The 85,906-nt window shown below is 70.4% G+C and carries 77 protein-coding genes and 2 pseudogenes; 27 read left to right on the top strand and 52 right to left on the bottom strand.

Translation table 11 applies throughout. The features are described from left to right. Positions 1-78: 78 nt before the first annotated feature. A complete protein-coding gene (locus AB0D27_RS21550; RefSeq protein ID WP_362511010.1) occupies positions 79-2,559 on the bottom strand; it encodes an alpha-L-arabinofuranosidase C-terminal domain-containing protein in 2,481 nt (826 codons plus the stop codon). Positions 2,560-2,695: 136 nt separating this feature from the next. Between AB0D27_RS21550 and AB0D27_RS21545 the strand changes: the two genes are divergently transcribed. Further along, positions 2,696-3,178 (top strand): DUF6314 family protein, encoded by a 483-nt coding sequence (locus AB0D27_RS21545; RefSeq protein ID WP_362511007.1) that lies wholly within the window; start codon positions 2,696-2,698, stop codon positions 3,176-3,178. Between the two features lie 10 nt (positions 3,179-3,188). Here AB0D27_RS21545 and AB0D27_RS21540 read toward each other — a convergent pair whose 3' ends face one another. Both AB0D27_RS21540 and AB0D27_RS21535 read right to left on the bottom strand, forming a co-directional pair. Then, positions 3,189-3,773 carry a histidine phosphatase family protein gene (locus AB0D27_RS21540; RefSeq protein WP_362511004.1) on the bottom strand — a complete coding sequence of 195 codons (585 nt, stop codon included), beginning with the start codon at positions 3,771-3,773 and terminating at the stop codon, positions 3,189-3,191. Positions 3,774-3,897: 124 nt separating this feature from the next. Next, entirely contained in the window at positions 3,898-5,334 is a 1,437-nt protein-coding gene (locus AB0D27_RS21535) for a PLP-dependent aminotransferase family protein (RefSeq protein ID WP_362511001.1), read from the bottom strand. Between AB0D27_RS21535 and AB0D27_RS21530 the strand changes: the two genes are divergently transcribed. Next, on the top strand, positions 5,333-6,259 hold the full coding sequence (locus tag AB0D27_RS21530; protein ID WP_362510998.1) for a DMT family transporter: 927 nt from the start codon (positions 5,333-5,335) through the stop codon (positions 6,257-6,259). The two genes, AB0D27_RS21535 and AB0D27_RS21530, sit on opposite strands and share 2 nt — an antisense overlap. A 92-nt stretch (positions 6,260-6,351) precedes the next feature. Beyond that, on the top strand, positions 6,352-6,546 hold the full coding sequence (locus AB0D27_RS21525) for a DUF1918 domain-containing protein (RefSeq protein WP_362510996.1): 195 nt from the start codon (positions 6,352-6,354) through the stop codon (positions 6,544-6,546). 4 nt (positions 6,547-6,550) lie between these two features. On the opposite strand, the gene AB0D27_RS21520 is transcribed toward AB0D27_RS21525, so the two are convergent. Continuing rightward, positions 6,551-7,783 carry a family 10 glycosylhydrolase gene (locus AB0D27_RS21520; RefSeq protein WP_362510993.1) on the bottom strand — a complete coding sequence of 411 codons (1,233 nt, stop codon included), beginning with the start codon at positions 7,781-7,783 and terminating at the stop codon, positions 6,551-6,553. A 168-nt stretch (positions 7,784-7,951) separates the two neighbouring features. On the opposite strand from AB0D27_RS21520, the gene AB0D27_RS21515 reads away from it, so the two are divergent. Both AB0D27_RS21515 and AB0D27_RS21510 read left to right on the top strand, forming a co-directional pair. Next, positions 7,952-8,812, top strand: coding sequence for a 3-hydroxybutyryl-CoA dehydrogenase (locus tag AB0D27_RS21515; protein ID WP_362510990.1), 861 nt, complete (start codon positions 7,952-7,954; stop codon positions 8,810-8,812). A gap of 205 nt (positions 8,813-9,017) precedes the next feature. Then, complete coding sequence (locus AB0D27_RS21510) at positions 9,018-9,275, top strand: hypothetical protein (RefSeq protein WP_362510988.1); 258 nt, start codon at positions 9,018-9,020, stop codon at positions 9,273-9,275. A 27-nt stretch (positions 9,276-9,302) separates the two neighbouring features. Here AB0D27_RS21510 and AB0D27_RS21505 read toward each other — a convergent pair whose 3' ends face one another. The 10 genes from AB0D27_RS21505 to infC all read right to left on the bottom strand — a co-directional run bounded on the left by AB0D27_RS21505 (position 9,303) and on the right by infC (position 20,938). After that, entirely contained in the window at positions 9,303-9,848 is a 546-nt protein-coding gene (locus tag AB0D27_RS21505; protein ID WP_362510985.1) for an NUDIX hydrolase, read from the bottom strand. A 142-nt stretch (positions 9,849-9,990) separates the two neighbouring features. After that, positions 9,991-11,331, bottom strand: a complete 1,341-nt coding sequence (locus AB0D27_RS21500) for a transcriptional regulator (RefSeq protein ID WP_362510983.1) — start codon at positions 11,329-11,331, stop codon at positions 9,991-9,993. 289 nt (positions 11,332-11,620) lie between these two features. Beyond that, complete coding sequence (locus tag AB0D27_RS21495; RefSeq protein ID WP_362511024.1) at positions 11,621-12,670, bottom strand: PP2C family protein-serine/threonine phosphatase; 1,050 nt, start codon at positions 12,668-12,670, stop codon at positions 11,621-11,623. 545 nt (positions 12,671-13,215) lie between these two features. Beyond that, a complete protein-coding gene (gene pheT, locus AB0D27_RS21490; protein ID WP_362510980.1) occupies positions 13,216-15,720 on the bottom strand; it encodes a phenylalanine--tRNA ligase subunit beta in 2,505 nt (834 codons plus the stop codon). Further along, a complete protein-coding gene (gene pheS / locus AB0D27_RS21485; protein ID WP_362510977.1) occupies positions 15,720-16,844 on the bottom strand; it encodes a phenylalanine--tRNA ligase subunit alpha in 1,125 nt (374 codons plus the stop codon). Before pheS ends, pheT begins: the two co-directional genes overlap by 1 nt. 179 nt (positions 16,845-17,023) lie before the next feature. Beyond that, the gene (locus tag AB0D27_RS21480) at positions 17,024-18,226 is read right to left on the bottom strand and encodes an ATP-binding protein (RefSeq protein ID WP_362510974.1); all 1,203 of its coding nucleotides are present in this window, start codon (positions 18,224-18,226) and stop codon (positions 17,024-17,026) included. A gap of 51 nt (positions 18,227-18,277) precedes the next feature. Next, complete coding sequence (locus AB0D27_RS21475) at positions 18,278-19,135, bottom strand: RNA methyltransferase (protein WP_362510971.1); 858 nt, start codon at positions 19,133-19,135, stop codon at positions 18,278-18,280. 276 nt (positions 19,136-19,411) lie between these two features. Continuing rightward, on the bottom strand, positions 19,412-19,795 hold the full coding sequence (rplT, locus tag AB0D27_RS21470) for a 50S ribosomal protein L20 (protein ID WP_020938960.1): 384 nt from the start codon (positions 19,793-19,795) through the stop codon (positions 19,412-19,414). Between the two features lie 95 nt (positions 19,796-19,890). Continuing rightward, positions 19,891-20,085: a 50S ribosomal protein L35 gene (gene rpmI / locus AB0D27_RS21465; RefSeq protein WP_003947156.1), complete on the bottom strand. Its 195-nt coding sequence runs from the start codon at positions 20,083-20,085 to the stop codon at positions 19,891-19,893. 106 nt (positions 20,086-20,191) lie between these two features. Continuing rightward, on the bottom strand, positions 20,192-20,938 hold the full coding sequence (gene infC / locus AB0D27_RS21460) for a translation initiation factor IF-3 (protein WP_362511021.1): 747 nt from the start codon (positions 20,936-20,938) through the stop codon (positions 20,192-20,194). 370 nt (positions 20,939-21,308) lie between these two features. On the opposite strand from infC, the gene AB0D27_RS21455 reads away from it, so the two are divergent. After that, entirely contained in the window at positions 21,309-21,674 is a 366-nt protein-coding gene (locus tag AB0D27_RS21455) for a DUF1844 domain-containing protein (protein ID WP_362510968.1), read from the top strand. A 19-nt stretch (positions 21,675-21,693) separates the two neighbouring features. On the opposite strand, the gene AB0D27_RS21450 is transcribed toward AB0D27_RS21455, so the two are convergent. After that, on the bottom strand, positions 21,694-22,425 hold the full coding sequence (locus tag AB0D27_RS21450) for an SseB family protein (protein ID WP_362510966.1): 732 nt from the start codon (positions 22,423-22,425) through the stop codon (positions 21,694-21,696). 149 nt (positions 22,426-22,574) lie between these two features. Between AB0D27_RS21450 and AB0D27_RS21445 the strand changes: the two genes are divergently transcribed. Then, complete coding sequence (locus AB0D27_RS21445) at positions 22,575-23,540, top strand: serine hydrolase (protein ID WP_362510964.1); 966 nt, start codon at positions 22,575-22,577, stop codon at positions 23,538-23,540. Here AB0D27_RS21445 and mycP read toward each other — a convergent pair. Together mycP and AB0D27_RS21435 are read right to left on the bottom strand one after the other, a co-directional pair. Beyond that, positions 23,537-24,817: a type VII secretion-associated serine protease mycosin gene (gene mycP / locus AB0D27_RS21440; RefSeq protein ID WP_362510962.1), complete on the bottom strand. Its 1,281-nt coding sequence runs from the start codon at positions 24,815-24,817 to the stop codon at positions 23,537-23,539. The genes AB0D27_RS21445 and mycP overlap by 4 nt on opposite strands. Further along, on the bottom strand, positions 24,814-26,208 hold the full coding sequence (locus AB0D27_RS21435; RefSeq protein WP_362510959.1) for a hypothetical protein: 1,395 nt from the start codon (positions 26,206-26,208) through the stop codon (positions 24,814-24,816). Before AB0D27_RS21435 ends, mycP begins: the two co-directional genes overlap by 4 nt. A gap of 933 nt (positions 26,209-27,141) precedes the next feature. On the opposite strand from AB0D27_RS21435, the gene AB0D27_RS21430 reads away from it, so the two are divergent. After that, complete coding sequence (locus AB0D27_RS21430) at positions 27,142-28,344, top strand: amino acid deaminase/aldolase (RefSeq protein WP_362510956.1); 1,203 nt, start codon at positions 27,142-27,144, stop codon at positions 28,342-28,344. A gap of 12 nt (positions 28,345-28,356) precedes the next feature. Here the strand turns inward: AB0D27_RS21430 and AB0D27_RS21425 are convergent, their stop codons facing one another. The 5 genes from AB0D27_RS21425 to AB0D27_RS21405 are packed head-to-tail and all read right to left on the bottom strand — an operon-like array spanning position 28,357 to position 34,121. Beyond that, the gene (locus AB0D27_RS21425; RefSeq protein WP_362511018.1) at positions 28,357-29,265 is read right to left on the bottom strand and encodes a DUF2510 domain-containing protein; all 909 of its coding nucleotides are present in this window, start codon (positions 29,263-29,265) and stop codon (positions 28,357-28,359) included. Positions 29,266-29,300: 35 nt separating this feature from the next. Further along, positions 29,301-30,557, bottom strand: coding sequence for a haloacid dehalogenase-like hydrolase (locus AB0D27_RS21420; RefSeq protein WP_362510953.1), 1,257 nt, complete (start codon positions 30,555-30,557; stop codon positions 29,301-29,303). Positions 30,558-30,583: 26 nt separating this feature from the next. Continuing rightward, a complete protein-coding gene (locus AB0D27_RS21415; protein ID WP_362510950.1) occupies positions 30,584-31,366 on the bottom strand; it encodes a 3-oxoacyl-ACP reductase in 783 nt (260 codons plus the stop codon). Further along, complete coding sequence (locus AB0D27_RS21410) at positions 31,363-32,754, bottom strand: aldehyde dehydrogenase family protein (protein ID WP_362510947.1); 1,392 nt, start codon at positions 32,752-32,754, stop codon at positions 31,363-31,365. Before AB0D27_RS21410 ends, AB0D27_RS21415 begins: the two co-directional genes overlap by 4 nt. 8 nt (positions 32,755-32,762) lie before the next feature. Beyond that, positions 32,763-34,121 (bottom strand): glutamine synthetase family protein, encoded by a 1,359-nt coding sequence (locus AB0D27_RS21405; RefSeq protein ID WP_362510944.1) that lies wholly within the window; start codon positions 34,119-34,121, stop codon positions 32,763-32,765. A 77-nt stretch (positions 34,122-34,198) separates the two neighbouring features. On the opposite strand from AB0D27_RS21405, the gene AB0D27_RS21400 reads away from it, so the two are divergent. Then, positions 34,199-34,936, top strand: a complete 738-nt coding sequence (locus AB0D27_RS21400) for an FCD domain-containing protein (protein ID WP_362510941.1) — start codon at positions 34,199-34,201, stop codon at positions 34,934-34,936. A 43-nt stretch (positions 34,937-34,979) separates the two neighbouring features. Next, on the top strand, positions 34,980-35,690 hold the full coding sequence (locus tag AB0D27_RS21395; protein WP_362510938.1) for a gamma-glutamyl-gamma-aminobutyrate hydrolase family protein: 711 nt from the start codon (positions 34,980-34,982) through the stop codon (positions 35,688-35,690). Between the two features lie 111 nt (positions 35,691-35,801). On the opposite strand, the gene AB0D27_RS21390 is transcribed toward AB0D27_RS21395, so the two are convergent. After that, positions 35,802-36,716 carry a LysR family transcriptional regulator gene (locus AB0D27_RS21390; protein ID WP_362510935.1) on the bottom strand — a complete coding sequence of 305 codons (915 nt, stop codon included), beginning with the start codon at positions 36,714-36,716 and terminating at the stop codon, positions 35,802-35,804. A 70-nt stretch (positions 36,717-36,786) separates the two neighbouring features. On the opposite strand from AB0D27_RS21390, the gene AB0D27_RS21385 reads away from it, so the two are divergent. The 4 genes from AB0D27_RS21385 (at position 36,787) to AB0D27_RS21370 (ending at position 39,603) form a co-directional block, all read left to right on the top strand. Continuing rightward, a complete protein-coding gene (locus AB0D27_RS21385; protein ID WP_362510932.1) occupies positions 36,787-37,932 on the top strand; it encodes a TDT family transporter in 1,146 nt (381 codons plus the stop codon). A 12-nt stretch (positions 37,933-37,944) separates the two neighbouring features. Beyond that, positions 37,945-38,607, top strand: a complete 663-nt coding sequence (locus tag AB0D27_RS21380; protein WP_362510929.1) for a DUF6461 domain-containing protein — start codon at positions 37,945-37,947, stop codon at positions 38,605-38,607. Beyond that, entirely contained in the window at positions 38,607-39,050 is a 444-nt protein-coding gene (locus tag AB0D27_RS21375) for a hypothetical protein (RefSeq protein WP_362510926.1), read from the top strand. The genes AB0D27_RS21380 and AB0D27_RS21375 overlap by 1 nt, the downstream gene beginning before the upstream one ends. A 268-nt stretch (positions 39,051-39,318) precedes the next feature. Then, positions 39,319-39,603, top strand: a complete 285-nt coding sequence (locus tag AB0D27_RS21370) for a hypothetical protein (protein WP_362510923.1) — start codon at positions 39,319-39,321, stop codon at positions 39,601-39,603. Positions 39,604-39,807: 204 nt separating this feature from the next. On the opposite strand, the gene AB0D27_RS21365 is transcribed toward AB0D27_RS21370, so the two are convergent. Beyond that, complete coding sequence (locus AB0D27_RS21365) at positions 39,808-40,569, bottom strand: hypothetical protein (protein ID WP_362510920.1); 762 nt, start codon at positions 40,567-40,569, stop codon at positions 39,808-39,810. Positions 40,570-40,801: 232 nt separating this feature from the next. Here AB0D27_RS21365 and AB0D27_RS21360 point away from each other — a divergent pair, with 232 nt between their 5' ends. From AB0D27_RS21360 to AB0D27_RS21340, 5 genes and pseudogenes are all read left to right on the top strand, one after another. Further along, the gene (locus tag AB0D27_RS21360) at positions 40,802-41,476 is read left to right on the top strand and encodes a hypothetical protein (RefSeq protein ID WP_362511015.1); all 675 of its coding nucleotides are present in this window, start codon (positions 40,802-40,804) and stop codon (positions 41,474-41,476) included. 534 nt (positions 41,477-42,010) lie between these two features. Next, positions 42,011-42,586 (top strand): hypothetical protein, encoded by a 576-nt coding sequence (locus AB0D27_RS21355; RefSeq protein ID WP_362510917.1) that lies wholly within the window; start codon positions 42,011-42,013, stop codon positions 42,584-42,586. A 257-nt stretch (positions 42,587-42,843) separates the two neighbouring features. Continuing rightward, positions 42,844-44,454 (top strand): M48 family metallopeptidase, encoded by a 1,611-nt coding sequence (locus AB0D27_RS21350; RefSeq protein WP_362510916.1) that lies wholly within the window; start codon positions 42,844-42,846, stop codon positions 44,452-44,454. A 253-nt stretch (positions 44,455-44,707) separates the two neighbouring features. Continuing rightward, positions 44,708-45,057 (top strand): annotated as a pseudogene (locus AB0D27_RS21345) (hypothetical protein); the annotation flags it as partial. Positions 45,058-45,139: 82 nt separating this feature from the next. Beyond that, positions 45,140-45,559, top strand: coding sequence for a hypothetical protein (locus AB0D27_RS21340; RefSeq protein WP_362510913.1), 420 nt, complete (start codon positions 45,140-45,142; stop codon positions 45,557-45,559). Positions 45,560-45,810: 251 nt separating this feature from the next. Here AB0D27_RS21340 and AB0D27_RS21335 read toward each other — a convergent pair whose 3' ends face one another. The 7 genes and pseudogenes from AB0D27_RS21335 to AB0D27_RS21305 all read right to left on the bottom strand — a co-directional run bounded on the left by AB0D27_RS21335 (position 45,811) and on the right by AB0D27_RS21305 (position 54,344). Beyond that, a complete protein-coding gene (locus AB0D27_RS21335; protein WP_362510910.1) occupies positions 45,811-46,710 on the bottom strand; it encodes a hypothetical protein in 900 nt (299 codons plus the stop codon). A gap of 322 nt (positions 46,711-47,032) precedes the next feature. Then, entirely contained in the window at positions 47,033-48,220 is a 1,188-nt protein-coding gene (locus AB0D27_RS21330; protein WP_362510907.1) for a hypothetical protein, read from the bottom strand. Positions 48,221-48,405: 185 nt separating this feature from the next. After that, positions 48,406-48,583: pseudogene (locus AB0D27_RS21325) on the bottom strand (IS5/IS1182 family transposase); the annotation flags it as partial. Continuing rightward, the gene (locus AB0D27_RS21320) at positions 48,564-49,295 is read right to left on the bottom strand and encodes a helical backbone metal receptor (RefSeq protein ID WP_362510904.1); all 732 of its coding nucleotides are present in this window, start codon (positions 49,293-49,295) and stop codon (positions 48,564-48,566) included. The gene AB0D27_RS21320 and the pseudogene AB0D27_RS21325, both read right to left, overlap by 20 nt. Before the next feature lies 1 nt (position 49,296). Beyond that, a complete protein-coding gene (locus tag AB0D27_RS21315) occupies positions 49,297-49,878 on the bottom strand; it encodes an XRE family transcriptional regulator (protein ID WP_362510901.1) in 582 nt (193 codons plus the stop codon). Positions 49,879-50,665: 787 nt separating this feature from the next. Then, a complete protein-coding gene (locus AB0D27_RS21310; protein WP_362510898.1) occupies positions 50,666-53,275 on the bottom strand; it encodes an ABC transporter permease/substrate binding protein in 2,610 nt (869 codons plus the stop codon). Beyond that, positions 53,268-54,344 (bottom strand): glycine betaine/L-proline ABC transporter ATP-binding protein, encoded by a 1,077-nt coding sequence (locus AB0D27_RS21305; RefSeq protein WP_362510895.1) that lies wholly within the window; start codon positions 54,342-54,344, stop codon positions 53,268-53,270. Before AB0D27_RS21305 ends, AB0D27_RS21310 begins: the two co-directional genes overlap by 8 nt. 157 nt (positions 54,345-54,501) lie before the next feature. Here AB0D27_RS21305 and AB0D27_RS21300 point away from each other — a divergent pair, with 157 nt between their 5' ends. Both AB0D27_RS21300 and AB0D27_RS21295 read left to right on the top strand, forming a co-directional pair. Next, positions 54,502-55,440, top strand: coding sequence for a 5'-3' exonuclease (locus AB0D27_RS21300; protein ID WP_362511012.1), 939 nt, complete (start codon positions 54,502-54,504; stop codon positions 55,438-55,440). Between the two features lie 82 nt (positions 55,441-55,522). Beyond that, a complete protein-coding gene (locus AB0D27_RS21295; RefSeq protein WP_362510892.1) occupies positions 55,523-56,359 on the top strand; it encodes a siderophore-interacting protein in 837 nt (278 codons plus the stop codon). A 72-nt stretch (positions 56,360-56,431) separates the two neighbouring features. Here the strand turns inward: AB0D27_RS21295 and AB0D27_RS21290 are convergent, their stop codons facing one another. From AB0D27_RS21290 to AB0D27_RS21280, 3 genes are all read right to left on the bottom strand, one after another. Beyond that, on the bottom strand, positions 56,432-57,208 hold the full coding sequence (locus tag AB0D27_RS21290; protein ID WP_362510890.1) for an ABC transporter permease: 777 nt from the start codon (positions 57,206-57,208) through the stop codon (positions 56,432-56,434). Further along, positions 57,208-58,221 carry an ATP-binding cassette domain-containing protein gene (locus tag AB0D27_RS21285; RefSeq protein WP_362510888.1) on the bottom strand — a complete coding sequence of 338 codons (1,014 nt, stop codon included), beginning with the start codon at positions 58,219-58,221 and terminating at the stop codon, positions 57,208-57,210. The genes AB0D27_RS21290 and AB0D27_RS21285 overlap by 1 nt, the downstream gene beginning before the upstream one ends. 187 nt (positions 58,222-58,408) lie before the next feature. Further along, complete coding sequence (locus AB0D27_RS21280; protein WP_362510886.1) at positions 58,409-59,059, bottom strand: PadR family transcriptional regulator; 651 nt, start codon at positions 59,057-59,059, stop codon at positions 58,409-58,411. Between the two features lie 240 nt (positions 59,060-59,299). Here AB0D27_RS21280 and AB0D27_RS21275 point away from each other — a divergent pair, with 240 nt between their 5' ends. Both AB0D27_RS21275 and AB0D27_RS21270 read left to right on the top strand, forming a co-directional pair. Continuing rightward, positions 59,300-60,850 (top strand): amino acid permease, encoded by a 1,551-nt coding sequence (locus tag AB0D27_RS21275; RefSeq protein ID WP_362510884.1) that lies wholly within the window; start codon positions 59,300-59,302, stop codon positions 60,848-60,850. A gap of 4 nt (positions 60,851-60,854) precedes the next feature. After that, entirely contained in the window at positions 60,855-61,796 is a 942-nt protein-coding gene (locus AB0D27_RS21270; RefSeq protein ID WP_362510881.1) for an RluA family pseudouridine synthase, read from the top strand. 27 nt (positions 61,797-61,823) lie between these two features. On the opposite strand, the gene AB0D27_RS21265 is transcribed toward AB0D27_RS21270, so the two are convergent. The 6 genes from AB0D27_RS21265 to AB0D27_RS21240 all read right to left on the bottom strand — a co-directional run bounded on the left by AB0D27_RS21265 (position 61,824) and on the right by AB0D27_RS21240 (position 67,301). Further along, complete coding sequence (locus AB0D27_RS21265) at positions 61,824-63,287, bottom strand: cytochrome P450 (RefSeq protein WP_362510879.1); 1,464 nt, start codon at positions 63,285-63,287, stop codon at positions 61,824-61,826. Between the two features lie 73 nt (positions 63,288-63,360). Then, on the bottom strand, positions 63,361-63,981 hold the full coding sequence (locus AB0D27_RS21260; RefSeq protein ID WP_362510876.1) for an ATP/GTP-binding protein: 621 nt from the start codon (positions 63,979-63,981) through the stop codon (positions 63,361-63,363). After that, positions 63,962-64,387 (bottom strand): DUF742 domain-containing protein, encoded by a 426-nt coding sequence (locus AB0D27_RS21255; RefSeq protein WP_362510873.1) that lies wholly within the window; start codon positions 64,385-64,387, stop codon positions 63,962-63,964. Before AB0D27_RS21255 ends, AB0D27_RS21260 begins: the two co-directional genes overlap by 20 nt. After that, complete coding sequence (locus tag AB0D27_RS21250) at positions 64,384-64,791, bottom strand: roadblock/LC7 domain-containing protein (RefSeq protein ID WP_358817141.1); 408 nt, start codon at positions 64,789-64,791, stop codon at positions 64,384-64,386. The genes AB0D27_RS21255 and AB0D27_RS21250 overlap by 4 nt, the downstream gene beginning before the upstream one ends. Next, positions 64,788-66,377, bottom strand: coding sequence for an ATP-binding protein (locus tag AB0D27_RS21245; protein ID WP_362510870.1), 1,590 nt, complete (start codon positions 66,375-66,377; stop codon positions 64,788-64,790). The genes AB0D27_RS21250 and AB0D27_RS21245 overlap by 4 nt, the downstream gene beginning before the upstream one ends. A 297-nt stretch (positions 66,378-66,674) precedes the next feature. Beyond that, positions 66,675-67,301, bottom strand: a complete 627-nt coding sequence (locus tag AB0D27_RS21240) for a TetR/AcrR family transcriptional regulator (protein ID WP_362510867.1) — start codon at positions 67,299-67,301, stop codon at positions 66,675-66,677. 174 nt (positions 67,302-67,475) lie between these two features. Between AB0D27_RS21240 and AB0D27_RS21235 the strand changes: the two genes are divergently transcribed. From AB0D27_RS21235 to atzF, 4 genes are all read left to right on the top strand, one after another. Beyond that, positions 67,476-68,300: an urea amidolyase associated protein UAAP1 gene (locus tag AB0D27_RS21235; RefSeq protein ID WP_362510864.1), complete on the top strand. Its 825-nt coding sequence runs from the start codon at positions 67,476-67,478 to the stop codon at positions 68,298-68,300. Further along, positions 68,297-68,896: an urea amidolyase associated protein UAAP2 gene (locus AB0D27_RS21230; protein WP_362510861.1), complete on the top strand. Its 600-nt coding sequence runs from the start codon at positions 68,297-68,299 to the stop codon at positions 68,894-68,896. Before AB0D27_RS21235 ends, AB0D27_RS21230 begins: the two co-directional genes overlap by 4 nt. Next, positions 68,893-72,405 (top strand): 5-oxoprolinase/urea amidolyase family protein, encoded by a 3,513-nt coding sequence (locus tag AB0D27_RS21225; RefSeq protein WP_362510858.1) that lies wholly within the window; start codon positions 68,893-68,895, stop codon positions 72,403-72,405. The genes AB0D27_RS21230 and AB0D27_RS21225 overlap by 4 nt, the downstream gene beginning before the upstream one ends. A gap of 154 nt (positions 72,406-72,559) precedes the next feature. Further along, positions 72,560-74,218, top strand: coding sequence for an allophanate hydrolase (gene atzF / locus AB0D27_RS21220; RefSeq protein WP_362510855.1), 1,659 nt, complete (start codon positions 72,560-72,562; stop codon positions 74,216-74,218). Positions 74,219-74,445: 227 nt separating this feature from the next. Here the strand turns inward: atzF and AB0D27_RS21215 are convergent, their stop codons facing one another. The 12 genes from AB0D27_RS21215 to AB0D27_RS21160 all read right to left on the bottom strand — a co-directional run bounded on the left by AB0D27_RS21215 (position 74,446) and on the right by AB0D27_RS21160 (position 85,391). Then, a complete protein-coding gene (locus AB0D27_RS21215; RefSeq protein ID WP_362510852.1) occupies positions 74,446-77,307 on the bottom strand; it encodes a DEAD/DEAH box helicase in 2,862 nt (953 codons plus the stop codon). A gap of 40 nt (positions 77,308-77,347) precedes the next feature. Continuing rightward, positions 77,348-78,238 carry a diacylglycerol kinase gene (locus AB0D27_RS21210; protein ID WP_362510849.1) on the bottom strand — a complete coding sequence of 297 codons (891 nt, stop codon included), beginning with the start codon at positions 78,236-78,238 and terminating at the stop codon, positions 77,348-77,350. A gap of 31 nt (positions 78,239-78,269) precedes the next feature. Then, positions 78,270-79,217, bottom strand: coding sequence for a twin-arginine translocase subunit TatC (tatC, locus tag AB0D27_RS21205; protein WP_362510846.1), 948 nt, complete (start codon positions 79,215-79,217; stop codon positions 78,270-78,272). Positions 79,218-79,264: 47 nt separating this feature from the next. After that, positions 79,265-79,549, bottom strand: a complete 285-nt coding sequence (tatA, locus tag AB0D27_RS21200; protein ID WP_362510843.1) for a Sec-independent protein translocase subunit TatA — start codon at positions 79,547-79,549, stop codon at positions 79,265-79,267. A 239-nt stretch (positions 79,550-79,788) separates the two neighbouring features. Continuing rightward, the gene (locus AB0D27_RS21195; protein WP_362510840.1) at positions 79,789-79,983 is read right to left on the bottom strand and encodes a hypothetical protein; all 195 of its coding nucleotides are present in this window, start codon (positions 79,981-79,983) and stop codon (positions 79,789-79,791) included. A gap of 10 nt (positions 79,984-79,993) precedes the next feature. Further along, entirely contained in the window at positions 79,994-80,389 is a 396-nt protein-coding gene (locus AB0D27_RS21190) for a hypothetical protein (RefSeq protein ID WP_362510838.1), read from the bottom strand. Continuing rightward, positions 80,386-81,429: a WYL domain-containing protein gene (locus AB0D27_RS21185; RefSeq protein WP_362510836.1), complete on the bottom strand. Its 1,044-nt coding sequence runs from the start codon at positions 81,427-81,429 to the stop codon at positions 80,386-80,388. Before AB0D27_RS21185 ends, AB0D27_RS21190 begins: the two co-directional genes overlap by 4 nt. A gap of 16 nt (positions 81,430-81,445) precedes the next feature. Then, a complete protein-coding gene (locus tag AB0D27_RS21180) occupies positions 81,446-82,399 on the bottom strand; it encodes a WYL domain-containing protein (RefSeq protein WP_362510833.1) in 954 nt (317 codons plus the stop codon). A 177-nt stretch (positions 82,400-82,576) separates the two neighbouring features. Continuing rightward, the gene (locus AB0D27_RS21175; RefSeq protein WP_362510830.1) at positions 82,577-82,948 is read right to left on the bottom strand and encodes an FKBP-type peptidyl-prolyl cis-trans isomerase; all 372 of its coding nucleotides are present in this window, start codon (positions 82,946-82,948) and stop codon (positions 82,577-82,579) included. 55 nt (positions 82,949-83,003) lie between these two features. Then, complete coding sequence (locus AB0D27_RS21170) at positions 83,004-83,984, bottom strand: FKBP-type peptidyl-prolyl cis-trans isomerase (protein ID WP_362510827.1); 981 nt, start codon at positions 83,982-83,984, stop codon at positions 83,004-83,006. A 148-nt stretch (positions 83,985-84,132) separates the two neighbouring features. Then, on the bottom strand, positions 84,133-84,801 hold the full coding sequence (locus AB0D27_RS21165) for a hypothetical protein (RefSeq protein ID WP_362510824.1): 669 nt from the start codon (positions 84,799-84,801) through the stop codon (positions 84,133-84,135). 14 nt (positions 84,802-84,815) lie between these two features. Then, positions 84,816-85,391, bottom strand: a complete 576-nt coding sequence (locus AB0D27_RS21160; RefSeq protein ID WP_362510821.1) for a matrixin family metalloprotease — start codon at positions 85,389-85,391, stop codon at positions 84,816-84,818. Positions 85,392-85,906 lie beyond the last annotated feature (515 nt).

Below are 85,906 nucleotides of genomic sequence, written 5' to 3'. Positions count from 1 at the left end.
CCGCCGCCCCCCCCCCCGGGGTGCTCGGGGGGGGGGGGGGGGGGGGCCCCCCCCCCCCCCCCCCCCCACGGCCGAGAGTTACCTCCGCTTGATTCTGAGGAAGGTCACCGAGTTCGCAGGGAAGGTGTACGTGAACGTGTCCGCGACCCCCGCGAAGGTGGACTTCACCGGGGCGACCGCCGTGGCCGTCTCGCTGTTCACCGCGTCCGGCGCGGCTTCCAGAGTGGTCACGCGAGCGGTTGAGGCGACCTTCGCCCCGCCCAGGTCGATCGCCGTACGGGCGTCCGCCGACTGGGCGTTGACGACCTTGACGATCAGGTCACCGGTCTTCGCGTCCCGCGTGACGACCTGACGGAACGGCTCGGCGGGCTTGTCGTCGGTGAAGCTCCCCCACTCCTGGCCGTCCAGGTAGAGAGTCACCTGGCGGCCCCGCACCTTGATGTCGATGTCGTAGGCCTTGCCCGTCTCGATCGTGCCGGCCTTGGAGATCAGCGTCGACTTTCCGCCGTCCACGGCCTGTTCTACGGCGGAGGTGGTGTTGTTCCAGCCGCCCAGGTTCCACCAGTAGTAGTTGCCGGTGTCCTTGACGCCGAAGGCGACGAGAAAGCCCTCCTTGCCGGACTTCTTGGTGGCCTTCACGTGCAGGTCGTAGTCGTGCCAGGCCGGGTCGCCCGCCTGGACCATGGTGTTGGTCGCGGCTTCGTCGCTCTGCACGTACTGCCCGTCCTGGACGCTCCAGCTCCCGCTGCCCGTGTGGGTCCACCGCGAGGCGTCACCGCTGAAGTCGTCGCTGAGCAGCGTGGTCCCGTCAGCGCCGGTGACCTTGACATCGTCGTACGCCGCCGTGGTCGCCCAGGTCGACAGGCCGACGGCACCCGCGATGGGCGCGCTCAGTGAAGGTGTGCCGGTGGCGGTCGACGGCACGACACGGTCGCCGACGTTGCTCATGAAGAGCTTCTGCACCTCGTAGTCGGCCGAGCCCCATGAGGCGTGGTTGTTGAACCAGATCATGTCGGGGCGCCACTGCACGGAGTCCTCGTTGGCGAGCAGCGGGGCGTACGAGGCGAGCTTCACGACGTCCGCGTTGCGCTCCAGGCCGGTCATGTACGCGGCTTCGGAGAGGGCGTTCTTGAAGGTGTTGCCGCCGGAGGCGTACTCGCCGAGGAAGACCTTGGGGCCGTTCCTGTCGTAGGAGTCGTAGCGGTCGTTGTTCTGCAGGAACCACTGCGGGCTGTTGTAGTAGTGCTCGTCGACCATGTCGACGTTCGCGTCCTTGTTGAGCTTCCAGGCGGTGTCGAAGGTGGTACCCGAGTCGTCGGGACCCGCGTTCGAAATCACCTTGATGCCGGGGTACTTGGCCGCGATGGCGGCGCAGAACTGCTGGAAGCGGGCGAAGAACGCGTCGGGGAGGTTTTCCTCGTTGCCGACTTCGAGATGCGTGAGGTGGAAGGGCTTGGGGTGGCCCATCCGGGCGCGCTTCTTGCCCCATTCGCTCGTCACCGGGCCGTTGGCGAACTCGATGAGGTCCAGGGTGTCCTGGATGTGCCGCTTGAGCAGCGCGTCATCGTCGGTGGCCTTGTTCTGACCGCAGCCGGTGACGAGGGCGGGCACGACGGGCAGCGGCATCGCGCCGATGTCCTCGGCGAACTGGAAGTACTCGTAGTAACCGAGCCCGTAACTCTGGTTGTAGCCCCAGAAGTTCGAGTTGGTGGCGCGCTGCTCGACCGGACCTATGGTGTCCTTCCACTGATACGAGCGCTTGCGCTGATAACCCGACGCCTCGTCATATCCCTGCATGCTGCCGGTATTGACCAGGCAGCCGCCCGGGAAGCGCACGAACCCGGGATGAAGGGCGGCGATCTTCTCGGCGAGGTCCTTGCGCAGGCCGTGGCCCTTGTACGTGTCCCGGGGCAGCAGCGAGATCATGTCGAGCGCGACGGGGGCGCCGGCGGCGACCGTGAGGCGGCCGGTGGTGCTGGTGCGGGTCGCGGTGAACTTCGCCCGGTACTTGGCCCAGCCGCCGCGCGCCGTGACCTGGCGGCCCTCGGCGAGCGTGCCCGCGGAGTCCCGCAGCGTCACGGTCAGGGGTGCGGCCGCGTCGGCGCGGGCCCAGACCGAGAAGTCGTACACCTTGCCGCTCTCGACCGAAATACCGGTGTTGTAGCCGGAGTTGGTGACCGACGAGTCGGCGCCCAGGGAGAGATAGGTGCGATTGCGGGCGTTGAGGCGCCCGTCGTCGCTCGCGGCCTGCGCGGTGCCGGAGACGGTCCAGGAGGTCAGCGGCGTATAGGAGGTGTTGTCGGCGGTGCTGTACTCGAACGACCGGTTCTGTACGAGCTCGGCATACAGGCCGCCGTCCGCGGCGCGGTTGATGTCCTCGAAGAAGACGCCGTACATGGTGTCGTCGATCTTCGCGCCGGAACCCTTGGGGCCGACGCTGATCGCGTAGTCGGTGACGTCGTCCGCGACGGCGTTCGCCGATCCCGGTACGACGGTGGAGGCCACCAGAAGGGCGGTGGCCGTGAGTCCGAGTCTCCAGCGGGTGCGGGTGGGTGACATGGATACTCCGCGGCTCTGTAGTGGAATCGTTCGAAATATCGGACGTCGATCAGTACTTCGAACGGCAAGATAGGGAGGGGGCCAGAGCGCGTCAATGGGTCGCGCAGCATCGGATGGGAACGGAGAGCGGGACAGGATGGGCGAGTTCTGGCCAGTGGCAGACCTGCTGACGTACCTGGCAGGGAGCTGGCGGGTGGAGCGCGCGGTGCGGGATCTCGCGAACGGGGCGGAGGGGCGCTTCACGGGTACGACGGTTTTCGGACCGCTCGAGGGCGCGGGGCTGCTGCACCAGGAGTCCGGCACGTTCGTGTGGCAGGGCGTCGCACGGCCCGCCGAGCGGACGCTGCGGTTCCTGCCGGGGCCGAACCCCGGGAGCGTCCTCGTCCGGTTCTCCGACGGCCGGCCCTTCCACGACCTGGACCTGACCACCGGCCGCCATGTGGCCGACCATCCCTGCTCGGCGGACCTCTACCGAGGCGAGTTCACCGTGTACGGGGAGGACCGCTGGCGCACCGTGTGGCGGGTGGGCGGGCCCACCAAGGACCTCACACTGACGACCGACTACACGCGCGTTGCGCCAGGCCAGCCACCGATCAGCCGACTGTCACCAAAGTCATGACCGAGTACACCTAGGCGCGCTGCATCGTGGCTTCGAGGCGTAGGTTCCAGCGGCCGTTGGTGCCGGTGAGGGTGACCGTCGACAAGGGGCGTACGTCGATGTTCCAGTACGCCGATGGCTGGGCCTTGAGGGCGTAGACGAGCGCGGCCCGCACCACCGAGGGTTCGGCCACGGCGACGATGCGGCTGCCGTCGTCGGCGGGGCGGGTGTCGAGCCAGTTGCCGACACGGGAGATGAAGGACATCAACGACTCACCACCGTGCGGGGCGGAGCGCGGATCGGCGAGCCAGGCGTCGACGGCATCGGGTTCACGGGCCATCGCCTCGCCCAGCGTGAAGCCACGCCAGCGGCCCATGTCGCAGTCGCGCAGCGCGAGCTGGACGAGCGGCCCGTAGCCGAGGGCGTCGCCGGTGGCCCGGCTGCGGGGCGTGGGCGAGCAGTAGCGCAGCTCGGCCGCCGCCAGGGGTACCAGATCGGGGGCGGTGCGCTGCACTTCGTCCCAGCCGGCCTGGTCGAGTGGCCGGTCGTCCTCGAAGCGTTCCGCCAGCAGCGCGGAGCTGCGGGCGGCGGCGACGAATGTGACCCGAAGATGCATGCGGAGATCGTGGAGTGCGGGACTCCGCAGGTCAAGGGGGGTGACGCAGGGTACTCGGGGGCTCACCCGTCCGTACCTGCGGGCTCCGCCCTCAGCCCGCCGTCATCGCGCTTCGCGCTCGTCCTCAAACTCCCCCGCTGAGGAACGCCTCCCGCAGTCTCCGTACCCCCTCCGTGATCTCCTCCGTTCCGGCGACCGCCGCGAAGCTCAGGCGGAGGTGGGCCGCGGGAGGTTCGGCGCTGAAGTAGGGGCGGCCGGGGGTGACGGCCACGCCGGTGCGGAGGGCGGCGGAGACGAGGGGGGACTCGTCGGTGCCGTCGGGGAGGCGGAGCCAGAGGTGGTAGCCGCCGAACGGGATGTGGGGCAGGGCGAGTTCGGGGAGCCGCGAGCGCAGGGCGGTGGTCATCGTGTCGCGCCGAGTCTTCAACTCGGCGGACACAGCCCGGAGATGGCGTGGCCAGGCGGGCGAGCCGACCAGTTCGAGCGCCGCCTCCTGGAGCGGGCGCGGCACGAAGAAGGTGTCGACGACCTGGATGGCGCGCAGTCGCCCAAGTACCGGTCCGCGCGCGGCCAGTGCGCTCACCCGGAAGCTCGGTGAGGTGGCCTTGGTGAGGGAGCCGACGTGCACGACGACCCCGTCGGGATCCTCGGCGGCCAGCGGACGCGGCAGCGGGCCCGCGTCCTCGTGCACGAGACGGCGTACGAAATCGTCCTCGACCACGAACGCGCCGGCGTCGCGGGCGATGCGCAGCACTTCGCCCCGCCGTTCGGGGGCGAGGACGGCACCGGTCGGGTTCTGGAACAGCGGCTGGCAGACGAAGACGCGGGCGCCGGTCGCCTTGAAGGCGTCGCCGAGGAGGTCGGGCTTCACACCGTCGGCATCCACCGGGACGGGAACGGGACGCAGGCCGGCCGCGCGGGCGATCGCCAGCATGCCCGGGTAGGTCGGGGATTCGACGAGGACCGGCGCACCGGGCGGCGCGAGCGCGCGCAGGGCGGTCGTCAGCGCGGACTGGCCGCCCGCCGTGACGAGCACCTCGGCGGCGGTGATCGCGCCGCCGATCCCGCGCGCGAACCACTCGCGCAGTTCGGCGAGCCCCTCCATGGGCGGCCGGGACCAGGCTCCGGGGCGGCGCCCGGCCCGGGACAGGGCCGCGCCCAGCGCCCGCTCCGGCTGGAGCGAGGGGTGCAGATAGCCGCCGTTGAACTCGATGACACCCGGCGGCGGGGCGGCCAGCGAGGCGAGGACGCCGGACACGTCCACCGTGCGCGGGATGAGTTCGGCCGCGGCGTCCGCGCTCAGTGTGAGCTCTTGCCAGGAGGTGTCCCCGGCGGGCGCGGTGGGCGTACGCGGCTGAGCGCGGAACGCCCCGGCGCCGGGCCGGGTGACCACCAGTCCCTCGGCGGCCAGCTGCGCCAGCGCCCGCGACACGGTCACCGGACTCACCCGGAACCGCTCGACGAGCGCCCGGCTCGACGGCAGCTTTCCACCTGGCGAGTAGCGGTTCAGCTCCCCCCGCAGCTGTTTCGCCAGGTCTCCCACACTGCTACGCTCTTGCATGAGAACAGAGAGTAGCGCTATCGCCCCGAGCCGGATAGCGGTCAGCACCCCCGAAGTCGACGCCGCGACGGACCGCCGCTCCGGCACCCTTCAGGCCGCCCTCGGCGTCACCGCCTTCTCCCTCACCTTCCCCGCCACCGCGTGGGGCTTGGAGGGCTTCGGCCCGTGGTCCCTGGTGGCCGTCCGCAGCGTTCTGGCGGCGGTCATCGCCGGCGGCTGTCTGGGGATCCTGCGTGTTCCGCTGCCCCGGGGACATGTGGCGGGCCTCGCCGTCGTCGCCGCCGGTGTCGTCCTCGGCTTCCCGCTGCTGACGACGCTCGCGCTTCAGACGTCGACCACCGCTCACGCGGCCGTGGTGGTCGGGCTGCTGCCGCTGACGACCGCGCTGTTCTCGGCGCTGCGCACCGGGGCGCGGCCCTCGCGGATGTTCTGGGTGGCGGCCCTCGCCGGCGCCGCGGCGGTGATCGCGTTCACGGTGCAGCAGAGCGGTGGCGCCCTGACCGGCGCGGACGCGTATCTCTTCGGCGCGCTGCTGATCTGCGCGGCGGGCTATACCGAGGGTGGCCGGCTCGCCCGCGTCATGCCGGGGTGGCAGGTCATCGGCTGGGCGCTGGTCCTGTGCCTGCCGCTCGCCCTGCCCGGCGCGCTGCTCGCGTTGTCGTACGAGCCCGTGCGGCTGACCGCGCACAGTGTGACGGGACTGCTCTGGGTGGCCGCCGGTTCGCAGTTCCTCGGCCTGGTCGTCTGGTACCGGGGCATGGCGTCGATCGGGATTCCCAAGGCCAGCCAGTTGCAGCTGGCGCAGCCGCTGCTCACACTGGTGTGGTCGGTACTGCTCCTGGGCGAGCAGCTCACACCGGCCGCACCCCTGACGGCCGCCGCTGTTCTGGTCTGCATCGCGCTCACCCAACGAGCGCGCGGCTGACCGGCACGCACGAGCCGGGCCAACCGGCACAATCAGCCGTAGACTTGCGGCCACGAACCGTTACTCCTGTACACGACGAGGAGACCGTTCAGATGCGTGCATCCGAGGGCGACCAGATTGTGCAGCACGGCAGGGTTGTCGGCCTGCACGACAAGGTCGGGAAAATCACCGAGGTCCTGGGAGCGGAAGGCGCTCCCCCGTACCGCGTGAAGTTCGAGGACGGGCACGAGGGAGTGTGTTCACCGGGCCCGGACACCGAGATCCGGCACAAGGAAAACATGCGGTAGGAGCTCAGCGGGGAGGTTGCGCCGGCTGCCCGTAGTGGTCGGCGACGACCCGTGCCATCGCGCCGACGCGGTCGACGCCGACCTCCTTGGCCGAGAAGAAGGCGTGCCCGCGCACCTGTGCGTAGTCCCGGGCGAGGGTGAGGTGCCGGGAGAGCTCGGCGGGGTCCTGCCAGGCCGCGGACTGCGCCGGGTCACCGGCCTTGTACAGCCCCTCCCCGACGTACAGCTGCACGCCCGTGCCCTGGGCGACCTTCGCCCACCAGGGCAGCAGCCGCGCGTAGTCGGCGGCGGCGAACCCGATGTTCCAGTACAACTGCGGGCAGATGTAGTCGATCCAGTGCTCCCGGACCCACTTCCGGGTGTCGGCGTGCAGATCGTCGTACGTCTGCGCGCCCGCCCGGGTCGCCGAGCCGAGCGGGTCGGTCGCGGCGTTGCGCCACACCCCGAAGGGGCTGATTCCGAAGCGCGCCGCGGGCCGGACCTTCTTGACGGCTGCCGCCATCTCCAGCACCAGGCGGTCGATGTTGTGGCGCCGCCAGGCGGCCCGGTTCGAGAAGCCCGAGCCGTGTGCGGCGTACGCCGCGTCGTCGTCGAAGGACTGGCCTGCGACGGGGTACGGGTAGAAGAAGTCGTCCCAGTGCACGGCGTCGATCTTGTATCTGCGCACGGCGTCGAGCATCGCGGTCTGGACGAACGCGCGGACCTGCGGCAGCCCGGGGTTGTAGTAGAGCTTCCCGCCGTACGGGACCACCCAGTCGGGGTGCCTGCGGGCCGGGTGGGACGCCACCAGCTTCGCGGGATCGGCGTGGTCGGCGATCCGGTACGGGTTGAACCAGGCGTGCAGTTCAAGGCCGCGCGCGTGGGCCTCCTTCACCGCCGTGCCCAGCGGGTCCCAGCCGGGGTCCTTGCCCTGGACGCCGGTCAGGTACTGGGACCACGGCTCGTACGGCGAGGGCCACAGCGCGTCGGCGGAGGGGCGCACCTGGAAGATCACGGTGTTGAGGCGGAGGCGTACGGCCGTGTCGAGGTGGGCGAGCAGCTCGGCGCGCTGCCGGGCGGCGGTCAGGCCCATGCGCGAAGGCCAGTCGCGGTGGGAGACGGTCGCCAGCCACATCCCCCGCATCTCGCGCGCCGCACGCGGCCGGTCCGGCACGGCCCCCGCGTCCCCCGCCGTCGCGAATCCCGACAGCGTCGCCACCGCGGCCACCGCGAACGCCCGACGTGAAAGTCGCCCCATCTCCGCACCCCTTACGCAGTGGATCCGCCTCGTCACAGAACGTTTCCTCGCCCAGCATGCCTCGACCCCGGCGATCGATCATCGATACTTGGGAGTAACGTGCACGTTCGGAGCAGGCACCGAACAACGGAGGACCTGCCGGCCGTGTGGATCAGCGAAGGGGACGATGTGACCGACATCGAACGCGTCGGAGTGGTGGGCTGCGGCCAGATGGGAGCGGGCATTGCCGAGGTGTGCGCCCGCGCCGGTCTGGACGTCCGTGTCGCCGAGACCACCGGCGAGGCCCTGGAGATCGGCCGTACCCGGCTCTTCAACTCCCTCTCCAAGGCGGCCGAGCGCGGGAAGATCTCCGAGGAGGAGCTCAAGGCCACCCAGGACCGGCTCAGCTTCACCACGGACCTCGGCGAGTTCGCCGACCGCGACCTGGTGATCGAGGCCGTCGTCGAGAACGAGCAGGTCAAAACGGAGATCTTCCAGGTGCTCGACCAGGTGGTGACCCGGCCGGACGCGATCCTCGCCTCCAACACCTCCTCGATCCCGCTGGTGAAGCTCGCCGTCGCCACCTCGCGTCCCGACCAGGTCATCGGCGTCCACTTCTTCAACCCGGCCCCGGTGCAAAAGCTCGTCGAGCTGATCCCGGCGCTGACCACCTCCGAGGGCACCCTCGGCCGCGCCCAGCTCTTCGCCGAGAAGGTCCTCGGCAAGCACGCGATCCGCGCCCAGGACCGCTCCGGCTTCGTGGTGAACGCGCTGCTGATCCCGTATCTCCTCTCCGCGATCCGGATGTTCGAGTCAGGTATTGCCAGCCGCGAGGACATCGACAACGGCATGGAGTTGGGCTGCGCCCATCCGATGGGCCCGCTCAAGCTGTCCGACCTGATCGGCCTCGACACGGTGGCCTCGGTCGCGTCGAGCATGTACGAGGAGTACAAGGAGCCGCTGTACGCCGCTCCCCCGCTGCTCCAGCGCATGGTGGACGCGGGGCGGCTCGGCCGTAAGTCCGGCTCGGGCTTCTACACGTACGCCTGATGTCGGCCGCCTCTGGCTACGGGGCGTAAGCATCGGATCCACGCGGGCCCGGCACTCTTTTCGGTGCCGGGCCCGCGCCATTCACACACCGTGTGCGCGCCGGGCCCGCATATGCCCCTCGCACACGCTCCCCACGTTTCCACCAGGCGAGTTGACTTTCCGTGCACATGTAAGGGATGTGACGACTACGGAAAGGAGCGGACTCGTGACCGCCGACCCGGAGCATCCCGTGGTCCATGGAGAACTCGCAGAGTTACGCCGCCGCCTCGATGTGGCACAGGCCCGCGTCGAGGGAGGACTGACTCTGCTCAGTCACCGCGCCGAACACACCGCCAAGGAGCTGGACGACCTGAGCGCTCGGGTCGTCGCGATGGAACACACCCGCTGGCCACTGCCCGCCGTCGCGGCGATCACGGCCGTGGGCGCACTCGCCGTGGCGGTCTGGCAGGCTCTGGGCCACTAGGCCATGGGACGCCGTGGGGGGGATGGATCAGGGCAACGCGTCCTGCCCGAGCCTGAGATGGTGCAGAAGGAGCAGTGCGGCAGCCATGTTGGCGGCCGGGACCTCGCCGCGGGCGACCATGTCGGGGACGACTTTTAAGGGGACCCATTCCCGACGGTCCGATTCGAAGTCGTCCACGGGGTGTCCGATGTACGCGCCCTCGTCGGCCCAGAAAATGTGGTGCCGGGCGTCGGTGAGCCCGTTGGAGGGCTCGACGGTCATCAGATGCCGCAGGGGCCCCGGCCGCCAGCCGGTCTCCTCCTCCAGTTCGCGGGCCGCCGCGACGGCGATGTCCTCGCCGTCCTCGACGACGCCTGCCGCGAGTTCCCACCCCCAGCTGTCGGTGATGAAGCGGTGCCGCCACAGGAGCAGCACCTCATTGGCCTCGTTCACCACAGTGGCCACGGCCACCGGCCGCAGCCGTATCAAAAAGTGATCGAGGTGCCGACCGTCCGGCAGCTCCACATCTGCGAGATTGACGCTGAACCAGCGGTTTGCGTACACAGTTTGTTCGTTCTGTTTCGTCCACTGCACTGTTCTGCCACCTTCCGCCGAGTAGATGGCAATATCGCAGCAGGAGCGTCCTGACAGCAGGCTCACAGCCGTCGGGACACAGCGCAGCGGCAGCGGCAGGCACAGTGATCTGGAGCGGTACGCGCTGTTCCGAAGCGGGTTTCTAGAGCGGTACGCGCAGTGCGCCGTCGATGAGTTCAGCGGCCTCCGACGTGCCCGCGCAGCCGCTGCGCACCAGGTGTTCGCGTACCGCGCGCAGTCTGTCGCGCAGTCGCTGGGACTCCATCCCCCGCGCCTGTTCTGCCATTTGGACGGCGGTCGCCACCGCCTTGTCGGCGTTGCCCTGGCGCAGCTCGATCTGGCTGAGCATGGCTAGCCGGTGCACCCGTCCGCGGTCGTGCGCCGGGTTGTCGACGGCGGCCATGGCGTGCTCCCCCGCCGCCACCAGATCGCCGAGGCTGAGCAGCGCCTCCGCCACCTGTACGTTGACCAGGCCCGGCTGGACATAGCCGGTCTCATCGGGCTCGTAACCGCGCCGGATGCGGTCGGCGGCCTGCTCGGCACGCCGTATGCAGGACAGCGCGCTGCTGCCGTCGCCGAGGTGCGCGTACGCCTTGGCCTGCATCGCGTAGAGGTCGGAGGCGAGCGCCGGCGTGATGTGCCGCCCCGCGGCGCGCAGCGCGGCCTCCGCGAAGGCGACGGCCTGCCGGTACTCGCGCATGAACAGCGACTGGTTGACCAGCAGCGCTATCACATAGGCCCCAAGTCCCCTGTCCCCACTGGCCTTCGCCAGGCGCAGCGCCTGATGGAAGTAGCGCTGTGCGAGTCCGTGCGCGTCGGAGTCGTAGGCGCAGATGCCCGCGATCGCGACCAACCCGCCCGTGGCCCGGTGCAGTTGGCGGCCGGTGGCGTCGGTGTAGCTGCCGCGCAGCAGGGGCGCCGTCTCGGAGTTGAGGAAGCCGACGATCCTCGTGCGGGTCGCGATACCGCCCGCCTTGCGGTACATCTGCTCGTAGTGGGCGCGGGCCGCGCGCAGCATCTCGATGTCGGACATCTTCACGTGGTGGCGTCCGCCGCGCGAGACGTCCACGTCCTCGGGGGGGTTCTCCCACTCCCACACCGGCATCACCGCGGGCGTGCCGGTGACGGCCGGTGCGCCGAGGATGTGCGGGCGCTGCTGTTCGTCGGAGCGCCACAGGGCGGTGGCGCGCTCGACGAAGCCGGAGAGCGACGTGCCGTGCGGGGCGGACGGCTCACCGGGCACGCCGAGCCCGATGTCGTCGAGCGTGACGGGCCGGTGGAGCCGGCCGGCGAGTACCTCGCAGATCAGGTCGGGCACCTGGCCGCGCGGGCGCTGCCCCTTCAACCACCGTGCCACGGCGGTGTGTTCGTAGCGGAGCGCGAGGCCGCGCGCCCTCCCTGCCTGGTTGACGTGGGCGGCGAGTCCCGCGTGCGAGATGCCCGCCTCGTCGAGGATCGCGTCGAGCAGAGTGTTGGGCTGCATGAGGGCCCCCGGGTGGCTCGGTGCCGACGGTGCCGATCGTGCCCGTCAGACTAGTGCGTCCCCTTTCACACGGGGTGTGAAAGGAATGCCCGTATCCGGGCAGTACGCGCGCTGTCGCAGAGCGTTTAGGGCCGGTTGACTGAAATGCCTCGCAAGAGGCCGGCCGGGCCGCCGGCTCCCCCTCGTACAGTGCGGCGGCCCGTTCCCGCGCCGTCCGCCCAGCTGCCTGCCCGACACTCCGTGGCGGGGCGGACGGCGCGTCCGCGCCGCGCTGGTAAACGCCGGGGATTCAACGGTGGTTCGTCGGCTGCGGGCTTGTCGTGGTCTGTCGCACAGTTCCTCGCGCCCCTGTCGGGGCACACCTGGGGAGGCGGTCATGGCGCAGCAACAGCAAGGCGATGTCGTCCGTGGGCGCGCCTTTGATGTGGCGCACCAATCCGGTGAAGACGGACCGCAGCACTGTCTGGGGTACAAGTGGGCTCTCCCGTGCGGCTTCGGCCAGCGCGTCCCGCAGGGAGAAGAACCGCCCGCGGCCGTCCCGCGCGTCCTCGGCCCCGTCGGTGTACAGCACCAGCACCTGCCCGGGCAGCAGTTGGCCGCAGTGCACGGGCAGCTCGCTCGGGAGCGGGAACGGCCCCAGCGGCGGCAGCGGTTCACCGGCCGCCAGCGGTTCGACATGGCCGCGTACGTCCGCCGGTTCGGCGGGGCCGCGCAGCAGATACGGCCAGGGGTGACCGCAGTTGAGGGCGTACACCTCGCCGTCGCGGCGGATCTCCAGCAGCACTACGGTGACGAACTCCTCGGCCACCGGGCTCTGCGGATCGAGCCCGGCCGAGGGATGCTCGGCCCGGGCCCGCTCGCGCAGATGCCGGGCCAGCGCGCGTTCAAGTCGCCGCAGGACAGAGCCGAGTTCGGGCTCGTCGTGCACGGCTTCGCGGAAGCTGCCGAGGACGGCGGCGACGGTGCCGATGGCGCCGAGCCCGTGCCCCCGGACGTCACCCATGACGACCCGTACGCCGTACTCGGTGGCGATGACCTCGTACAGGTCACCGCCGACGTTCGCGCCCCGGTCGGCGGAGAGCTGCGCCGCGGCGATGTTCAGCCCGTCGATGCGCGGCGGCAGCGGACGCAGCAGCACGCTCTGGGCGGCGCCGGCGACCTTGCGGATCTGCCGCAGCTCCCGCAGCAGCGCCCCTCTGACGTGGAGTATCAGGCCGGTACCGACCGCGAAGAAGACGGCGCTGGTGACGATCCGGGCGCCGAGCCCGTTCTGCTGCGCGAGCGGACAGGCCATCTTGTACGTGATCGCCATCGCGCCCCAGACCGTGGGCAGCCCCATGCTCAGCGCCCGGCGCAGCGGCCGACGCTCGGCCCGGCGAACGGTCCGGTCGAGGCCGCCGCGGGGGGCATGCCTGGAGACCAAACGGGGTCTTCTGCCGCGCACCGCCCGGGTGAGCCCGGCGCGCAGGCGGTCGCCCCGGCCACATGGCCCGAGGCCCGGCCGGGCCAGCACCCGTGAATGCGTCCGGGGCGTTGCCCTGCGGGGAGCCCCAGCCTTGATACGGATCATGCCGATTGGCCCCCCAATAGGCCCTGACAGCGCACACGGCCTCAGTGAGGCCGGTCCGATTCTGTCGACCGCATGGACCGTTCGGGCCAGTTCGCCCTGACTTGTCACCCGAACGAGTGAGGTGCTTCGAGGATGTGCATTTATGCAGGTAGGCGGACGTGAAGGGCCCCATAAGGGGCGCGTGGATGCCCCGTAAGGGGCGCGGGGATGCAGGGGCGCGGGGGGATGCCCCGTAAAGGGCGCGGGGAACTGCGCGACCAGCCACGGACGGCCCGCAGCCGACGGACGACTCGCAGTTCCCCGGCTCAGCGGAGCTAACTCCGCAGAACGGCCCCCGTGAGCTCGGCGGCCAGCGAAACGGCCGCGTCGCGGGCCGCGGAGGCCTCGTCGACGGTCAGGGTGCGGTCGGCGGCACGGAACCGCAGCGCGTACGCGAGGGACTTCTTGCCCTCGCCGAGCTGCTCGCTGTTCTCGTAGACGTCGAACAGCCGGATGGACTCCAGGAGTTGACCCGCGCCCTCGCGCAGCGCGGCCTCGACGTCCACGTGCGGGACGAACTTGTCGACTACCAGCGCGACGTCCTGCGTGGCGACCGGGAAGGTCGAGACCTTCGGGCCCTTGGGAAGGCCCGCGCTCGCCTGCTCCAGCGCGTCCAGGTCCAGCTCCATCGCGCAGGTGCGCGCGGGCAGACCCAGGGTCTTCAGGACGCCGGGGTGCAGCTCACCGGCGTACCCGATGACCTTCTCCGTACCGTCGACGACGACGGCGAGCTCGGCGCAGCGGCCCGGGTGCCACGGCCCGTACTGGCCGGCGCGGACGAGGAGTTCGGTCCCCGCCTCATGGGCCACGGTGCGCGCGGCCTCGATCGCGTCGGCCCAGTCGGCCGGGCGGCCCTTGCCCCACCAGCCGGCCTGCTCGCGGGCGCCCGCGAGGACGACGGCGGCGTGCCGGGGCTGGACGGGGAGCGCGGCGGTGAGCGACGCGATCTCCTCGTCGGTGGGACGGCGGTCGACGGGCAGCCGCCCGGCGACGCGCAGTTCCGCCTGCGGGTGGAAGACGAGGCCCGTCTCGAAGAGCGCCAGGTCGTGGCTGCCGCGCCCGTCGTTGCGGCGCAGGGCGTGCAGCAGGCCCGGCAGCAGCGTCGTACGGAGCGCGGGCTCCTCGTCGGAGAGCGGGTTGACCAGCTTGACGACCTTGCGCTTCGGGTCGTCGGCGGCCAGGCCGAACTGGTCGAAGACGTGCTCGCCGAGGAACGGGTAGTTCAGCGCCTCGACGTAACCGGCACCGGCCAGCGCGCGGCCGATCCGGCGGTGCAGCCGCTGCCGGTCGGTCAGGCCCAGGCCCGCGGGGGGCTTGGGCAGGGTGGAGGGCAGATTCTCGTAGCCCTCGAGCCGGATGACCTCTTCGGCCAGGTCGTTCGGGTCCGTCAGGTCGGGCCGCCAGGACGGCACGGTGACGATCAGCTCGTCCTGCCCGTACACGTCGCAGCCGACCTGCTGCAGACGGCGTACGACGGTCTCGCGGCCGTAGTCGACACCGGCCACCTTGTCCGGGTGGTTCGCCGGGATGGTGATGGTGTGCGGCGCGGACGGCGCGATGACCTCGGTGACCCCGGCGTCGGCGGTGCCGCCCGCGAGCAGCACGAGGAGGTCGACGGTCCGCTGGGCCGCGGCGGACGCGGCCTGCGGGTCGACACCGCGCTCGAAGCGCTTGGACGCTTCGGAAGCCAGCTTGTGGCGGCGGGCGGTACGCGCGATGGAGATCGCGTCGAAGTGCGCGGCCTCGATGACGACCTCGGTGGTGGTGCCCTCGGTGTCGTCGATCTCGGTGTTGGCGCCGCCCATGACACCCGCGAGGCCGATGGGGCCGCGGTCGTCGGTGATCACCAGGTCCTCGGCGTCCAGCGTGCGCTTGACGCCGTCGAGGGTGGTGAGCTTCTCGCCCGGCTCGGCCCGGCGCACGCCGATCGCGCCCTGGACGCGGGAGCGGTCGTACGCGTGCAGGGGCTGGCCCAGCTCCAGCATCACGTAGTTCGTGATGTCGACGGCGAGCGAGATCGGACGCATGCCCGCCTTCTGGAGGCGGCGGCGCAGCCAGATCGGGGAGCGTGCCTCGGGGTCGAGACCGGTCACCGTGCGCGCGGTGAAGCGGTCGCAGCCGAGCGGCTCGGAGATCTGCACCGGGTAGCCGAACGCGTTCGGTGCCGGTACGTCGAGCAGCGCCGGGTCACGCAGCGGCAGACCGTAGGCGATGGCGGCCTCGCGGGCGATACCGCGCAACGAGAGGCAGTAGCCGCGGTCGGGCGTGACGGCGATGTCGAGGACCTCGTCGACGAGCTGGAGCAGCTCGATGGCGTCGGCGGCGACCTCGACCTCCGGCGGCAGCACGATGATGCCGCCGCTGCCGTCGTCGCCCATGCCCAGCTCGTCGCCGGAGCAGATCATGCCGTGCGAGGTCTTGCCATACGTCTCGCGCGCCGCGATCGCGAAGTTGCCGGGCAGCACGGCGCCGGGCAACACCACGACGACCTTGTCGCCGACGGAGAAGTTGCGGGCGCCGCAGACGATCTCCTGGAGCTCACCGGTGCCGTTGGCGGTGCCGACGTCGACCAGACAGAAGCGGATGGGCTTCTTGAAGCCCTCCAGTTCCTCGATGGACTGCACCTGGCCGACGACCAGGGGGCCCTTGAGGTCGGCGCCGAGCTGCTCGACCCTCTCGACCTCGAGGCCCGCGGAAACGAGCTTGGCCTGCACATCGCGGCCGGTCTCGGTGGCCGGCAGGTCGACGTACTCCCGCAGCCAAGAAAGCGGGACCCGCATCAGATCTCCATCCCGAACGGCCGGGTGAACCGGACGTCACCCTCGACCATGTCTCGCATGTCTTCGACGTTGTGGCGGAACATCAGCATCCGCTCGATGCCGAACCCGAAGGCGAATCCGCTGTACTTCTCCGGGTCCACGCCGCAGGCGACGAGGACGCGCGGGTTGACCATGCCGCAGCCGCCCAGCTCGATCCAGCCCTCGGACGAGCAGGTCCGGCAGGGGCGGTCGGGGTTGCCGATGGATTCGCCCTTGCAGACGTAGCAGAGCATGTCCATCTCGGCGGACGGCTCGGTGAAGGGGAAGTAGTTCGGGCGCAGCCGGGTCTTCATGTCCGAACCGAAGAGCGACTTGACCATGTGGTCGAGGGTGCCCTTGAGGTCGGCCATGGTCAGGCCCTCGTCGATGGCGAGGAGCTCGATCTGGTGGAAGACCGGGGTGTGCGTGGCGTCCAGCTCGTCCGTGCGGTACACGCGGCCGGGGCACACGATGTAGACGGGCGGCTCACGGTCGAGCATGGCGCGGGCCTGCACCGGAGAGGTGTGGGTGCGCAGCACGACACCGGACTCGCCGTGGTCCCCCGTGGGGCCCTCGACGAAGAAGGTGTCCTGCATCTGCCGGGCCGGGTGGTCCGGGCCGAAGTTCAGGGCGTCGAAGTTGAACCACTCCGCCTCGACCTCGGGACCCTCGGCGATCTCGTATCCCATGGACACGAAGACGTCGGCGACCCGCTCCATCATGGTGGTCAGCGGGTGGCGGGCGCCGGGAGGTACGCGGTCGTACGGCAGCGTGACGTCCACTGCCTCCTCGACCAGCACCCGGGCGTCACGCTCGGCCTCCAGCTCGGCCTGGCGGGCGGCGAGGGCCTTGTTCACCGCGCCGCGGGCCTGGCCGACCAGCTTGCCGGCGGCTGCCTTGGCGTGCGGGGGCAGGGCGCCGATCTCGCGGTTGGCGAGGGCCAGCGGCGAGGTGCCGCCGGTGTGGGCGACCTTGGCCTCCTGGAGCGCGTCGAGGTCACCGGCGGCCGCGAAGGCGGCGAGCGCCTCGTCCCGCATGCGCTCGATCTCTTCCGGTTTCAAGGCCTCGACCTCTACAGGGTCGTACGACTTATTCGGTGCCGACATCTCTTCCCGTGCTTCCGGTTGGCTGGCTGAGGGTCCCCGTCCCGACTCGGGGGACGCGTCGTCCCTGAACGGGGACGCAAAGGTGCCAAAGGCCGAGTCTAACGGGGTGGGAGCATGCCCTGGACGCGCAGTCCGAGGGGTGGCTCCGGTACACGTGCGCCCGTGGGGCCGCTTCGGCGTCAGAGCAGATACGCCGGGGTGCCCACGGGCAACGTAAATCGGAACTCGGCGCCGCCACCGGGGGCGCGGCCGACCGTGATGGTGCCGCCGTGGGCCTCGACGATGCCCTTGACGATGTAGAGCCCGAGGCCGGTGCCGCCGCGCTTGCTGCCCCGCCAGAAGCGGGTGAAGACGCGGTTCATGGACTCCTCCGGGATGCCGGTGCCCTCGTCGCTCACCGTGACCGACGTGGCAGCGTTCACTGCGCCATCCCGGTCCTCCCGCTCGCGCGGGGACACCGAGGGCGCTACGTCGATGGTGACGGATCCCTCGCCGTGGCGCACCGCGTTTTCGAGCAGGTTGCTCAGCACCTGGTCGATCTTGTCGGGGTCGGCCCACAGGGCGGGCAGGGGATGTTCGATGCGGAGCAGGAAACGGTCGGCCGACTGGCCCGCGGCGACGTACGCCTGGATGTGGCGGCCGACGGCGGCGCCGATGTCCACGGGCTGGCGGCGCACTTCGAGGCGCCCGGAGTCGATGCGGGAGATGTCGAGCAGCTCGGCGATGAGCCGGGTGACCCGGTTGGCGTCGGCGTCGACGGTCTCCAGCATGAGTTTCTTCTGGTCGTCGGTGAAGCGCTCCCACTTGGCCAGCAGGGTGGCCGTGAAGCCCTTGACGGAGGTGAGCGGCGAGCGCAGTTCGTGGGCGACCGTGGCGATCAGCTCGGCGTGGCTGCGCTCGGTGCGGCGGCGGGCCTCGGTGTCACGCAGGCAGACCACGACGCGGCGGACGGGCCCCATGGGCTTCGTGCGCACATAGCGCGCCGAGACGAGGACCTCACGGCCGCCGGGAAGCAGCAGATTGCGCTCGGGCTGACCGTTGCGGATCGCGAGACCGCCGTACGGATCGGTCAGCTGCCACCACCTGCGGCCCTCCAGGTCCTCCAACGGGAGAGCCGATTCGAGCAGGCTGCCGAGGGCCTCGTCGGCGGGGGTGGCGGTGATGCGGGCGGCGGCGGCGTTGAAACAGATCACCCGGCCGTGCTCGTCGGCGACGACGAGTCCGTCCGGAAGGTCGTCGGGGTCGATGGCCGGCTCGGCTCCGGGTTCCGCCACGGCATCGGCTCCACGGTCGGCGGCGAGATCACCGCGCCGGGACGCGGGTGTGCCGCGCGCGTCCCGTGCTCGCGGCGCCTTCTGCGCACCGCTCGTGCCGACACTCATCCCCGTACCCCACCTCTCGTCTGGCAGTGGGCCCCCGAGCCCGTCACCCTACTAGCTGTCGGTGACGGAACGGCACCCTCCGGAGGCGCGCTGTGCACGGGCGGACGCGTAGAGACATACGGCGGCGGCGGTGGCGAGGTTCAGACTCTCGGCCTTTCCGTGGATCGGAACGCGCACGACGGCATCAGCCAGCGCACGGGTCTCCTCCGGGAGCCCCCAGGCCTCGTTGCCGAACACCCAGGCGGTGGGCCCGCCCATGGTCCCCTGGTCCAGTTCGTCGTCCAGGTCGTCGTCCCCGGCACCGTCGGCGGCGAGGATCCGTACGCCGACGCCCCTGAGGCCTGCCACGGCGTCCTCCACCGGCACGCCGACGGCGACGGGCAGATGGAACAGGGACCCGACCGAGGCCCGTACGGACTTGGGGTTGTACAGGTCGACGGACGCGTCAGTGAGGACGACGGCCTCGGCGCCGGCGGCATCCGCGCAGCGCAGCACGGTCCCGGCGTTGCCGGGGTCCCGCACGTGCGCGAGTACGGCGACGAGCCTGGGCTCGGCCTTGAGGATCTCCTCGAACGGGGTGTCGAGGAAGCGGCAGATCCCGACGAGTCCCTGCGGGGTCACGGTGGTCGAGATGTCGGCGATCACGGTCTCGTCCGCGAGGTGCACGCGAGCCCCGGCGTCCCGGGCCTCCCCGATGATGTCGGCGTACCGCTCCGCCGCCTCCACCGTCGCGAACAGCTCGACGAGGGTGGCGCCACCGTCGCCCCGGTGCGCGGCCGCCTCCCGCACGGCCTGCGGGCCCTCGGCCAGGAACAGCCGCTCCTTGCCCCGGAAGTTCCGCTTGGCGAGCCGCCGAGCGGCGGAAACACGCGGCGAGCGCGGGGAGATCAGCTCGGTGGCGGCAGCCATGGGTTCCTTCGGTGGTTACGGAGGGTTCTTCGATACAGCCGGGCGGCGGGAGGGTTCGTGCCGCATCGCGGGGTGGGCCCACAGGGGTTTTCGCCCCCGCCGCCCCTACCCTTCCCGTCCTTGGGTGCTGGCTGATTTTTCAGCCCGTCCGGCGTTTGAGGACGAGCGCGAAGCGCGATACGCGCCCAGCCGCCGCGCGGGGGCAAACGCACATGGACCCGCAAGCCGTAAGGCAAGCGGGTCCACAGCTACGTCCGGCTCAAGCCAGCGCCAGCGTCACGCGGCCTTCGGCGCGTTGACGTCCGACGGCAGCGCCTTCTGCGCGACCTCGACGAGCGCGGCGAACGCGTTGGCGTCGTTGACGGCCAGCTCCGCGAGGATCTTGCGGTCGACCTCGACGTTCGCCGCCTTCAGACCCTGGATGAAGCGGTTGTAGGTGATGCCGTTGGCGCGGGCAGCGGCGTTGATGCGCTGGATCCACAGCTGACGGAAGTCGCCCTTGCGCTTCTTGCGGTCGTTGTAGTTGTAGACCAGCGAGTGGGTGACCTGCTCCTTGGCCTTGCGGTACAGGCGCGAACGCTGACCGCGGTAGCCGGAGGCGGCCTCGAGGATCGCCCGGCGCTTCTTGTGGGCGTTGACTGCCCGCTTGACGCGTGCCACTTGTTAACTCCTTGTAGCGGGGCCGTGGTGGGACTCACACGGCCCGAAATCGATTGGGTCCCGGTCCAGACGTGCGGCGCCGAGGCGCCGGTACGTCACTTGCCGAGAAGCTTCTTGATCTTCTTGGCGTCGCCCGGGGCCATCTCGGCGTTGCCGGTGAGGCGACGCGTCAGGCGCGACGACTTGTGCTCGAGCAGGTGGCGCTTGCCGGCGCGCTCGCGGAGCACCTTGCCGGAGCCGGTGATCTTGAAGCGCTTGCTGGCACCGCTGTGCGACTTGTTCTTCGGCATAGCGCCGTTCTCTCCTCGTCAGTGGCGTTCCGGTGCCCGGTCGTGAAACCGGGCACGGTGGAACGTCATATGTATCGATTGACATCCCGGGGCGCGAGCCCTGGGATCATGCCTCGGCGGAAGCCTCGGCCTGGGCCTCGGCGGTCTCGGCGTCGACGGTCTCCGCGTCGGTGGTCTCACCCTCGGGGAGGTCCCCCTCGGGCAGCTCCCCCTCGGGGATGTCACCGTCGGCGGCGTTCTGCGAGCGGCCGGGGTTGGCCTTCGCTTCAGCCTTGCGGGCCGCCTGGGCCTCACGGGCCTCGGCCATCGCCTCGGTCTTCTTCTTGTGCGGACCGAGAACCATGATCATGTTCCGGCCGTCCTGCTTCGGGTTCGACTCGACGAAACCGAGGTCCTCGACGTCCGACGCGAGACGCTGCAGCAGTCGGTAGCCGAGTTCCGGCCGGGACTGCTCGCGACCACGGAACATGATCGTGATCTTGACCTTGTCGCCCTGCTTGAGGAACCGGACGACGTGACCCTTTTTGGTGTCATAGTCGTGCGGGTCGATCTTCGGCCGGAGCTTCATTTCCTTGATGACCGTGTGCGCCTGGTTCTTGCGCGCCTCACGGGCCTTCATGGCCGACTCGTACTTGAACTTCCCGTAGTCCATGAGCTTGCAGACCGGCGGACGCGCACTCGCGGCCACCTCGACCAGGTCGAGGTCGTACTCCTGCGCAAGCTCCAGCGCCTTGGCAAGCGGAACAATCCCGACCTGCTCGCCGCTGGGACCGACAAGTCGCACTTCGGGAACGCGAATCCGGTCGTTGATGCGGGGCTCGGTGCTGATGGATCCTCCTCGGTAGCACCACACGGCGGTCTGGCGGACAGCCGCGTATGTCTCTGATGACAATGGGACCAACCACCGCGGGGCATGAAAAATGCCCCGGACGGGACACAGGCGGGGCTCCAAGGACTACCGGAGCACCGCCGCGGTCAACCGCGGGGCGCACTTTCGGGCGACTCCATCGTCCGTACGGAACGATGGTGGCCGCCTGACCGGGTGACCCGCCGTCCCTGGGGATGGTCGGGTGGGAGATCGGAGCCTCCACTTGTGGGCCGGGCCCGCCACATGTTTCTTGGCGCGTCCAGCCGGTCGTGACACAAGGTTAGCAGCTCGGGCCGGGAAGGGCTAACCGAGGCCGACGGGGGCCGGGTCCGATCCGGGACCTATCGTAGGGGGCATGAGTGACACCCCTCCCCAGACGCCCGACTACGACACCATGACCCGCGACATCGCCGAGGTCCCCGCGGTCGAGGTGATCGTGACGGTCGCCGTCAACCTGATGAGTGCCGCCGCGGTGAAGCTCGGTCTGGCCCCACAAGAAGGGGTGGGCGACGAGCACAAGGACCTGGACGAGGCGCGCAAGCTGGTGACCGCGCTGGCCGGGCTGCTCGACGCGAGCGCGACCGAGATCAGCTCCTTCCACGCGGCGCCGCTGCGCGATGGTCTGAAGTCGCTGCAGCTGGCGTTCCGCGAGGCGTCGATCGTCCCGGACGAGCCGGGCCAGGGCCCGGGCGAGAAGTACACGGGCCCCGTCTACGGCTAGAGCCGAAGAGACGGACTCGTCAGGAGCGTACGTACAGGGGCTCGCCCGGCGGCGTCGCCTCGGCCGGCAGCAGTGCCAGGTCGAGGCCGCGCACCAGGCGGGCCCTCAGCGTTTCGTCCGCCGCGAGCCGTGCGGCGAGCGCGCGAGCGACTTCGGCCGGTGCGGCGGACGGGTCCAGTACGACGGCGAGGGTGCCGTCGGCCTGGCCGGGGCCGAGGTGGGCGCGGAGCACCCGGGGCTCAGTAGCGACCGCGGCCCGCACCGCGTCGACCACGGCCGGGTCGGACAGCGGATCGGCGGACGTACGTCCCTCGGCGAGCGCCAGCAGGGCCGGGCCCGTCAGCTCGTAGGGCACGGGTCCCGCCATGTCCAGCACGATCGTGTCGGCCTTCTCGTGCGCCGCCGCCTGCAGGGCCTGGTGCAGGGGTACGGCGACGGGGCGGGCCTCGGGATCCCAGCGGGCCAGCGACTCGGTGGACGTGAAGGCGGGCAGGGCCGTGCGGCTGCCGGCCTTCAGGGTGGGTACCGCCATGTCGCTGGTCTTCTCGTGGCGCAGCCCTTTCTCGTCCACCTCGACCTCGCCGAGGAGGGCCACGACGGGCACGAGCAGCCGGGCACCCTTGAGCGCCTCCAGGACCGGCCCCACGGCGGTGCGGTCCTCGGCCCACGCCGCGAGCGCCGCGCTCAGCCGGGGATCGGCGGAGCCGTCGTCGTCGGGGAAGCCGGAGTCGGGAATGTTCTTGTTCGCCACGATCCCCGACCCTATCGGTGGGATGCTGCTGCGCTTGTGCGGCCCCGGAAACCCGGCGTTGACGGGACTCATGGGTTTCTCAGCCTTCCCTGACACACATCTAACATTCGTCTAACCGCGGGCACAGCCCGGGCCCCGAGCATCGCGGGATGGACCGTCACAGAGCCCGCGGGCGCCGCGCCCGTCCCTCCCGACGCAAGCCGCTCCTCTATACCCTGGTGGCCTCCGCCGTCCTGGTGGGCGGTACGGCCGCCGGCACCGTGTATGTGAAGGCGCAGGCGCACGACGGCCCGGGCCTCGTATCGTCGTCCCCGGCCTCGGCGGCGCCCTCGCCCTCGCCGAGCGTCGACGAGGAGGCATCGGTGGAACCTGTGGCGGAGCCCTCGGTGGACCGGGACGCGCTGCTCACCAAGGCGATGAAGTCGGTGGCCGTGGCGGACGGCGCGGACGTGTCGGTCGCCGTTTTCGACCTCGACTCCGCCGAGAGCGCCACGTACGGCGACGGCACCTTCGACACCGCGAGCATCGTCAAGGTCGACATCCTGGCGACGCTGCTGCTCCAGGCACAGGACGCGGACCGGCATCTCACCGCACAGGAGAAGACGTACGCCACCGCGATGATCGAGAACAGCGACAACGCGTCGGCGTCCGCGCTGTGGGCCGCGATCGGGCAGGCGGACGGTCTCGACTCCGCGAACAAGCGCTTCGGGCTGTCCGACACCACGGGTGGCGACGGCGCGTTGTGGGGGCTGACCCAGACCACGGCGGCCGATCAACTAGCCTTGCTGCGGCAGGTGTTCGGGGACGACTCGGAACTCAGCGAGAGCTCGCAGACGTATCTTCAGGGGCTCATGGGTGAGATCGCCACCGACCAGCACTGGGGGGTGTCGGCTGCGGCCGACGGCTCCAAGTGGGCCCTGAAGAACGGGTGGTTGGCGCGCAGCACGACGGGGCTGTGGGACATCAACAGCATCGGGCGGGTCACCGTCGACGGTCACGGCTATCTGGTGGCGACGCTGTCCGACGGCAACTCGACGAAGACGAAGGGGATTTCGCTGGTCGAGGCGGCGGCCCAGGCGGCGGTGTCGGCCTTCCAGGACGCGGCCGCCGACTAGATCACGGGCCTTCTGTTGTGCTGGCTGTGCCTTGAGGCCCGGCTGAAGCGGTTCGGGGTCCTGCGGCCGCGCCACAGCACCACCGACGCCGCCAGCAGCACTCCGCCGAGGCCGCCCGCGAGGGGGCCCGCCCAGCTGGAGGCGTTGGCGTCGTCCTCGGGGGTGGCCGGGCCCGTGCCGAAGTACTTCTGGCCGTACGAGGCCGCGACGAGCCCTTCCGGCTTGAGCCGGCCGCCCGCCTTGATGGCGGCGGCGGGGTCGATGAAACCGAAGCCGCGGGAGTCGTCACGGCCGCCGGTGGGTGCCTCGCGGGCCGTGTCCTCGAGGAGTTGCTTGATCTGGGCCGGGGACAGGCCCGGGTCGGCCGCCTTGATGAGGGCGACCGCGCCGGACACGAACGCGGATGCCGCGCTGGTGCCCCAGCCCTCGTAGTAGCGGTCGTCCGGGTCGGCGATCACGACGTCGACGCCGGGGGCGCTGACCGTGGCGTACCACCGGCGGGTGGAGAACGAGGCGCGGGTGCCGTACCTGTCGACGGCGGTCGCCGCGATCACGCCCGGATAGGCGGCCGGGTACGAGACGTGGTCGCCCTTCTCGCCGCCGTTGCCGGCCGAGGCGACGACGACCACACCCTTCTTCAGGGCGTACTGGACGGCCTCGTCCTCGGCAGGCTCGGGGTGGGCGGACTTGGAGTCGTCGCCGAGGGAGAGGTTGATGACGTCGGCGCCGTGGTCGGTGGCCCAGCGGATGCCCTCGGCGAGGGCGTTGCCGCGGGTGCTGCGGGCCTTGGTGCGGGCCGAGTCGCCGTCTTCGAGGATGACGCGGACGGGGAGGATCTTCGCCTGGGGGGCGATGCCCATGACGCCGTCGGTGTCGACCGAGCCGTGGCCGTGCCCGGCGATGATGCCCGCCATGGCGGTGCCGTGCCGGGCCCACGCCCGGTCACCCCGGGAGGCCCCGAAGCCGACCATGTCCTTGCCGGTGAGCACGTTGCCCGCGAGGTCCGGGTGCTGGGCGTCGACGCCGGTGTCGAGGACGGCGACCGTGATGCCCTTGCCCTTCGTCGTGCGCCAGGCCTCCTGGGTGTGCATCGCGTCGAGGGCCCACTGCTGGGCGCGTATGCCGTCGGCGTGGGCGGCGGTGGGGGGCACCAGGGTGACGGAGGCGGCCAGCAGGACGCTGAGGAGCCCGGCTCGGCGGGGCAGTCGGGGGCTGCGGGTCGCTCCGGCCCTGTCAGTGACTCCCGCGCTGCGGGGCAGTTTGGCCTTGCGGGTCATGACGGCTTCTCCGTGGCCGAGGTGACGGTCTTGCGGAGGGCTCGCTCGACGCGGTCGGCGAGGCCCTGTGCCTCGTGGCCGAGGCCCGCCTGGGCCGGGGCCGTGGTGGCGCCCGCCTTCATGGCGTCGGCGGCGGGCTGGGGGGCGCTGACGGCGCGGGCGTCGGCGAAGCCGGAGACGGCGTAGACGACGACGGGGGCGTCCGTGAGGACCGACACCGTCCAGGACGCGCGCTGGGCGTTGCCGAAGCCCTCGGCTACGGTGCCCTCGGCGGCGTACGGACGGGGCATCAGATCGGTGCGCCGGTCCAGGCCCTCCTTCTGGAAGCGGGTCTTCAGGGAGGTCATGGCGGTCGCGTCCGCCTTGGTGAACAGCAGGCCGACGGTGGTGACATGACTGCGGGTCGCGTCCGTATAGGTGGCGCGCAGCAGCCGCAGGCAGCCGACTGGGGCGAGGGCCTTGCGCAGGAGAGGGTCGAAGGCGTCCTTGCATCCGGTGTCGGGGGCGACGGCGACACGGGTCCACGTGCGGTCGGCGCCGCCGGGGCCCGCGCCGTCGCCCCGCACGGTGGGCGGGAAGAGCTGGTCCACGGGGACGCTGTGCCAGAGCTCCCCGGCCGCCGCGAACGCGCCGCGCGAGCCGGGTCCGTCCGCGTCGTCCCCGGTCAGCCAACTGCCTGTCACCGCGCCGCCGATGAGCCCGAGTCCGAGTACGACACACGCCGCGGCGGCGGCCGTACGGGGCCGCATGCGACGCCCGCCGAACACTCGCCGACGCTCGCAGCCGTCGTCGTACCTCTCCGGCTCCGCGAACGACACGAAGGGACGCTCCACGCTCGGGGTTGCTGACGGGGTGACCGGGACCGGTGCGGGCTTCTCGGCCGGGATGGGCCGCAGCCGCCTGGTCGTCTCCGCGGCCCGCGCCTCGGACCGGGTGCCGGCCGGGGACGGCGCGGGCTCCTCCGCCGGGACGGGCTGCAGCCGCCTGGTCGTCTCCGCGGGCCGCTCCTCGGGCACGGTGCCTCGGCGGGGCTCGGCCGGCGGTGCGTCGGGGAACCGGGCGGAGGCCGCCGGCGGGGGCGGCGTCACGGAGCCGGACCGCGGCTCCGGCCGCAGCTCGGGAAAGCGCCGGGACTCCCGCGCCGTCGCCGCGGCCGAACCACCCGACTCCCGCTCACGGCCCGAGGCCGCACCGGACGACTGCACATCGGCACCCGCCGACCGCCGGATGTCCTGCGCCGAGGGCGCGGGCAGACCACGGAACTCCCGCTCGCGGGGCGAGCCCACCCCGGACGACTGAGGGTCGGCCCCCGGCGACCGCCGGGTATCCTCGGCCGTCGCCGTGTCGGCGGAAGTGTCGAAGAAGTCGAAGGACTTCGGGGGCGACGGCACACGCGGCCCCTGCCCCGCGGGCGGCGCCGCGCCGGGGCCGGACGGCAGACCGTCACCCAGAAGAGGCCGGTCGCCTCGCCGGGGCGCGGGCGAGTCGGGGCCCTGCCGAGGGGAAGGCGGCTCCGCCGGGCGCGGCGGCGGCGAGGCGGAGACGCCCACCGACGCACCCTTCCCCGCTGTCGGAGGCCGCTGCGGGCGCGGTGGTGCCGCGGGGCGGGGAGGCGTCGACAAGCCGTGCGGAGTCGCCGGGGGCGCCGCGGTCCACGGATCACGGGAAGGTGCCGGAATCGACGTGCCCGGCGCAGCCGAGGGCCCCGCGGGACGCTCTGGGCCCCACGAGCCCGGCGCAGTCGACGGACCACCGGAACGCGCCGGAAGAGGCGAGCCCGCCGCGGCCGAGGGACCAGCGGGGGCTTCCGGAGCCCCCGAGCCCGCGCCAGCCGAGGGGTCCTCGGAAGACGCCGCCGAGACCGACGGACCGGGCGACATCGACGTAACCGTTCCCGTGCCCGGCTGGGTAGACGTGCCCGGTGCGGTAGAGGCCCCGGACGGAGCCGCCCCATCAGGCGCACTGGACGTGTCGGCAGAAGCGGACCCACCCGCCGGCATGGAAGGCCGCGGTGGCGCTGACGGGCGTGGAGGGATGGCGGCGCGGCGCGCTTCCGTGCTCATGCTCCCCCCGTTTCCTCGTACCCGGGCCATCGGACCGCCGCGGAGCTCGGCGGGGCCGGGTGGGACTCCGCCACGGGCACGCATACCCGCGCCGGTGGACCGTCACCCCGGGCAGGGCCCGCCGGGGCAAGGTCGTTCCTCCCTGCGTGCGCGTCACTCTACGGGTTGACGCGCGCCCGGAGGGAACCAGTCCGCGGCCCCGGGGCATCTGCCCGGAACGTCCCCCTACCCTGCGGTAATCGAGTCTGGCAGGCTTCGGTCATGACTGCCCGCGCCGCAGACCGGGCCCGCTACGACCGGGCCACCGCTCACCTCGACGCCCCTGTCGCGATCGTGGACCTGGAGGCCTTCGACGCGAACGCGGACGATCTCGTCCGCCGGGCCGGCGGCAAGCCGATCCGGGTCGCCAGCAAGTCCCTCCGCTGCCGCGCCCTCCTCGAACGCGTCCTGGGCCGGGACGGCTTCGCGGGGATCATGTCCTTCACCCTCGCCGAGTCCCTGTGGCTGGCCAGGTCCGGGTTCGACGACGTGCTGCTCGCCTACCCGTCGGCGGACCGCAAGGGCTACGCCGAGCTGACCGGCGACCCCAAGCTCGCCGCCGCCGTGACCGTCATGGTCGACGACCCGGCCCAGCTCCGCCTCATCGACGAGGCGCGGCAGGGCGGCACCGAAGTGGTGCGTGTCTGCCTGGAGTTGGACACCTCCCTCAAGCTGCTCGGCGGCCGGGTCCGCGTCGGAGCCCTGCGCTCGCCGCTGCACTCCCCCGCCCAGGTCGCCGAGATGGCCCGCGCCGTCACCCGCAAGCCCGGGTTCAAGCTGGTGGGGATCATGGCGTACGAGGGTCATATCGCGGGTGTCGGCGACGCGATCGCGGGGCGCCCGCTGCGCTCGCGTGCCGTGCGGCTGATGCAGGCCACCGCCCGCAAGGAGCTCGCCCAGCGGCGCGCCGATGTCGTCCGGGCCGTACGGGCGGTGCAGCCGGACCTCGAATTCGTCAACGGCGGCGGCACCGGCAGCGTCCAGCACACGGCCGCCGAGGACGCGGTCACCGAGATCGCGGCAGGGTCGGGGCTCTACGTGCCGAGGCTCTTCGACAACTACACGTCCTTCAGCGGGCGTCCGGCCGCGCTGTTCGCCCAGCCAGTGGTCCGCAGGCCGGGAGTGGGCGTCGTCACGGTGCTCGGCGGCGGATACCCGGCGTCCGGGGCGCCGGGCCCCGACCGGCTGCCCGTGCCCTACCTGCCCGAGGGACTGAGGTACGACCCCCAGGAGGGCCCCGGCGAGGTGCAGACCCCGTTGCTCGGCTCCCCCGCGGACGATCTGCTCATCGGCGACAGGGTGTGGTTCCGGCACGCCAAGGCGGGCGAGCTGTGCGAGCGGTTCGACACGCTGCACCTCGTGGCGGGTGACACAGTGACGGCCGCCGTCCCGACGTATCGCGGTGAAGGGCACACGTTTCTCTGAGCGCGCGGGTCCTCACTTCGACGGGCCGATGCTGCTGCCCACGCCCCCGCCCGTGTCCGTGTCGCCCATCGGCCGTATCCCCTCGGTGATCTTGTCCATGTCGGTCAGCGGGGGCCCGTCGGGGCCCGCGTCGAAGGCGAAGCGGACGATGACGAGCGACTCCGAGCCGACGCTGGAGGGAAAGGCCAGCGACTCGACGTAACCCCCGGGCCCCACCCCGGTCCTGACCTTCCAGCGCACGAAGTACCCGGCTCGGCCGGCGACGGCGGCCGAGCCCGCCTTCAGCTGCTGGTGGGACTTGATGCCCCGGTAGGGCCGGCTGTTGACGAGGTCGCGGTCGTACGCGCTGTTCGCCGCGTCCTCGATGTCCTGCTCGGCCAGGGCCTTCGGGGACTTCTCGTCGTTCGCCGTGACCGTGCGCGATATGACCCGGCCGTGGCGGCACAGACCCGGGTCGCCCGGGCAGTCGTACGTGCCCGGAGTCGTCATCACGACATCGTCCTCGGCGACGTACTTGGGCCTGACCCAGCCGTCGAGCAGCGGCAGGGTGATGCCGTTGAGCTGGTCCACGACCAGGGACGGGTCGTCGGCCGACGGCTGGGAGGTGGACGCCGAGGGCGCGGGGGTGTCGGTCCTCGACGGAGTGGTCGGTGGGGTCTGCGCCACCGCGTTCCCGCTGTCGTCGTCCCTGCGCAGGAGCACGGCGCCCGTGACGATCGAGGCGACGAGGACGGCTCCGGCCACCGTGAGCGCGACGGCCTTGGCGCGGCCGGAGCCGCCGCCACCGGGGGACTCCGGTTGCGGCGAAGGCTGTTGGGGAACCTCGATCTGGCGCCGGTGGTCGGTCCACACGGTCCCGTCCCACCAGCGCTCGACGAGTGGGTACGACGGGTCGCGGTACCAGCCGGGCGGAGGCGTCATGCTCATCCCGGCACTCTAGGACGTGCCGGTGGTGATCAGTACACGGTGTCCTGACGGTCGGGCACCACCGAGCCGTCGTCCCTGAGGACCGGCCCCTTTGCGCCGTCCGGTTCGTTGAACGCGCCAGTCGAGCACGGGTAGGGATCCGGCCTGCGCGGGAGCGGTTCGATGAACATCGGGTTGATCACCCAGCGGCCGTCGGCGTCGTCGTACGCCCGGCACATGAGTTCGCTCTTGTCGCGGTTGAGGACGAGGTGCGCCCCGGTGGCGTCACCGACGAAGGTGACGTCGGTGTCGGCGTCACCGGCCGCGATCGCGGGGCGATGGCGGCGGTCCTGCCGTTGCCAGGCCGCGGTGCCCTGGACGCCGTAGATCTCCTGGTTGATCCAGCAGCGCTTGCCGTCGATGTACGGGATGGCCTCGCCCCGGCTCGCGGGCACGTCGCCGCAGCCCTGGTTCCGTGTGGTGAGCCGGCCGTGCCGGTCGAGGACGGAGCGGATCGCGAGGGTGTGCCGGGCGTCGACGCCGACACCGCGCGACCAGATCTCGGTGACGGGTTCGGAGCCCGCCGAGACGATGTAGACGTCGAATCCGGCTCGTTGGAGCGTATGGATCAGCTCGCGCTGCTCGTCGTAGTAGCGGACGTACGCCGGGATCGTGTGGGTGCCGAGGGTCTGCGTGGAGCCGATGGGCGCCGCGAGCGCTCCCGTCCGTGCGGTGCGGGCATACGAGGAGAGCTCGGCGACCGTGTGTCCGGCGAACAGCTGGGGCACCCAGGCGTACTGCGGGACGGTGCGCCGGTGGTTCCAGGAACCGGCGAAGGCGGCGGCGCCGCTCATGGTCCGGCCGTCCTCGCGGATCTCGAAGATCTCGTCCGTGCAACGGGGGTTCGTGGCGGTCGGCAGGGGTGCGCCGACGGGGACGCCGGTGCCGCAGGCGGCGGTCAGGGCGGTGTCCGCCGCGTCCGTGAGCCACTTGCTGGTGGTCCCCCAGCTCGCCGGGCGCAGGATCTTGTCGTGCTTCAGGGCCCAGGCGAGGGTGGCGTCGGTGACGTCGTTCTTGGTGACCGTGTTGTCCCAGTCGAAGGCGGCGACCGGGCGGCTCCGGCGGCCGTGCCCGGCGCAGCTGCCCCGCTCGTCGATGACCTGCTGGAGGTGGGCGCGGTTGTCGCCGTACCAACGTCCCGACAGCTGCGGACAGTTGGCGTGACCGGCTGCCGAAGCCGGCGGTGCGGCCGCCGCCAGGGTGGCGGCCGCGACCAGGGTCCACGCGAAAACGTGTCGGTATCGCATGAAATGTGGACCGTACACCGGGCGGTCTACAGAGGCGTGACGTACGCGCCCGAGATACCGCCGTCCACCAGGAAGTCGGTGGCGTTCACGAAGGAGGAGTCGTCGCTGGCGAGGAAGGCGACCGCCGCGGCGATCTCGTCCGCCTCGGCGAACCGGCCGACCGGGATGTGCACGAGCCGCCGCGCGGCCCGCTCGGGGTCCTTGGCGAACAGCTCCTGCAGCAGCGGGGTGTTGACAGGGCCGGGGCACAGGGCATTGACCCGGATGCCCTCCCTCGCGAACTGCACGCCCAGCTCGCGGGACATGGCCAGCACACCGCCCTTGGAGGCCGTGTACGAGATCTGCGAGGTCGCCGCGCCCATCCGGGCCACGAACGACGCCGTGTTGATGATGGAGCCCTTGCCCTGGCGCCGCATGTAGGGGATCGCGGCCTTGCAGCACAGGTAGACGGAGGTGAGGTTGACCTCCTGGACGCGCTTCCAGGCCTCCAGGCCGGTGTCCAGGATGGAGTCGTCGTCGGGCGGCGAGATGCCCGCGTTGTTGAAGGCGATATCGACGGAGCCGTAGGTGTCGTACGCCGTCTTGAAAAGCGCCTCGACCTGCTCGGGGTCGGTGACGTCGACCTTCACGAAGGTGCCGCCGATCTCCTCGGCGGCGGCCTTGCCGCGCTGCTCGTCCACGTCGCCGCAGACGACGTGGGCACCCTCGGAGGCGAGCCGGCGCGCGGTGGCGAGGCCGATGCCGCTGCCGGCGCCGGTGATGACGGCGGTGCGGCCGACCAGGCGGCGGCAGATGGTTTCGTCGGTCACTGTGCGGGGCCCTCCGTGCTGATGAAGACGTTCTTGGTTTCGGTGAAGGCGGTCAGGGCGTCCGGGCCGAGCTCGCGCCCGATGCCGGACTGCTTGAAGCCGCCGAAGGGGGTCCAGTAGCGGACGCTGGAGTGGGAGTTGACCGACAGGTTCCCGGCGCGGACGGCCCCCGAGACGCGCAGCGCCCGGCCGACGTCACGGGTCCAGATGGAGCCGGAGAGCCCGTACGACGTGTCGTTGGCGAGGCGGATGGCGTCCGCCTCGTCCTCGAAGGGCAGGACGACCGCGACGGGGCCGAAGACCTCCTCGACGGCCACGCGCGCGTGGGGCTCGATGCCGGTGAGGACGGTGGGCGGGAACCAGAAGCCGGGGCCCTCGGGGGCCTTGCCGCGGATGCCGGGCGCGTCGACGTCGACGTAGGACCGTACGCGCTCCAGTTGTGCCCGGGAGATCAGCGGGCCCATCTGGGTCTGTTCGTCGGACGGGTCGCCGACGACGACGGACTCGATCGCCGGGGCGAGGAGTTCGAGGAAGCGGTCGTACGCGGAGCGCTGGACGAGGACACGGGTGCGGGCGCAGCAGTCCTGGCCGGAGTTGTCGAGGAAGGCCATGGGGGCGGCGGCCGCGGCGGCCTCGATGTCGGCGTCGGCGAAGACGATGTTGGGGCTCTTGCCGCCGAGTTCGAGGGTGACGCGCTTGAGGAGGGCCGAGCCCTTCGCCAACACCTGTTTGCCAACGGCCGTTGATCCGGTGAAGACGATTTTGGCCACGCCCGGGTGCTCGACGAGGGCGTTGCCCGCGACGGGTCCCGCGCCCGGCAGCACCTGGAACAGGTGCTCGGGAAGGCCCGCCTCCAGGGCGAGTTCGGCCAGACGCAGAGCCGTGAGGGGTGTGGTCTCGGCGGGCTTGAGGACGACCGCGTTGCCCGCCGCGAGCGCCGGGGCCGCACCCCATGCCGCGATCGGCATCGGGAAGTTCCAGGGCGCGATGATCCCCACCACGCCGAGCGGTTCGAGGATCGTGATGTCGAGGCCGCCCGGCACCGGGATCTGGCGGCCGGTCAGCCGCTCCACACCGCCGGCCGCGTAGTCGAGCAGGTCCCGGACGTTGCCCGCTTCCCAGCGGGCGTTGCCGAGGGTGTGGCCGGCCTCGCGGACCTCGAGCCGAGCCAGTTCTTCGAGGTGTTCGTCGACGACGACGGCGAAGCGGCGCAGCAGCCGGGCGCGCTCGCCCGGCGCGAGGGCTGCCCACCCGGCCTGCGCCTTCGCCGCTCGCACGACGGCGGTGTCGACGTCCTGCGGGGTGGCGCCCGGGACGGTGGCGATGACCTCCTCGGTCGCGGGATTGAGTACCTGGAGCGCGTACGGTGCGGCGGACTGCTCGGACAAGGAGGGCCTCACATGCGTTCGAAGGAGCGGCGCAGCTCCCAGTCGGTCACCGCGGCGTCGAAGGCGGCCAGCTCGACGCGCGCCATGTTGCGGTAGTGCGCGACCACCTCGTCCCCGAAGGCGGCCTTGGCGATGGGGCTGTTCTCCCAGAGCTCGGCGGCCTCGCGCAGGGTGGTGGGGACGTGGGCGTAGTCGGCGGTGTACGCGTTCCCCGCGCACGCCTCGGGAAGCTCCAGCTTCTGCTCGATGCCGTACAGGCCGGCCGCGACGAGTCCGGCGACGGCGAGGTGCGGATTGACGTCACCGCCGGGCAGCCGGTTCTCGAAGCGCATGGAGCGGCCGTGGCCGACGACGCGGAGGGAGCAGGTGCGGTTGTCGTATCCCCAGGCCACGGCGGTCGGCGCGAAGGAGCCGGGCTGGAAGCGCTTGTAGGAGTTGATGTTGGGCGCGTACAGGAGCGAGAAGTCACGGAGCGCGGCGAGCTGCCCGGCGAGGAAGTGGCGCATGACCGGGGACATGTCGTGACCGTCGGCCATGACGTTGTCGCCGTCCGCGTCCGCGAGCGAGAGGTGGATGTGACAGGAGTTGCCCTCGCGCTCGTTGTACTTCGCCATGAAGGTGAGCGAGACGCCTTCCTGGGAGGCGATCTCCTTGGCGCCCGTCTTGTAGATGGCGTGCTGGTCGCAGGTGACGAGGGCCTCGTCGTACTTGAAGGCGATCTCGTGCTGGCCGGGGTTGCACTCACCCTTGGCGGACTCGACGGTGAGGCCGGCGGCCTGCATCTCGTTGCGGATGCGGCGCAGCAGCGGCTCGATTCGCCCGGTCCCCAGCACCGAGTAGTCGATGTTGTACTGGTTGGCCGGGGTGAGCCCCTTGTAGCCGGCGTCCCAGGCCTGCTCGTAGGTGTCCTTGAAGACGATGAACTCGAGCTCGGTGCCGACCTGGGCGGTGTAGCCGAGTTCGGCGAGGCGGTCGAGCTGGCGGCGCAGGATCTGCCGGGGTGCCGCCACCACCGGGGAGCCGTCGTTCCAGGCGAGGTCGGCGATGAGCAGGGCGGTGCCCTCGTTCCAGGGGACGCGCCGTAGGGTGCTGAGATCCGGGTGCATGGCGAAGTCGCCGTAGCCCCGGTCCCAGGAGGACATGTCGTACCCGTCGACCGTGTTCATCTCGGTGTCGACGGCGAGGAGGTAGTTGCAGCCCTCCGTGCCGTGCTCCAGGACCTCATCGAGGAAGAAGCGCGCGGCGAACCGCTTGCCCTGGAGTCGCCCCTGCATATCGGGGAAGGCCAGGACGACCGTGTCGATCTCGCCGCCCGCGACGAGGGCATGGAGCTCCTCGACGGCGAGCGGGGGTGTGCGGTCTGCCACCGGAAAAGCCTCCTTGGGTCAGCCGAGAGCCATAAGGTATTGCCGAGAACCATTGCTTGGGAAGGGGGCACGACCGGATGGCACAGGCGGAACCCGAGGGCGGGGTGGACGACCGGCTGACGCCGGTGCTGCGGCCGGTGCGGGCGGGCAACGGTTTCGAGGAGGCGCTGGAGCAGATCCTCCAGGTCGTCCGGCTCGGCCTGGTGCCGGGCGGCGAACGGCTGCCCGCCGAGCGGGAGCTGGCGGAGCGGCTGGGGATCAGCCGGGTGACGCTGCGCGAGGTGCTGAAGGTGCTCCAGGACCAGGGCCTGGTCGAGTCGCGGCGCGGCCGGTACGGCGGCACATTCGTGGTGCCGAGGACCGACGCGCCCGGCGAGCAGGAGCTGCGGCGCCGGGTCGCCGAGGTCGACATCGAGGACGTACTGCGCTTCCGGGAGGTTCTGGAAGTGGGGGCGGCCGGGCTGTGCGCCGCCCACGGACTCGACGACGGCCAGGCCGGCCGGCTGCGCGAGGCGCTCGCCCGTACGCACGACGCACCGCTGGCCGACTACCGGCGCCTGGACACGATGCTCCACCTCACCCTCGCGGAACTGTGCGGCTCCCCCTCGCTCGCCGCCCAGTACGCGGCCGTCCGCGCCTCCGTCAACGATCTCCTCGACTGCATCCCCCTGCTGGTAAGGAACCTGGAGCATTCCCAGCGCCAGCACACCGCCCTCGTCGAGGCGGTGCTCGACGGGGACGCGGACGGGGCGCGGGAAATGATGCGGGAGCACTGCGCGGGCACGGCGGCGCTGCTGCGGGGGTTCCTGACGTGATGCCTGACGAGAGGTGGATTCTCAGCTCCGCAAAGGTATACGTATGTTCCATTGGAGGAGCGAGGGAGGCAGCGTGAGCCGGCCGCTGATCGGTGTGAGTACGTATCTGGAGTCCGGGGCGCGCTGGGGCGTGTGGGAGCTGGAGGCGGCGCTGTTGCCGGCCGGTTATCCGCGACTCGTGCAGCGGGCGGGCGGGCTCGCGGCGATGCTGCCGCCGGACGATCCGGCGCGGGCCGCCGAGACCGTCGCCCGCCTCGACGGGGTGGTCGTCGCGGGCGGGCCCGACGTCGACCCCGCCCGCTACGACGCCGAGCGCTCGCCTCGTACGGGGCCGCCCGCACCCGAGCGGGATGCCTGGGAACTCGCCCTGATCCAGGCCGCATTGGACTCACGGACCCCGCTCCTCGGCATCTGCCGGGGCATGCAGCTCCTGAACGTCGCCCTCGGCGGCACGCTCGTCCAGCACCTCGACGGGCATGTGAAGGATGTCGGGGTCTTCGGACGGCACGAGGTGACACCCGTGCCGGGCAGTCTGTACGCCGATGTCGTACCGGAGTCGTCCGCCGTGCCCACGTACCACCACCAGGCGGTGGACCGTCTCGGCGAGGGGCTGCTCGCCTCGGCCCACGCGGCGGACGGCACCGTGGAGGCGATCGAACTCCCCCGCCCCTCCTGGGCGTTGGGCGTCCAGTGGCACCCGGAGATGGGCGAGGACGTACGGGTCATGCACGCCCTGGTCCGAGCCGCTTCCTGAGCGGTGGAGGGGCTGATTTCAGCCCCGCCGGCGTTTGAGGAGCCGGGGTTGGGACCGAGCCCCCAAGGACGGGAAGGGCAGGGGCGGCGGGGGCGAGAAACCCTCCTGCGGCTACACCCCCCGCGTCAGCGACAGCAGCTCCCGGGCCGGCCCAGTAGGGCGGTGGCCCGTGGGCCAGACGGCCCGGAGCGCGCGGTCGAGTTGGACGCCGGCCAGGGGGATGGGGACGAGGCGCCGGGCGGAGAGTTCCTCGCCGAGGGCGAGTTCGCTGAGGACGGCGGGCCCGGCGCCACTGACCGCGGAAGCCTTGACCGCCGTCGTGGAGGAGAGCTCGATGAGCGGGCGGGCGAGCCCGCCGAGTGCCGTCTCGAGGACCTGACGGGTGCCGGAGCCCTCCTCGCGGAGGATCAGCGGAGTGGACGCCAGCTCCGCGGCGCCGAGAGGCGAACGACGCCGCGCCCAGGGGTGCCCGGGCGCGGTCACCACGATCAGCCGGTCCCGGGCGATGACCGCCGAGTCCAGACCCGCCGGGACGGACAGCCCCTCCACGAAGCCGAGATCCGCCTCGCCGGCGAGGAGACGCTCGGCGACGGCCGCCGAGTTCCCGGCGAGCAGCGACACCGCCGTGTCGGGCCGTTGCGCGCGCAGCGCGATCAGCCAGCCCGGCAGCAAATACTCCGCGATCGTCATGCTCGCGGCCACCCGCAACCGCGAGTCACGCCGGTCCCGCAACGCCTGCGCCCCCGCGTCGAACGCCTCGGCCGCCTCCACCACCCGCCGGGCCCAGTCCGTGACGAGCGCCCCTTCGTCGGTGAGCCGGGACCCGGTCGGCGACCGGTCGACGAGCGCCACCCCCAGCTGTCGTTCCATGGAGCGGATACGGCTGCTGGCCGCGGGCTGGGTGATCCCCAGTCCGCGCGCGGCCCGTCCCAGGCTGCCGAGCCGCGCCACGGCCAGCAACAGTTCCAGCGCCCCCAGGTCCGGCACCCGGTGCGCGATCCCGGCCGACCCTTCCCTTTCACTCATAAATCCAGCTTATGCCCTCATAGAACCATGCTCCCTGGTGGGCAGCGCGGGCCGGCGAGACCGTGGAGACATGGTCACTGCAGCCCAGTCCCCCACACTCCCCGGGACACTCCCCGAGGCAGGAAGCTCCCGCACGAGGCAGACCCCGCGCGCCACCGCCGTCCGGCACCTCGGTCCGAACTGGTACGCCTCGGTGATGGGTACCGCGATCGTGGCCACGGCGGGCGCCGGACTCCCCGGGCGCCTCCCGGGCCTGCGGACCGCCTGCACCGCCGTATGGGCCCTCTCGCTGGCGATGCTCGTGGCCCTGCTCGCCGCCCGCGCCCTGCACTGGACGTACCACCGCGACCAGGCCCGCGCCCACCTCCTCGACCCGGGCATGGCGCCCTTCTACGGCGCCCTCGCCATGGCCCTGCTGGCCGTCGGCGGCAGCACCCTGGTCGTGGGGCAAGACTGGATCGGGACGGGAGCGGCGGTCGCCGTCGACGCCGTGCTGTTCACCGTCGGTACGGTCATCGGGCTCGTCGCCGCCGTGGGCGTGCCGTACCTCATGGTCGCCCGTCAGCGGATCGAACCCGGCCAGGCGACCCCCGTATGGATCCTCCCCCTCGTCGCGCCCATGGTCTCCGCCGCCCTCGGCCCCCTGCTCGTCCCCCATCTGCCTCCCGGTCAGCCCCGGGAGACGCTCCTGCTCGCCTGTGTCGCGATGTTCGGGCTGAGCCTGCTGGCCACCTTCCTGATGCTGCCGATGGTCTTCGCCCGGCTCATCACCACCGGCCCGCTGCCGCTCGCGCTCACCCCCACCCTGTTCCTGGTGCTCGGACCGCTGGGCCAGTCGACCACCGCCGTCGGCAAGTTCGCGGACTTCGCGCCGGGCGTGCTGCCCGCCCCGTACCAGCAGGGCTTCGGGATGTTCGCCGTTCTCTACGGCGTCCCCGTGATGGGCTTCGCGCTGCTGTGGCTGGCGCTGGCCACCGCGATGGTGCTGCGGGCCCGCCGCCAGGGCATGGGCTTCACCATGACCTGGTGGGCGTTCACCTTCCCGGTGGGGACCTGCGTGACCGGCGCCGAGGCGCTGGCCCGGCACACCGGTGTCGTCGCCTACGACTGGCTGGCGATCGCCCTGTACGTGCTGCTGGTGGCCGCGTGGTCGGTGGCCGCCGTCCGCACGGCCCGCGGTCTGCTCAGCGGCGAGCTGCTCGCAGCGCCTCGCTGAAAGTAACCTCTTGTGTCGCGCCTCCAGCCCTCACCGCGTTGGTCATGCAGGTGCCCGGTCCGCTGCCAGCGACGACCGCGCCGCTCCGCCGACGGCTTCAGCGGCTTGACTCCGGCTGACTCCGGCCGATGTCAGAGGCGTGAGCGAGGATCTTGGTCATGGCTGCGACTGCGGCCGACTACGTGCGGCTCGCAGAGCGCTTCGGCGGCGATAGTGGACGCGGCCTTCGATCTCCTCGGCCGTTCGGACCCTGCTCGGCAGTTCATGGCCATGACCACCGTCGGCGACTGGACCCTGCTGATCGAGCCCAACGGCTGTCTCTGCGTCACCGAAGACAAGGCTCTGCCGGCATCCGCTGGAACACGCTGGGTCTCGCACTTCGTCAACATCAACGGACTCGGTTCCTTCCTCTGGGCCGAGGACACAGCGAAGCGCCTGATGTTCGAGCCCGGGCTCCCCGACCGCCGATGCGGAACAACCCCTGACGAACTCCTGGACGCCATGCACCACAGCGGCTTCCAGTTCGGGGACGAGACCTCCGACACCGCAGAACCCTGGCCATGGAAGCAGCATTCGCCCTCGCCGGCAGCACCTGACGGGCGTGCGCATCACGCCGGAACTCCAACAGGACACCACCTTCGTCTGCGGAAGCACGGAGATCAGGTGAGCGCGTGATGAGCTCCCGCATCGACGACGTCCACACGAGCGCCCAGTGGATCGCCCGCGCCCTCAACAGCTCCGGCTACAAAGCCGACTTCACCCCCGGAAGCCTCCCAGATGTCGAGCGGTTCATGGACGAGCACAGCGACCACGGGGTTGCGGTGGCCGGCGGACTCCTCGCCACAGGTCTGGGGCCAAGACTGTTCGCCCTGGGCACCTACGTCGGCGAGACCGTCCGGCAAGCCCTCGGCGGTGCATGGGCCGCGGACGGCGACGGCCCGACTGCCGAGATGAACATCGCCCTCCGCCTGCCGGACGGTTCGATCATCTGGCCCGTCCAGCGCGTGACCAAACGGTTCCGCAATGGTCCCGAGGACAGCATCGCGTTCTACGGCGCTGCGCTCGGGCTGACGGACGCATCGACTCACCTCCGTCGCTGGTTCCGCCGCCGGGGGTGACGCCTATGCCAGGAAGCGGGACCGCATGACGTGAGTCGTCATGCCGCGTTCACAGCCTCTTCTGTGCTGCGGCAGCCACCGGCCGAGGCTGCTCTACTCCATGTCGATGCCCTCTCGTGGCAGACGTGCGCAGAGCCTGCGGCCGCCGTTCGGATCCCCCAAGGCAGCCCTTCAGGTGATTGCCGTACGCCTCATGAGCCAGGCAGCCGTCGCAGGGGTACGACGTCTCAGCAGAGGACGAACCCAGAACGCCGTGAGGAGCTTGACGATGTACGCAGCAGTCCGGCGGTACGAAGGGGTGGCCGATTCGGCTGAGGCGGCACGTCTCGTGAACGAGGGGTTCGTGCCGCTCATGCGCCAGGTCTCCGGCTTCGTGGCCTACTACTGGATCGATACCGGGGACGGAGTGATGGTCTCGACCAGCGTCTTCCAGGACCAGGCCGGTGCCGAGGAATCGATCTCGAGGGCTGCGGACTTCGTGCGGGACAACCTTGCGTCACTGCTCCCCAACCCTCCCCAGGTCATGTCCGGCGAGGTGGTGGCTTCCGCATGACAGCGTTCGGACCAGCCACATGAGATGGCCTCCAACGCTGTACCGGCCTGCAGTGCCCACATGGTCGCCCTTCACCGCGTTGATCCCGCGAGGTGCGTCGGCCGCAAAGAGGACTGTGAACACGCCTTGACATGGATCGTCAAGCCGCGTTCGCAGACCCCATCCACGTTGCCGGCGTGGTTGGGGAGAGCCGCCGGGTGCGGTTCAGCTCGTGAGCGGGACTACCGGCGTCCCCGCGCTGTAAGAGTCATGCTCCGCGACGTCAGTCGAATGCCACGACCAGGCGAACGCCTTCATCCCGAAGCGGCCCGCCAGAGCCCTCATCACGGCGAAGACATGGGGCCAGTGCGTATCAGGACCCAGGACAGCGCCAACGGTCAACGGTTCGTACGTGCAGACCATCTCTCCGGTGGTCCATTCCACGCGTTCTGTCGCGCTCCGCACGCCCGCGGGTGGCACGCCCACCGCGGACAGAACTTCCGCCGGCCACGGATCGTCCACGAACTGTCGATGCCGCACCGATGGCAGCGGTTTCGTGTGCCAGGTCAGCCGGCCGGTGCGGAGATCGGGAACGGTCGCGTGATCGATCGATGCAAGCTCCGCCCAGCTGACCCAGCTCGCGCCGTCCAGATCGCCCGTTGCGACGAGGGGACCCAACTGCGAGCGCATCCCGCTCGACAGGTCGTCCGGAAGCCCACGGCCCGCGGCGAGGGGCTGAAAGCCCGCGTAGTTGCGCACTCCGAAGAGACAAGCGAAGGCCGCGTAGTCGGTCTCGTCGTACAGCGGCCAAAGATCCATGGCGGTCACCCACGGCTCGCCGTCGTAGTAGTCGGTGTCGACGCCGGGATGACGAAACTCGATGCCGCCGTGAATGTCCGTACCCACAATGGCGGACCATGACAACGTCAGGTTGAACAGACACGCGATTATCGATCGGTCAACAACGGACTCGGGCCGTGTCGCCACAGACGTTCCGGGTGCACTCCCTGAAGTAGCTCTGAGTTGCGCCGCCTGCTTGCGTGCCCAGATCAGTACCAGAGGACCGAGCTCTCGGTGGAACGGAGGTGGAGAAAGGACTGTGAACGCGGCTTGACGTGGATCATCAAGCAGCGTTCACAGACCGCATCCACCCGTGCCTGCGCGGTGGACCCAGGTTGCCTTCGGGGCGGCTTGTCGAGGCGAGGATCATGGTCCCGTGATGAAGTGGACTAAGGAGACGCCCCCGGTCGGACAGTCCGAGCACGAGCCGGAACTCTCGGCCTACCAGCGGGCGATGCGCAACCGGCTTCTCGCGGCCCCTGTGGTACCCGCGCCCGAACCCTGGCGGCCCGTCTTCGAGTACGAGTACGGCGTCCCTGTCGGCGGACTGCTCGGCGTCGGCTTCGCGACGGACCCCGATAGCGGCCACGATCTGGTGATGGTCGTCTCGCACGACGGGCACGGTCTCTTCGACGCCGTCACCGGAGAGAAGATCGCAAGGGAACGCGACCCCGCTCCTGAGGACAGCACCCCCGACGCAGTCGCCGACCTGTGCTGCCCCGGGCTGGGGCCGATCGCCGGAAGCCGCGTACGCATCGCCGGGCTGTTCGGCGGCGGGCTGCACACCACCACCGAAGACGGGTGGACCCTGGAAGTCGTCACCCCGGCCTGGCCGAACGAGCGAGTCCTGCTGTCCTGCGACGGCGGTATCCCGCATTCGGGCCCGCACGGAGAGGAGTGGTGGCACATCTTCCACTCCGACTACTCCACATTCCGCGCAGCCGGCTTCTCGCCCTCCGGCCGAACGATCGCCGTAGCGACGAGCAGCGACCTCACCCTGTGGACCCGTGGAGCGAACACCAGCACCAGCCAAATCTGCAGTGCCGAGACCTGACCGCAAGGACGGCAGTGGGGCCACGCCATCTCAGCCGTCGAACCGAATCCAGTCCACCGCCGCATCGGCCAACCTCGCACCGGCGAGTAACCGGCGTCGATGCAAAGGTCTGTGAACGCGGCTTGACATGGGTCATCAAGCCTCGTTGACAGACCATTTGTCCGACGCCGACGCCGACGCCGACGCCGACGCCGACGAAGGCCGAGGACGGGTGGGCGCGCGAGGTCCGCCTCGGGGCGGGGACGCGTCGGCTCGCCAAAGGTCCCCGCTCTCATGCTGTTCGCCGGCCTGCTCGGTGGGTGTCCACGACCGTGCGCTAGCCTCTCGAACTGTGTCCGACCTGCCCGATCTTCCTGGTGCGACTATTGACGCGATAGTTGGTCACGCCGGCCGCTCGACGCTTCCTTCCAGCGAGCCCATCGGGAGGAACAACACGCGACAGCCTTCTGGTTCAACGAACTCGCGGAGACGACTGCCGAAGGCGAGGTCATCCGGCAGTACCTCGCGACCGCCAGCGAGCCGGCGAGAGTCAAGATGGCCGAGTTCACCCTGCGCCCGGACTTGTGCACACCTGTGATGAGCGCAGAGAAGCTGATGATGATCGACTTCGCGGAGGGGTGGATCCATCTCGGCGATCTGGGGGTGGCGGTCATGCCCACCACCGGACTGCACGCACACGGCGCTCGCAAGGGGTGGCGCTGGACGACCGACGAGATTACCGACGGCATCGCGGCCACCGAACAGGACATTGTCGGCCTGCGTGAGTACCCGGTCGCGGCCTATCTGCTGGGCCACCTCGCCGCCGGGGACGGTGCCCGGGAGCAGGCTGTCGTGGTCGGCCAGGTCAGTCGTACCAGCAACGGCAGCATCCGTTGGATCGGAGACCTGCCACAAGGGTGCGTGGGTGCTCCGGTGTTCATCGGCGCTCCCCTCACCGGGAACAGTTTCAAACTCGTCTGCGTCGGGGTGATGCTGCCCGCCGACGATCACCACACGATTGCCCCCGCCCTGGGCGCCTTCTCCCCGAACACCACGTCAGCCTTTGACGGGGCCGGAGCCAATCCTCGGGCGGCTGAAACGAAGCGGCGCTGGTGGCAGCGACGCGGCTGATGCTGCCCACAGCACCATCAGGCGCACGACCACGGGTGGCCAGCCTGAACATCTCTGAAAGGAAAGGGCTGTGAACACGGCTTGACGTGGGCCACCATGCCGCGTTCACAGACCGCATCACCGGTGCTGGAGTCGTCCGAGCCCAAGCGCTGAGGTTCGGGTTCGCTTCCACACCGTAGGTGATCTGCGGGGGTACTATCCGCGAGCGCCTTTGGCCCATTCGGGCTGGTTGAACCGTGTGGCTGGGGGATTTTTCGATGTCGTTTCGGCTGCGCGCAGCCCGTGCGTTCACGCTGTTGGTCGGCTTCCATCTGCTGGGAGTCGTTCTGTTGTCGGCCCTCGCGGTGCTCGACTGGCTACTGATGACACGGCTGTTCACCGCGCGGGCGGCCTGGTTCGAAGGCATGGTTCTGACCGTCACCGTCCTGTTGGCGGCGGCGATTCTGCGGGGTCTCTTCGCCTTTCTACGGGCCGGGCGTCTGGGCCCGGTGCCACACGGGGTGGCGGTCACGCCACAGGAACAGCCCGAACTGTGGGGACAGATACAAGCCGCCGCCGAAGTAACGGGGCAACGGCCGCCACATGAGGTTTATCTGGTCGCCGAGGTCAACGCGGGGGTCGCCGAACAAAGCCGCCTGCTGGGCCTGCTGTCCGGACGACGCCGCATGCTGCTGGGCCTGCCGCTGCTCGGCGGGCTGACCGTCCCGCAGCTGCGCGCCGTCCTCGCCCACGAGTTCGGGCACTACGGCAACCTCGATACCCGGCTCGGCGCTGTCACGATGCGCGGCCGGGAAGCGCTACTGCACACGGTGGAGGTCTTCCAGGAGGGCAGCACTCAGTTCCATCACGCGATTGGTGCCCTGTACGTCGGCTACGCCCGGATGTTCCTGCGGACCTCGCAGTCCGTGGCTCGCCACCAGGAGCTTGCCGCGGACCGGACGGCCGCCCGGCACGCGGGCCGTGACGCGACGGCCGCTGCACTGCGCGTCCTTCCCGTGCTCGCCGCCGCATACGCCCACTACCTGGAGACGTACGCCGCGATGGGTAGATCGCTGGGAGCGCTACCGCCTGAGGGCGAGGTGCACGGCGGATTCCGTCGACTGCTCGCCGCCCGAACCGGGGAGCGGCTCGCTTTGCTCTCCTCCGGGCAGCGTGCGCCGCGGCCGCACCAGTACGACTCACACCCGCCGATAGCCGAACGGATCGCCCTGATCGAGAAGCTGCCCACCGATGGCCAGCCCGATAAGGCGACCGACGAGCCGGCCGCGCTGACTCTGCTGCACGACCTGGACCGGGTGTTCGTCGCCTTGGAGGCGCGCACGCTGTCGCAGGAGGCGGCGCGGCTACGGCGCATGAGTTGGGACGACCTCGTCATGGCCCGCGCGGTCGCCGATGCCGAGGACTGGTCCCGGCCGCTGCGCGTCGCCGTGGCCAGGGCGCTTCGCTCATCGGCGCAAGGCGCAGGCAAGACGGCGACCGTACACCGAACTGCCACGACCGAAGCAGTGGCCGACAACGAGTTGCCCGCCTTGGAAGAGATACTCGACGCGTTCGACCGCGGCCTGCTGTGGATGGCGGTCGCCGACCGCATGCCCAAGCCGCATCAGGCGGCGCGACTGTCCGGGCCGTCAGCCCGCAACTTCATTCGGCCCAAGGTCTTCGACGGGCTCGCGGGCATGGTCCACCTGCGCCTCGCCGAGTCCGGATACGCGAAACCGGACATCGCCTGGTCGGGGCAGCCTGGACTCATTCTGCCCGAGTCGTGGGAGAAGGGCATGGACGACGCCATCGACGCCGCCGTCGCCGACACGCCCAACACCGCCCCGCTGCGCGCCCTGCTCGCCAGCCCCCACTGCGTTTCCGCATAGTCGCCGTTCGGCCGGGCGGCCGGTCACGATCGCTGGTCGACGGAACGATCCAAGTCCGCTTCAGCTCGACGAATGGTTTGTGAACGCGCCTTGACATGAGTCGTCAAGTCGCGTTCACAGACCATTGCTCGTCGCCGACGACGAAGGCCGAGGACCGGTGAACGCACGGATGGGGCCTGCCGTCATCGTGACAGGCGGATATCGCGCAGGGTTCGCGGATCCTCCCAGGAGCTGGGACCGCTCCAAGGGCGATGTTGCCGACCTGTCCTGCCCCGGACTGGGGCCGATCACCGGAAGCCGCGTACACATCGCAGGGCTTTTCGGTGGAGGGCTTCACACCGCCACCGCAGACGGTTGGACTCTGGACCCGCCGTCACCCCAGCCTGGCGGAATGATCGTGTCCTGCTGTCTCGCGACGGTGGGCTGCCCCATGCCGGTCCACACGGAGAGCGGTGGTGGCACATCTTCCACTCCTGCTACTCCGAACTCCGCGCGGTCGGTTTCTCGCCCTCCAGGCAGACTATCGCCGTAGCGACGAGCAGCGACATTTCACTGTGGACACGCAGGACGGACCACAGCCACGCCGACAGCGCCGAAGCCTGACCGAACCAGACTGCGGGTCGCATACGACGAAGATCGGCTGGCGTGATCCAGAACGACCTGTGTCCGCTCCCACTGAGAGAGCATGGCGATGGACGAAGAAGAGAGCCTGCACCGCTACGGCCTGCTCCCCGCCGGGGCGAACCTCGACGAAGTACGAGCTCTGCTCACCGCACAAACCCGGCTGGAGAAGCGTGCGCAGGGAGACGGTGACACGGAGCTGATGAAGTTGTGCTGCGTACAGCTGTTCAACGCCGGGGTTCTCGAAGACGTGCCACTCATCTGGCAGGCCAAGTCCGCCAGCATGGACGCAGACTGCTCGATCGACATTCAGTTGCTGTGCGGAAGCGGACTGGCCAGGACCAAGGCGTACCTGGCGAGCCAGCACCTACCCGAAGCCGAAGCGGCGCTGCAACGACTGCTCCGCTGTGAAGCGGCCGGCGACTTCGAAGACTTCTCTGCCGCAAGGTACTCGGCCTGGTACGCCGCCTACTACACACCGTGATGCCTGACGTCGGTCTCCAACAATTGCAAGCTGACCAGGGGCCTCGGGCGAAACCAAGTCAGAAGGTCCTCGAAAGGTCTGTGAGCACGCCTTGACATGGGTCATCAACCTGCTTTCACAACCACTTCGCAACTGGGACTGCGGAGGTGAAGCGAGTCGATTCCCCGGAGCCCTGCTGTGTGCCCAGCCCCGCCGGGATCCGCTCGCGAAGAGTGCCTACTGGCCGTGGGTCTCGGATCCCTTGAGGTAGGTCAGCCGCGCTCAGTCGTCAAGTCGAGCGCGGTCACGGGGTGGCGGGTCCACACAGGTGAGCCGTCGATCCACGGCACGAGCACGGTGACGGGACGGAGCAGGCCGTGGACGTCCGCGAGGCCCGCCGACGGGAGGCGTCGTGCCTGCCGCTTCTTGGCGAGCTGCAGAAGCATCGGCGGAGCCTCGTCCGGGTCGCCTTCGGCACTGTACAGCACCAAGTAGGCCTCGCCCGCGACCGGTTCGCACAGCAGTAGCCAGCGCATCACGCGTGCATGCTCACTGACGGCCACGCGGGCGAGACCGCGGGCGAGCCGCGCTTCGAACACGAGGGCCACCAGGCCGCAGGCCGAGCCTACGAGGAAGAACCACCCGCGGCCGACCGCGCCGAAGATGTGCAGCACACCGCCGAACCCGACAAGCGCCGTGACGCCGATCGAAACAGCTATGCCGGGAAGGCCGAAAGCAGTGAGCAGGTCACGGTTACGCCACCAGACCAACCGCCCCCGGCTGTCGGTCACGGGTGTGGGTGGATGCGGCCGTACGGCCTCGGTCATGGAGCGCACAGCTGCTTCGAGGAGGGCCTCATGGGTGAGCTCCGCGGCAGCCAGGGGCGCCTGCCGGGAACGTCGGACGGCGGTCCTGCGGCGACGCTCCCTCCTCCACTCGGGATCCAGCCTGCGCAGCAGGCCGACCCATGCCGTGACGCCCATCAACAGGCCGCCGAAGAAGATCATGACCCAGGCGAAGTCACCGGCCTCCGTGCCGTCCTGAAACCCCTCGAAGTAACCCACCGCCGCGCCCGGGGATGCAATGAGGAGGCCCACGACACCGACGCGCAGCAACCACTTCTCGGGCGCGGTGCCCGGGCCCACGGGCGGAACGTCCCAGCGATCGGCCATGCCTCTCCTGATCTCATGCGGTGTACAACAGACACATGAGTGAGCCGGACGGTTGCGCGTCCTCTCGTGCGTTCTTCGCCTGGGTCGGCGCGTGATGACATCCGTGGATGCCGGAGGATCGCAAAGGTCTGTGAGCGCGGCTTGACGTGGATCAGCAAGCCGCGCTGACAGACTCCAGGCCGTCGCCGGCAACGGGAGTCGTGCGCGCCTTTCAACAAGTCGCTCGGAACCGGGAACCGCCTGAGGCGCCACCGATCAAGGCAGCGCGGAGGTCCCGGACCAGCTGCTCGGGGCGGGTACCACCGGTCGCGTCGGACGGTCGTCAGCTCAGGCTCCGGGCCCGGCGGCGGCGCACGATGACGAGCATGCCCGCACCCGTGACCACGGCCGCGGCAGCCACGCCCGTGATCGGCAGCGCCGAGGACCCGGTCTCTGCCAGGTTGCCGCCACTCGCCGTCGTCCCGTCGTCGCCGGTCGACGACGACCCGCCGGCCGATCCGCCCGAGCCACTGGTAGGGCTGCCCGTCGAGCCGGTCGGCCCCCCACCCGTGACGTCCAGCGTGATGTCGGCCTTGTCGTTGGCCTTGTCGGGGTCGAACGGCCGCGCCTCGGTGCTCAGCGCCACCGAGCCCGTGGCGTGCGCCACCCGCTTGTCGATCTTCAGCTCGAAGGTGTAGGTCAGTCGGCCGCCCTCGTAGAGAGCGCGCTCACTCGTGCCGCAGTCGTACGCCTCGCCCTTGGCCTTGCAGTACCCGGGGGTCTTGACGGCCGACGTTCCGGCAGGCGGCGTTATCATGACCCTGACGGACGGCTCCCCCACCTTGGTCATGACCCAGGCGGGCCCGGCGTTGGTGAACTCCACCTTCATCGGCGCCGTTTCACCGACGCTCCCCTTCAACACGGCACCCGTCACCTGGTAGTCGGCCGTGTTGACGGAGGTGACGGGCACATCGACGACTTGCGCGGACCCCTCGCCCCCAGCCTGTCTTTCGACCAGTTTCACCGCCGGTGCGGTTCCCACCACCGGCGCAGTGCCGTTGTCGTCCACCCCCGGATCGTCTTCCCCGACACGCAGGCGCAGCTCGTCGTTGAGTGCGCGGTCCAGTGCCTGGACACGGAGGGGCCTGTCGGGCGTGTAGACGACGCCCGGCTCCACCGCCTGGTCGAACGCGCACACCGCGGTCCACCTCTCGGGCATCTCGTCGTAGGGCCGGACGTGCTGTGTTCGGCAGTTGGAAGGAACCTCCGCGAAGTCGAGTCCCCGAGTGACGGAGTAGGTGACCCACACCTTCTCGGCGGCTCCGGTGCCCTTGTTCGCCACGGTGACCGGCAGATCGAAGGTGCTCCCCGGTTTCACCCCGCCGATCGGCTCGATGCCTCCAATGACCAATTCGGGTGCGGTTTCATCGGCGAAGGCGGCGGGAGCCGCGGCCAGCGCGATCAGGCCGGCAGCGCCGAGGGCGGCAACAGCGGCACGGGAGGCGCGACGGTTGTGCGGGGGCATCGGCATGGAGACAACCTCTGTTGGAACGCGGGCAAACGGACGGTGTTTTCCAGGAGAACAGCCCTTCGATCGCTAGACTCCTGCCGATCCCGAACAGTTGCACGTCCGGTGCCTCCTCCGCCTTGCGTTCGCCTTCGGGCTGGGACCACCGAGGCCGGAATGAGGATCTTGGTGGCTGCCGCGGGATGACATCAGCCAGAGGTGGCGAGGTGGACGGCGAGCACGGCCTTCACCATGTCGGTGATGCGGGGTGGGCTGCAGCGGAGTTCCCGCGATTGGCGCCACCGTTCAGCGTGGTCATGGCCTGCTCGCCAAGAGTGCGTGTATCCGCGTATGGGAGAAGTTGACGTCACGCTGCCCGGCAGGCAGCTTGCCGCAGCGCCTCGCTGAGCCGGCCGGGAGCCTCGGCCAACGAGGGTCCGTACCAGGTGAGTTGACGGCCGTCGACGAGCGCGCAGGGCACGTTCTCGAAGGCGTCGGGGCCGTCGGCGGCGGTGAAGCGGTAGGGCTCGTCGGGCAGGACCACGAGATCCGGGGCCGCCGCTCTGAGCTCAGCCGGCGGGATGCGGGGATAACGCTCGTCGTGGCCCGCGTACACGTTGTCCACGCCCAGTCGTGCCAGTACGTCCCCGGCGAAGGTGTCCCGGCCGAGGACCATCCAGGGCCGCCGCCAGATCGGCACGATCGCGCGCGTACGGCGGTCGGGAGCGGGCAGCTCCGCCCACGCCGCCTCCGCCTCGTCGAGCCAGCGCGGACGGGTGTCCGCGCCGCACGCGCCCAGCATCCGCTCCAGCTCGCGGAAGGCCCCGGGCACGTCCCGCACCTCGGTGACCAGCACCTCGATGCCCGCCTCCCGCAGCGCGGCCAGGTCGAGCTCGCGGTTCTCCTCCTCGTTGGCGACGACCAGGTCGGGGGCGAGCCGGACGATCCGGTCGACCTTGGGGTTCTTGGTGCCCCCGATCCGTACGACGTCCAGATCCGCCGGATGGCTGCACCAGTCGGTCGCGCCGACGAGGGCGCCGGGCAGCGAGACGGCCACGGCCTCCGTCAGCGACGGCACGAGCGAGACGACACGCGTCACGTCAGCGCCGCCCGACGCCGTGCCGGTCCTCCACCGCGTCGATGTGGTCGGCGACCTCGACGACGATCACTCGGGTGTCCGGCACGGTCGCCCGCCACCGGTGGCGCACCCCGCCCGTCAGATACAGGGTGTCTCCGCGCCCCAGGCGGTGGGCGCGGCCCTCCGCCTCGACCTCGACGGCGCCGTCGGCGACGTACATCAACTTGTCGTTGCGGTGCTGGAGTTCGCGCCCCTCGTCGTGGTCGCCGACGAACTCGGTGGCGTGCATCTGGTGGTGACCGCGCACCAGGGGGCGCACATGGGCTTCGGGAGTGAACTCGGCGCCCGCCTCGGCGCGCACGACATCGACGCTGCACGCCGGGTCGGCCGCGGCGAGCAGCTCGACGGCGGTGGTGCCGAGGGCGTCGGCGACTCTCTCCAGGGAACTCTTGCTGGGCCGGGCCCGCTCGTTCTCGACCTGGCTGAGAAAGGGGACCGACAGGCCGCTGCGCTGGGCCACGACGGCGAGGGTGAGCTCCAGTGCCCGGCGCCGCCGCCGGACGGCGGCGCCCACCCGAAGGGGCTGTTCTTTGTGGTCGCCCATCGCTCCGGCTCCCTCCTTCGCGTCGTCGGTACCCGGATGGTTGGGTTCTTCGGCCCACTACTTCTGATGAGTTGTTTGCACCCTACGCATGTTCGGCAAACCGTTTCATGCACCCGTCACATCGCTGTCACATCGAAGGTGTGCCAGGGTTACAGTTCGCGCCACTGGACGAGCCGCCCCGACTCCCCCGGCGCCCGCCCCTCCCGCGGGAGGAAATGGCTGACCAAGGGGGCCGGATGTCCGTCCGGGCCGGTGAGCAGGGTGGCCGAGGGGTCGGCGCAGGACCGGCTGGCGCCGTGGGTGCGCGAGGCCGGCCGGTCGGCCCGCCCGGGCCCGGGATCGCAGGCGGACGACCGCCGACTCCCGATGTCCTTGCGCCACCGCCGCCCCTCTGTCAACACCAGTTCGCCGCCGCCGAGTTCGAGGAGCGAGCGGTCGCCTGTTTGGCCACGGTCCCCAGGCCTGAAGGCTGCTGTCGAGGCGCCAGTCGGGTTCGGTGTGCCAGGTCGTGAAGTCGGTGGGAATGGCGCGCAGTTGGCGATCCGTGGGGCACCGCGCGGTAAATGGCCGGTGATCGCGTGGTCGGCCTCCCCGGCCGGCAGGGCGTCGAGATCGGCATATCCGCGTACGGCGATGTGGTTGTCCGGATCCTTCTTGTACGCCAGAACGCAGCCACCGGCGGTGCGGCCCTCTCACTTGTAGCCAGAACGCAGCCACCGGTGGTGCGGCCCTCTCACGCGTGCGTGGGCGGTCGGTTTCGAGACGGACCGCCCACGCGCGCGTGGACCTACTGCGGAGTCATCCGCTCCACCATGTCCGGGTGCTCATTCAGCCACGCGGCGACCGCGTCCTCCTCGTGGCCTTGGCCGCGCCGCTTGATCTCGCTCTCCAGGCTGCCGAGTTCGGCCTCGCTCATCCGGAAGTTCTTGATCCACTTGGTGAGCTGCGGATACTGAGCCGGGAACTTCGCGCGGGAGATGGTCCGGATGGTGTTGCCCTCGCCGAACAGCTTCTTGTCGTCGGCGAGCTTGGTGAGCTTGTACGCGTTGTAGGCCCAGTGCGGCGACCAGAGCACGACGGCGATCGGCTGCTTCTTGGCGTACGCGCGCTTCAGCTCGGCCAGCATCGCGGGCGTCGAGCCGTCCACGACCGTGTACTCCTTGTCGAGGCCGTAACCGGGAAGCACCTTCTTCTTGAGGAGGTTCATCTCACCGGTGCCCGGCTCGATGCCGATGATCTTCCCACCGAAGGTGCCGCCCTTGCCCTTGAGGTCCGCGAGGGACTTGACGTCCTTCACGTAGGAGGGCACGGCGATCTCCAGAGAGGTCGGTTGGTACCAGGTGCCGAGGTCTCTCAGGTCGTTCTTGTGCTGGTCCCAGTAATTGGACTGGGCGTACGGCAGCCAGGCGTCGAAGTTGAGGTCGAGGTCGCCGGTGGCGAGGCCCGTGTAGACGGGCCCGACGTCCATTTGCTTGAGGTTCAGCGTGTAGCCGCGCCGGGCCAGCACGTTCTTCCACAGGTAGGTGACGGCGACGTCCTCGTCCCACGGGAACCAGGCCACGTCCAGCGGCCGCTTGGCCTCCGCACTGGCCGTGGAGCTCTTGACCGGGGCCACCTTGTCGACGACGCCGGGGTTCTTCTTCAGCCAGGCGCGTACGGCGTCCTGCTGCTTGCCCTTGCCCGCCTTGTTGATCTCCGCCTCGAGGCCGGTGAGCTGCTGCTCGGTCATCTTGAAGTTCTTCAGCCACTGGCCGACGACCGGGTTGTCCTGGGCGAAGCCCTTGCGAGAGAGCGTGTGCACCCCGTCGCCCTTGCCCCAGGCGCCCTTGGGGTCCTGGAGCTTCTTCAACTTGTAGTCGCTGTACGCCCAGTGCGGCGACCAGAGCGTGACGACGATCGGCTCCTGCTTGGCATACGCGCGCTTCAGCTCGGCCAGCATCGCGGGCGTCGAGCTGTCGACGACCTTGTACTCCTTGTCGAGCCCGTACTCCTTGAGGACCTTGCTCTTGAGCAGGCCCATCATCCCGGCGCTGGACTCGATGCCGGTGATCTTCCCGCCGAAGGTGCCCGACTTGCCCTTGAGGTCCTCCAGGGAGTCGACGCCCTTCATGTACGCGGGCACGCTCAGTTCCAGCGAGGTCGGGCCGTACCAGGAGCCCAGGTCGTCGAGCCGGCTGCCGTACTTCTTCCAGTACTGCTCGTGCGTGGTGGGCAGCCAGGAGTCCGTCTCGAAGTCGATGTCGCCCTGCGCGAGCGAGGTGTACAGCGGACCCGCGTCGAACTGCCTGGTGTCGACCTGGAAACCGCGCTGCTCCAGGATCTCCTTCCACAGGAAGGTGGAGGCGACGCCCTCGTCCCAGGGGATGTAGCCGATGGTGACCTTCTTGCCCTGGCCGACGTTCTCGCCGTCCGACGCGGTGGCCTGGGGTGTGTTTCCGCCGAAGACGCCCATGCCGCCCGCGACCAGCGCGAGGACGACGACGCCCACCATGGCCACAGCGGGGCGGGGGCGGTACGACCAGATCCTCAGGCCCTGCGCGGCGCGCAGCTTGGCGGCGGCGCGGCGGCCGAGCGGGGAGACCTGGGTGCCCAGGGCACTGGTCATGCGGTCCAGGTAGATGGCCAGGATGACGATGGCGACACCGGCTTCGGAGCCGAGGCCGACGTTCAGCTGGCCGATGGCCTCGTTGACGTCGCCGCCTAGGCCGCCGGTTCCGACCATGCCCGCGATGGCGGCCATGGACAGGCCCAGCATGATGACCTGGTTGACGCCCGCCATGACCGTGGGCAGCGCGAGCGGAAGCTGGATCCGCAGCAGGGTGTCGCGCGGGGTGGTGCCGAACGCGTCGGCGGCCTCGACCAGTTCCTTGTCGACCTGGCGGATGCCCAGCTCGGTCATGCGGACACCGGGCGCGAGCGCAAAGATCAGGGTGGCGACGATGCCGGCGGGGGCGCCGGTGCCGAAGAACAGGATCGCTGGGATGAGATAGATCATCGCGGGCAGTGTCTGCATGAAGTCGAGCACCGGCCGGACGATCCCGCTGACCCGGTCGGAGCGCGCCGCCCAGATGCCCACGGGTACCGAGACGACGAGCGCGATGAGCGTCGCCACGAGGACGAGCGACAGGGTCACCATCGCGTCCTCCCACAGTTCGAGGGAGTCGATGAACGCGAATCCCACGAAGGTGAGGAGACCGGCGGAGGTCCCGCGCAGCCAGAACGCGATCACCGCGAAGATGCCGGCGAGGAGGAGCGGTTCGGGGGCCTGGAGGACGGCGTCGATACCGTCGTAGGCGCCCTGGAAGACGGTCTTGAAGAAGTCGAAGAGCCACGCCATGTGGTGCAGCAGCCAGTCGACCGCGTCGTTGACCCAGCCGCCGAAGGGGATCCTAGGCACCGGCCTGCACCGCCTCGTCGCGCGGTGTGGCACACCCGACCGGTTCGCCCTGCTGGTCGCCGAGGAACCCGACCAGCCGCTGCCGCGGTACGACCCCGACGAGCTTCTTCTTGTCGAGCACCGCGACCGCGTGCGTCAGGCGGGCGCTGATCGCGCACAGTTCCACGAAGGACGTGTCGGGCGTGGCGGTCTCGCAGGCACAGTCCGCCTCGTCGCCGTGTACGTCCGTGTCCATGACGGCACCCGCGGTCAGGACGCGGGAGCGGTCGACGTCCTGGGTGAAGGAGGCGACGTAGTCGTCGGCCGGGCGGACCAGGATGTCCTCGGCGGTGCCGGTCTGGACGATACGGCCGTCGCGCATGACGGCGATCCGGTCGCCCAGGCGCATCGCCTCGTTGAGGTCGTGCGTGATGAAGACGATGGTCTTCTTGAGCTTGCGCTGGAGTTCCATGAGCTGGTCCTGCATGTCCCGGCGGATCAGCGGGTCGAGGGCGCTGAACGACTCGTCCATCAGCAGCAGGTCGGCGTCCGTGGCCAGGGCGCGGGCAAGACCCACGCGCTGCTGCATACCGCCGGACAGTTCGTCGGGCCAGGACTTCTCCCAGCCCGCCAGCCCGGCCAGTTCGAGGGCCTTGGTGGCTCGCTCCTTGCGTTCGGCGCTCGGCACGCCCTGGACCTCCAGGCCGTACGCGGCGTTCTCCAGGACGCTGCGGTGCGGGAAGAGCGCGAAGTGCTGGAAGACCATGCTGATCTTCCTGGAGCGCACCTCGCGCAGTTCACGGGCGCTGAGCGCGGTGAGGTCCTGGCCGTCGAAGCGCACATGGCCCGCGGTGGGCTCCAGCAGTCCGTTGAGCATGCGCAGCAGCGTGGACTTGCCGGATCCGGACAGGCCCATGACGACGAAGATCTGGCCCGGCTCCACCGCGAAGGACGCGTCGATCACGGCGGCGGTGGTGCCGTCGGCGCGCAGTTCCTCGCGGTCGACTCCCTGGCGGAGCCGCTCCACCGCTTCTTCGGGTCGTCTGCCGAACACCTTGTACAAATGCTCGGCCGCAAGCCTGGATGACACGTGTGCCTCTCGTTCGAACGGTTGGTGAACCGGTTGAGGAAACCGGCTGAGGGACGGTTGAAAACGCAACCGGCTTGGCTCAGAGGCGGCGCCTGCCCCCGCTTACGCGGAGCAAACACAGGAGTGGTCCAGGTCACTGTCAGTGGCGTACGGCATGATGCGAAACGTGACGCAGCAAACTCGACGACTCATGCTTCTCGACACCGCCTCGCTGTACTTCCGCGCCTATTTCGGCGTGCCGGAATCCGTGAAGGCCCCGGACGGCACACCCGTGAACGCCGTGCGCGGGCTGCTGGAATTCATCGACCGCCTGGTCAGGGACCACCGCCCGGACGACCTGGTGGCCTGCATGGACGCGGACTGGCGCCCGCAGTGGCGGGTCGACCTGATCCCGTCCTACAAGGCGCACCGCGTCGCCGTGGAGACCGAGGTCGGCCCCGACGAGGAGGAGGTGCCGGACACCCTCTCACCGCAGGTGCCCGTCATCGAGGACGTCCTGGACGCGCTGGGCATCGCCCGCGTGGGCGTCGAGGCGTACGAGGCGGACGACGTGATCGGCACGTTCACCGGGCGCGCCACCGGTCCGGTCGACATCGTCACCGGCGACCGCGACCTCTACCAACTGGTCGACGACAAGCGGGAGATCCGCGTCCTCTACCCCCTCAAGGGCGTCGGCACGCTCCAGCTCACCGACGAGTCGTGGCTGCGCGAGAAGTACGGCGTCGACGGCCCGGGGTACGCGGATCTGGCGCTGCTGCGCGGCGACCCGAGCGACGGACTGCCCGGCGTGCCCGGCATCGGCGAGAAGACGGCCGCGAAGCTGCTCGCCGAGTTCGGCGACCTGGCCGGGATCATGGCGGCGGTCGACGACCCGAAGTCCAGGCTGACTCCCTCGCAGCGGGCGCGCCTTGACGAGTCGCGACCGTATGTCGCCGTGGCGCCGCGGGTCGTCAAGGTCGCCGGCGACGTGCCCCTGCCGGACGTGGACACCGCCCTGCCCCGCGAACCGCGCGACCGGGCCGCGCTGGACGCGCTCGCCGCCCGCTGGGGCCTGGGAGGTTCATTGCAGAGATTGCTTGGAACTCTGCAGGTATAGCGGGTACCCCTTCCCGCATAGGTGACTGAGAGGATGGAGTGCTAACTTAGGTAAGCCTAAGCATGTGAACTAGGAGGCCGTCATGGCAGAACGCCCGGCACGCAAGCCCCGGAAGCCCCACTCCGCGCAGGTGGTGCGCACCGAGCGGCTGACTCCGCACATGCAGCGGGTCGTGCTGGGCGGCGAGGGCCTGGCCGAATTCACCGCGGGCGGCAGCACCGACCACTATGTGAAGCTGCTGTTCGGGCCCGCGGGCGTCACCTACCCCGAGCCCTTCGACCTGCAGCGCATTCGCGAGGAGTTCCCGCGCGAGCAGTGGCCCGTGACGCGGACGTACACCGTGCGCGCCTGGGACCCCGAGGTGTGCGAGCTGACGCTCGACTTCGTCGTGCACGGCGACGAGGGTCTCGCGGGGCCGTGGTCCGTGAAGGTGCGGCCGGGCGAGATCGTACGGTTCATGGGCCCCGGCGGCGCGTACGCGCCCGACGCGAGCGCCGACTGGCATCTGCTGGCCGGTGACGAGAGCGCGCTGCCCGCGATCGCGGCCGCCGTGGAGGCGCTGCCCGAGGGCGCCGTCGCGCATGCCTTCGTCGAGGTCTCCGGTCCCGAGGAGGAGCAGAAGATCGACTCCGATGTGGAGGTCGTCTGGCTGCACCGCGGGGACCGGCCCATCGGCGAGGCCCTGGTGGAGGCCGTACGTGCCCTGGAGTTCCCGGAGGGCCGGGTGCACGCCTTCGTACACGGCGAGGCGGGTTTCGTGAAGGAGCTGCGCCGGCTGCTGCGGGTCGAGCGCGAGATCGCGCGCGATGATCTGTCGATCTCCGGGTACTGGCGTCTTGGGCACAACGAGGACGGCTGGCAGGCGTCCAAGCGGGAGTGGAACGCGCAGGTGGAGGCGGAGCAGGAGGAGGCGGCCTGAACGCCCCGGCTGGAGGAGTGAGCGACGGAAGGCGGCCACCTGCCCGGTGGCCGCCTTCGTGTGCAACTGGCCTCACACGGACCGCTGGTACGACCTGAACGTGCGGATCGACAGCCACACCGCCGCCACCGCGAGCGCGAGGAGCGCCCCGGACCTGCTGAGGACGTCACCCCAGTCGGGGTTCTCGGACATCGCCGAACGGCCCGCGACCATCGCCCAGTTGAGGGGGTTGAAGTCGGCGATGTGCCGCATCCACCCCGGCATCCGGGCCGGGGCCATGAAGGCGCTCGAGAGGAACGTCAGCGGCAGCAGCAGGAAGGTGTTGATGCCGATGATCGATTCCCGCTCCCGGACCAGCATGCCCAGCGCGTTGGACAGCGCCCCGAAGATCGTGCCGAGCAGCACGGAGGCGATGATCAGGATCGCGACACCGCCGATGCCGCCCGGGTAGTCGGCGCCGCCCAGCAGTCCGAGCAGCACGATGATCACCGACTGCAACGCGGTGACCAGGCCATTGTTGACGACATTCCCGTTCATCAGGGCCGCACGGCTGACGGGCGTGGTCAGGAACCGGTTGAGCGTGCCGCGCTGGATCTCGTCGAGCGTGGTCATGCCCGCCCACATGTTGGAGCTGAGCGCGCTCATCACCACGACGCCCGGCACCAGGTAGTCGAGGTACGAGGTGGTGCCGAAGCCGCCGAGTTCGACCACCTTCTTGAAGAGGTTGCCGAACAGGAAGAGCCAGACCACCGGCTGAATCAGCGTGATCAACAGATACGCCGGCTGCCGTGCGAACACCATGAGTTGACGCTGCGTCATGTACCAGGTCTGGGAGACGGCGGTACTCATCACACACCTCCGGCGAGGGCGAGGCTGTCGGCGGACTCGGCCTCCGCCTCGGAGTAACGGCGGCCCGCGTAGCGGAGATAGACGTCGTCGAGCGAGGGGCGGGCCACCGTCGCGGCGGCGACACCGACCCCGGCGCGCTCGAGTGCCCCGAGCAGGGCGGGCATCGCGGCGGCCCCGTCATCGGCGCGGACGCTGATACGGCGGCCCTCGAACAGTGCCTCGTGCACGCCGGGCAGCCCCGTGAGGGCGCCGCCGAGCACCGTACGTCCGGCTTCGCCGACCGCCTCCCGCAGTTCCACGTGGACGGCGTCGCCCCGGAGTTCGCCCTTCAGGGCATCGGGGGTGCCCTCCACCACGACCCGGCCGCGGTCGACGATCGCGATGCGCTCGGCGAGGCGGTCGGCCTCTTCGAGGTAGTGCGTGGTGAGCAGGATGGTCAGGCCCTCGTCGCCGGCGAGCCGGGCGATCTCGTCCCACATCGCGGTGCGCGCCTCGGGGTCGAGACCGGTGGTGGGCTCGTCGAGGAAGAGCACCTCGGGGCGGTGGACCAGGCCGAGCGCCACGTCCAGGCGCCGCCGCATGCCGCCCGAGTAGCCCTTGACCTGGCGCTTCGCTGCGTCGGCGAGCTTGAAGCGATCGAGCAGCTCGTCCACGCGGCGGTTCAGACCGGCGCCCCTCACGCCGTAGAGCCTGCCCTGGAGTTGGAGGTTCTCCCGGCCTGTGGCCACCGGGTCGGCGCCCGAGCTCTGGGCGACGACGCCGATCGCGCGGCGCACCCGGTCCGGGTGGCGCAGCACGTCGTGGCCCGCGACGGTGGCGGTGCCGGAGTCGGGGCGGGCCAGGGTGGTGAGGATCTTGACGGTGGTGGACTTGCCGGCGCCGTTCGGACCGAGCAGTCCGAAGACGGTGCCCGCCTCTACGGTGACGTCCATGCCGTTGAGCGCGGTGACGTCACGGGGATAGGTCTTGATCAGCTGACGCGCCGCTACCGCGGGCGCACGGGTACTGCTCATGTCGACTGCTCTCCTGAGTGAGCGGTGATCTCGGGCAAGGCCGAACTGATCCGCGTGAAGAGCGCCGGGCTATCCTGGGTGTGCCGCACCTCGATCGCCTGGAGCTGCCTCAGGGTGGATTCAGTTCGGGGTTCGAGACCCTGGCGGGGCTGCTGCAACAGTTCCGCCGGGGTCCTTTTCTTCTTGGCTACGGTCTCTCGACGTCGCCGCTTTCGAGCTTCAGGTACTCCTCGGGGACCTCCCCCGTCTCGCTGAACGTCCGCCACTCCTTGACGCCGGGAAACGTTCCCGCCGCGACCTCTGCCAGGAAGCTCCGGACCCAGGCGGCCTCCGCCTCGATCATGTGCGCCTTGTACTCCGCCTCGATCAGGAAGAGTCTGGGCAGCGTCTCGGAGAGCTTGGCCAGCACGCCGCGCAGGCTCGCGGCCCGCACCTCCAGACCGCCGAGCCGCTCCCCCAGCAGACGCACCACCTCGTCGGGGTGGAGCACGCCCATCAGTGAGAGCGCGGACTCGAAGATCGGATACTCCTGCGCCGGGACGGCAAGCAGGTCCGACAGCCACTCCGTGGCCTCGTCACGCCCGGCGTCCGTGATGCCGTAGAGGGTGCGCTCGGGGCGGTTGCCCTGCCGCTGGACCTCGCTGACCTCGACGAAGCCGTGCTTCTCCAGGTTCTGCACGACGGTGTAGAGCGAGCCGTAGTTGATCTTCAGGCTGGTGTCCTTGCCCCGTCGGCGCAGGGTCTGGGCGATCTCGTACGGATGCATCGACCGCTCGGTGAGCAGCACCATGACCGCGAGCGCCAGCGGATTGCTCAGCTTCCGGCGTTTCGTCGCCACAGTGCATCACCACCTCGTCTCCGAATATCCGTAGCCGAACATATCGCGTATCTCAAGGATGCCTCAATACACACGATGTATCGCATTGGGGCAGAGGCGGCAAGGGCGTGAGGACTTAGGCCCGCCGCCGACACGGCCGCGTCACGCGAGTGAAACAGGGTCTCCCTAATTTCTGTCACCCGACAGGAATCCAGCTCGCTCTCCTCTGCCCACCCTTCCGCGCCGAAGGCAGGTGCCGCCGTGACCACCACCGCCCCCTCCGACGTACGCCCCGATCCTCCGGAGTCCTCCGGCGACCGCTCGCTGGCCGAGTTCGGCTACCGCCAGGAGCTGCACCGCAGCCTCGGCCGGTATGCCTCGTTCGCCGCCGGGTTCTCCTTCATCTCCGTCCTCACAACGGTTTTCCAGTTCTTCGCCTTCGGGTACGCGTTCGGCGGCCCGGTCTTCTTCTGGACCTGGCCGGCCGTGCTGGCGGGCCAGTTGGCGGTCGCCGCGTGCTTCGCGGAGCTGGCCGCGCGTTATCCGATCTCGGGCGCGATCTACCAGTGGTCCACGCGCCTGTCGAACCTCTCCTTCGGCTGGTTCGCCGGCTGGATCATGGTGATCGGGCAGATCGTGGTGGTCGCGGCGGCGGCGCTCGCGCTGCAGATGGTGCTGCCCGCCATCTGGTCCGGGTTCCAGCTGGTCGGCAGCGACCCGGCACCCACCAGCGCCGACGGCGCCGCCAACGCCGCCGTACTCGGCGTGATCCTGCTCGTCCTGACCACGCTGGTGAACCTCGTCGACAACCGTGTGATGTCCGCGATCAACCGGGTCGGCGTGACCGCCGAGATCATCGGCGCGGTCCTGATCATCGTGCTTCTGCTCACCCACTCCGAGCGCTCCCCGGGCATCACCTTCCACAGTGGCGAGGGCACCACCGGCCTCTTCGGGGCGCTGATGGTGGGGTCGTTCATGGCCGCGTACGTGATGATCGGCTTCGACAGCGCGGGCGAGATGAGCGAGGAGACCCACAACCCCCGGCGCACGGCGCCCCGTACGATCCTCACCGCGCTCGGCGCGGCGGGCCTGCTCGGCGGCCTGATCGTTCTCGGCGGGCTGCTGGCCGCGCCGAGTCTCACGGACGGACACCTGGGTGTCGACGGCCTGAGCTACGTCCTGACCAGCAGCCTCGGTGACGGGGTCGGCCGGGCGCTGCTCGCCGACGTGGTGGTGGCCATCGCGGTGGCCACGCTGGCGATCCAGACGGCTGCCTGCCGCATGCTCTTCTCGATGGCCCGCGACAACCAGCTCCCCTTCTCCCGCCGCCTCGCCAAGGTCAACCCGCGCACCGGCATGCCGAGCGCGCCCGCCCTGGTCGTCGGCGTCCTGGCCGCCGCGCTGCTCCTGCTCAACTTCGCCTCTCCGGACGCCTTTCTGGCCATCGGCACCACCTGCATCGTGATGCTGTACCTGGCGTACGCGATGGTGACCGGACCGCTGCTGGTGCGCCGCCTGCGTGGCGAGTTCACCGCCGACGGCACCGACGAGACGGGCGCCCCGCTCTTCTCCCTGGGCCGCTGGGGCGCCCCCGTCAACGCGCTCGCCCTCCTCTACGGCCTCATCATGACCGTCAACCTCGCCTGGCCCCGCGCCGCGGTGTACGACCCGGCGGGCGGGCATTGGTACTTCCAGTGGTTCACGGTGTTGTTCCTGGGCGTGACCGTGGTCGCGGGTGCCGCGTACCGGGCGTTCAAGGCGCGGACGCCGGTGGCCGAGACTCCCGAGGTGGCCCCGGCCTCGTACGCTTGACCAGGTGAGACGCAAGCCACGGATCCCTGCCTCCCCCCTCCCGCAGCGCGACGGGGTCGACCCCGTGCGGATCAAGCTGCCGCGGGAAGGGGGATGGGCCACCGTGCGGGAGCATCTGCTGGCCCGGCTCGCGGCGCCGGACGGAGTGATCGACGGGATGATCGGCGAGGGGCTGATCGTCCGGGAGGACGGGCGGCCGCTGACGGCGGACGCGGCGTATGTGCCGGGGACGTTCGTGTGGTTCTACCGGGAGCTGCCCGACGAGGAGCGGGTGCCGTTCGCGCTCGACGTCGTCTACCGTGACGAGCACATCGTCGTCGCCGACAAGCCGCACTTCCTCGCCACCACTCCGCGCGGCAGCCATGTCACCGAAACCGCCCTGGCCCGGCTGCGCCGGGAGCTGGACCTCCCGGCGCTCGGCGCCGCGCACCGGCTTGACCGGCTCACCGCCGGGCTCGTGCTGTTCACGGTGCGGCCCGGGGAACGCGGCGCCTACCAGTCACTGTTCCGCGACAGACTGGTCCGCAAGGAGTACGAGGCCGTGGCCCCGTACGACGCCGGTCTCGCGCTGCCGCGTACGGTGCGCAGCCGGATCCTCAAGGAGCGCGGGGTCATGGCCGCCCAGGAGGTACCGGGCGAGCCGAACGCCGTCAGCCGGGTGGAGTTGGTCGAGCGCCGGGACCGGCTGGGGCGCTACCGGCTGACGCCCAGTACCGGGCAGACCCATCAACTCCGGGTGCATATGAACGCGTTGGGCGTGCCCCTCCTCGGCGATCCCCTCTACCCGGTGGTGACCGGGCCCGTGCCGACCGGTGATTTCCGTCGTCCGCTCCAACTCCTGGCGCGGGCACTCGAGTTCACTGATCCGGTCACGGGCCACGAGCACCGGTTCGTCAGCGGGCGGGCGCTGGAAGCATGGGCCTCGTACGACGACTGGGCGTCCTAGCCGCCCAGCCGTCGCAGCGGTTCGCTCTCAGTAGCCGCGCCACCAGCGCAGGAAGCGTTGCCAGGCACCGAGGCGGCCGGCCGGCTCCGGGGCCGGTGCCGGCTGCGGGGCCACCGGTTGCTGAGCGGGCGCGGCCGTCGCCGGACTCTCCGTGGTGACCTGCCAGTTCGGCCGCTGACGCGGCACCCCGGGGACGGTGGGCCGCTCGTCCTGCGGGGCCTTCGGCTGGAACCGCACGGGCAGCTCCACGAGGTGGCGCGACGACATCGACGAGCGCCAGCGCAACTCGTGCTCGGAGCAGTCGAGTTCGACGTCCGGCAGCCGCAGCAGCAAGGCGTCGACGCCGACGTCGGCGATGGCGCGGCCGATGTCCTGGCCCGGGCACTCGTGCGGACCGCCGCCGAAGGCGAGGTGCGAGCGGTTGCCCTGCATATTGGCGGCGAGGTCGGGACGGACCCGCGGGTCGACGTTGCCCGGCGCGATCCCGAAGAGCAGTCCGTCGCCCTTGCGGATGCGCCGGCCGCCCAACTCCGTGTCCTGCTTGGCGAAGTAGCCGAGGACGGCGCTGAACGGCGGTTCGTCCCACAGGGACTGCTCGACCGCCTCGGGCACCGTCATCTGCCCGCCGTTGAGCTGGGCGCGGAAGCGGGGGTCGGTGAGCACCATGCGCAGCACATTGGCGATGAGGTTGGCCGTGGCCTCGTACGCGGCGAGCAGCACGAGGCGCAGGTGCTGGGCGACCTCGTCGTCGGTGAGCCGGGCCGGGTGGTTGATGAGGTGGCTGGTGAAGTCCTCCTCGGGCTCCGCGCGGCGCCTGAGCGTGTGCTGCGTCAGCACATTCATGACGTACTCGTTGCTGGCGATCGCGGTCTCGGTGCCTTTGAGCAGGTCACGGGTGGCGTGCACCATACGGTCGTTGTAGTCCTCGGGCATGCCGAGGATCTCGCACAGCACGGCCATCGGCAGGTGCTCGGAGAACTGTCCGACCAGATCGGCCGTGCCGAGCTCGCAGAACTGGTTGACGAGGCGCTGCGTCGATCGGTTGATATAGCGCCGCAGGCTGCGGAAGTCGATCGTCGACATGGCGCCGGTGACCGCACCGCGCAGCCGCAGGTGCTCGTCGCCCTCGGCGTGGGAGCAGATGGGCTGCCAGGCGATGTGCGGCGCGAGCGGATGGTCGGCGCCCGCCGTGCCGTCCTGGACGGCGGTCCACAGGCGGCTGTCGCGCGCGTAGTGCGAGGGGTTGCTCACCATGTGCAGGTTCTCGCCGTGGCCGAGCACCACCCAGATGGGCACGTCGTTGTGGAGCAGCACGGGGGCCACGGCGCCGTGCTCGGCGCGGAGTTTCTCGTACAGGGCTCCCAGGTCCTCCGCCTCGGGACCGTACAAGCGGCGCAGCCCGCCGGGGCCGAGTCCATGGGCGGGGCAGCCGGGCGGCGGACCGAGCGTGGGGTCGTCCGTACCGGCCGGGAAGTGGGATTCAGGCGTCACGGTGATCGCTCCGAAACTGAAAGGGATCCGGTTTATGAGGAGTTGGCATGGGCGAACTGCTGTCGTAAGGGGTTCAGGTGCGCGCCGAGGTCATCGCGAGCGAGTGCAGGAAGCGCATCAGCGTCATCAAGGTGTCCCGGCTGGAGGCCCGGCGGCGCGCGTCGCACTTCACGATCGGGATCTCGTCGGCCAGGTCGAGCGCCGTCCGCAGGTCCTCGACCGGATAGTGCGGCGCGTCCGGGAAGTCGTTTATGGCGACGACGAACGGCACACCGCGCTCCTCCAGGCGGCCGATGACGTCGAAGCTGACTTCCAGGCGCCGGGTGTCGATCAGCACCACCGCGCCGAGGGCTCCCTCGAAGAGGCCGTTCCACAGGAACCAGAAGCGCTCCTGGCCGGGCGTGCCGAACAGGTAGAGCACGAGTTGGTCCGTGATGGAGATCCGGCCGAAGTCCATGGCGACGGTGGTCGCCGTCTTGGTCTCGGAGCCGTAGTTGTCGTCGATTCCGATGCCGGCCTGCGTCATGGTCTCCTCGGTGGTCAGCGGTTTGATCTCGCTGACGGAGCCCACCATGGTCGTCTTGCCGACCCCGAAGCCGCCCACGATCACGATCTTCACGGCTGCCTGCGCCGTGTGCGGCAGGTGGTCCTCGGCGCGAGGGCCCGTGATGGTGTCAGAGCTTTTGAAGTCCATGCATCACCGCTTCGAGGAGGGAACGGTCGGGCAGCGCCGAGCGGACGATCGGAGCGCGCGCCTGTACCAGTTCGGCCGCCAGCAGCTCGGTGAGCAGGACGGTCACCACGCTGAACGGCAGGTTGAGATAGGCCGAGAGCTCGGCCACGGACAGTGGTGCCTTGCACAGCCGGAGCAGCGCCGACTGCTCCGGCTGGGTGGCGGGCGGCGGCGCGGCGGCGCGCGCCACGATTAACGTGACCAGGTCGAGGGCGGCCCGGTCGCCGCCCTCGACCCCGCCGGTGAGCACGTACAAGCGCCCGGGGTCCTTCGGGTCCTGCTCCTTGCCCTCTTGGGGAAGCACCTCTTTCGGGGGCTCGGAGGGGTCTTCCTTGGGGTAGCGCCGCCGGCGTTGCGGAGGAGTCATACGGTCTGCCCGTTGCGCCGCGGCGGACTCGTCAGATGTGCGCCGATCCGTACGACGAGGTCGCGCATGCGGTTGCTCATCAGGCCCGGTTCCGCGGTCTGGTTGGCGAGCACGGCGAGGTAGGCGTTGGGTCCCGCCGACATCAGATAGAAGTAGCCGCCGTTGATCTCGATGATGACCATGCGCATCCGGCCGTCGCTGTTGGGGATCTCGCCCGCTACGGCTCCGGCCAGGCTCTGCAGGCCCGCGCAGGCCGCGGCGACACGGTCGGCCGCGTCCGGGTCGCCGCCGTAGCGGGCGATGCGCAGTCCGTCGGCGGAGAGCACCACGATCTGCTGGATGCCCGGGACGCCGTCGGCGAGCTCCTTGAGCATCCAGTCGAAGTTGGCTCGCTGCTGGATCACTTGAGGTCCCCCTCGTCGTCGGCCTCGACAGGGGCCGGCTGGTTGTTCGTGCTGAATGCCGTCGGGTCCGGGTCACCCTTGAGTCCGTTCATGAACGCCTCGACCCACAGGCCGGGTTCGGGCTCCTTCTCCTCCTCGGCGGGCTCCGACGCCCATGCGGGCGTCGCCGCCGCGGCGGCCTCGGCGGCCGCGGCCTCGGCCCGGGCCTCGGCGATCCGCTGGCTGAAGGGGACCTTGACCCGGCTGCGGCGCTGCGGCAGCCCGTTGGGCGTCCACTCGGTGACCTGGGGGGCGTCGTCGTCCAGAGAGCCGCCGTTCGGAGACGGGATACGGGGTCCGGTGGTCGGGCGGCGCTTCTTCGGCTTGCGCGCCGGGCCCTCGACTCCGCCGTTGTCGATGCCCGTGACAGAGGCCGCGCCGACGCCGTGCGCGAGGCCGGGAGCGAAGTCGGTGGTGAGCATGTCGCGCGGCGCGACGAGGACGGCGCGGACACCGCCGTAGGCGGACTGGCGCAGCGAGATCTGCATGTTGTACATCTGCGCGAGTCGTCCGACGACGGCCATGCCGAGCCGGGGCGCCTGGCCCATCACGTTCGGGTCGACGCCGGCCGCGGCAAGCCGGAGCAGCTCCTCGATCTTTCCGCGGGCCTCGTCGCTGAGGCTGACTCCGCCGTCCTCGATCTCGATGGCGACACCGGTCTGCACCTCGATGGCGGTGACGTGGACCTTGGTGTGCGGGGGCGAATAGCGCGTGGCGTTGTCGAGGAGTTCGGCCAGCGCGTGGATGAGCGGTTCGACGGATACGCCCCTGACGGCGACGTCGACGATGTTGTGCAGCTCGATGCGGCGGTACTCGAGGATCCGGGACATGGCGCCGCGCAACACGCTGAACAGCGGTACGGGCTCGGGCCATTGGCGTCCGGGACGGCCGCCGCCGAGTACCGCGATGGAGTCGGCGAGGCGGCCGATCAGCGCGGTGCCGTGGTCGATGCGCAGCAGGTCGTCGAAGACCTCGGGATTGCGCCCGTGGTCCTCTTCCATCTCGCGCAGTTCGTTGTTCTGCTGGTGAACGATCGCCTGGACGCGCCGGGCGATGTTGACGAAGGAGCGCTGTGCGGCGTCACGCATCGACTCCTGGGTGTCGACGATCTTGAGCACTCGCTTCAGCAGCGTGCGCTGCGACCGGGGGACGTCGCGGTAGGCGGGGTCGCCGTCGCCCAGGGTGCGAATCACCTCGGAGGGGGATTGTCCGCTCTGCAGCCGGTCGAGTGCGGCCGGCAGAAGCTCCTCGGTGAGGCGCACGACCTCCTGGTCGTGGGCGGCGATGCGCTGTTCGAAGTAGGCGGCGCGCTGTGCGAAGTCGGCGCGCAGGTCGCGGGCGGCCCGGCCGCGGCGTACGGCCTCGGCGCCGATGGCGATGACCAGCAGCGTCGCGATGCCGCCGCACAGGCCGACTGCGGCCCGGGCCGGCTCCGTCACCACGGCGACGGCGGTACCGGTCGCCGCGGCCATCAGTATGGCCGGCAGCAACAGCACGCGCGCGTAGGGAAGTTCACGGCCACCGGGGGGCGATTGAACACTCACCATGTATGCCCTCTGAGACAGATCGACTGGGGGGTCGGGGAGGTTTGTGGGGGAAACGGCATGGATCAAACCGAATCTTCGGAAGTTTTGGGAACAAGCGCACGAATACACCTCAACTCGGTGCGCTGCGGGCGAGCTTAGTCCGACCGGATCATCGCTGTGTCATATTCAGCAAGCACCTGAAATCGTCCGCGCGACAGGAGTACTCTCGGCTCTTTTATACGCTGAGCCTTCATTCGTACACGGTGTGTGACGGCGTACGGGCGTACGAAAATCGGGGCCCCGCGGGGGCCGTGAACGTCAGATTCCGGCGATACGCAGCGCCGCGTCGGCCGTGGCCTCCGCGAACGCCGATACGGGCCGCTGCGGGTCGGAGCGGTGGACGAGGATGACGCCCTCGATCAGCCCGAACAGCAGATCCGTCCGCAGATCCAGCTCACTCTTGGCGAGCGCGCCTCCGGCCGGCGTCGCGGCGAGCAACTGCCGGTAGGTGTCCTTGAGTTCGGCCCGAACAGCATGGAAGCCGGCGAAGTGCTCGGTGCGCACCTCGGGCAGCAGATAGAGAACGCCGAGGTTGTGGGGGTCGCCGCAGAGCAGCTCGACGTCAGTGCGGCACAGCTCCCACAGCCGGTCCTCCGCCGACTTCGCGTCGTCCGCGAGGAGTTCGCGGGCGAGGGTCAGGGAGGGCGTGACCGTGGACTCCAGGAGCTCGGCGAGCAGCTCCTCCTTGCCGGAGACGTAGTGGTACATGGACGCCTGGCGCATGCCCGCCCGCTCGGCGACGGCCCGGGTGGTCGTGGCCGCGTATCCCCGCGTGGTGAACAACTCGGCGGCGGCGGCGAGCAGTTCGGCGCGCGGGGCGAGGCCGCTGTCCGGCCGCTGCGCGGCACGCGGCCTGCCGACCCGTCGTCCAGCACCGGTTCCCATGTGTTCGATCCTCGCACACGGCACCACACGGCGATCTAGCCCGGCGATCTCTCGGTGATCTTCGTGAGGGATCGGTAACCGGGCGGCAACAGCCGGGCAATGTCCGCGACCCGGCCCGCACCTAATTTCTGTCGAGCGACAGAAATGACAGCCGTACCAGCCGGAGGTCCCGCGATGGCGACAGCGACCACTTACGGAGCCCGTGACCACGCCCGGGCGCAGGAGGGAACCCGCGCCGAGGCCATGCCCGTCGTCCCGGCGAGCGACTGGCCGGCGCCGCCCTGCGAGGCGGGTCACCTGGTGTGGGCGGAGACGGTGGCGGGCGGCAACTACACGCACAAGGTGCTGGCCCGCGGCACCGAGCTCCGACTGACCGACCTGAGCGGTGACGCCTGCGCGCATCTCCTGCTGTACGTGGCCGACCGCCCGTGGGAGCGCCTGAACGTGGCGGACACGGTCAAGGTCCAGTGGAACGCGTACCTGGGCGAGGGCCGGCTGCTGCTGTCCGACCAGGGCCGGGTGCTGGCCTCGCTGGTCGCCGACACCTCCGGGCGGCACGACGCGCTGTGCGGCACCTCCACGCTCGTACGCAACACCGCGCGGTACGGGGACGGGACGCCGCAGTCCGCGTCCCCGGCCGGGCGTGAGCTGTTCAAGCTGGCCGCCGCGAAGAACGGGCTCGAGCCGCGTGATCTGCCGCCCTCGCTCTCCTTCTTCCAGGGCGTGGAGGTACGCGACGACGGCTCGCTCGACTTCACCGGTTCGGCCGGACCCGGCGCCGGCGTCACCCTGCGCGCCGAGCAGGACGTCACGGTGCTGATCGCGAACGTGCCGCACCCGGCCGATCCGCGCCCGGACTACGTCAGCACCCCGCTGGAGGTGCTCGCCTGGCGCTCGGAGGCCACCAAGCCGGGCGACCCGCTGTGGGAGGCCACGCCCGAGGGCCGCCGCGCCTTCCTGAACACCGCCGAATTCCTTGCCGCGAGGGGGATCGCATGACCCGCACCGTTGTCCCGGCCCGGGCCGCCTGGTCGGCCGTCGTCCGCTCCGGCGAGACGCTCACCGTCACCGATCTGCACGGCAACCAGGCCGTCGACTTCCTGGTGTACGACGCCCACGACACATCCGTCCGCTACAGCGCGCCCGACACCATCCACGCGCAGGGCAACCTGTTCCTGACCACGGGCAGTGTGCTGATGTCCAACGAGCACACCCCGCTGATGACCGTGACCGAGGACGGGGTCGGCCGGCACGACACGGTCGGCGGCGCCTGTTCCAAGGAGTCGAACAGCCTGCGCTACGGCCATCAGACCTGGTCCCAGCACGCCTGCGTGGACAACTTCCTCGCGGAGGGCGCCAAGTACGGCCTCGGCAAGCGCGATCTCGTCTCGAACATCAACTGGTACATGAACGTGCCGGTCGAGAAGGACGGAACCCTCGGCATCGTCGACGGCATCTCGGCGCCGGGGCTCAAACTGACGCTGCGCGCCGAGCGCGATGTGATCGTGCTGGTCTCCAACTGCCCACAGATCCACAACCCTTGCAACGGCTTCGAGCCGACCGCCGTGGAGATGACCATCGGGGCGCCGGAATGACCTTCGACACGCTGCTCGTCGCCAACCGGGGCGAGATCGCGGTGCGGATCATCCGGACGGCGCGAGAACTCGGCCTGCGGACGGTCGCCGTGTACTCCGACCCCGACCGCTGCGCACCCCACGTCCGGCTCGCCGACGAGGCCGTACGGCTGGGGCCCGCGCCCGCCAAGGAGTCCTATCTCGACGCCGACCTGGTCCTGAAGGCGGCCAAGGACACCGGTGCCGGGGCGATCCACCCGGGGTACGGCTTCCTCTCCGAGGACGCGGCGTTCGCGCGCCGCTGCGAGGACGCCGGGATCGTGTTCGTGGGCCCGACGCCCGAGCAGCTGGAGCTGTTCGGCGCGAAGCACACGGCGCGGGCGGCGGCGGAGGCGGCCGGGGTGACGCTGGCGCCGGGCACGGGTCTGCTCGCCGGTCTTCCAGACGCCCTGGAGGCAGCCGACCGGATCGGCTATCCGGTCATGCTCAAGGCCACCGGGGGCGGCGGCGGCATCGGTATGTCGGCATGTCGATCGGCCGATGAACTGACCGAGGCCTGGGAGCGGGTGCAGCGCCTCGCCGCGGCCTCCTTCTCCTCGGCCGGCGTCTTCCTGGAACGCCTGGTCGAGCACGCCCGCCATGTCGAGGTGCAGGTCTTCGGCGACGGCCGGGGCCGCGTCGTCACCTTCGGCGACCGCGACTGCTCGCTCCAGCGGCGCAACCAGAAGGTCCTGGAGGAGGCTCCGGCGCCGGGACTGCCCGCCCGCGTACGCGAACAACTCGCCTCGGCTGCCCGCGACTTGTGTGCCTCGGTGGACTATCGCTCGGCCGGAACCGTCGAGTTCGTGTACGACGCGGCGTGCGAGGAAGCGTACTTCCTGGAGGTCAACACCCGCCTCCAGGTGGAGCACCCGGTCACCGAAGAGGTCTACGGGGTCGACCTGGTCGCCTGGATGCTGCGGCTCGCGCGCGGCGAGACGGATGTCGTACGGGACCCGGGGGCGCCGCGCGGTCACGCCGTCGAGGCCCGCGTGTATGCCGAGGACCCCTCGCGCGACCACCGGCCGAGCGCGGGCCTGCTCACGCGGGTCGAGTTCCCGGGCGGGGTGCGTGTGGACAGCTGGGTCGAGACGGGCACCGAGGTGACCACGTCGTACGATCCGATGCTCGCGAAGATCATCGCGTACGGCCCGGACCGCGCGCATGCCCTGGAGCGGCTCGACGAGGCGCTGGCCAGGACCCGGGTCGACGGCATCGAGACGAACCTCGGGCTGGTGCGGGCGGCGCTCGCCTGCGACGACTTCCGGGCGGCGGCGCATTCGACGGCGACGCTCACGAAGGTCACCGACCGGACGGCGCGCGTCGAGGTCGTCTCCGGCGGGACGCTCACCACCGTCCAGGACTGGCCGGGCCGCACCGGCTACTGGCAGGTGGGCGTGCCGCCCTGCGGCCCGATGGACGATCTGTCGTTCCGGCTGGGCAACCGGGCGCTCGGCAACCCCGAGGGTGCGCCGGGACTCGAATGCACCTTGCAGGGGCCGACGTTGCGGTTCACCCACGCCACAACGGTATGCGTCACGGGTGCTGCCGCGCCGGTCACGGTGGACGGTACGGCGGTCGCCCAGTGGGAGCCGGTGACGGTGCCGGCCGGAGCCGTACTGGAGGTCGGGGCCCCCTCCGAGCACGGACTGCGGACCTATGTGCTGTTCGCGGGCGGTCTGGACGTGCCGGCCTTCCTGGGCAGTGCGGCCACCTTCACCCTGGGCCGGTTCGGCGGGCACGGGGGCCGGGCGCTGCGGACCGGGGACGTCCTGCACGGCGGGTCGGTCACCGGCGAAGGTGCCCCGGTACCCGCCTCCGACCGGCCGGTCTTCGGCCCGCAGTGGCACGTCGGCGCCCTCGAAGGCCCGCACGCCGCCCCGGAGTTCTTCACCGAGGACGACATCCACGACTTCTACGCCGCCGACTGGAAGGTGCACTTCAACTCCGCGCGGACGGGCGTGCGGCTGGTCGGGCCGAAGCCCCGCTGGGCGCGTACGGACGGCGGGGAGGCGGGCCTGCACCCGTCCAACATCCATGACACTCCCTACTCGGTCGGCGCGGTCGACTACACGGGCGACATGCCGGTGCTGCTGGGCCCGGACGGCCCCTCGCTGGGCGGCTTCGTCTGCCCGGCGACCGTCGTCAGCACCGAGCGCTGGAAGCTCGGGCAGTTCCGGCCCGGCGACACGGTGCGCTTCACACCGCTCGCCGAGGACGGTTCGCAGCGGCCCGCGATCGTGGACGGCGGGGTGCTCGCCCGGGACGGCGATGTGACCTTCCGGCGCAGCGGCGACGACAACCTGCTGGTCGAGTTCGGGCCCATGCGGCTGGACCTGGCCCTGCGGATGCGCGTCCACGCGCTGATGGAGGCGGTGGCGGAGGCCGACCTGGACGGCGTCACGGACCTGACACCCGGCATCCGCTCTCTGCAGATCCAGACGGACCCCCGCAGGCTGCCGCAGCGCGAACTCCTCGCCACGATAAGGGAGATCGCGCGGACGCTACCGCCCAGCGACCAGCTGGTCGTCCCCTCCCGCACCGTTCATCTCCCCCTGTCCTGGGACGACCCGGCCACCCGCGAGGCGATCGCCCGCTACATGGCGGGCGTCCGCGACGACGCGCCCTGGTGCCCGTGGAACATCGAGTTCATCCGCCGCGTCAACGGTCTGGACTCGGTGGACGACGTGTACCGCACGGTCTTCGACGCGGAGTACCTCGTACTGGGCCTGGGAGACGTCTACTTGGGCGCGCCTGTGGCGACCCCGCTGGACCCACGCCACCGACTGGTCACCACCAAGTACAACCCGGCGCGCACCTGGACCGCCGAGAACTCCGTCGGGATCGGTGGCGCGTATCTCTGCGTGTACGGCATGGAGGGTCCCGGCGGCTACCAGTTCGTCGGCCGGACGACCCAGGTGTGGTCCGGCTGGCAGCAGCGCGGCGCGTTCGAGCCGGGCTCGCCGTGGCTGCTGCGCTTCTTCGACCGCATCAAGTGGTATCCGGTGGCTCCGGAGGAATTGCTGGAGTTGCGGGCCGACATCACGTCCGGCCGGTTCGTCCCGCGGATCGAGGAGGGCGAGTTCTCCCTGGCCGCGTACGAGGCATTCCTCGCCGAGAACGCCGACTCCGTCGCGGAGTTCCGGGCCCGGCAGGGCGCCGCCTTCTCGGCGGAACGGGACGCCTGGGAGGCGGCGGGCGAGTTCACCCGCGCGGAGTCGGCCACCGCGCCCGCCCCTCCCGCCGCCGAGGTGACCGTCCCCGCGGGCGGCCGCCTGATCGAGGCCGAGTTCGCCGCGTCCGTCTGGCAGCTGAACGTCAACCCGGGCGACACGGTGACAGCCGGCCAGCCCCTCCTCGCCCTGGAGGCCATGAAGATGGAATCCAGGATCCCGGCCCCGATAACCGGCGTGGTCCAACAGATCCTCACCAGGCCGGGCGCCCAGGTGGAGGCGGGCACGGCACTCATGGTTCTGGCGCCCGCGCCTTGAGCGGTCTGGTGATGTGTGTGGCAGCACCTTGAAATCTCGCCGGTGGTGTGGGCAGGCGTTCCGCAGGGCGATGGGGCCGCCCCCGCGCGAGCGGGTGGGCACACACCACCCACCGGCCGGCAGTCGACGATGAGACCCCAGGCAAGGAGCACCGATGTCGTCCCCCACACTGACCAGAGTCCACATGGCGTACGCCCACATCGAGGCCACAGACCGCCCCGAGATCTGGATCGACCTACGCCCCCAGGCGGAGGTCGAACAGGAGGCCCGAGCCATCGACGAGCGCGTCGCGGGGGGCGAACACCTCCCGCTCGCGGGACGCCTCTTCGCGGCGAAGGGCAACATCGACGTGGCGGGCCTCCCCACCACCGCCGGCTGCCCGGCCTACGCGTACACCCCGGAGGGCGACGCGCCCGCAGTCGCCCGCCTCCGCGCGGCAGGCGCGCTCGTCCTCGGCACCACGAACCTGGACCAGTTCGCCACCGGCCTGGTCGGCACCCGCTCCCCGCACGGCGCCGTACGGGGCGCCCTGGACCCGACAAGGATCAGCGGCGGCTCCAGCTCGGGTTCGGCCGTGGCCGTAGCCCTGGGCATCGTCGATTTCGCCCTCGGCACGGACACCGCGGGCTCGGGCCGCGTCCCCGCCGCGTTCAACGGCATCGTCGGCCTGAAGCCGACCCGCGGCCTGGTGCCGACGACCGGCGTCGTCCCGGCCTGCGCCTCGCTGGACTGCGTGACCGTCTTCGCCCGCACGCTCCCGGAGGCCGAGCAGGCCCTCGCGTACATGACCTCTCCGTCGGGCCGCGAGCTCCCGGCGCTCCCCCAGCGCACGCCGGGTCCGTGGCGCGTCGCCGTACCGCCGACGGCACAGCTCGGTGAACTGGACGAGGGCTGGGCCCGGGCATACGAGGCCGCCGTCGGCCGGCTCGTCGCGGCCGGGGCCGAGGTCCGCACCCTCGACCTCACCCCGTTCACCGAGGCCGCCGCGATGCTCTACGAGGGCGCGTTCGTCGCCGAGCGCTACACGGCCGTCGGAAGCTTTGTCGACAAGTTGATCGCCGAAGGGGGTGCGGGGCTCGACCCGACCGTCGCCGGGATCATCACCCGCGCCCGGGACATCCCGGCCCACCAGCTGTACGCCGACCAGGAGCGTCTGGCCGGCCTGCGCGACCGGGCGCTCGCTCAACTCGACGACGCGGACGCGCTGTTGCTGCCGACCGCTCCTGGCCACCCCACACTCGCCGAGGTGGCCGCCGATCCGCTGGGCGCCAACGCCCGGCTGGGCCGCTTCACCAACTCCACGAACCTCTTCGACCTGGCGGCCGTCGCCGTCCCGGCCGGGCTCACCCCCGCCGGTCTGCCCTTCGGCGTGATGCTGATCGGTCCCGCGTTCACCGACGAGCGCCTCGCCCGGATCGCCCGGCTGCTCGAGCCGCGCCTGCGGATCGCGGTGGTCGGCGCGCACCTGTCGGGCCAGCCACTGAATCCCCAACTCCTCTCGCTGGGAGCCCGGTTGGAGCGTACGACCACGACGGCCCCCGTGTACCGCCTGCACGCCCTGTCCACCACCCCACCGAAGCCGGGACTGGTGCACGTGGGCGCGGGAGGTGCCGCCATCGAGACCGAGGTCTGGCAGCTCCCCGCCGAGGGGCTCGGCCGACTCCTCGCCACGCTCCCCCGCCCGATGACACTCGGCCGGCTGGAGCTCGCCGACGGCACCCACGTACCCGGATTCCTGTGCGAGCCCGACGCTCTGTCCGATGCCGCCGACGTCACGGCGTACGGGGGCTGGCGGGCGTATGTGAACCGCTGACGCCAGGTTCAGCTCCTCTGGCGATTGAGGAGCGGGGCCCGGGGCGGAGCGCAGTGCCAGCCCCTCCGGCTGTTGAGGAGCGGGGTCCGGGGCGGAGCCCAGTGCCAGCCCCTCCGGCGTTTGAGGAGCGGGGTCTGGGGCGGAGCCCCAGGTCGGGACGGGAAGGGGCGGAGGGGGCGAAAACCCGCCCCGTCCAGCCCAGCCCCCCGCAGGCAAGCGCCGTCGCCTCACCCCACCGACGAGTACGCCACCACCCCGCGCAGCAACCCGTCAACGGCCTTGCGGGCGTTCTTCGCGACCGTCGAGGCCCCGCCGCCGGAGACGGGCGCGGCAGCCGCGATCTGCCCCAGCACGTCAATGACCTGCTTGCACCAGCGCACGAAGTCACCGGCAGGCATCTCCGCCTCGCGCAGGACCTCGTCGAGCCCCTTGCCGGAAGCCCACTCGTGCGCGGCCCAGGCGAAGCCGAGATCCGGCTCGCGCTGGCCGACACCCTCCGTCTGGGTGATCCGGAAGTCCTCCTCCAGGGCGTCGAGGCGCCCCCAGATACGCACCATCTCGCCGAGCGCCGCCTTCGCCTTGCCGGACGGCACCTTCGGCGCCATCGCGTCGTCGGCGGCCCGGGACTCGTACACCAGCGCCGAGACGCAGGCGGCGAGTTCGGCGGGGCCGAGCCCCTCCCAGACACCGGCGCGCAGGCATTCGCTGGCGAGCAGGTCGAGTTCGCCGTACAGCCGGGCGAGCCGCTTGCCGTGCTCGGTGGCCTCGTCGCCGCGCAGATAGTCCAGCTCGGTCAGCAGGGCCACGATCCGGTCGAAGGTGCGGGCGATGGTGTTCGTCCGGCCCTCGATACGGCGCTCCAGCTGTGAGGTGTCGCGCTGCAGCCGGTGGTAGCGCTCGGCCCAACGGGCGTGGTCCTCACGGTCGTCGCACCCATGGCAGGGATGGGCCCGGATCGCCGTGCGCAGCCGGGCGATCTCGCGGTCGTCGGCGGCCTCGGCCCGCTTCTTGCGGTGCCGGTCCGCGACGATGTGGCCGGCCTTGGTACGCAGCGCCGAGGCGAGGTCGCGGCGCGACTGCGGCGAGCGCGCGTTGAAGGACTTGGGGATCCGCATCCGCTCCAGCGCCTCGACCGGCACCGGGAAGTCCATCGAGGCCAGCCGCTTGACCTGGCGCTCGGCAGTGAGCACGAGCGGGCGCGGCCCGTCGTGCTGCTCGAAGCCGCGGTGGCCGTTGGACCGGCCCGCGGGCAGCCCGGGGTCCAGCACCAGGGCCAGCCCGGCGTACTTGCCGGTCGGCACGTGGATCACATCGCCGGGCTTGAGCTTCTCGAGTGCGACGGCCGCCTCGGCTCGCCGGTGTGCCGCGCCCTGCTTGGCCAGCTCGGTCTCGCGGTCCTTGAGCTCGCGGCGCAGCCGCATGTACTCCTCGAAGTCCCCGAGGTGGCAGGTCATGGACTCCTTGTAGCCCTCGAGGCCCTCCTCGTTGCGCTGCACCTGCCGGGAGATCCCGACGACCGACTTGTCGGCCTGGAACTGCGCGAAGGAGGTCTCCAGCAGTTCGCGCGAGCGGTGCCGCCCGAACTGCTCGACCAGGTTCACCGCCATGTTGTACGACGGCTTGAAGCTGGAGCGCAGCGGATACGTGCGGGTGCCCGCGAGGCCCGCCAGATGCTCGGGACTGAAGCCGCGCTGCCACAGCACGACCGCGTGGCCCTCGACATCGATGCCACGGCGCCCCGCCCGACCGGTCAGCTGGGTGTACTCGCCGGGCGTGATGTCGGCGTGCTGTTCGCCGTTCCACTTGACGAGCTTCTCCAACACCACCGAGCGGGCGGGCATGTTGATGCCGAGCGCGAGGGTCTCCGTCGCGAAGACGGCCTTGACCAGGCCGCGTACGAAGAGTTCCTCGACGACCTCCTTGAACGTCGGCAGCATGCCCGCGTGGTGGGCCGCGATGCCGCGCTCCAGGCCCTCCAGCCATTCGTAGTAGCCCAGGACGTGCAGGTCCTCGCTCGGGATGGAGGCGGTGCGCTCCTCGACGAGTTCGCGGACCTTCGCCCGCGCCTCTTCGTCGTTCAGCCTCAGGCCCGCGTACAGGCACTGCTGGACGGCGGCCTCGCAGGCCGCGCGGCTGAAGATGAACGTGATGGCGGGCAGCAGCCCCTCGGCGTCGAGCCGCTCGATGACCTCCGGGCGGCCCGGCGTCCAGATACGCGAACGCTGTCTGCGCTCACGCTCGCGGTCGGCGTCGCGCATCGCGCGGCCCCGCCTGCGGTCCTGATACGACGGACGGCTGGCCTCCATGCGCGCCATGCGCGTGAGGTCGGGGTTGACGGCCTTCTTCTGGCCCTCGCCCTCCTCGAAGAGGTCGTACATCCGCCGCCCGGCCAGCACGTGCTGGAACAGCGGCACGGGCCGGTGCTCGGAGACGATCACCTGGGTGTCGCCGCGCACGGTGTCCAGCCAGTCGCCGAACTCCTCCGCGTTCGACACGGTCGCCGAGAGTGACACCAGGGTCACCGACTCCTGGAGGTGGATGATCACTTCCTCCCAGACGGCGCCCCGGAAGCGGTCGGAGAGGTAGTGCACCTCGTCCATGACCACATAGCCGAGTCCGAGGAGGGTCTGCGAGCCCGCGTACAGCATGTTGCGCAGCACCTCGGTGGTCATCACGACCACCGGGGCTTCGGAGTTGACGCTGTTGTCGCCGGTGAGCAGGCCGACCTTGTCCGCGCCGTAACGGCGGCACAGGTCGGAGTACTTCTGGTTCGAGAGCGCCTTGATCGGCGTCGTGTAGAAGCACTTCTTGCCCTGCTGGAGGGCGAGGTGGACGGCGAACTCGCCGACGATCGTCTTGCCGGAGCCGGTGGGCGCGGCCACGAGCACACCCTTGCCCGCCTCGAGCGCCTGGCACGCCTCGATCTGGAAGGGGTCGAGGCCGAAGTCGTACATCTCGCGGAAGGAGGCGAGCGCGGTGGCCTGCTCGACAGCGCGCCTGCGTGCTGCCGCGTACCGCTCGGCCGGTGAGAGGTCCTCTGTCATCGTGCTTTCGAGACTACCGGGAGGCACTGACAACAGGACGATCAATATCCGGATCCACAGCTGTGAGACCCCGGATCCCCGCAGCTCAGGCAGCCGCCACCCGCACCGCTGCCCGTACGCACTGCGCGGTCAGCGGCAGCGGTCCCAGCGGTTCCCCGTCCGCGTACCCGGTGATGCCCTCCGCGACCAGCTCCACCTTCGCGGCCCGGTGGACGGTCACCTTGGGATGGTCGAGGTGGGTGCCCTTGTAGACCTTGGGGAACACCTTGAGCAGCGTCGTACGGCCACAGTCCCCGACGACCGTGATGTCGAACAGCCCGTCCTCCAGGTCGGCGCCCGCGCAGATCCTCATGCCGCCGCCGTACGACGATCCGTTGCCGACGGCCACCAGCGTCGCCTCGATCTCCCGGACCTCGCCGTCGTCCAGCGTGATCCGGTACGGGAACGGTTTGAAGGCGGCGAGTTCGGCGAGCATCGCGAGGTCGTACTTGAAGCGGCCGGTGGGCCACCGCATGCGGTTGCCGCGGTCGTTGACCCGGGAGTCGAAGCCGGAGGCGAGAACGGTGGCGAACCATGTGCCGTTCACCCGGCCCAGGTCGACGTCGCGCAACCGTGCGCCCTTGAGGGCCTCCGCGACCACGCGTGCGGCGGCCGCCGGGTCGCGTACGGGCAGGCCCAGGGCGCGGGCGAAGTCGTTCCCGGTGCCAACGGCGACCAGGCCGAGCGGGGTGCGGGTCCCGGCGACGGCCTGCAGGGCCAGGTTCGCCATGCCGTCGCCGCCGACGGCTATCAGGGCGCCCGTGCCGTCGTCGACCGCGGCACGCGCGCGCGTGAGGGCGTCCCGCGCGTTCTCACCGAGGACCGTGCGGACGGAGAATCCCGCAGCGCGCAAAGCCGAAGCGGCCGGCTGCGCCGCGTGGGCGCCCCGGCCGCGTCCCGCGGTGGGATTGACGAAGAGGGTGATCTCGCTGGTCACAGGCCCGACCCTACGAGGTCCGAGCGCTTCGTCAGGTCACGTCGTCATAACCGTTGACGCGGTCCGAGCTCGCCTGCTCGGGCAGCGCCCGGCTGGCCGAGACGGTCTCGACCTCGCCGATATCCTCGGGCGAGAGGTCGAGGTCGGAGGCCTCGTCGTCGTCCGGTCCCTCGGCCTCGCGCTGTCGCTTGCGACGGTCGTTGAGGAGCGAGAAGCCGACCGCGCCGAAGTACAGGATCCAGATCGGCCCGGCGAGCGCCAGCATGGTCAGCGGGTCGGTGCTGGGGGTGGCGACAGCCGCGAAGACCGTGATGCCCATGATCATGGCGCGCCACCAGCCGAGCATGCGCTTGCCGGTGAGGATGCCGGTGAGGTTGAGCATGACCAGCAGCAGCGGCAGCTCGAAGGAGAGACCGAAGACGACCACCATGCGCGTGACGAGGTCGAGCAGATCGTCCAGCGGCAGCAGGTTGTTCACGCCGTCCGGCGTGAAGTCGATCAGCACCTTCGCGGTGGTGGGCAGCACCTTGTAGGCGAAGAACGCGCCGCCGAGGAAGAGCGGCACGCCCGAGCCGACGAACGCGTACGCGTACTTCTTCTCGTTCTTGTGCAGGCCCGGCGCGACGAACGCCCAGAGCTGGTAGAGCCAGACCGGCGAGGCGAGCGCGATGCCCGCCATCAATGAGACCTTCAGCGCCAGGGTGAAGGGGGCGAGCAGACCGTTGATGGTGATCTGGGCGCACTGTTTGCCCTGAGGCATCTTCGCCACCTCGGCGAAGGTCTTCGGGCACCCGACCGATTCCAGCACCGGTTTGGTGAAGAAGTTGATGATGTCGTTGTAGTAGAAGGCCGCGACGACCGTGACTACGACGATGGCCAGCATCGCCTTCGCGAGCCGGTTTCTGAGCTCACGAAGGTGCTCCGCGAGGGGCATCCGCCCCTCGGGATCCTTCTCCTTGTTGCGGGCAGACTTGAGCAACCCACGTTCCCATCTCGTGCGGCGGGCCGGAGATCACCGGCCCTGCGTCAGCGCTTGGTCGTGTCCGTGGGCTCGCTGACCGGGCGCGAGCTGGTCACGTCGCCGGGCGCGGCCTGGATGGTGCGCTGAGCCGGGGGCTGCTCGTCGGTGTTCGGCGGACCGGCCGGGGCGGGCGTGCTGCCCTCGTCCTTCATCGCCTTGGCCTCGCTCTTGAGGATGCGGGCGGACTTGCCGAGCGAGCGCGCCATGTCCGGAAGCTTCTTCGCGCCGAACAGCAGGATGATGACGACGAGGATGAGAATGATCTCGGGAGCTCCGAGCCTTCCGAACATAAGTCATTACCTTCTCACCGAGGCTGCATGGGCGGGGTGCCGTCCGACCGGTCGGACATGTGTCCGATGGTCGTGTTGACAGCGATCGTAACGCTCAGGGGTGAACGCGGGGCAATCCCTGTGCGTACTCCCAGTTCGCGACCCGCGCCTCGTTATCCGGGCCGCGACCATGAGCGTACCCGTCGTCGCCGCGAAGGTGACAGGGTGAAAGACAACCCCAAGCGCGCCGCGCCCACGACTCACAGGGCGTCCACAGAGCCCGCCGTGCTCACGGCCGCCCGCTCCAGATCCTCGGCCGCCCTGTTGATGCGGCGTGCGGAGTCGGAAACCTGACGGCCCAGACGCTCCGCTTCCACAAAGACACGGACGGCGAGCACGCCGAGAACGGCGATTCCCAGGAAACCCACAGCGATCGCAAGCATCGGCCAGAACATGACGTCGACCCTAGAGGGTGGAGTGCAGCCGCAGGGTGCGCACCCCGCCCCCGGTGAGGAGTTCGACGATGCGTTCGCCCGCGGGCTTGCGCACAGCGGATCCGCACTCGGGGCAGGTGAAGGAGTAGAAGGTGGTGCGGCTGCTGGCGCCGATGGCCAGGCGCAGGGCACTCGCCCTGAGCTCGAAGCCGGCCCGGCAGTCGGGACAGGCGGCCTTGAACATCACGTCGACCACCCTTCTCATCCCGGCGAACGCCATCCCGACCGACATCTCCGGCGCACTCGGGAGCGCACCGGCCCGGCGCGGCGCACCGGCCTTCCCGGACGGCACGGCTCCCTCCGAGGCACCGGCCCTCCCCGACACACTGGTCTTCCCCGGCGCACCCGACATCGACGACGTGCTCAAAGCTCCTGCTCCTGCCTGTCGTACGGCCCGTCCTGAACCCCTCGCAGCCCGTCCCGCTCGTCCGGGGCGTCCAGCCCGTCGTAGGCGGCAAGCGCCTCGCGGGCCGTACTGCGGGCGCGGTCCGCGAGATCCTGCGGCGACACGATCCGGCCATCGCGGCCCAGGCGCAGGGCCAGCCGCCGCAGCGACGCCGGATCGGGGGTCCGCAAGGTGATGCGCAGTCCGCCGTCCGGCAGCTCATCCGCGCTGTCGTGCGGGTAGTACTCGGCGACCCAGCGCCCGCCGGGACCGACCTCGACGACCACTTCGGGATCCTCGGCGGCCGGCTGCACCAGCCCCTCGGAGAGGTCGCGCAGCTCGATCTCGGGCGGCGCGGACGGCTCGTCCAGGATGCGGATCTCGGCGACCCGGTCGAGCCGGAAGGTGCGGCGCGCCTCGGAGCGGCGGCACCAGGCCTCCACATACGTGTGACCGACGCTGACCAGGCGGATCGGGTCGATCTCGCGCTCGGTGAGCTCGTCACGCGAGGGCGAGTAGTAGCGGATCCACAGCCGGCGCCGCTCGGAGATCGCCCGGTCGACGTCCGCGAAGACCCCGCCCTCGGATTCGAAGGTCACCGACAGCCGGGAGCTGGCGCCGGCCGCTTCGCCCGAGGCGGCCTCCACCTTGGCGGTGGCGCGCAGCAGCGCCTGCCGGTCGCCCTCGCGCAACCCGGGCAGCGTGGACACCGCACGGGCGGCCACGAGCAGCGCGGTCGCCTCGTCGGCGGCGATACGAAGGGGTTCGGCGACGTCATCCGGGTTGTGCCACCAGATCCGGTCGCCGTCGGTGTCGATGTCGAGCAGATCCCCGCCGCGGAAGCTGGTCCCGCACAGCGGCAGCACGTCGAGGTCGGAGATCAGCTCGTCCTCGGTGATCCCGAAGGCCCGGGCGACATCGCTGACTCGGGCGCCGGGGCGCTCCCGCAGATAGGTCACCAGGGAGAGCATCCGCCGGGTCTGGTCGATCGCGTTCGTGGGCCTGGCCGGTTTTCCTGCCACTTTCTTACGTTCCCCCTCAGCCCTTGGCCACGGCGCGCAGCCGGTCCACGACATCGGCCCGCAGCTCGGCGGGCTCCAGGACCACCACGTCGGGCCCGAACTCCACGAGCCATGCGTCCAGGCCGTGCCCGTACGGAATCCTCAGCTCGTCCCAGCCGCCGCCCAGCTCCCTCACGGAGACGGCCTTGGCGCGCAGCGGGTAGCCCGAGCCCGTACGCAGCCGGATCAGCGCGGAGCGGTCGGTGATCTCGCCCGCCCAGCCGGCCACCGTCTCGCGCACGGTGACGACGTCGGGCACCTCTGCCGTGTACCGCCCGGCGCGGGTGCGGACCTTGCCGGTGATCCGGGAGAGCCTGAAGACGCGCTCGGCACCGCGGTCGCGGTCCCAGCCCGCCAGGTACCAGTGGCCGCGCCAGCACTCGAGGGCCCACGGCTCGACGTGGCGGGTCTCCGGGTGCGCGGCGGTGGCCTTGCGGTAGTCGAAGACGACGGGGCGGCGGTCGCGGCAGGCGAGCATCAGCGGCTCGAAGGCCGCCTCGTGCACCGGGATGTGCGGTTCCAGGGCGCCATGAGCCTCGTACGGGTCCACGTCCTCGGGCAGTCCCGCGGCGCGCAGCTTCTGCAGTGCGCCGCTCGCGGCGCCGGCGAGGCGTGCCTGCTGCCAGACCTTGGCGGCGAGGCCGAGGGCGGCGGCTTCCTCGGCGTCGAGCGTGATGGGCGGCAGACGGTTGCTGTCGCGGCGGGCGAGATAGCCGACCTCGCCGTCGAGGTTCTCCACCGTCTCGATGACCAGGCCGAGTTCGCGCAGATCGTCCTTGTCGCGCTCGAACATCCTGTTGAAGGAGTCGTCCGAGCCCGCTTCCAGATAGGCCTCGATGGACTCGCGCAGCTCGCGCTTGCTGAGCGGCCGCCGCGTCCCGAGCAGACACAGCGCCAGGTTCATCAGCCGCTCGGCCTTGGCAATGGCCATCGACGCCCTTCCTATGGTGCTTCCGACGGATGACCGTACCGCTCCGGAGTGTCGCGGCAAAAGCCGAGGGCCCATGCCCGGACAGGCATGGGCCCCAGGTGATCGGGTCCGGTCAGACCTCACCGACGCCGTACGACGATCAGACGGATCTGATCGCACTCCGATCTCATGCGACGATCAGACCGCGACCAGGTCCACGACGAAGATCAGGGTCTCGCCGGGCTTGATCGCCGGGGTCGGGCTCTGGTTGCCGTAGGCGAGGTGGGCCGGGATGGTCAGCTGGCGGCGGCCGCCGACCTTCATGCCCTGCACACCCAGGTCCCAGCCCTTGATCACGCGGCCGCCGCCCAGCGGGAAGCGGAAGGCCTGGCCTCGGTTCCAGCTGGCGTCGAACTCCTCGCCCGTGCTGAAGGCGACGCCCACGTAGTGGACGGTGACGGTCTGGCCCGCGACCGCCTCGGCGCCGTCGCCCTCCCAGATGTCCTTGATCTCGAGGTCCGCCGGGGGCTCGCCGCCCGGGAAGTCGATCTCGGGCTTCTCGATGCTCACTTCATTACTCCTTGTTGCACGGCCTGCGTCCCGGACAGTCTCACAGACTCTGTGGTCAGACCGTGCCAAGGATATCGACCACGAAGACGAGAGTGTTCTTGGCCAGCTCGCTGCTGGGGTTGGCGCCGTAGCCGAGAGAGGGCGGGATCACCAGCAGCACGCGGTCGCCCACGTTCTTGCCGACGAGGCCCTTGTCCCATCCGGCCACCACGGAGCCGGTGCCGATCTGGAAGGCGGTGGCGCCACCGTGGTCCCAGGAGGAGTCGAACTTCTTGCCGTCCTCCCACTTCACCCCGGTGTACTGGGCGATGAGGCCCTGGCCGGCCTCCACCTTCTTGCCGGTGCCCTTGATCAGCACCTGCTCCTTGAGGTCCTTGGGTGCCTTGGTGTTCTTGGGGATGGTGATGGTCGCCGCCTTCGGCGCGGGGGCCGACACCGTGGGCATGCCCGGGTCGGGTGCCGCCTGCGTCCCCTTGACATAGGCCTTGGCGTCGACGCCGGCGGAGCCGACCGCGTCGACCACCCAGACCAGCACATCCTTGGCGGTGATGCCGGAGGAGGTGTTCAGCCCCGCGCCGATCAGATCGCCCGCGGTGCCCTGCACCAGGATCCGGCTGCCCGTCTTCTGCCCCTTCAGGGCGTCCAGGACCTTGGCGGGCAGCTGCTGGCTCTGCTTGCCGATCTGGTCGACGGACTGCTGCCGCGGCGTCTTGGAGCCGGCGGTCGCCGAGGCCCAGGTGCCACCCAGCGCCTGACTGCTCCCCCACTTCTCGACGGTCCAGTCCAGCCGGACGAAGTCGGAGGCCTTGATCACGGCGCCGCTGCCCGTCGAGACCGTCTTGACCACGGTCTTGTCGGACGGCTTCCCGCTCTTGGGCTCGGAGATCTGGGGCTTCGCCCCGAACTCCCCCTTGACCTGAGCGACGCCCGCCGACGTCTCGCTGTCACTCTTGTTGTCCGATCCGCACGCGGCGGTGAACAACAGGGCGGGAACGGCCAGCAGCGCCACGGCACGTCGTTTCACGTTGTAGTTCATCAGTCCAACTGGGAGTCGGGGGTGGGGGCAATGGCCGCCACTCTACGACCTACTTTCCCCCCGCACGGTCTGACGCGAGACACGCCGTCGCCCGGACCGGTGACCGGTCCGGGCGACTGTCAGCCCTGAGCGACCCGCGGACGGTCCGTCAGGAGGCCGTCCTCGCGGACAGCGGGCGGAGCTTGCGAAGGAACTCCGTCCGGTTCATCCGGTCGGCGGGCCCCCCGTCGTAAGCACCGCGCGCGTAGGTGGCGTCGACGACCGTGTCACCGGCTTCCCGGTAGAGGAAGTTGGGTGTGATGGCCGGTCCGCTCTCCGAGTCCACGGCCGTGTACTCGCTGCCGAAGACGACCAGCGAAGCGCCCTTCGCGAACGTGCTCTTGGCCGGGGCTTCCTCGATCGCGTACCGGACGCCGTCCGCGGTGCCGCCCATGGACCGTACGACGACCTCGGCGCCCTTCTTCAGCGCTCCCTTGTGGACCGTGTCGACCCTGACGACGACGGGTGTGTACACGACCTCGAACTTCGTTCCGCCGTCGAGCACGTCCGTGGCGTGCACATCCGGACGCCGGTCCACGACCGTACCCTCGAAGACGTTCTCGTTCATCGGGAACGCGATCGCGGCCTCAGGGCTGCTGTCGACGGCGTACGGGTGTCCCTCGATGACGCGCACGGCCTTGGTGCCGGACTTCTTCGCCGTGCTCTCGTGCCCCCCGCCGGTGGACCCGGCGCACGCCGAGGCGCCGAGGGCGAGCAGGGCGAGAGCGGCCGAGGCGCGCACCAGGGCACGCGGCCTCACTGTGCGAACTGCACTCATTTCTGCTTCCCCCGTCAGTAGATGGCCCGGACGCCGGCTATGTCGTCGCTGTTCAGAGCGCGCCGGGTGCCGGTGTTGATGGTCGTCATGACGGACCCCTTCTCCGCGGACGTGTACGCGGAGCCGTCCGTGCAGGGGCCCGGCCACGGGTGCGCGAGGCCGGTGAAGTGACCGACTTCGTGCACGACGACGGTCTGTACGTCCGCCTTGCCCTGGCCTATGTTCTGACTGGCGTTCACCCAGGTGAAGCGGTTGGAGAGGTACAGCGTTCCGCCGTTGTGCGTGCTGCCCGACACCTGGGTGGAGGCGTATCCGGGCGCGCTGCCCATGAGGCTGGTGTAGCTGTAGGAGGCGCGGAAGGCGTAGATCAGCCAGCCGGCGGTGTACACGGGCGAGTTGTAGCGCAGCGCGGAGCTGCTGCGGTTCCACTGCGTCAGGCCGCCGTTGAGGCCGTTCCGCAGCACGCTGGGGAACGTGGTGTTGACGCCGATGGTCTTCGCGCTGGAGGTGCTGTTCCACTTCGTCATGCCACTGCGGCAGTACGCCGCCGCGGGCGAAGCGGACACTCCCACCAGGGCGGTCGCGATCACGGTTCCCGCTGTGGCGAGAACGAGCGCCGCGCGTCCGTTTGTCTTGACAGAGCGCAAAATGAGCCCCCGGTATGTGTTTGTTGCTGCGAGCGCGGAAAGTCCCCCGCAGGGGGATCCGCAGCGATATCGGCGATTGGTCATGGTCATGCCAATACCGTGAAGCTAACAGCAGACAAAGGAGACGGACCAGGGATATCGCGCCGGGACGGCACGCCGGACGTGAGCCCGACCGACCTGGATCCCGGCGCGCCGCACACAGTTGTTCGAGCTCACGTGGTAGTGGGCCAACGATGGACGGCGACCATTTCATGGCGATTTGCCATGACGGACAGCCCTGAACACCCACAGGAAGGGATGATTCCGCCCAGAGCGCCCCACGCGGGGAGTCGTGACATCTCTCTCACAGTCCCGCTCACACCGTGGGCAACAACCGGCGTCGCAGCACCAAAGAAGCCCGCCACCCTCAGAGCGTGGACCAGGTCCCAGTGGCGCTCCTGGGAGACGCCCTGGGCGGC

Source organism: Streptomyces sp. NPDC048415 (assembly GCF_040651675.1).
GTDB lineage: Bacteria > Actinomycetota > Actinomycetes > Streptomycetales > Streptomycetaceae > Streptomyces.
Note: the sequence above shows the minus strand (reverse complement) of the source record. Positions and strands in the feature narration are given on the sequence as shown.

What these genes read in the sequence shown, in the direction of transcription:
- AB0D27_RS21375 (WP_362510926.1), top strand. Translation starts at nt 38,607, where the DNA reads ATGAGCTCCCGCATCGACGACGTCCACACGAGCGCCCAGTGGATCGCC.
- AB0D27_RS21400 (WP_362510941.1), top strand. Translation starts at nt 34,199, where the DNA reads ATGGCACAGGCGGAACCCGAGGGCGGGGTGGACGACCGGCTGACGCCG.
- AB0D27_RS21295 (WP_362510892.1), top strand. Translation starts at nt 55,523, where the DNA reads ATGGCAGAACGCCCGGCACGCAAGCCCCGGAAGCCCCACTCCGCGCAG.
- AB0D27_RS21170 (WP_362510827.1), bottom strand. Translation starts at nt 83,984, where the DNA reads ATGAACTACAACGTGAAACGACGTGCCGTGGCGCTGCTGGCCGTTCCC.
- AB0D27_RS21315 (WP_362510901.1), bottom strand. Translation starts at nt 49,878, where the DNA reads ATGGGCGACCACAAAGAACAGCCCCTTCGGGTGGGCGCCGCCGTCCGG.
- AB0D27_RS21495 (WP_362511024.1), bottom strand. Translation starts at nt 12,670, where the DNA reads ATGGGGCTGCCCACGGTCTGGGGCGCGATGGCGATCACGTACAAGATG.
- AB0D27_RS21290 (WP_362510890.1), bottom strand. Translation starts at nt 57,208, where the DNA reads ATGAGTACCGCCGTCTCCCAGACCTGGTACATGACGCAGCGTCAACTC.
- AB0D27_RS21370 (WP_362510923.1), top strand. Translation starts at nt 39,319, where the DNA reads ATGTACGCAGCAGTCCGGCGGTACGAAGGGGTGGCCGATTCGGCTGAG.
- AB0D27_RS21240 (WP_362510867.1), bottom strand. Translation starts at nt 67,301, where the DNA reads ATGGGAACCGGTGCTGGACGACGGGTCGGCAGGCCGCGTGCCGCGCAG.
- AB0D27_RS21165 (WP_362510824.1), bottom strand. Translation starts at nt 84,801, where the DNA reads ATGAGTGCAGTTCGCACAGTGAGGCCGCGTGCCCTGGTGCGCGCCTCG.
- AB0D27_RS21385 (WP_362510932.1), top strand. Translation starts at nt 36,787, where the DNA reads ATGGTCACTGCAGCCCAGTCCCCCACACTCCCCGGGACACTCCCCGAG.
- rpmI (WP_003947156.1), bottom strand. Translation starts at nt 20,085, where the DNA reads ATGCCGAAGAACAAGTCGCACAGCGGTGCCAGCAAGCGCTTCAAGATC.
- AB0D27_RS21475 (WP_362510971.1), bottom strand. Translation starts at nt 19,135, where the DNA reads ATGGCTGCCGCCACCGAGCTGATCTCCCCGCGCTCGCCGCGTGTTTCC.
- AB0D27_RS21550 (WP_362511010.1), bottom strand. Translation starts at nt 2,559, where the DNA reads ATGTCACCCACCCGCACCCGCTGGAGACTCGGACTCACGGCCACCGCC.
- AB0D27_RS21300 (WP_362511012.1), top strand. Translation starts at nt 54,502, where the DNA reads ATGCGAAACGTGACGCAGCAAACTCGACGACTCATGCTTCTCGACACC.
- AB0D27_RS21180 (WP_362510833.1), bottom strand. Translation starts at nt 82,399, where the DNA reads ATGGCCATTGCCAAGGCCGAGCGGCTGATGAACCTGGCGCTGTGTCTG.
- AB0D27_RS21335 (WP_362510910.1), bottom strand. Translation starts at nt 46,710, where the DNA reads ATGGCCGATCGCTGGGACGTTCCGCCCGTGGGCCCGGGCACCGCGCCC.
- AB0D27_RS21445 (WP_362510964.1), top strand. Translation starts at nt 22,575, where the DNA reads ATGGACCGTCACAGAGCCCGCGGGCGCCGCGCCCGTCCCTCCCGACGC.
- AB0D27_RS21535 (WP_362511001.1), bottom strand. Translation starts at nt 5,334, where the DNA reads ATGCAAGAGCGTAGCAGTGTGGGAGACCTGGCGAAACAGCTGCGGGGG.
- AB0D27_RS21360 (WP_362511015.1), top strand. Translation starts at nt 40,802, where the DNA reads ATGAAGTGGACTAAGGAGACGCCCCCGGTCGGACAGTCCGAGCACGAG.
- AB0D27_RS21245 (WP_362510870.1), bottom strand. Translation starts at nt 66,377, where the DNA reads ATGGTGAGTGTTCAATCGCCCCCCGGTGGCCGTGAACTTCCCTACGCG.
- AB0D27_RS21195 (WP_362510840.1), bottom strand. Translation starts at nt 79,983, where the DNA reads ATGTTCTGGCCGATGCTTGCGATCGCTGTGGGTTTCCTGGGAATCGCC.
- atzF (WP_362510855.1), top strand. Translation starts at nt 72,560, where the DNA reads ATGTCGTCCCCCACACTGACCAGAGTCCACATGGCGTACGCCCACATC.
- AB0D27_RS21500 (WP_362510983.1), bottom strand. Translation starts at nt 11,331, where the DNA reads ATGCAGCCCAACACTCTGCTCGACGCGATCCTCGACGAGGCGGGCATC.
- AB0D27_RS21235 (WP_362510864.1), top strand. Translation starts at nt 67,476, where the DNA reads ATGGCGACAGCGACCACTTACGGAGCCCGTGACCACGCCCGGGCGCAG.
- AB0D27_RS21390 (WP_362510935.1), bottom strand. Translation starts at nt 36,716, where the DNA reads ATGAGTGAAAGGGAAGGGTCGGCCGGGATCGCGCACCGGGTGCCGGAC.
- mycP (WP_362510962.1), bottom strand. Translation starts at nt 24,817, where the DNA reads ATGACCCGCAAGGCCAAACTGCCCCGCAGCGCGGGAGTCACTGACAGG.
- AB0D27_RS21230 (WP_362510861.1), top strand. Translation starts at nt 68,297, where the DNA reads ATGACCCGCACCGTTGTCCCGGCCCGGGCCGCCTGGTCGGCCGTCGTC.
- AB0D27_RS21425 (WP_362511018.1), bottom strand. Translation starts at nt 29,265, where the DNA reads ATGACGCCTCCGCCCGGCTGGTACCGCGACCCGTCGTACCCACTCGTC.
- AB0D27_RS21525 (WP_362510996.1), top strand. Translation starts at nt 6,352, where the DNA reads ATGCGTGCATCCGAGGGCGACCAGATTGTGCAGCACGGCAGGGTTGTC.
- AB0D27_RS21420 (WP_362510953.1), bottom strand. Translation starts at nt 30,557, where the DNA reads ATGCGATACCGACACGTTTTCGCGTGGACCCTGGTCGCGGCCGCCACC.
- AB0D27_RS21545 (WP_362511007.1), top strand. Translation starts at nt 2,696, where the DNA reads ATGGGCGAGTTCTGGCCAGTGGCAGACCTGCTGACGTACCTGGCAGGG.
- AB0D27_RS21455 (WP_362510968.1), top strand. Translation starts at nt 21,309, where the DNA reads ATGAGTGACACCCCTCCCCAGACGCCCGACTACGACACCATGACCCGC.
- AB0D27_RS21225 (WP_362510858.1), top strand. Translation starts at nt 68,893, where the DNA reads ATGACCTTCGACACGCTGCTCGTCGCCAACCGGGGCGAGATCGCGGTG.
- AB0D27_RS21255 (WP_362510873.1), bottom strand. Translation starts at nt 64,387, where the DNA reads ATGACTCCTCCGCAACGCCGGCGGCGCTACCCCAAGGAAGACCCCTCC.
- AB0D27_RS21540 (WP_362511004.1), bottom strand. Translation starts at nt 3,773, where the DNA reads ATGCATCTTCGGGTCACATTCGTCGCCGCCGCCCGCAGCTCCGCGCTG.
- pheT (WP_362510980.1), bottom strand. Translation starts at nt 15,720, where the DNA reads ATGCGGGTCCCGCTTTCTTGGCTGCGGGAGTACGTCGACCTGCCGGCC.
- AB0D27_RS21260 (WP_362510876.1), bottom strand. Translation starts at nt 63,981, where the DNA reads ATGGACTTCAAAAGCTCTGACACCATCACGGGCCCTCGCGCCGAGGAC.
- AB0D27_RS21430 (WP_362510956.1), top strand. Translation starts at nt 27,142, where the DNA reads ATGACTGCCCGCGCCGCAGACCGGGCCCGCTACGACCGGGCCACCGCT.
- AB0D27_RS21520 (WP_362510993.1), bottom strand. Translation starts at nt 7,783, where the DNA reads ATGGGGCGACTTTCACGTCGGGCGTTCGCGGTGGCCGCGGTGGCGACG.
- AB0D27_RS21340 (WP_362510913.1), top strand. Translation starts at nt 45,140, where the DNA reads ATGGCGATGGACGAAGAAGAGAGCCTGCACCGCTACGGCCTGCTCCCC.
- AB0D27_RS21350 (WP_362510916.1), top strand. Translation starts at nt 42,844, where the DNA reads ATGTCGTTTCGGCTGCGCGCAGCCCGTGCGTTCACGCTGTTGGTCGGC.
- tatA (WP_362510843.1), bottom strand. Translation starts at nt 79,549, where the DNA reads ATGTTCGGAAGGCTCGGAGCTCCCGAGATCATTCTCATCCTCGTCGTC.
- AB0D27_RS21530 (WP_362510998.1), top strand. Translation starts at nt 5,333, where the DNA reads ATGAGAACAGAGAGTAGCGCTATCGCCCCGAGCCGGATAGCGGTCAGC.
- AB0D27_RS21285 (WP_362510888.1), bottom strand. Translation starts at nt 58,221, where the DNA reads ATGAGCAGTACCCGTGCGCCCGCGGTAGCGGCGCGTCAGCTGATCAAG.
- AB0D27_RS21330 (WP_362510907.1), bottom strand. Translation starts at nt 48,220, where the DNA reads ATGCCGATGCCCCCGCACAACCGTCGCGCCTCCCGTGCCGCTGTTGCC.
- pheS (WP_362510977.1), bottom strand. Translation starts at nt 16,844, where the DNA reads ATGTCGGCACCGAATAAGTCGTACGACCCTGTAGAGGTCGAGGCCTTG.
- AB0D27_RS21480 (WP_362510974.1), bottom strand. Translation starts at nt 18,226, where the DNA reads ATGAGTGTCGGCACGAGCGGTGCGCAGAAGGCGCCGCGAGCACGGGAC.
- AB0D27_RS21395 (WP_362510938.1), top strand. Translation starts at nt 34,980, where the DNA reads ATGTTCCATTGGAGGAGCGAGGGAGGCAGCGTGAGCCGGCCGCTGATC.
- AB0D27_RS21355 (WP_362510917.1), top strand. Translation starts at nt 42,011, where the DNA reads ATGGCCGAGTTCACCCTGCGCCCGGACTTGTGCACACCTGTGATGAGC.